Source organism: Hydrogenovibrio sp. (assembly GCF_965140365.1).
Classification (GTDB): Bacteria; Pseudomonadota; Gammaproteobacteria; order Thiomicrospirales; family Thiomicrospiraceae; genus Hydrogenovibrio.
In genome coordinates this window covers 2,240,640-2,355,300 of sequence record NZ_OZ223196.1, presented here as the reverse complement: position 1 = coordinate 2,355,300, position 114,661 = coordinate 2,240,640, and the positions used below count along the sequence as shown (strand labels likewise).

General features: G+C 50.9%; 101 protein-coding genes, 3 tRNA genes and 1 riboswitch (2 of these 105 only partly in view). Of the genes, 49 read left to right on the top strand and 55 right to left on the bottom strand.

The window, feature by feature from the left end; all coding sequences use genetic code 11:
* Both AC0KH7_RS11125 and AC0KH7_RS11120 read right to left on the bottom strand, forming a co-directional pair.
* A protein-coding gene (locus AC0KH7_RS11125) for a glucosaminidase domain-containing protein (RefSeq protein WP_472373413.1) crosses the window boundary here: on the bottom strand, positions 1-717 show its 5' portion. 168 nt of this gene lie to the left of the window's left edge; the window shows 717 of its 885 coding nt (coding positions 1-717); the start codon lies at positions 715-717; the stop codon falls past the left edge of the window.
* 98 nt (positions 718-815) lie between these two features.
* Positions 816-1,838, bottom strand: a complete 1,023-nt coding sequence (locus AC0KH7_RS11120) for a c-type cytochrome (RefSeq protein WP_472373411.1) — start codon at positions 1,836-1,838, stop codon at positions 816-818.
* A gap of 179 nt (positions 1,839-2,017) precedes the next feature.
* Here AC0KH7_RS11120 and AC0KH7_RS11115 point away from each other — a divergent pair, with 179 nt between their 5' ends.
* Complete coding sequence (locus tag AC0KH7_RS11115; RefSeq protein ID WP_472373409.1) at positions 2,018-2,470, top strand: PAS domain-containing protein; 453 nt, start codon at positions 2,018-2,020, stop codon at positions 2,468-2,470.
* 220 nt (positions 2,471-2,690) lie between these two features.
* Here AC0KH7_RS11115 and AC0KH7_RS11110 read toward each other — a convergent pair whose 3' ends face one another.
* The 7 genes from AC0KH7_RS11110 to AC0KH7_RS11080 are packed head-to-tail and all read right to left on the bottom strand — an operon-like array spanning position 2,691 to position 9,498.
* Positions 2,691-3,533 carry a MerR family transcriptional regulator gene (locus AC0KH7_RS11110; protein WP_472373408.1) on the bottom strand — a complete coding sequence of 281 codons (843 nt, stop codon included), beginning with the start codon at positions 3,531-3,533 and terminating at the stop codon, positions 2,691-2,693.
* A 32-nt stretch (positions 3,534-3,565) separates the two neighbouring features.
* Entirely contained in the window at positions 3,566-5,032 is a 1,467-nt protein-coding gene (locus AC0KH7_RS11105) for a cryptochrome/photolyase family protein (protein ID WP_472373406.1), read from the bottom strand.
* 7 nt (positions 5,033-5,039) lie between these two features.
* On the bottom strand, positions 5,040-5,564 hold the full coding sequence (locus AC0KH7_RS11100) for a chalcone isomerase family protein (protein WP_472373404.1): 525 nt from the start codon (positions 5,562-5,564) through the stop codon (positions 5,040-5,042).
* On the bottom strand, positions 5,561-6,109 hold the full coding sequence (locus AC0KH7_RS11095) for a DUF3833 domain-containing protein (protein ID WP_472373402.1): 549 nt from the start codon (positions 6,107-6,109) through the stop codon (positions 5,561-5,563). Before AC0KH7_RS11095 ends, AC0KH7_RS11100 begins: the two co-directional genes overlap by 4 nt.
* On the bottom strand, positions 6,103-7,341 hold the full coding sequence (locus AC0KH7_RS11090; RefSeq protein WP_472373400.1) for a class I SAM-dependent methyltransferase: 1,239 nt from the start codon (positions 7,339-7,341) through the stop codon (positions 6,103-6,105). Before AC0KH7_RS11090 ends, AC0KH7_RS11095 begins: the two co-directional genes overlap by 7 nt.
* The gene (locus AC0KH7_RS11085; protein WP_472373398.1) at positions 7,329-8,126 is read right to left on the bottom strand and encodes a DUF1365 domain-containing protein; all 798 of its coding nucleotides are present in this window, start codon (positions 8,124-8,126) and stop codon (positions 7,329-7,331) included. Before AC0KH7_RS11085 ends, AC0KH7_RS11090 begins: the two co-directional genes overlap by 13 nt.
* Complete coding sequence (locus tag AC0KH7_RS11080) at positions 8,119-9,498, bottom strand: NAD(P)/FAD-dependent oxidoreductase (RefSeq protein ID WP_472373397.1); 1,380 nt, start codon at positions 9,496-9,498, stop codon at positions 8,119-8,121. The genes AC0KH7_RS11085 and AC0KH7_RS11080 overlap by 8 nt, the downstream gene beginning before the upstream one ends.
* 132 nt (positions 9,499-9,630) lie before the next feature.
* Here AC0KH7_RS11080 and AC0KH7_RS11075 point away from each other — a divergent pair, with 132 nt between their 5' ends.
* The 3 genes from AC0KH7_RS11075 to AC0KH7_RS11065 are packed head-to-tail and all read left to right on the top strand — an operon-like array spanning position 9,631 to position 12,123.
* Positions 9,631-10,398 (top strand): SDR family NAD(P)-dependent oxidoreductase, encoded by a 768-nt coding sequence (locus AC0KH7_RS11075; RefSeq protein ID WP_472373395.1) that lies wholly within the window; start codon positions 9,631-9,633, stop codon positions 10,396-10,398.
* Positions 10,391-10,828 carry a nuclear transport factor 2 family protein gene (locus tag AC0KH7_RS11070; protein ID WP_472373393.1) on the top strand — a complete coding sequence of 146 codons (438 nt, stop codon included), beginning with the start codon at positions 10,391-10,393 and terminating at the stop codon, positions 10,826-10,828. Before AC0KH7_RS11075 ends, AC0KH7_RS11070 begins: the two co-directional genes overlap by 8 nt.
* The gene (locus AC0KH7_RS11065) at positions 10,825-12,123 is read left to right on the top strand and encodes an MFS transporter (protein ID WP_472373391.1); all 1,299 of its coding nucleotides are present in this window, start codon (positions 10,825-10,827) and stop codon (positions 12,121-12,123) included. Before AC0KH7_RS11070 ends, AC0KH7_RS11065 begins: the two co-directional genes overlap by 4 nt.
* Positions 12,124-12,140: 17 nt before the next feature.
* Here AC0KH7_RS11065 and AC0KH7_RS11060 read toward each other — a convergent pair whose 3' ends face one another.
* The 5 genes from AC0KH7_RS11060 to AC0KH7_RS11040 form a co-directional block, all read right to left on the bottom strand.
* Entirely contained in the window at positions 12,141-12,491 is a 351-nt protein-coding gene (locus AC0KH7_RS11060) for a hypothetical protein (protein ID WP_472373389.1), read from the bottom strand.
* A 171-nt stretch (positions 12,492-12,662) separates the two neighbouring features.
* Positions 12,663-12,749: transfer RNA gene (locus AC0KH7_RS11055), tRNA-Leu, on the bottom strand.
* A gap of 130 nt (positions 12,750-12,879) precedes the next feature.
* Positions 12,880-12,963: transfer RNA gene (locus AC0KH7_RS11050), tRNA-Leu, on the bottom strand.
* Between the two features lie 6 nt (positions 12,964-12,969).
* A tRNA-Phe gene (locus AC0KH7_RS11045) sits at positions 12,970-13,045 on the bottom strand.
* Positions 13,046-13,209: 164 nt separating this feature from the next.
* On the bottom strand, positions 13,210-15,264 hold the full coding sequence (locus tag AC0KH7_RS11040) for a methyl-accepting chemotaxis protein (RefSeq protein WP_472373387.1): 2,055 nt from the start codon (positions 15,262-15,264) through the stop codon (positions 13,210-13,212).
* Positions 15,265-15,835: 571 nt separating this feature from the next.
* Here AC0KH7_RS11040 and AC0KH7_RS11035 point away from each other — a divergent pair.
* From AC0KH7_RS11035 to AC0KH7_RS10985, 11 genes are all read left to right on the top strand, one after another.
* On the top strand, positions 15,836-16,078 hold the full coding sequence (locus AC0KH7_RS11035; RefSeq protein ID WP_472373385.1) for a Flp family type IVb pilin: 243 nt from the start codon (positions 15,836-15,838) through the stop codon (positions 16,076-16,078).
* Between the two features lie 8 nt (positions 16,079-16,086).
* Positions 16,087-16,554: a TadE/TadG family type IV pilus assembly protein gene (locus AC0KH7_RS11030; protein ID WP_472373383.1), complete on the top strand. Its 468-nt coding sequence runs from the start codon at positions 16,087-16,089 to the stop codon at positions 16,552-16,554.
* Between the two features lie 79 nt (positions 16,555-16,633).
* On the top strand, positions 16,634-17,518 hold the full coding sequence (gene cpaB, locus AC0KH7_RS11025) for a Flp pilus assembly protein CpaB (RefSeq protein ID WP_472373381.1): 885 nt from the start codon (positions 16,634-16,636) through the stop codon (positions 17,516-17,518).
* Positions 17,515-19,125, top strand: coding sequence for a type II and III secretion system protein family protein (locus AC0KH7_RS11020; RefSeq protein WP_472373379.1), 1,611 nt, complete (start codon positions 17,515-17,517; stop codon positions 19,123-19,125). Before cpaB ends, AC0KH7_RS11020 begins: the two co-directional genes overlap by 4 nt.
* Positions 19,125-20,393, top strand: coding sequence for an AAA family ATPase (locus AC0KH7_RS11015; protein ID WP_472373378.1), 1,269 nt, complete (start codon positions 19,125-19,127; stop codon positions 20,391-20,393). Before AC0KH7_RS11020 ends, AC0KH7_RS11015 begins: the two co-directional genes overlap by 1 nt.
* Positions 20,394-21,800: a CpaF family protein gene (locus AC0KH7_RS11010; protein ID WP_472373376.1), complete on the top strand. Its 1,407-nt coding sequence runs from the start codon at positions 20,394-20,396 to the stop codon at positions 21,798-21,800.
* Positions 21,797-22,738, top strand: coding sequence for a type II secretion system F family protein (locus tag AC0KH7_RS11005; protein WP_472373374.1), 942 nt, complete (start codon positions 21,797-21,799; stop codon positions 22,736-22,738). The genes AC0KH7_RS11010 and AC0KH7_RS11005 overlap by 4 nt, the downstream gene beginning before the upstream one ends.
* Positions 22,739-22,741: 3 nt before the next feature.
* A complete protein-coding gene (locus tag AC0KH7_RS11000; protein ID WP_472373372.1) occupies positions 22,742-23,641 on the top strand; it encodes a type II secretion system F family protein in 900 nt (299 codons plus the stop codon).
* Entirely contained in the window at positions 23,641-24,294 is a 654-nt protein-coding gene (locus AC0KH7_RS10995; RefSeq protein ID WP_472373370.1) for a tetratricopeptide repeat protein, read from the top strand. Before AC0KH7_RS11000 ends, AC0KH7_RS10995 begins: the two co-directional genes overlap by 1 nt.
* A complete protein-coding gene (locus tag AC0KH7_RS10990) occupies positions 24,291-25,694 on the top strand; it encodes a hypothetical protein (protein WP_472373368.1) in 1,404 nt (467 codons plus the stop codon). Before AC0KH7_RS10995 ends, AC0KH7_RS10990 begins: the two co-directional genes overlap by 4 nt.
* A gap of 154 nt (positions 25,695-25,848) precedes the next feature.
* A complete protein-coding gene (locus tag AC0KH7_RS10985) occupies positions 25,849-26,775 on the top strand; it encodes a phosphotransferase (protein WP_472373366.1) in 927 nt (308 codons plus the stop codon).
* Between the two features lie 18 nt (positions 26,776-26,793).
* Here AC0KH7_RS10985 and pnuC read toward each other — a convergent pair whose 3' ends face one another.
* From pnuC to rimK, 5 genes are all read right to left on the bottom strand, one after another.
* Complete coding sequence (gene pnuC / locus AC0KH7_RS10980; RefSeq protein ID WP_472373365.1) at positions 26,794-27,417, bottom strand: nicotinamide riboside transporter PnuC; 624 nt, start codon at positions 27,415-27,417, stop codon at positions 26,794-26,796.
* Complete coding sequence (locus tag AC0KH7_RS10975) at positions 27,407-27,685, bottom strand: hypothetical protein (protein ID WP_472373363.1); 279 nt, start codon at positions 27,683-27,685, stop codon at positions 27,407-27,409. The genes pnuC and AC0KH7_RS10975 overlap by 11 nt, the downstream gene beginning before the upstream one ends.
* Before the next feature lie 60 nt (positions 27,686-27,745).
* Positions 27,746-29,872: a TonB-dependent receptor gene (locus tag AC0KH7_RS10970; protein ID WP_472373361.1), complete on the bottom strand. Its 2,127-nt coding sequence runs from the start codon at positions 29,870-29,872 to the stop codon at positions 27,746-27,748.
* A 70-nt stretch (positions 29,873-29,942) separates the two neighbouring features.
* A riboswitch (TPP riboswitch) is annotated at positions 29,943-30,046 on the bottom strand.
* A gap of 144 nt (positions 30,047-30,190) precedes the next feature.
* Positions 30,191-31,258, bottom strand: a complete 1,068-nt coding sequence (locus AC0KH7_RS10965) for a succinylglutamate desuccinylase/aspartoacylase family protein (RefSeq protein WP_472373359.1) — start codon at positions 31,256-31,258, stop codon at positions 30,191-30,193.
* Between the two features lie 27 nt (positions 31,259-31,285).
* Positions 31,286-32,191: a 30S ribosomal protein S6--L-glutamate ligase gene (gene rimK, locus AC0KH7_RS10960; RefSeq protein ID WP_472373357.1), complete on the bottom strand. Its 906-nt coding sequence runs from the start codon at positions 32,189-32,191 to the stop codon at positions 31,286-31,288.
* Positions 32,192-32,509: 318 nt separating this feature from the next.
* Here rimK and mgtE point away from each other — a divergent pair, with 318 nt between their 5' ends.
* Positions 32,510-33,871 carry a magnesium transporter gene (gene mgtE, locus AC0KH7_RS10955; protein ID WP_472373355.1) on the top strand — a complete coding sequence of 454 codons (1,362 nt, stop codon included), beginning with the start codon at positions 32,510-32,512 and terminating at the stop codon, positions 33,869-33,871.
* A 70-nt stretch (positions 33,872-33,941) separates the two neighbouring features.
* Here the strand turns inward: mgtE and AC0KH7_RS10950 are convergent, their stop codons facing one another.
* The 7 genes from AC0KH7_RS10950 to AC0KH7_RS10920 form a co-directional block, all read right to left on the bottom strand.
* Positions 33,942-34,550, bottom strand: coding sequence for an FMN-dependent NADH-azoreductase (locus AC0KH7_RS10950; RefSeq protein ID WP_472373353.1), 609 nt, complete (start codon positions 34,548-34,550; stop codon positions 33,942-33,944).
* 176 nt (positions 34,551-34,726) lie between these two features.
* Positions 34,727-35,374, bottom strand: a complete 648-nt coding sequence (gene adk, locus AC0KH7_RS10945; RefSeq protein WP_472373351.1) for an adenylate kinase — start codon at positions 35,372-35,374, stop codon at positions 34,727-34,729.
* A gap of 406 nt (positions 35,375-35,780) precedes the next feature.
* Entirely contained in the window at positions 35,781-36,653 is an 873-nt protein-coding gene (locus tag AC0KH7_RS10940; RefSeq protein WP_472373349.1) for a fructosamine kinase family protein, read from the bottom strand.
* 41 nt (positions 36,654-36,694) lie between these two features.
* Positions 36,695-39,112 (bottom strand): penicillin-binding protein 1A, encoded by a 2,418-nt coding sequence (locus AC0KH7_RS10935; protein WP_472373348.1) that lies wholly within the window; start codon positions 39,110-39,112, stop codon positions 36,695-36,697.
* Positions 39,113-39,365: 253 nt separating this feature from the next.
* Entirely contained in the window at positions 39,366-39,575 is a 210-nt protein-coding gene (locus AC0KH7_RS10930) for a hypothetical protein (RefSeq protein WP_029939033.1), read from the bottom strand.
* A 171-nt stretch (positions 39,576-39,746) separates the two neighbouring features.
* Entirely contained in the window at positions 39,747-40,382 is a 636-nt protein-coding gene (locus AC0KH7_RS10925; protein WP_472373346.1) for a MarC family protein, read from the bottom strand.
* A 21-nt stretch (positions 40,383-40,403) separates the two neighbouring features.
* Positions 40,404-41,261 carry a YicC/YloC family endoribonuclease gene (locus tag AC0KH7_RS10920; RefSeq protein WP_472373344.1) on the bottom strand — a complete coding sequence of 286 codons (858 nt, stop codon included), beginning with the start codon at positions 41,259-41,261 and terminating at the stop codon, positions 40,404-40,406.
* Positions 41,262-41,424: 163 nt separating this feature from the next.
* Between AC0KH7_RS10920 and rph the strand changes: the two genes are divergently transcribed.
* The 5 genes from rph to AC0KH7_RS10895 all read left to right on the top strand — a co-directional run bounded on the left by rph (position 41,425) and on the right by AC0KH7_RS10895 (position 45,602).
* Positions 41,425-42,144 carry a ribonuclease PH gene (rph, locus tag AC0KH7_RS10915; RefSeq protein ID WP_472373342.1) on the top strand — a complete coding sequence of 240 codons (720 nt, stop codon included), beginning with the start codon at positions 41,425-41,427 and terminating at the stop codon, positions 42,142-42,144.
* Between the two features lie 7 nt (positions 42,145-42,151).
* Positions 42,152-42,754: an RdgB/HAM1 family non-canonical purine NTP pyrophosphatase gene (gene rdgB / locus AC0KH7_RS10910; RefSeq protein ID WP_472373800.1), complete on the top strand. Its 603-nt coding sequence runs from the start codon at positions 42,152-42,154 to the stop codon at positions 42,752-42,754.
* A 262-nt stretch (positions 42,755-43,016) separates the two neighbouring features.
* On the top strand, positions 43,017-44,750 hold the full coding sequence (locus AC0KH7_RS10905) for a DUF1538 domain-containing protein (protein ID WP_472373340.1): 1,734 nt from the start codon (positions 43,017-43,019) through the stop codon (positions 44,748-44,750).
* A gap of 1 nt (position 44,751) precedes the next feature.
* A complete protein-coding gene (locus AC0KH7_RS10900) occupies positions 44,752-45,162 on the top strand; it encodes a P-II family nitrogen regulator (protein WP_051673452.1) in 411 nt (136 codons plus the stop codon).
* Positions 45,163-45,176: 14 nt separating this feature from the next.
* Positions 45,177-45,602, top strand: a complete 426-nt coding sequence (locus AC0KH7_RS10895) for a hypothetical protein (protein WP_472373339.1) — start codon at positions 45,177-45,179, stop codon at positions 45,600-45,602.
* Positions 45,603-45,641: 39 nt separating this feature from the next.
* Here AC0KH7_RS10895 and AC0KH7_RS10890 read toward each other — a convergent pair whose 3' ends face one another.
* Together AC0KH7_RS10890 and xthA are read right to left on the bottom strand one after the other, a co-directional pair.
* Positions 45,642-46,334 carry an FAD-binding oxidoreductase gene (locus AC0KH7_RS10890; RefSeq protein WP_472373337.1) on the bottom strand — a complete coding sequence of 231 codons (693 nt, stop codon included), beginning with the start codon at positions 46,332-46,334 and terminating at the stop codon, positions 45,642-45,644.
* 45 nt (positions 46,335-46,379) lie between these two features.
* Positions 46,380-47,201 (bottom strand): exodeoxyribonuclease III, encoded by an 822-nt coding sequence (gene xthA, locus AC0KH7_RS10885; protein WP_472373336.1) that lies wholly within the window; start codon positions 47,199-47,201, stop codon positions 46,380-46,382.
* Between the two features lie 280 nt (positions 47,202-47,481).
* On the opposite strand from xthA, the gene purU reads away from it, so the two are divergent.
* Positions 47,482-48,339: a formyltetrahydrofolate deformylase gene (gene purU / locus AC0KH7_RS10880; protein ID WP_472373334.1), complete on the top strand. Its 858-nt coding sequence runs from the start codon at positions 47,482-47,484 to the stop codon at positions 48,337-48,339.
* 85 nt (positions 48,340-48,424) lie between these two features.
* On the opposite strand, the gene AC0KH7_RS10875 is transcribed toward purU, so the two are convergent.
* From AC0KH7_RS10875 to AC0KH7_RS10850, 6 genes are all read right to left on the bottom strand, one after another.
* Positions 48,425-49,255, bottom strand: coding sequence for an energy transducer TonB (locus AC0KH7_RS10875; protein WP_472373332.1), 831 nt, complete (start codon positions 49,253-49,255; stop codon positions 48,425-48,427).
* A 9-nt stretch (positions 49,256-49,264) separates the two neighbouring features.
* A complete protein-coding gene (locus AC0KH7_RS10870; protein ID WP_472373331.1) occupies positions 49,265-49,654 on the bottom strand; it encodes an ExbD/TolR family protein in 390 nt (129 codons plus the stop codon).
* Entirely contained in the window at positions 49,651-50,100 is a 450-nt protein-coding gene (exbB, locus tag AC0KH7_RS10865) for a TonB-system energizer ExbB (RefSeq protein WP_472373329.1), read from the bottom strand. Before exbB ends, AC0KH7_RS10870 begins: the two co-directional genes overlap by 4 nt.
* A gap of 235 nt (positions 50,101-50,335) precedes the next feature.
* Positions 50,336-52,498, bottom strand: a complete 2,163-nt coding sequence (locus AC0KH7_RS10860) for a tRNA(Met) cytidine acetyltransferase TmcA domain-containing protein (RefSeq protein ID WP_472373327.1) — start codon at positions 52,496-52,498, stop codon at positions 50,336-50,338.
* Between the two features lie 52 nt (positions 52,499-52,550).
* Complete coding sequence (locus AC0KH7_RS10855) at positions 52,551-53,918, bottom strand: CAP domain-containing protein (protein WP_472373325.1); 1,368 nt, start codon at positions 53,916-53,918, stop codon at positions 52,551-52,553.
* An 8-nt stretch (positions 53,919-53,926) separates the two neighbouring features.
* Entirely contained in the window at positions 53,927-55,933 is a 2,007-nt protein-coding gene (locus tag AC0KH7_RS10850; RefSeq protein WP_472373323.1) for a putative bifunctional diguanylate cyclase/phosphodiesterase, read from the bottom strand.
* Between the two features lie 263 nt (positions 55,934-56,196).
* Between AC0KH7_RS10850 and AC0KH7_RS10845 the strand changes: the two genes are divergently transcribed.
* The 4 genes from AC0KH7_RS10845 to AC0KH7_RS10830 all read left to right on the top strand — a co-directional run bounded on the left by AC0KH7_RS10845 (position 56,197) and on the right by AC0KH7_RS10830 (position 59,832).
* Positions 56,197-57,483: a redoxin domain-containing protein gene (locus AC0KH7_RS10845; RefSeq protein ID WP_472373321.1), complete on the top strand. Its 1,287-nt coding sequence runs from the start codon at positions 56,197-56,199 to the stop codon at positions 57,481-57,483.
* A 64-nt stretch (positions 57,484-57,547) separates the two neighbouring features.
* Positions 57,548-58,066, top strand: a complete 519-nt coding sequence (locus tag AC0KH7_RS10840; RefSeq protein WP_472373320.1) for a thioredoxin fold domain-containing protein — start codon at positions 57,548-57,550, stop codon at positions 58,064-58,066.
* A gap of 4 nt (positions 58,067-58,070) precedes the next feature.
* A complete protein-coding gene (locus AC0KH7_RS10835) occupies positions 58,071-58,859 on the top strand; it encodes a M90 family metallopeptidase (protein ID WP_472373318.1) in 789 nt (262 codons plus the stop codon).
* A 106-nt stretch (positions 58,860-58,965) separates the two neighbouring features.
* Positions 58,966-59,832 (top strand): AraC family transcriptional regulator, encoded by an 867-nt coding sequence (locus tag AC0KH7_RS10830; protein ID WP_472373316.1) that lies wholly within the window; start codon positions 58,966-58,968, stop codon positions 59,830-59,832.
* Between the two features lie 92 nt (positions 59,833-59,924).
* On the opposite strand, the gene AC0KH7_RS10825 is transcribed toward AC0KH7_RS10830, so the two are convergent.
* From AC0KH7_RS10825 to AC0KH7_RS10810, 4 genes are all read right to left on the bottom strand, one after another.
* On the bottom strand, positions 59,925-62,552 hold the full coding sequence (locus AC0KH7_RS10825) for a methyl-accepting chemotaxis protein (RefSeq protein ID WP_472373314.1): 2,628 nt from the start codon (positions 62,550-62,552) through the stop codon (positions 59,925-59,927).
* 141 nt (positions 62,553-62,693) lie between these two features.
* Complete coding sequence (locus tag AC0KH7_RS10820) at positions 62,694-64,358, bottom strand: acetolactate synthase large subunit (protein ID WP_472373312.1); 1,665 nt, start codon at positions 64,356-64,358, stop codon at positions 62,694-62,696.
* A gap of 169 nt (positions 64,359-64,527) precedes the next feature.
* Positions 64,528-65,337, bottom strand: a complete 810-nt coding sequence (locus AC0KH7_RS10815) for a DUF3037 domain-containing protein (protein ID WP_472360605.1) — start codon at positions 65,335-65,337, stop codon at positions 64,528-64,530.
* Positions 65,334-66,071, bottom strand: coding sequence for a HipA family kinase (locus AC0KH7_RS10810; protein ID WP_472373310.1), 738 nt, complete (start codon positions 66,069-66,071; stop codon positions 65,334-65,336). Before AC0KH7_RS10810 ends, AC0KH7_RS10815 begins: the two co-directional genes overlap by 4 nt.
* A gap of 411 nt (positions 66,072-66,482) precedes the next feature.
* Here AC0KH7_RS10810 and sdhC point away from each other — a divergent pair, with 411 nt between their 5' ends.
* From sdhC to AC0KH7_RS10785, 5 genes are all read left to right on the top strand, one after another.
* Positions 66,483-66,878: a succinate dehydrogenase, cytochrome b556 subunit gene (sdhC, locus tag AC0KH7_RS10805; RefSeq protein ID WP_472373308.1), complete on the top strand. Its 396-nt coding sequence runs from the start codon at positions 66,483-66,485 to the stop codon at positions 66,876-66,878.
* Positions 66,875-67,213 carry a succinate dehydrogenase, hydrophobic membrane anchor protein gene (gene sdhD / locus AC0KH7_RS10800; protein WP_472373307.1) on the top strand — a complete coding sequence of 113 codons (339 nt, stop codon included), beginning with the start codon at positions 66,875-66,877 and terminating at the stop codon, positions 67,211-67,213. Before sdhC ends, sdhD begins: the two co-directional genes overlap by 4 nt.
* A 286-nt stretch (positions 67,214-67,499) precedes the next feature.
* Entirely contained in the window at positions 67,500-69,284 is a 1,785-nt protein-coding gene (gene sdhA / locus AC0KH7_RS10795) for a succinate dehydrogenase flavoprotein subunit (RefSeq protein ID WP_472373305.1), read from the top strand.
* 15 nt (positions 69,285-69,299) lie between these two features.
* Positions 69,300-70,016 (top strand): succinate dehydrogenase iron-sulfur subunit, encoded by a 717-nt coding sequence (locus AC0KH7_RS10790; protein WP_472373303.1) that lies wholly within the window; start codon positions 69,300-69,302, stop codon positions 70,014-70,016.
* Positions 69,997-70,320: a succinate dehydrogenase assembly factor 2 gene (locus tag AC0KH7_RS10785; RefSeq protein WP_051673446.1), complete on the top strand. Its 324-nt coding sequence runs from the start codon at positions 69,997-69,999 to the stop codon at positions 70,318-70,320. Before AC0KH7_RS10790 ends, AC0KH7_RS10785 begins: the two co-directional genes overlap by 20 nt.
* Positions 70,321-70,393: 73 nt before the next feature.
* Here the strand turns inward: AC0KH7_RS10785 and AC0KH7_RS10780 are convergent, their stop codons facing one another.
* The 3 genes from AC0KH7_RS10780 to AC0KH7_RS10770 all read right to left on the bottom strand — a co-directional run bounded on the left by AC0KH7_RS10780 (position 70,394) and on the right by AC0KH7_RS10770 (position 73,884).
* Positions 70,394-72,394 (bottom strand): putative bifunctional diguanylate cyclase/phosphodiesterase, encoded by a 2,001-nt coding sequence (locus AC0KH7_RS10780; protein ID WP_472373301.1) that lies wholly within the window; start codon positions 72,392-72,394, stop codon positions 70,394-70,396.
* Positions 72,395-73,276, bottom strand: a complete 882-nt coding sequence (locus AC0KH7_RS10775; RefSeq protein WP_472373299.1) for a type 2 periplasmic-binding domain-containing protein — start codon at positions 73,274-73,276, stop codon at positions 72,395-72,397. It abuts the gene before it with no gap.
* 140 nt (positions 73,277-73,416) lie between these two features.
* Positions 73,417-73,884 carry a thioesterase domain-containing protein gene (locus AC0KH7_RS10770; protein ID WP_472373297.1) on the bottom strand — a complete coding sequence of 156 codons (468 nt, stop codon included), beginning with the start codon at positions 73,882-73,884 and terminating at the stop codon, positions 73,417-73,419.
* 284 nt (positions 73,885-74,168) lie between these two features.
* Here AC0KH7_RS10770 and AC0KH7_RS10765 point away from each other — a divergent pair, with 284 nt between their 5' ends.
* On the top strand, positions 74,169-74,597 hold the full coding sequence (locus AC0KH7_RS10765; RefSeq protein WP_206197891.1) for an Hsp20/alpha crystallin family protein: 429 nt from the start codon (positions 74,169-74,171) through the stop codon (positions 74,595-74,597).
* A gap of 200 nt (positions 74,598-74,797) precedes the next feature.
* Here the strand turns inward: AC0KH7_RS10765 and olsF are convergent, their stop codons facing one another.
* Entirely contained in the window at positions 74,798-76,528 is a 1,731-nt protein-coding gene (olsF, locus tag AC0KH7_RS10760) for a bifunctional ornithine lipid synthase OlsF (RefSeq protein ID WP_472373799.1), read from the bottom strand.
* Between the two features lie 189 nt (positions 76,529-76,717).
* Between olsF and AC0KH7_RS10755 the strand changes: the two genes are divergently transcribed.
* The 3 genes from AC0KH7_RS10755 (at position 76,718) to AC0KH7_RS10745 (ending at position 79,672) form a co-directional block, all read left to right on the top strand.
* Complete coding sequence (locus AC0KH7_RS10755) at positions 76,718-77,521, top strand: ABC transporter permease (protein ID WP_472373295.1); 804 nt, start codon at positions 76,718-76,720, stop codon at positions 77,519-77,521.
* Between the two features lie 155 nt (positions 77,522-77,676).
* Positions 77,677-79,122: a protein adenylyltransferase SelO gene (locus AC0KH7_RS10750; RefSeq protein WP_472373293.1), complete on the top strand. Its 1,446-nt coding sequence runs from the start codon at positions 77,677-77,679 to the stop codon at positions 79,120-79,122.
* A gap of 31 nt (positions 79,123-79,153) precedes the next feature.
* The gene (locus AC0KH7_RS10745) at positions 79,154-79,672 is read left to right on the top strand and encodes a hypothetical protein (protein WP_472373291.1); all 519 of its coding nucleotides are present in this window, start codon (positions 79,154-79,156) and stop codon (positions 79,670-79,672) included.
* An 88-nt stretch (positions 79,673-79,760) separates the two neighbouring features.
* On the opposite strand, the gene AC0KH7_RS10740 is transcribed toward AC0KH7_RS10745, so the two are convergent.
* Positions 79,761-79,979: a hypothetical protein gene (locus tag AC0KH7_RS10740; protein WP_472373289.1), complete on the bottom strand. Its 219-nt coding sequence runs from the start codon at positions 79,977-79,979 to the stop codon at positions 79,761-79,763.
* 14 nt (positions 79,980-79,993) lie between these two features.
* Positions 79,994-81,640, bottom strand: a complete 1,647-nt coding sequence (pgm, locus tag AC0KH7_RS10735) for a phosphoglucomutase (alpha-D-glucose-1,6-bisphosphate-dependent) (RefSeq protein WP_472373287.1) — start codon at positions 81,638-81,640, stop codon at positions 79,994-79,996.
* Positions 81,641-82,045: 405 nt separating this feature from the next.
* Between pgm and AC0KH7_RS10730 the strand changes: the two genes are divergently transcribed.
* The 4 genes from AC0KH7_RS10730 to AC0KH7_RS10715 all read left to right on the top strand — a co-directional run bounded on the left by AC0KH7_RS10730 (position 82,046) and on the right by AC0KH7_RS10715 (position 87,976).
* A complete protein-coding gene (locus AC0KH7_RS10730; protein ID WP_472373286.1) occupies positions 82,046-82,321 on the top strand; it encodes a hypothetical protein in 276 nt (91 codons plus the stop codon).
* Positions 82,322-82,416: 95 nt separating this feature from the next.
* Positions 82,417-83,433: a hypothetical protein gene (locus AC0KH7_RS10725; protein WP_472373284.1), complete on the top strand. Its 1,017-nt coding sequence runs from the start codon at positions 82,417-82,419 to the stop codon at positions 83,431-83,433.
* A 176-nt stretch (positions 83,434-83,609) separates the two neighbouring features.
* A complete protein-coding gene (locus AC0KH7_RS10720; protein WP_472373282.1) occupies positions 83,610-85,727 on the top strand; it encodes a TonB-dependent receptor in 2,118 nt (705 codons plus the stop codon).
* Between the two features lie 44 nt (positions 85,728-85,771).
* The gene (locus AC0KH7_RS10715; protein ID WP_472373280.1) at positions 85,772-87,976 is read left to right on the top strand and encodes a TonB-dependent receptor; all 2,205 of its coding nucleotides are present in this window, start codon (positions 85,772-85,774) and stop codon (positions 87,974-87,976) included.
* A gap of 98 nt (positions 87,977-88,074) precedes the next feature.
* On the opposite strand, the gene AC0KH7_RS10710 is transcribed toward AC0KH7_RS10715, so the two are convergent.
* Positions 88,075-89,016, bottom strand: a complete 942-nt coding sequence (locus tag AC0KH7_RS10710) for a DnaJ C-terminal domain-containing protein (RefSeq protein WP_472373278.1) — start codon at positions 89,014-89,016, stop codon at positions 88,075-88,077.
* A gap of 242 nt (positions 89,017-89,258) precedes the next feature.
* Between AC0KH7_RS10710 and AC0KH7_RS10705 the strand changes: the two genes are divergently transcribed.
* Positions 89,259-89,651 carry a hypothetical protein gene (locus AC0KH7_RS10705; RefSeq protein ID WP_472373276.1) on the top strand — a complete coding sequence of 131 codons (393 nt, stop codon included), beginning with the start codon at positions 89,259-89,261 and terminating at the stop codon, positions 89,649-89,651.
* Positions 89,652-89,721: 70 nt separating this feature from the next.
* On the opposite strand, the gene AC0KH7_RS10700 is transcribed toward AC0KH7_RS10705, so the two are convergent.
* On the bottom strand, positions 89,722-90,060 hold the full coding sequence (locus tag AC0KH7_RS10700) for a HopJ type III effector protein (protein ID WP_472373274.1): 339 nt from the start codon (positions 90,058-90,060) through the stop codon (positions 89,722-89,724).
* A gap of 228 nt (positions 90,061-90,288) precedes the next feature.
* On the opposite strand from AC0KH7_RS10700, the gene AC0KH7_RS10695 reads away from it, so the two are divergent.
* From AC0KH7_RS10695 to sppA, 3 genes are all read left to right on the top strand, one after another.
* A complete protein-coding gene (locus tag AC0KH7_RS10695; RefSeq protein ID WP_472373272.1) occupies positions 90,289-91,389 on the top strand; it encodes a TRAP transporter substrate-binding protein in 1,101 nt (366 codons plus the stop codon).
* Between the two features lie 219 nt (positions 91,390-91,608).
* Entirely contained in the window at positions 91,609-91,866 is a 258-nt protein-coding gene (locus tag AC0KH7_RS10690; RefSeq protein ID WP_472373270.1) for a hypothetical protein, read from the top strand.
* Positions 91,867-92,069: 203 nt separating this feature from the next.
* A complete protein-coding gene (gene sppA / locus AC0KH7_RS10685; protein ID WP_472373268.1) occupies positions 92,070-93,038 on the top strand; it encodes a signal peptide peptidase SppA in 969 nt (322 codons plus the stop codon).
* 81 nt (positions 93,039-93,119) lie between these two features.
* Here the strand turns inward: sppA and AC0KH7_RS10680 are convergent, their stop codons facing one another.
* From AC0KH7_RS10680 to AC0KH7_RS10650, 7 genes are all read right to left on the bottom strand, one after another.
* Positions 93,120-95,708, bottom strand: a complete 2,589-nt coding sequence (locus tag AC0KH7_RS10680; RefSeq protein WP_472373267.1) for a methyl-accepting chemotaxis protein — start codon at positions 95,706-95,708, stop codon at positions 93,120-93,122.
* Positions 95,709-95,943: 235 nt separating this feature from the next.
* A complete protein-coding gene (locus tag AC0KH7_RS10675) occupies positions 95,944-97,644 on the bottom strand; it encodes a DEAD/DEAH box helicase (RefSeq protein ID WP_472373265.1) in 1,701 nt (566 codons plus the stop codon).
* Positions 97,645-97,967: 323 nt separating this feature from the next.
* Positions 97,968-100,082, bottom strand: a complete 2,115-nt coding sequence (locus AC0KH7_RS10670; RefSeq protein ID WP_472373263.1) for a sensor domain-containing protein — start codon at positions 100,080-100,082, stop codon at positions 97,968-97,970.
* A gap of 97 nt (positions 100,083-100,179) precedes the next feature.
* The gene (locus AC0KH7_RS10665; RefSeq protein WP_472373261.1) at positions 100,180-101,553 is read right to left on the bottom strand and encodes a TRAP transporter large permease; all 1,374 of its coding nucleotides are present in this window, start codon (positions 101,551-101,553) and stop codon (positions 100,180-100,182) included.
* Positions 101,553-102,149, bottom strand: a complete 597-nt coding sequence (locus AC0KH7_RS10660) for a TRAP transporter small permease subunit (RefSeq protein ID WP_472373259.1) — start codon at positions 102,147-102,149, stop codon at positions 101,553-101,555. Before AC0KH7_RS10660 ends, AC0KH7_RS10665 begins: the two co-directional genes overlap by 1 nt.
* Before the next feature lie 338 nt (positions 102,150-102,487).
* Positions 102,488-102,997 carry a DsrE family protein gene (locus AC0KH7_RS10655; RefSeq protein ID WP_472373257.1) on the bottom strand — a complete coding sequence of 170 codons (510 nt, stop codon included), beginning with the start codon at positions 102,995-102,997 and terminating at the stop codon, positions 102,488-102,490.
* Positions 102,998-103,204: 207 nt separating this feature from the next.
* Complete coding sequence (locus AC0KH7_RS10650) at positions 103,205-104,047, bottom strand: pirin family protein (RefSeq protein ID WP_472373255.1); 843 nt, start codon at positions 104,045-104,047, stop codon at positions 103,205-103,207.
* A gap of 159 nt (positions 104,048-104,206) precedes the next feature.
* On the opposite strand from AC0KH7_RS10650, the gene AC0KH7_RS10645 reads away from it, so the two are divergent.
* The 3 genes from AC0KH7_RS10645 (at position 104,207) to AC0KH7_RS10635 (ending at position 109,495) form a co-directional block, all read left to right on the top strand.
* A complete protein-coding gene (locus tag AC0KH7_RS10645) occupies positions 104,207-105,112 on the top strand; it encodes a LysR family transcriptional regulator (protein WP_472373253.1) in 906 nt (301 codons plus the stop codon).
* Between the two features lie 151 nt (positions 105,113-105,263).
* Complete coding sequence (locus AC0KH7_RS10640) at positions 105,264-106,382, top strand: efflux RND transporter periplasmic adaptor subunit (protein WP_472373251.1); 1,119 nt, start codon at positions 105,264-105,266, stop codon at positions 106,380-106,382.
* Positions 106,382-109,495 (top strand): efflux RND transporter permease subunit, encoded by a 3,114-nt coding sequence (locus tag AC0KH7_RS10635; protein WP_472373249.1) that lies wholly within the window; start codon positions 106,382-106,384, stop codon positions 109,493-109,495. Before AC0KH7_RS10640 ends, AC0KH7_RS10635 begins: the two co-directional genes overlap by 1 nt.
* Before the next feature lie 54 nt (positions 109,496-109,549).
* On the opposite strand, the gene AC0KH7_RS10630 is transcribed toward AC0KH7_RS10635, so the two are convergent.
* Entirely contained in the window at positions 109,550-110,749 is a 1,200-nt protein-coding gene (locus AC0KH7_RS10630) for a methyl-accepting chemotaxis protein (protein ID WP_472373247.1), read from the bottom strand.
* Between the two features lie 359 nt (positions 110,750-111,108).
* On the opposite strand from AC0KH7_RS10630, the gene AC0KH7_RS10625 reads away from it, so the two are divergent.
* On the top strand, positions 111,109-111,927 hold the full coding sequence (locus tag AC0KH7_RS10625) for a DUF2189 domain-containing protein (protein WP_472373245.1): 819 nt from the start codon (positions 111,109-111,111) through the stop codon (positions 111,925-111,927).
* Between the two features lie 63 nt (positions 111,928-111,990).
* Here the strand turns inward: AC0KH7_RS10625 and AC0KH7_RS10620 are convergent, their stop codons facing one another.
* Positions 111,991-113,070, bottom strand: a complete 1,080-nt coding sequence (locus AC0KH7_RS10620) for an SO_0444 family Cu/Zn efflux transporter (RefSeq protein ID WP_472373244.1) — start codon at positions 113,068-113,070, stop codon at positions 111,991-111,993.
* 176 nt (positions 113,071-113,246) lie between these two features.
* Between AC0KH7_RS10620 and AC0KH7_RS10615 the strand changes: the two genes are divergently transcribed.
* The gene (locus AC0KH7_RS10615) at positions 113,247-113,612 is read left to right on the top strand and encodes a hypothetical protein (RefSeq protein WP_472373242.1); all 366 of its coding nucleotides are present in this window, start codon (positions 113,247-113,249) and stop codon (positions 113,610-113,612) included.
* A gap of 161 nt (positions 113,613-113,773) precedes the next feature.
* Positions 113,774-114,661, top strand: the beginning of a protein-coding gene (gene recQ / locus AC0KH7_RS10610) for a DNA helicase RecQ (protein ID WP_472373240.1). The gene runs 948 nt beyond the window's last position; 888 of the gene's 1,836 nt are visible here — the first part of the coding sequence; the start codon lies at positions 113,774-113,776; the stop codon falls past the right edge of the window.

Sequence of the window (114,661 nt, the reverse complement as noted above, 5' to 3'; positions counted from 1 at the left end):
GGCATAGGTGTTGTGGCTGTTCAAATTGTGAATGTAACTGACCACGGAATCGTACGGATGCTTGAAGGTGCGTACTTCGTGAATGGCCCCTTTGGAGCGTTGTTTTGGAATCAGGCCGCATCCCTCGGTAAAGCACCATTGGCCAAAGTAATTGTTGCCTTGGCGAGCAAAGCGTGAGGTCCCCCAGGCACTTTCGTTGGCACCCTGTGCTAAGGCCAGTGCGGTAGGTACTTTGTCCATTCGCTTCAGCAGGGCGGTGCGGTCAGCGGCTTGGTTGAAGTCAAAGGAATCCATACCGTAAAAATCGGCTTGTGATTTCAGCCAGGCCTGGTCGTTTTGGCTGGGGTCGTTTTTGAGAATGATGGATTGCAGGCGATGGCGTTTTTCCAGCACCGCGTCATTGGCGCGGTGAACCAGCGGGGTCATAAAGTCAAAGAAGGCTTGTTTGCGGGGCGGGCCGGCCGGGAAATCGGCAAACTTTGGAATCGCCGGCAGGGCTTGCTGTTTGACGTCCACTTTCGCCGGGGTGGGCGGTGCAATTTGGTTTTCTTGCTTTTCGTGTTTGGCTTCTGGTTGTTCGGCGGTTGTCGGTGTCGGGGTTTGTGGCGTGTCGGCTGTCGATGCTGTTGGGGCCGATGTGTCGGATTCTGAACAGCCGCTGATGAGTAGACCGAAAGTAATGAAGAAAAGTGGAACAAGTCCGAAGGTGCGGGGCATGAAAAGCGGCTCCTTAAATGTGGTTGAAAACTGACATTATAAAAGAAAACCGCGATTGAAGATATGGCCCGACGAATTTCGGGCCGTTTATTTAACGGTTATTTTTTGCTGTCAAAAGGGCCGTATTTGGCTTTTTCCAGTGCGGCTTTATCGCCTTTGAAGTAAGCCGGTACCGGGTAATCCGCCGGGCGGAAATCCGGATTCGGGAAATCCTTGGCGCGATCCGGGTGGGTCGAACGCGGTAGCGATTCCACATAAGCGGCGATGTCATAGGCTTGCGCCACGGTCAATACCGGCGATTTGTAAGTCGCCCCCAATGGCATATTGGCGTGAATAAATTTGGTGGCGGTCATGATGCGGCTCATGCCCGCACCGTTATTAAAGGAGTCGGCACCGGCCAATGGCGGAAAGGTGTAGCTGCCGTCTTTGGCGTAAGTGGCGGTTTTCAGCCCTTTGCCATCCGCTTGGTGACAGGCGACACAGTGTTCCGTGTATAACGCTTTTCCGGCTTTGGGGTCGGCGGCTCGATTTGGCATGTCGACGTTGGGTAAGCCCGTGTATTGCATGGCGTCATTCGGGTTGGTGCCTTTGGCCAGCCAAGTGAAATAGGCAATGATGGCTTTCATTTCCGTGGAATCGTTCGGCATCGCCTTGCCGCCACCTTGGCTACGTGTCATACAGCCGTTGACTCGGTCTTCTGGCGAACCGATAGTCATGCTGCGTTTACGGAAATTCGGATAGTCGTTCATCACGTTCACGAACGGAATGCCGAATGGTATGGTGCCGGGCAGGCCGTCGGAACCTTTTATGTGGCAGCTGGTGCAATTCAGAGAGTTGCCGGAATAGCGCAGATTCGGATTCGCCACTTTCGGACCAATGGTTTCCACGGTTTTATCGAGCAGTTTCATGCCATAACGAATTTCTTTGGCATTGGGTTCTTTGTCAATGTCAGCCGCTTTGGGGGCTTGCCAGTCTTGTACCTGGCGCGCTTTAAAGCGCTTTTCCATTTCCTTGGCCTGCTTGGCATTGAGTTTTTCGCCTACTTTATAAGGGCTGATGTCCATCGCGAACAGTGAACCGGAAAAGGTGACCGCCGCGATGAGCGTAAGGGCTGTTTTCATGTCTCTCTCCTCTTTGGGAATTTCTGACCTAATCCGACAGAAGTTCCTTAAAATAAACCTATCGTTTGAAAGGCTAAGGGTTTTGGGAGGCAAGTCAAGGTAAAAAATTTCGCAGTGGTGTCGGCGGTGAGGTTTTTTGGGTAGAATGGCATCAGTGATCTCTGATAAACGGTGATGGAATGAAAGATACGAAGTTGCGTTATGAAACGCTTTTAGAGTTGGTGGAAAATGCTCAGGACGGAATCGTCATCGCGGAAAAGGAAGACCAGGACACGGTTTTGATTTATGTGAACCCGGCGTTTGAAAAATTGACGGGATACACCTCGGATGAAATTCTGTATCAGGATTGTCGATTCCTGCAAGGTGACGACACCGAGCAAGCACCGGTGCAACACATTCGTCAGGCCATTGACGAAAGTGTGCCGGTGCGCACGATTCTGAAAAATTACCGTAAGGACGGCACGCCGTTTTGGAATGAGTTGAGTGTCACGCCGTTTTATGACAAAACCGATGGGTTAACCTATTACATCGGTATTCAAAAAGATGTGACCGAAATCGTGGAGCTGAAACAGTCGCTGGAAGCCGCGCAGGCTCGCATCGCCGAATTGGAAGCGCAGCTTCAGACCAAATAGAAATGAGAGCTTTGCATGAGATGGATACACGGCTAAAAATGGCTAAAATCTTCCGGAATGTCGTTGAAAAACTCGTTAATAGCTAGCTATTAGCTTCGTTTTCCGCCTAATTCAGAAAAATTTTATCTCATTTTTTCCTCGTGCCCCACTCGTGCAAAGCTCTCAAATAAACGAAGTCAGCGAAATACATCGCATTTTAAACACATTTTAAAAATACATTTCAATGTGCGTCAGTGTTGAGGTAGGTCACGTGAACGTTCGGCGTTTCGTTCGGGGCCTCTGAACCGGGCAGGCTAAACCATTGTAGGCTCAAGTCAGGGTGGGCTTCCGCCCATTTTTGCCAGGCCTGGGCGTTTTGCAAATTGGATGCGCTGGCACCGGAAATCACCGCGATGTCGGCACAACGGTTGGCTTCAAGTTGCGTGGCGGCCGACTCATCGGGCTGAAGTGTCCAGGAACATAACAACGGACGTCGTCCGGCCTGTTCCAGTTGCAACGCGACCAGCGCTTTCAATACCGCTTCCTGCGGGGCCAGATTCTGTATCCAAACCGGGGTGCCGCTCCGTCGTTTACGGTGACGTTGCGTCAGGTAAAGACGTGAATACAATCTCGGCAGTAAGACGCTTTCCCAAAAAATCACAATCGGCCTTTCCTCGCCACGTAACATCAGGTGGGTGTTGATCAGCGTTTCCATCCAAAAATCGTCCGGAAAGTCCGCCAACAAAGTGTCGAGCTGTTGATTCAGACGGTCCAAATCCTGTTGTTGCACCGTGGCCTTTAGCTGCGCGGCAATCTCGCCGTCCCGCTCTGGCAGTGAGGCTTTCGGCTCCGGGAGCAGGGCTTTGATTTGGCTGATGGGAATGCCTTGCTCCGTGAGCTTGATGGCTTCTTGAAGCATCTCGATGTGTTCGGGGGTGTAAAGACGGTGGCCAGATTCGGTGCGCACCGGTTCGATCAAACCGTAACGCCTTTCCCAAGCGCGGAGTGTAATCGGGTTTAAGCCGGTGATTTTAGCCACTTCTCGAATTGGAACGAGTCGGGCGTCGGGTGTCTTCGTATTCATAGTCGGTATCTTATGCAAAACTTATACAAGCGTCAATTGAAAGTCGTTTGCGAACGGTGTTTTAACGCTTGGACTTTCTCCAGATGCTGTTGGCGGCTGGCATCCAAATCGAGGATTGGAAGCGTCTCCTCCGACCATAGGTCGTTTTGTGCGGCCGCCGTTTTGGATGCCCAAGGAGCATGCACGCTTTTTTCGGGTAGGTTTTTCAGCTCGGGCAACCAGCGTTTGAGATAGTGGCCTTTGGCGTCGAATTTCTCACTTTGACGAACCGGGTTGAACAGGCGGTAATAAGGGGCCGCGTCCACGCCGCAACCGGCTACCCATTGCCACCCCATCACATTATTGGCGGGGTCGGCGTCCACCAGCGTGTGGCGAAACCATTGTTCGCCGGCCCGCCAGTCAATGTCGGCGTTTTTGGTGAGCCAGGAGGCCACTAACATGCGCACTCGGTTATGCATCCAGCCGGTTTCCCATAGTTGTTTCATCCCGGCGTCAATCATGGGAACGCCGGTTTCACCGCGGCACCAGGCCTGGTAGAAATGCTGGTGCGTTTCATCCTGTTTCGATAACGGGGTGAAAAAGCCTTGAAACTTGGGTTGAAAAGGCTGGGTTTCCGTGTCGGGGAAATGCCAGAGGATTGACCGGGCAAATTCCCGCCAGGCGAGTTGTCGAAGCCAGGCCTGGGCGTTTTTCGGGCTGGCCGGGTTTAAGGGCGACAACGCGAGTAGCATCGCACGGCTGTGAATTTCGCCGAAGTGCAGATGTGGCGACAGTTCGCTGGTTGCCGGTAGGGCCGGGAAGTCTCGGTCATGATCATAGTCGTCCAGACGATGCAATATAAAATGGTCCAGCTTGGTCCAGGCCGCTTCTTCACCGATGGTCCAGTGCGTCAACACTTTTTGGGCCCAGGGTTGATTGCGAAGTGCCGACAAATGTTGCGGCAATCGGTCGTGTTCCGGCGGACAGTCAATGCGCGCTGTGGCATGGAAGTCCAATGGCGTTTCGTCGAAAGGTTCCACTTCTCCGAGGCGTTGCATCAAGGCGTTGTAAAAGGGCGTAAAGACTTTATAGGGGTGGCCGGATTGGTTGTGAATGGTTTCGTAAGACAGCCAGTTTTCGGTATTGAATGGGCGCAAGGTGACGTTCTGTTTGGCGCATATTTCCAAAGCCTGTGTTTGCAGGCTTTTAAAGGGTTCGCCGAGTTGAAAAGTGTAATGCACGCGGTCAATGTCATGGGCTTCGATCAGTTGTTGAAGGCGTTCGGCAAAATCGCCCTCGATTAACCATAATCGGCCGCCCCGCGTTTCGATGTTGTGTTTCAGTTCGAGCAAACTGCCCGCTAACCAAGCCGAATTGGCGTCGCCGACGGTGTGTTTCGGGTCGTGAATATAGGCCAGGATGACGGCATGACCACTCTGAGCCGCGTCATCTAAGGCGGTTTCCAAAGCGGGGTTGTGTTGAAGTCGCAATTCACGTTGTAGCCAAACCAATGTTGTCATAAGCGCCTCAATCGGAAGTGGACGTCGCCGGCAAGGATTCGGTCAAGTCGGCTTTGACGGCGTCGGATAAAGGGTTGTCACCCAGCCAAATGCCGAAATAAACCGCTTTGAATCCTTGCGTTCGATCTTGATATTTCAGTTCGTTGTTTAAGCGTAATTGTACGCCGGTTTCCGGTTGATACGCCAATTGATAACAGTCCTTGGGTTGCACGGCCTCATAGTGTTGGTGGAGCCGTTCCGTTGCCAGACGCAGAGAAATCGGAAGTTGCTCGGGCAGGGCTTGGTCGGCGGCCTCGATGAATTCCTTTTCTGTCAGGCTGACCTGGTAGCAGAGTTCGAGTTTTAAAGCGGTTTTATCGGACAAGAGCTCGGCTCGTGTTGTGCCGGGCTGGGCCCAAAGCGTGGCGTCATAGACGGGGATGAAGCCCGCCCAATAGCCGGTGGCTTTGCCAACGGGGGTGAGTTCAACCGTTTGAGCCAGGCCTGGCGATAAGGTAAGACCGCTCAAAAGAAGTGTCATTAAGCGTTTCATGCGTCGCCGCCTTTGCGGAAAAACAGCGTCACCTCGCCAACTTTGAAGCCCCATTTGGTTACTTCGGCGCGGTTAATCATGGTCTGGTCGTCGTGCAGATACATCCAGTCGTCGAATTGCACGTGAATGGTGCTGTCCTGGTAGGGTAAATCCAGCGTGTACTGCCAGTTCAAAGCTGGGCCGGCGGACTCGCCACGGGCAAAGCCGACCACATCGCCTGCTTGTCCGCGAAACTGGTTGGGCGCCGTTTCCACAATGGTCCAGATGCGGGTTTGACGTTCGCCGTCATCGTATATGAAACGTTCGTCTAATGTCAGCTTTGGCAGGCCGTTTTCGGTTTGAGAAACGGTGCCGGTGATGTCGACTGTAAAGCGGCGTATCAGCTCCCCGCGGCGGTTTTGGAATTGTCCCCAGGCCTGGGTGTTTCCGGCGAAGTAGTCGAATAGGTCCAGTTTGGGTTCCTGATCGGCGTATTCCGTGACCGGCGTGTGGCTACAGGCGGTCAGCGTGAAGGGCATTAGGCAGAGTAGAAGTCGTTTTAACATGCGCAAACCTCCTGAGGATGTTGTTTCTGTAGGGTAATTTGGTAAACGGAAATATGTTTTTGCTCGAAGCCGACTCGGCAATAATCCAGATAATAACGCCATAAACGACGGAAACCGATGTCGTAACCGAGGGTTTCGAGCGTGACGGTATGTTTATTGAATTCGGTTTGCCAGTGTTGCAGGGTGGTGGCGTAGTCCTGACCAAAATCAAAATCGTCCAGCCAGTCGAAGTGATGGCGCAGCGCCAGTTGTTTCAGTTGGGTCAGGCTCGGAAGCAGGCCGCCCGGGAAAATGTAAGCTTGGATGAAATCCACACTGTTTTGGTAGTCTTCCGCCACGGCGTCGTCAATGGTGATGATTTGCAACACCGCCTTGCCGCCCGGTTTGAGGTTTTTTTGCAATTGGGTGAAGTAAGTGTCCCAATATTCTCGCCCGACGGCTTCGAACATTTCGATGCTGACAATGTGGTCGTATTGCTCGGTTTCGTGGCGGTAATCCTGTAACACCGGCTGTGCAAAAACGGACAGTTGCTGTTTGGCGAGCCGTTCTTCGGCGTATTGGTGTTGTTCGGTTGACAGGGTTAAGCCTTTGGTTCGTACATTGCGTTGTGCCGCGGCTTCCAGAAAACCGCCCCAGCCGCAACCGATTTCCAAAATCGTTTCGCCCGGTTGCAGGTCGAGTTGTTCGAAAATGCGCTGATATTTACGGCGTTGGCTTTGGGCCAAATCCGTCGATCCTTTCTCAAAAATGCCGCTGGAATACGTCAGGCTCGAATCCAGCCATAATTGGTAGAAATCGTTGCCGAGGTCGTAGTGGTCCGCAATGTTGCGACGGCTGTTTTTCAGGGAGTTGTGGCGACGACGGTGCCGCCACAGGTGCCACCAGCCGATGGCTTTTTTGGTGTTTAACAGGTGAGACAGCGCATCACGATTTTGATGGGCAAACGTCATTAAATGATACAGCGATGGACTGTCGATGGTGTGTTCGACGTAGGCTTGGGTTACACCGAGCTCGCCCTGGGTTTTGAGCAAAAACCAAAATCGCAGCATGGAATCGATGGTTAAGTCGGCATGGCAGCCATTTTCGGAGCCTTCGAAGCGGTGGGCTTCGTTGCGATACCGGATGGTCAGGCTGCCGTAGCGAATTTGGTTGAATGGCAAACGTTGAATCAGACGTTGCCAGACAAAGGTTGGCAGCAGTTGTTCGAGTGGGTGGGTGATTATTTTGAACATAGCGTCATCTCCGAATGGCTGTGTTGAATGTCGTTCAAATGTTCCGGTGTACGATGAAATCGGCCGCCGCGTAACCAGATTTTCAGCGCCCACCAGTGAATCAGGCCCAACACTTTCAAGGCGTGAAACGGGAAGCGTAGAAAAGCTTTGAATAAATTGGCGTCGGTCAATGGCTGGCGTTGTCCGCTTTGCGTTGCTAATAAGCGAGGTTGACCGTCTTCGAATTGTTTAATGAATAAGCGGTAATGTTCGTTGGGCGGTGCCAGCCGGAATTCATAATGGCTGTTCATGCCGATAAACGGGGAAACGTGGAAGCGCTTGTCGGCCCGCGTTTTCAGAATCTGCGACTCCCCGTCCAAAGGTTGGCCTTGGTCTGTGAGGACATAATGATGCCATTGCCCGAAAGTGTTGCTGACTTCGCCGATGACGGCGATGAGTCGATCGTCTGCATTAAAGGCATACCAGACGGCTAAAGGGTTAAAGGCCATACCGAGTACGCGCGGAATGCAGACCAGTTCGACCCGCTCGGGTGGGGTGTGGATGCCGTAATCGCTCAGGAAGTCATTCACCCATTCCCGCCAGGCCTGGCCGTTTCTGGGGCCGAAGTCCGCTGTGTTAACGCTGATGAGGTTGAAGCGATTGAGCGATAACCAGCGCAGGTGGCGGGCTTCTGTTTCAAAGTGGTCGATATCAATTTTCAAGCCGAGTACCCGATATTGAAAGCGATAAGGCACACCGCCAAAACGTTGGTGCATGACTTGGCCGTCATAGAGTGCGCTAGGCATGGCGCACCTCGTCTAGATCGGGGGCGGTTTCCCAGGGCGGTGAAACGCCAAATTTTTGGGCGACGTTCACTGCACTGCGCAATCCGTCTTCGTGAAAACCGTAGCCGGTGTAAGCGCCGGCAAACCACAAGTTGCGGTGGCCTTGTAGGGTGTCGATCTGCTCTTGGGCGGACATGGCGGCCTGGTCGAATACCGGGTGGTCGTATTCGAATACCGCCTGCGTCAAATCGGCTTTTGGGGGTTCAATGGGGTTTAGGGTGACGAAAACGTCCTGCTGGGTTGGCAGGGATTGCAGTTTGTTCATCCAGTAGGTCACCGCGACGCGGTTTTCGGCCACTTTTTTATCCCGTAGGTAATTCCAGGCCGCCCAAGTCATGCGGCGTTTTGGCATCAAGGATCGATCACTGTGTAAGTAAGCCGTGTTTTTTTGATATTGAAACGCGCTCAGTCGGTCGAATTCCTGCCGGATGGTTTCGGGAATTAAGCTCAGGCTTTCATCGGCATGACTGGCAAAAACGATGTGATCGAACCCGGCGAAGAGGCCTTGCGCGGTTTCGATATCGTATCCCTGCTCGGATGGGATGATGCGATCGACTTGAGCTTTCAGGTGTGCGTTGAGACGACCATGCTGTTTAACGTCTTCGAAGATGGCTTTTACGTATTGGTGGCTACCGTTGAAGATGGTTTGCCACTGCGGGCGGTTTTCGATGTTCAGCAAACCGTGGTTTTCGAAAAACTGTAAAAAGCTGCGCACCGGAAATTTCAGCATGGTTTGAGTCGGGCAAGACCAGATGGCGGCGGCCATGGGCAACAGGTAATGATGAATCAGGGCATCACTGAAGGCGTGAGCCGTTAAGAAGTCTTCCAACGTTTGGTCCTGTGCGTTCTCAAGCGGGGTGCCCAGCCGTTGTTTGGCCAGGCGGTTGAAGCGGATGATGTCCGTCAGCATTTGCCAATGCATCGGTGAAAACAGGTTGCGGCGTTGGGCAAACAAGGTGTTGAGGTTATTGCCGGAGTATTCGATTTCCCCTTGGTTGATGGACACGGAAAAGCTCATTTCCGTGGGGTGTGTCTCGATTTTCAGGTGATGCAACATTTTGGTCAGCAAGGGGTAATTCGGTTCGTTGTAAACGATGAAGCCGGTGTCGACCGCGACCGAGCCCGCATCCGACGTTTCGAGCGGCACCGTGTGGGTGTGGCCGCCGAAATAATCGTTTTTTTCCAACAGGGTGACATCGTAGCGTTGACTGAGTAACCAGGCGCTGGCCAGTCCGCTAATGCCGCTGCCAATGACGGCGATACGAGGCGCTTGTTTTTCGGAGTTTGCAGTCGCCGGTGAGGGTGTGCTGTTTGTATGCGTTGCGATGGTCATAATGTCCGCCTCTTAAAAAGAGTTTGTATAACTTGTTGAGTATATTTATACATAAGTTGTACAATGTGTGCAAGTTATTCAATCATTTTTTTGATTTTCGTTGTTTTTGTTTTGGCGTTTAGGAGGGATGTTATGGTGGTAATATGGATTGTCGGTGCCTCGTCCGGTATCGGTTTACAGTTGACGGAACGGCTTTTGAATCAAGGTTATCGAGTGGTGGCTTCGGCTCGTTCAGCCGAGAGGAGCGCGCAGCTGTCGGCTTTGAAAACACGCTTTCCGGAGGACTTGGCTTGCTTGGATGTGGACGTGACCGAGCCGGAAAGTTTGCCAGCCAAAGCGGCGCAGGCCTGGCGGATTTTTGAACAATTGGATGTCTGGTTCTACAACGCCGGGACTTATACACCGACGCCCTGGCAGGAAGCTGAGTGGTCGGATTATCTAATGATGACGCAGGTGAATTACCTGGGGTGTGTGGCCTTGCAGTTGGCGATGCGCGACGAATGGCGCGCCAGAGGAAAACCGCCGATGCGCTGGATTTGGAATTTGAGTATTGCCAACCAAGTCGGCTTGCCGTATGGCGGCGGTTATTCGGCTCCGAAAGCGGCGCTATTGAATTTGGCCGAATCCTTGTGGCCGGAATTGCAGCAAGCCGGTATTCGCTTGCAGGTGGTTAACCACGGATTTGTGAAAACCCGGTTGACCGCCAAAAATACGTTTGAGATGCCGGCGTTAATGACGCCGGACGAGACGGCCACTCGCATTGCCGATTGGTTGGCGAAGGATTCCAGTGATTTTGAACTGCACTTTCCGAAAAAATTGACGTGGGTGTTGAAGCTCATGCGCTGTCTGCCAACGCGCTGGACGCTCGCTTTGACGCGGAGGATGCTAAAAAATGCGTGATCATGCACCGGATTTGGCGGCTTATGTCGATATGTTTGAATCTTTGTCACCACACAATTTGGCCGCCCAGTTGGACCCTCTTTTTGCCGATGAAGCCTACTTTGAAGACCCGTTTAATCAAGTGGTTGGGCCGCAAGCGATTCGGGCCATTTTTGAACATATGTTTCATACGGTAAGCCAACCGCGTTTTTCGGTTTTGAGCCGAGCGCTGAATGGAGATACCGCTTTTTTGGAATGGCAGTTTCATTTTGTGGACAGTCGCTTCGAACCGTATGCCATCGTGGGTACGTCAAAGGTGGTGTTCGATTCTCAGGGGAAAGTCGTTTCACATATCGATTATTGGGATACGGGGCGATATGTGTATCAAACGGTTCCGGTATTGAGGACAGTGATTCGTTGGATTAACGGAAAATTAAGGGCGGTTCAATGATGATTTGGCCGCAAATGGCAAAACGTACGGGACATTCGCTTTGGACCGATTTCGGTTATGGGGCGATGGGCTTGCCGTTGGCCATGCTGGGGGTGCCGTTTTACTTTTATATGCCCAACTATTGGTTTGAGAATTGGGGGGTGAGTTTGACGGCAATTGGCTTGGCGCTGCTGGTGACACGGTTGACGGATATGCTGACCGATCCGTTAGTGGGGTTTTATTCGGATCGTTGGACTCGACACTTGGGCTATTTGCGACAGATTCAGTTGGGTGCCGTACTCTTGGTAGTTGGGTGCTGGCCGTTGTTTTTTCCGTTTGAGGCCGCCTTTCAGCAACAGACCTTCTGGTATTTGGTGCTTTGGAGTTTTATGACGTTTTTGGGGTGGACGCTGATTTCCGTGCCGTATCAGGCTTTGGTTTCCAAACTGACACCTCAACCCGACTTAAAAACCCGCTTGACTTCGTTTCGTGAAGGGTTTGGGCTGATCGGTGTCATGGTGGCATTAAGTTTGCCGGTGGTTTTGTCGCTGCCGCCAACGTCGCGCGAGGTGTTTCATACCCTGTTTGTTGTTTTGTTTATTGGTTTAGCGGTGGCTTTGCTACTCCAGGCCTGGCGGTTGAAACCGATTTTAAATGACTCGAAAGGGGGGCTGAACCACCCGGTCTTCATTCAAACCTTGTGGCAGCAACATCGCTGGAGTTTTGGCATTATGCCAGCGTATTTTTTGAATAACCTCGCCAATGCCTTTCCGGCGACGCTGTTTATGTTTTTTGTGACCTACGCATTGCAGATGGAAGCGCAAGCAGGAGTATTGCTGGCGGTGTTTTTCGTGTCCGGGATTGTGGGGTTACCGTTTTGGTTTTGGGTATCGAAAACACTGGAAAAGTACCAGGCCTGGGCGTTTTCGATGTTGTTTTCGGCCATCAGTTTCACCGGCTTGATTTGGGTGGAAGCAGGGGATTTTGAAGGGTATTTGCTGGTGTGTGTCCTGACCGGACTCAGTTTGGGAGCCGATCTGGCTTTGCCGTCATCCTTGCAGGTTGACCTGGTGCATCGGTTGGAAAAACAGTCGGTTCGGGCGGCCGGGTCGATGTTTGGTTTATGGGGGTTGTTGACAAAACTGGCGGTGGCTTTATCGCTGGGCATCGCCTTGCCGATTTTGGAAACATTGCATTTGAAGCAGGGCACGCCCGCTGCGCTGAACGCCTTGTGGGTGATGTATGGGCTGGTGCCGGTGGTCTTGAAACTGGTCGCTGTGGTTTGGGTCTTTCGTCAAGGGCGGCAGTGGGTGTAACCGAGCGGAGGAATGCGTTAAGGCATCAGTCGATCGAGAAAGACAATCAGCAGTAATAAAATAATGCTGGCTAAAATCGGCGGCCAATAACGGGGTTTGGTTATTGTGATTCTTCTGCGGGTTTTGGTCGGGGCCGGAAGGTCGCCCTTATAAATGCGCACGGCTTTAATGAACTCGGCGTTCATGGTTTTGCTTAAGCCTTTCACCATTTTTTTGGCATCGTTCAGTGGGTATTTTTTGGCCATCGCATGGGCGAGCGAATTCATATTGCATTGCTGCAATTCTTTCTTGCGTTGCTCCAGCGGAAGGGTGAGCAACCAGTCGATGATTTCGTAATCCAGCTCGGTTTTAAATTCTCGTTTGCCCATAGCGGCATACCCAGTGACAGGTTTTTCGGGGTTATGGTAAACCGGTTTGCGGTTCGGGGGAGTTATTTAACTTTATCACAAAATGTATCGGCAAGGGATAGTAGAAGATGACAAAAAAATGGAAGGGCGGTGTTGGACGTCATTGAAAAACGGGAGCTTTCAAGGAAGTATTGGTGCGGATGGGGAGACTTGAACTCCCACGGGTTTTATCCCACAGAGACCTGAACCCTGCGCGTCTACCAATTCCGCCACATCCGCATGATGTTTGGAAGGCGCATTATTATCAATGGCTGGGCGCTTGTCAAGCGGGAAAAGATGATTGAATAGGGGGGAGAGGTTTTTCCGGGGCTGGAAATGAAAAAGCCCGAGAAAACTCGGGCTTTAAAGGTGGTGCGAGCGGAGAGACTCGAACTCTCACACCAAAGGCACCAGAACCTAAATCTGGCGTGTCTACCAATTCCACCACGCTCGCAAAATGTGGTGGCCACACCTGGAATCGAACCAGGGACACAAGGATTTTCAATCCTTTGCTCTACCGACTGAGCTATGTGGCCTGAATTAATTCGGCGTATTATAGAGATGCCCCAAGGCGCTGTCAAACCTTTATTTAAAGAATCTTTCGATTCGGCTTCAAATTATGGATGCACCGTGAGTTTTACGTTTATTTTGGTGGTTTGTTGGTGGTCTGCCACATCCTTTTTGGCGTGTTTCTCGCGGTTTAGAGCTTGATGGCGTTCATGGTTTTTTGCAGTTCCTGCGCTTTGTTGGTCATGGTCGCACTGAGCTGCGCCGACTGGTCGGACAGCGCCGCATTTTCCTGCGTAAATTGATCCAACTGCGACACCGCTTGGTTGACCTGTTCGACACTGCGCATTTCCTGGTCGGCCGCCGCGCTGATTTCGGTGACGATGGTCGCCAGCTCGTCGATGGTTTGATTGATTTCATTTAAAGACTGCGCGGATTGCTCCGAGAGCTGCTGTCCACGGTTGACTGACGCAAGGTTCTTCTCCACCAGTTCTTTAATGTCGTTGGACGATTGCGAAGCGCGTAACGCCAGAGAGCGCACTTCACCCGCCACCACCGCAAAGCCGCGACCATGCTCACCGGCTCGTGCCGATTCCACCGAAGCGTTTAAGGCCAAGAGGTTGGTTTGGAAGGATATGCCGTCGATGATTTGCACGATGTCGGCGATTTTCTGGCTGGCGGCACTGATTTCATTCATCGCTTCCTGACTTTGATTGGCGATGTCGCTGCCTTGTGCCACATGTGATTTTACCTGATTGCCCAATTGCATCGCCGTTTTGGATTCTTGTGCCGTGTTGCGGATGGTATGCGTGAGTTCTTCCATGCTTGATGCGGTTTCTTCCAGCGAGGCCGCCTGCTGTTGGGTGCGGGCATTCAGGTTTTGGTTGTCTTGGCCGAGTGATTGCATATTATCGACCACGGAATCGGCTGTCTCGGCAGTTTGTTGCAGAATTTTGTGCAGATTATCCATGGCCTGGTTAATGCCTTGCTTCAGGTGTTCCAGATCGCCGCTGTAATGGTTTTGAATTTGTTGGGTTAAGTCGCCTTTTGAGAAAGCGCTCATGCTTCGGTTGATGTCCGTAAAGGCTTCATCCAGTGAGGAGACCGAATCGTTGACGGTCGATTTTAAGGCTTCCAGATCACCCGGTAAGGTTTGATCGACTCGATACGAAAATTGACCGTTGGCCATAAAGAACATCACGCGGGTGACTTCCGCCAGCGCGCTTTTTAAGGTCATCATCGCTTGAACGCTGTTCTGCACGATTTTTTGGTGCTGTGGCATCAAGTTGTCGGACAGGGCGTCCAGGTGTTGTGATAAAGAAATGTCGATACCGGCCACCCCGATAACGGTACCGTTGTCGATAATCGGTGTCACCACGCTGGTGATGAGAAATTCGTCGTCACCGACCGGATACATATAAGGCTCGACAATTTGCGGTTGGCGTGTCTGCAAGGGTTGTAGGTAAAAATCGCCCAGGCCTGGCACTTCGTAATCCACCAGTGGTTCCAACGCCATCTGGTCGCCGGAACGCCCCCAAAACGGCATAAAGCGTCCGGTGGCATCGTGCCAGTCTTTGGATTGAAATGTCGCGTCCTGGCCGTCGTAAGCATTCGGTTCCCAGCCGCTCCAGCAGGCCAGGAAAGTCGGGTTGTCTTTTAAATGTTCTTGAATGCGGCTCAAGGCGGTTTCTCGGTTCGCGCCTTGTTTGTGTAAGGCCAGCAGGTCGTCGGCCATCTTTGCCACCACGGTTTGGGCGGTTTGAATATCATTTTCCGCTTTCGCCAGTGTCAGTTGCCCGCCAAAGTCGGCGGATTGAATCGCTTCGATGACATCGCCCATCACTTGATCGGCGCGTTGATTTTGCCGGGTCAGGTCATTCAGTTCGGTGACAATCTTTTCCGGTAAGCCTTGCTGTGTGAGCGTGTCGGTATGCCCCGTCTTGAAGGCTTCCAGTAGCACTTCGTAATCCTGGTTGGAAGCGGGCACTTCGATAAGGCTGCGCAGTGAATTCTGCAAACCACTGGGCAGGTCCGTGGAGGCCTCCTTATCTTTCAGTAAATCGGCGATAAAGGCTTGTTGGTGCGACAGGAGTTTTTGATAAAAGATGGTTATCGACAGTAGTCCGACCGCTAAGGACGCCGGCACCAATCCCCAAGGACTGAGGTCGGGATTCGTAACATACAAGGCGGATATCAAGGCTCCGAGTAGAAGGTTGATGAAGACGATTCCAACAAGGGTTATGCGCATTTCAGTTCCTAATAAAAATGTTAGACAGATTTCAAGAAAGTTCCTATGGGTTAAAATAAGTTCTTTGAAGTATAAAAGCAATTTTTGTTCTGATTAGGAAAAACACTTAAAAATAAAAGAGATAGTGGTGTTATCAAGCAAAATGGATTTTGATTTGTTACCGGCTTGCACCAATTTTGGGTGGATGAAGGATGGACGAAAACGACCAGGCCTGGTCATTTTCCGGAGATGAATTTGTCGATTGTTGAGGAATTTTTTGGAGGTAAACGATGCAAAATTTGCTGAATGAGGTCTCAAAAGCGCTTTTAAAATTAGACTTTTCTTATATAAGAATATTATTAAATTAAGTTATCTTATGGTAGTAAAAAATTAATATTTATTAATTATATCAATTGTTTAGATTGTTTTTTAAGGACTCAAAAAACCTATTAAAAAACGCTTATCTCTCGATCAAAAGTTTTGTTTATGAAAAGCTATTAATTTTATTGCATGGCAAAAGTCCTTACGTTTTAATTGAAAAACGCCGAAAACGGCAGCACTCTAAATTTCATAAAAAACAAGGAAGATAAACATGTTAGACAAAACGAATACTTCTAAAAACACACCCACCCAGTCATTGAACAAAAAGCTCAAAAAGCAAAAAGGCGCTACCATGGTTGAGTATGCCCTTGTTGTGGCGGCCGTGGTCGGAATTGCGGGATTGGTCTTTACGGATGATACCACTAAAGGTATGGGTAAAGCGGTGGATCAGATTATCACAAATGCTGCGAATAAAGCGACAGGAACCGATTCCGGTTCTGGATCAGGATCATAGCGGCTTGGATGAAATCGCTTAAATTTCAGAGAGGGGTCATGATGATTGAGGCAGCTTATCTGCTGCCTTTTTTGATGATTGCATTATTGGCCGTGGTGGATTTGACCGGTTATGTCGCCGATCGACTGTCGGCCAATGATGTCATGGCCGATGCCTATCAGTTGATGATGAATCAGGCCAATGCGCAGGCGATTGACCCTGATCTCACCTTGAATACGGTGACATGTCAAGCTCACAAAGTCGAACTGAATTCAGGTGGGGCCGAAACCTTCATTAAGGATGGCTTTACCGGAATGTTTGACGGCTTGGGCAAAAGTGACGTGAGCGTGGATATTCAAAAGCAACCGGGCGAGTCGCCCTCAACCTATATCTTCAAGGCCCAATTTCCCTCGCAGACGCTATTTCTACCGGATGCGTTTGCTCAGAGCTTTCCTGTGAAAGCCAAACTGATTATCAGTTTTGATTTGAGCTGCTAAAAGACATTTGTCAGTCTGATTGAATCGGTTTGAGATTCAAGCGGAGGTCTTTTGGTGCAATACAGAGATTTTAACCATTATGAAAATGCAACGAAGCGATTTCGTGCTGTACGGAACCTCGCTTTTGGCGGCCGTATTGGCGATTGGCCTGGTGTACGGCTACGTTGAAAGCCGGGTAAATGAAGCCAAATCCCAAGCCGAAGTCAAAACCATTACCGTGGTCGAAAAGCCGGATATGCGTTCGGTGGTGGTGGCCAACCGCGAGTTGTATCGCGGCGAAAAAATCGAAGCGGACGACATTAAAGTGCTGATGGTGCCGACAGAAGGTTTGTTGGTGAATGGTGTGGTCACGCAACCGGAAAATGTGGTCGGGCGCGTGGCGAAACAGCATATTTATGTGGGGGAATGGTTACTGGATCAAAAGGTCGGGTTGGAAGGCCAATCCGACAGCAGTGTGGAAGCCATTCTGGAGCCGGGACGACGTGCGATACGCTTACCGGTTTCCGCAGAAAGCGGTCTGCTTGGGATGCTGAACCCAGGCGATCACGTCGATGTCATCAGTGTGTTTGAAAGCGCGGACGGCAAACGCATGATCAGCCGTACTATTTTGCAGAACATTGAGGTGCTGTCAATTGGGCAAACCAACCGAATGGGGTATCTCAAAGAAGAACAGGCGCAAAAAGAGCAAAAAAATCATCAGGGTGAGGCGTTTGTCAAAGAATCGATGGTGGCTTTGAATGTGGATACATCCCAATCGGAACAATTGGCGCTCGCCATGAATGTCGGAGCGGTGCATCTCGCCTTGCGGGGGCAGGCCGATGTCAAGTTGGTCGAAACGGATGGTGTGAACGTTAAGGTGATCGAACGAAGCCGACAGCGCCCACCTAAATTTAAGCCGAAGTCGCGCCGAGAAGTCATCCAAATTATGCAGGGTGATCAAGTGCAAGAGGTAATTACACAATGAAACCGAAAAACGAATGTGGTTTTTTAAAAAAAAGTGTTTTAGCGGCCTGCCTGGGATTGATGGTTTTTCCATCTCAGTCTCAATCTGCAGCGCTGGCTAAGACCTATGATTTAACCGAAACCGACAGTCAGATTATCAAGTTCGATCAGAGTTTGAAGCGCGCGTTGATTGCCAACCCAGATTTGGCCACCGTCAAGGTGCTTAGCAAAAATGAGTTGCTGATTACCGGACGAGGTGCTGGGCGAACTCAATTGATTGTGACCTATCGAAACACACCGAATGTGGATCACAAAGTGGTTTTGAACGTGGCGCCGGATCAATCCCGTCGAGAAGAAATTGAAAGCACCTTAACTGGGTTAATGAAAGATTTGAACCCGGAAGGCGGGGTACGTTTTCAACTGAAAAATGTCTGGTTGCAACCGGAAACCGCCGTGCGCCGTCAGGTGGATGAAATCGGCACTCAGTTGGACGAGGATGCCTCGGCACCGAATATGCGCCGTCAGGATCAAGAAGTGCTGCAAGCCGCACAAACCGCAGGCAGTTTCGGTGCCCAGCCGTTGGCCGGCAACTATATGGTGCTGTTAAGTGGTGAAGTGCCGAATGACGCACAACGAAGCCGTATTCAATCGGTGGTGTCGGCCTTGGGATTGAGTGTGGTGAATATGATTAAGGTTACGGGACCGCAGCAGATTAAGTTGTCGGTGCGCGTGGCGGAAGTGGTGAAAGGCAACCCTTTCCGCAGTGGTGTCGGGATCGGCAGTAAAACGGATAGTTTTGGCATTTTTCCGCCCGGGAATTTGGGGGGGACCGCCAGCTTTTTATCCAATGTAGGCCGTGTGGCCTATGGTACTTTAGGTGAATCCTCGCCCAAAATTGAATCACGCAGTATTCCGCTTCCATTTTCGGATGGTTTTCAAATTGGGATCAACCCGCGCAACGGTAATATTTTCGGAGTGTTATCCCTTTTGGAAGGCAATAACCTGGCGCGTGTTCTGGCCAAGCCCGAATTGATTGTGCAATCGGGTGAAACGGCCGATTTCCTGGTCGGTGGTGAAGTGCCGATTCCAGTGTCTCAAAACGAAAATACTATTACGGTGGAATATAAGGAATTTGGGGTGCGGCTACGTTTCAGTCCGGTGATTACCGAGTCCGGCCTGATTCAAATGACGGTGGCACCGGAAGTGAGTAACATCGATGAAAGTGCCGGCTCGCAAAATGGTTCCATTATTGTCCCCGGCTTTCGGTCGCGCCGTGCTTCCACAACCATTACGCTGGCGGATGGACAAAGTTTTGTGATTGGGGGCTTAATTCAAGACAACTTGCGCACGTCCATCAATAAGATTCCGTTATTGGGCGACATTCCGATTATTGGAGCCTTGTTTCGTTCCACCAGCTATGACAAAGATCAGACGGAGTTAGCGATACTGGTGACACCGGAGTTTGTTCAACCGATTGAGAAAGGTCAAAAGGTGTCGTTACCGGGCGAGCGTTTAACCCGTCCGAGCGCCACTGAAGGTTTTTTTATGGGCAAAGTGGCTGACTTGTTGCCGGAAGGTGAAAGCGCTTTACCGGAATTGGATGTGAAAGTTGGATTGGAGAAGCCCTAATGACAAATTCAATAACAACACACGGCATTGCGCAAAACCAAGCCATTTACATTGGGTCTGATGAGGATATTTTGGAGGCGGTTAGGGTCTCGATTGCTTCGAAATATTCATTGGAGGCGGTCAGCGAAGTGCCGCATGTTTGGCCGGAAGATGTCAGTTTGGCGTTATTGGAATTTGATGGTGATGTTGAAGTGGCTTTGGAGCGTATTAATAGCGTATTGACTCTCGGTAAAGGGGTGTCGCTTTATGTGCTGTTAAAGCGTAAAAATGTGGACTTTATCATTGAGGCGAACCACCAGGGCGTGCAAGGGTTTATCGAGTGCCCCGGTGAAGTGTTGCATATTCTGTCCATTCTGCATATGCAGGATCGACGTCGGCAGGGAAAAAACGGCAATGTATCGTCTTTTTTCAGCTTAAAAGGTGGCGTGGGCTGTACGGCACTCGCCACCAATCTGGCGTCGCACTTGACAGAGTTGACCGATGGCCGAACCGTCCTGGTGGACTTGAATATGCCGTTGGGGGATACGTCTTTGTATTTGAATATGGAAAATCAACGTCTCTATTCCTTGACGGACTTTGTCTATAACCTGAATCGTTTTGATGAAAACCTGATTTACAAGTCTTTATCCCGTCATGAATCCGGGTTATATGTGTTGTCGTTACCGTCGGAAGTCAGTGAGTTGGATAATCTGAATGGTGAATTAATCAAGACCATCATTCATTCTTTGCGACGCTATTACGACCATGTGGTCATTGATTGCGCCAGTGATTTGTCGGATTTGACACTGAGTTGTTTGGATGAGTCCGATAATATCGTATTGGTTGCAGAGCCGTCACTGTCCTCTTTCCGCGCCGTAAACACCGCCATTAAACTCACTCAGACACTGGGTTATTTAAAAGACTCTTTAAAATTGGTTTTGAACCGGAGTGCCAGCCAGCAGGACGAAATGTTGGAGGAAGTGGTTAAAGATATGGATGTGGATACGGTGGTGCGCGTATCCAACGATTATCGCGCTTTTAATGATTCGTTGAAAGAAGGACGATTGCTTAAGGATTCTCACTCAGATTCGATAGCCAATTTTCAACTGCACAGCTTGGCTAACCTATTACATAATGGTGCGTCTTTACCTGAAATGGAAGATCAGGCCGAAAATGTCAGACGGCCAAAACAAAACCGTTGGTGGCTGACATTCGGAAAGCGTATGTTCAAACGAATGGGTGAGCCGAAAACGAGTGGACACTTGAATGAAAAGACAATGGTGTCGTAAATGGGAATTCGAGAGCGTTTACACCAAGCTGAGCAGCACCGGAAGTTGCAGAATGAATTGGCCACCAAGGAATCGTTATCGAAAGTGCGGCCAAGTGGTTTGAAAAAAGACACAGACCTTAAACAAAGCAACAGCTTTCAGGAAATTAAACATCGTTGCCAGAAAAAAGCCACCGAAGACGATGCTTTTTATCAGGCGGATAGTCAGGAGACTCGACAGGAGTTGCGTCCGCGCCTGGAAGAGTTGGTGCGTGAAGTGGCGGCGGATATGGGGTACCCCTTATCGGATGTCGAAGTGCGCCAGCTCGGCGTGGAACTGTTGGATGAAATTTATGGTTTGGGACCGATCGAACCCTTATTAACCGATACCACGGTGTCGGATATTTTAATTAACGGTTACAACCAGATTTACGTTGAGCGTAACGGTCAATTGGAGTTGACCGATGTGCGTTTTATCAGTGAAGAACATTTACGCAACAAAGTTGACCGGATGCTTTATACCACCGGTCGACGTGTGGATGAATCCTCGCCGTTAGTCGATGCTCGGCTGCCGGATGGCTCTCGAATCAATATCATTATTCCGCCTCTGGCGGTGGACGGCATTAGTGTGTCGATACGCCGTTTCCCCGAAAAACATCTGCGCGCCAAGGACATGATTGCCTTTGGCGCCATGACGGAGCAGATGTTCATGTTCTTGGATTATGCGGTCAAGGCTGGGTTGAATATTTTGGTGTGTGGCGGGACGGGTTCGGGTAAAACCACCACCTTGAATATGCTCTCGGGGTTGATTCCGGAAAATGAACGCACCGTGACCATTGAAGACAGTGCTGAATTGCGCATGCAGCAGTCGCATGTGGTGCGTTTGGAAACCCGTCCGCCGAATGCCGAAGGTATTGGGGAGGTGACGCAACGCGAATTGTTGAAAAATGCGTTGCGAATGCGTCCGGACCGGATTGTGCTGGGGGAAGTACGGGGCGGCGAAGTGCTGGACATGCTTCAGGCGATGAACACCGGGCATGATGGCTCTTTGGCGACCTTGCACGCAAACAGCCCGAGGGACAGCATCTCGCGTTTGGAACTGATGATTAACCTCAGTGGGGTGGATATTCCGGCGCAGTCGATTCGAAAACAGATTGCCAGTGCCATTGATTTGATTATTTATGTTAATCGCGGTAAGGACGGTAAGCGGCGAATGGAATCCGTGACCGAAGTGGTCGGTGTGGAAGAGGATAATGTCGTTCTGCAAGATATTTTCGTGTTCGAAAACCAAATCGATAAAGGAACGAATCAAATCAAAGGGGCTTTCCGGGCGACTGGCTTACGCCCCGGTTGTGGTAAGAAATGTGAGGCCATGGGCTTGGCTTTACCGGCGGAATGGTTTGAATTCCGTCAAGAGGTGGTGGCATGAGCTGGGGGTTTGTCGGCGTTGCGCTGGTGTTGATGTTGCCGTTTATTTTATTTGTGGTGGCCAAACAGACGGAGCGACGCCAGGCGCATCAACAGGCGCTGAATCGTCTTAAGTTTCGGGTTGGGTTTGAATTGGCGACCAAAGAGGAACAGAACCTTCCTTGGTGGCAGGCTTCCGACAATGGTTTGTGGCTTTGGTTAAAAAGCCAATTTAAAAAGGCCGGGTTGACGGATCGAAAAGCGTTTATCAGTTTAGTGGCGTTGCAGTTTGTCTTGCTATTTGTCAGTGCCTTTTTCCTGGCGACACAATATTCGGTGTTAAACGAAAAAACGTTGTTTGTTCTTTTGCTATTGCCGTTTCTACCGGGCATTTATCTCTTGTTAAAAATACGTCAACGTCAAAAGCAATTGCGGAGCGACTTCCCTGAAATGCTGGATAACACCGTTCGGGCTTTGCAATCGGGTTACAGCATTGACGGGGCTTTGGCGTCGGTGGCTGAAGACATGAAAGGCCCTTTGGCGGACGAGTTTCAAGAAGTCAACAAACAACTGCAATTGGGCATCAGTATGCGGGATATTCTGCGAGAGTTTCAATCTCGTGTGGCGTTACAGGAAGCGCAGTTTTTTGTGATTACGCTCATTATTCAGCGGGAAACCGGTGGACAACTGTCGGCGATTTTGACCGAGTTGTCTCGACTGATGCGTCGCCGGGAGCAATTTCAGGCCAAGCTGAAAACTATGACAGCCGAGTCGCGCTTTACCGCTTGGTTTATCGGTGGCGCTCCGGTCGCATACATTCTTTATAAATATTTGTTTGACCCTGAATCGATGACGTTTTTTTTGCAGGATTCCTTGGGGATTAAATTATTTATTTTGTCGCTGGCTTTGATTGGCACGGGCACCTTGATTTTAAAGCACATGCTGACCATGAGGTTTTAACGGATGAATTTAGCGATATTGCTGATTTTGGTCGCCATCTTGACGTTTATCGTGACGTTGATGGTGGTGCGTCATTTGTTGCACGCTCAGAACAGGCAGTTGGCGGTGGAGCACTTAAAGGTACGTGTTGGGCTGATGCAAGTGTTTAAAACGCGCAAAGAAGACGGCTATCAAGGGTGTGGTTGGTGTGCGTTGGGCAGGGCGTTGGGCCCGAAAACGTCGAAAGAAATTGAAACGGTTCAGCAGCAATTGTCTCGCGCTGGATTCCGCCAACCCAATGCGTTTGGGGCTTATTTTTTTATGAAATACGCCCTGGTGATTGGGGCGGCTTTGCTGATGGTGGTTTTGTGGAGCTGGTGGGCGATTTCGCCGATTTGGATGCTTGCGGTGCCCGCGGTGATGTTGCTGTTGCCGGAACGGGTGTTGATTTATCTGGGCAATAAACGTTTGGCACGCATTAATATTCAGTTACCGGATTTTTTGGATATGAGCAATATCTGCATGAATGCCGGCTTGAGTTATATGGTGGCGATGAAACGGGTCACGCAGGAATTACGAGAAATTGCGCCCGAAGTGTGCGGCGAGTTTGATTATTTGTTGGACCAAATTCAACTGGGCGTGCCTCGAACCGAAGCATTGCGGCAGTTTGCCGAGCGTAACCCGACCAAGGACATTGAGAGTTTGATTCAAATGTTGATTCAAAATGAAAAACTGGGGAGCTCCATCAGTGAAGCGATTAATGAGTTTTCGCGCCGTATGTATTTGAACCGTGAGCAGATGATGCAGGAAAAAGCCGCGAAAACGTCTGCAAAAATGGCCTTGGTGATTATGCCGTTCTTGATGATTCCGTATTTGATTTTGCTGTTGGCGGAACAAATGGTGCAGTTTGGAAGGAGTTTTTAATGTTAAAAAACACACATAATCATTGGACGGGAAGGTTTGTTTTTGCCTTAAGCGCCTTTTCTCTATTGGTGCTGCTTTCCGGTTGCAGCAGCTTGGACGTAAATGAACCAACTCGCCTGGATTATGCCAAAAGCGCTCAGGAAGACAAGCCTTTGGCGGAAAATTTGGGGGTCGAAGATGAGTATAAGTTTGCCCTCGATATGGCCAGAATGCAAATCAAGGATGAGCGTTATCAAGCGGCGGAAAATTTGTTGCAAAAAATGCGTAAGTTTCGGCCAAAGGATATCGACGTCTATCGTCTGCTAGCGCAAAGTTATGAAGGCCAAAAGAAATATGGGCTGGCGTTGTCGGCCTGGAAGCAGGCACAGGGTTTGTCCGGTTTTTCCCGGGATGATGAGGGAGAACTGGCTCGACTGGCGTTAATGAATGATGACTATGCATTGGCGGAAAAAATATACCAATCCTGGCTGGATGATGATGGGGCTTCCAACAGCGAAAAAGTCAGTGCGCTGAATAACCTGGGGTTCAGTGCGTTATTGCAAAAACGCTACCCTCAGGCTAAACAGTATTTTCAACAAGCCTTACAAAAAGATCCGCTCAATACCAAAGCGGCGAATAATTTAAACCTGCTCAAAACCGTGGAGGGTGTATGAGACAGCGTCAGAAGTTGCATTCACAAAGAGGCGCGATTTCGATTATCGGAATTGCCATTATGTCCATTGGGTTTACCGGCTTTTATACCGCATTGGAGTTGGGCAATAAAATGATTATGGATCGTAATTTTGATAATTACGCACAAGCCATCGCACCGGTGGCTTTACGAACGGAAATGTCGCTAACCCGTGAAATGGTGGCAAATGGTCAGGGGGATTTGGTGCGTGAAAAATTATCCGATATGCTCAAGGATTTAGGGCATCAGGTGGATAGCGATGTAAATTTAACGGTCAAGTTCGGCAATATGGTGCCGCTGGATGCGCCGGCGACTTATACCGATCCTTCCAGCGGTATGGAGTACACTTATCACGAAGAATTCGAGCCGTTGGAACATAATGCGGAGAACCCCAAGTTCGGTTTGGCAGAGGACGAAATGCCGCCGGATTTCAGTGCGGTGAGTATTGAGATTAAAGAAAGCAGTGCTACGTCGCTTTTGCCGTTTTTTCGCCCGACCGGGCGTGCGGTTTACGGTTTATCGGCTAGTGACATTGACTCGCCGGATATGGCCAGTTGCTACTGTGATGCTCGCTACAATGCGTGTTTGGTGGCGGAAGAAACGCAAAGCGTGATGGGCGCACCGAATTCAGGCGATCGGAAACGTTATTGTGAAACCGGGATTGCCCCTTCCGTCGGGGGTGGCATGATGGGGATGTTTTTTGGTGGTGATGCGGAATACTATCAGGCGGATACGGTGCAATTCTCGCCGCAATGGGTGGCGAAGCCTTATGAAGGGATGAATCCGACGGATAAAACCAGCCAGGCCTGGCAAGCGGTGTTGGACGATGAACCCTTAACCATTAACGACGGCGTGAACCCCTTTCCGGAAGCCCATTGGGATGCGGCCGATGCGCAGTGGGTGGCTGGGAATGCTCCGATGCAGTTTACCGGTCGTAAAAAAGTTTCCTCATTTATGATGACTTATCCAAAATATAAGAATCCTTGGGAGTTGGATGGGGATACCTTTTATGTCGGGCGATCCGGGGTGTGCGCTTATCCGAATAAAGGCTTTTTCGGTGGTTTTATGGATGTGATACAAAACTTTATGTTTGGCAAAACGGATTGCATTCGTTACTCGGCTGATCCGGATTTGAAATACGATTTTGCCTCACCGATTAAAGGGTTTATGGATGCCATTAACGGTTCCACGGGCGCCAATGAACATTATTACAGTTGTCGGGATTTTTCCGGGTTGCAGTCCTCTCGAAATGGCTTTTTTCAAGTGATGCGCCGCATTTGGACCTCACCGCTTTTGGATTGGGAACGTTCCTACCAGGAAGCCGATTGTACGGTCAAAAAAATGCACTGGCACGGTTGGTGGGTGTTTGGTCAATGGCGGTAAAAGCCTTTTGTTCCAAGGTTTGAGTACGTTGCTCATGTTTTCGGAATCCGTTTCTAATGCGGGTTTCGAACTTTTTCCGGTTTTAGAAACACATCTTCTGATATAGTCATCTCATTCTCTTTTTAATGCCTTCGACTTTTTATATAACGGTTTTATGTTGCCTGATTCAGACCTTTTAACCCTTTTATTGTCCCGTGTTCCCGAACTGAAGCCGGAGGCCTTGCAGCCTTTACCGACTTTATTCGAAGACAGCAGTCATCAAATTTGGTTTTACGACGACAATGGCCAACGTGATGTGATCAAGGTTTTGAATTTTGTTACACATGATGCTGGGCCTTTCTGGCAAGGAATGCAGGCGTTATTCGACGTGAATTTACCGCAGCAGATTTCAGGGTTTGACACCCTGTATCCGATGGTGGCGGACGCGACCGAGTTGCGGATTCCGGCCCTTTTGCAACTGTGGTTAAAGCCGTCTGCGGGGCTGTGGGGTTTGCGCACGGACTGTTTGCCGGGTCGTGCGGTGACGGCTGAGGCGGTTACTTCGGAAATGGTGGCACAGTTGGCGCGTCATTTGGCGGGATTGCATCGGGTTCGGTTTGACGGTTTCGGTGAAATTGCTCGCCCGGCGTTGAATCGGCAAAACCACCAGGCCTGGTCAAAACGTTTAAAAGATTGGCTGGAACAACAGGCCACGCCGGAAAACGGTGTGTCGCTTGCCGAGCGGGAGGCTTTGTTGGGTGAATGTGACAGGGTTTTTCAGCCGGACTTCGACGCCGGACCGTTTGGCATCATTATGCCCGATTTACGTTGGGATCAGTTTTTGCAGCAGGACGGTCGTTTAGTGGGTCTGACCGATTTGGATGCGTTGGTGGCCGGGCCGGTGGCCTTGGATTGGGTGTTGGTTGAGCTGTTGCTGAACGAAAATCAATTTAATGAATTTTGTAACGAATATCAAAAAATAGCCGAAATACCGACGGTTTCTGAGGTTCGAGCGCCTTACCGCGCCGCGCTGTTTCTGATGAATGTCTTTGGGGAATCAAACTACCAGGCCTGGCAGAAACGGCCGATTTGGTTGGATTGAACGCCCCTTGAGTTCTTTTTAAGATTGGGCGTTTTGGCGTTGTCTCCAGTCCTGACGCCATTCCCGATAACCGACTATGGCTAAGCCAAAATACAGCACAAACATCACGATGGTGAAATAGAAGCCACTTTGCCAATAAAGCACGATGGCGGCCGAGTTGATGACCAACCAGTAGAGCCAGTTTTCTAAGACTTTACGCGCCATCAGATAGGTGTTCATGACTGAAAATACCATGACGCCCGCATCCAGATAGGGAAAACGTGAATGGTCTCCGCTCTCCAGAAAACCGCCCAGCGCAAACGTCAAACTGAAGCCCGTCACCAGATACAGCAGGTGAAACCCAAACGGTTTGCGATGCACGGCAATACCGTGGTCGCTTTTGATGGGTTGGCGCCAGAGCCAAAAGCCGTAAACCGCCATCAATAGATAATATGCATTCAGCACTGCTTGCAACGGCAGTTGCCCTTGCCAAAACAGCAGGGTATAGATCAGTGTACTGAAAAACGCACAGGGCCAGGCCCAAACCGACTGGCGGATGGCAAGCAAGATATAGCCGAGGCCAAGCAGTGTGGCGGCGAATTCCCAGCCGGATAAGGCCGACATGGAATTCAGAACGCCGTTAAAGAAGGTGTCAATCGCCACAACGTTCAATGTCCGCTTTGGAGCGATCCGTGCCGAGCAGTTTCAGCACGAAAATGGTTTTGGGCTGGGTCGCTAGCACGGTTTCGATGTCGTCGGTGATGGCGGCCATCAGGGTGCGATAGTCACCGAAAATCTGGGTGCTCATCGCATTGCGTTCAATGCGGATGTCCGGGCGTTTCGCCAATGACTCGATGAAGTCGATAATCGGCTGGCAATATTGATCCTGCAATGGGTACATGCTGATGTCAATGGATGCTTGTAATGGCATGCTCACCTCCTTAATGATGAATTGGCTTCAGGTGTTTCGTGTTTCGCTGCGGTTTTATCTTCAGTAATCGTAAGCGACGGTTACCCCATAGGTTCTTGGCGCACCTTGTTGGGTATACAGGTCCTTGCTGTAATTGGTTCTCGGGTCGATGCCGAAATAATAGCCGCGTGTTGCATACTGAGTATCGCCCAGGTTTTTGCCCCAAAGGGTGACCGTCCAGTTTTTACGGTTATAAGTCACCGCGCTGTTGACCAGGGAATAGGCTTTGGATTTTTGGTCATGGCTGTCTGAGAAATAAAAGGCATCTTTCCCTTCGATGTTGGCGCTTATGGTCCAGTTATCCGTTAGGTAGATTTCCCCGCCGAAGCTGAAAGTGTAACCCGGGGCATGGGCCAGAGCTCGCCCGTTCATATTGATGTCGTCGGCGGGATTATTCGGGTCAACGTAGGTGTAATCGGTAAACTCGGTTTGCAATAGCCCTAAGGTTCCAAGCAATCGCAACTGATCCAATGCCAACCAATCCGCTTGTCCTTCCAGACCGTAGTAGGTGCTTTCGGCGGCATTATCCATGTAAATCGTAAATGCCGGAGAGTTGACCTGCTGGGTTGAACTGTTCACTTGTTGGTCTTTACGTAACCCGTAGAAAACGTTCAAACGCGTATTCAAACGGTTATTCAGCATCGAAGAATTCAAACCGGCTTCCAGGTTCCATAAGTATTCGGCATCAAAAGGGATTTTATCTTTCGGCAAGCTGGCATCGTCGTTCACGCCGCCCGATTTATAGCCTCTGGATAAGGTGACAAAGGTCAAGTGTTCTGGGGTGACCTGGTAGCTCGCGCCTAATTTCCCGCCGTATAAGACTTCGTCCGTCGAGTCGGAAAAACCATAGGAGTTGTCATAATCGGCCTGAAATTGTTCGATACGCAATCCGGCAATCAAGGTGGCTTTCGCTGTCAGATGGTAGTCCAATTGACCGTAGGCCGCGAGATTATTGGTTTTATAATCGCTGGATTCTTTGCCGCTCGGATCCGTCACATACGGATAGGTGCGGTGAAGTTTTTCGTCTTGCTTCAGGTAATAAATGCCCCCGACCCAATCCGTTGTGCCATTGAAGATGCGTCCGGTTTCGGAGGACATAAAGCGCAATTCCAATGACTGGTTTTTGCGATCACGTTTGTAAAAATCAAAGGCGGAGTAACCGTTAGGGTCAAAGCCGACATAGGTCCAATCGTCGTCATAACCGTATTTGCTGGTGCTGTCGGTTTGCGTCAAAATGGCCACCATATCGACCGAATCGGTCATCGCATAATCCGCTTTTAAGGCAATGCCATCGGATTTCAGGCTGTCCTGTCCCGGTTGGTCGCTGATGGTTTTGTTGTCATTGGTAAAACTGAAAGCATCGTAGCCATCGTCTAAGTTGAGGTGTAGTAGCTTTAAATCAATCGTCAGATCATCGGATGCATACCATTTTAAATTGGCTCGCGCGGTCAGTTCATCTTGCTTTTGAGTGTTCTTTTTATCTAGGTGGGTGTTTTCAATATAGCCGTCGGAATTGTATTGATAAATTGCCAAGCGGCCTGCCAATCTGTCTTTGACGATTGGGCCGTTCAACATCACGCCACCGGCATAGGTATTGTGTGAACCGACCGTGGCCTCGACTCGGGCCGATGGTTCGAGAGACGCTTCATTGGTTTGCACTTGAATCACGCCCGCCAAGGCTCCGGAACCAAAACGCGTGCCTTGCGGGCCGCGCAACACTTCCACTTGATTGACGTCAAACATTGTTGCGGCCGCGCCGATACGGCTGTAATCAAAGTCATCGACCAGTACACCGACAGAAGGATTCAGTGGCGTGGAAAACTGGCCTCTCTCACCGATGCCGCGAATCTGATAATAATGCGCCGTTGCACCGCCGCTCGCCGCGTTGACGTTAGGCATTAAACCAATCACATCTTCAATGTTTTGGGCATCGCGTTCCTGTATCTCAACCGGGGTGACGACGGTGACACTGGAGGTGCTTTGTTGAATGTTCGCTTCACGAAAATCGGCTTCAATTTTGACGGGCTTGAGTTTGACCGTTTTGGTGTCGCTGGTGGTTTCCTCGGCCAGAGACGGTGTCGAGTGCCATAAACCGAATGATAAGAATGACGCCGGAATCACGGCGGATAAAATGGATTTCAGGTGCATGTTGCTTCCTTTTCAGTTCACCAAAAAGGACAGGTATGCAATTCGGACATTCGCCAGGGATGGGGCTAAGATCGAGTGTTGCAGCCTGTTCCTACGCCAGTATTAACTGGATCAGGTTATAAGGGTTCCCTTTCAGCAGGATCTCAGGCCTTTCGACCACCCCTCGGCATAAATTCAGAGACGCTGGTTCGTACGGTAGCGCCTCTCTAAAAAACGTGAGGAGCGATTATAAAGCAAAAGCGTTCGGATTTGAATTGTTGATATGACATGAATTTCGGCCAGGCCTGGCCGAAACCTGGAAACCGTTACGTTACTCGTTTAAATCGACGGAATATCGTCGGAGTCGTAAGGCAGGCGTTCGTCGCCGTAAATTTCTTCCGAAAACGACTCGACCCGTTCTTCGGCGATGTCGGTACGCGCGAATTGCGCAATGTGGAAAAGCGCTTCACCTTCATTGACTAAAGGCATGACCATCTGGCCGATGACGATGCCACTGGCATTGGCGTAAACTTCGAACTCGGCTTCGCCGAAAGGATCGGAAATGACGCCGAGCAGGGTTTGATCTTTCTGAACTCGGTCGCCGTCGTTGGCCAAGGCTCGGAAAATGCCGCTGTGCGGTGCGCGAACCCAATAACTGGAACGGGCGATGACCGGGCTTTTAGACGGTTTCTTCGGGGTGCGGCTGGGGGCGATCATGCCCAGATGTTTCATGACGTTCAGCACGCCTTTGACACCGGCGCGAATGGCGAATTCGTCAAACCGAAGAGCTTCGCCCGCTTCATACAGTAGGATGGGGATGTTCTTTTTCACGGCAGAGGCCCGCAGGGAACCCGCGCGCAGGTTGGCGTTCATCATCAGTGGGGCTCCGAAGGCTTCGGCCATGGCCAAGGTTTCGTTGTCTTCGAGATTTGCGCGAATCTGCGGCAAATTGGTGCGGTTGATGGCCCCGGTATGGAGATCAATGCCGTGCGAGCATTGGCCGACGATTTCATTTAAAAAAAGGTGGGCCATTCGCCCGGCTAAAGACCCCTTTGACGAGCCGGGAAAACTCCGGTTGAGATCGCGACGGTCCGGTAGATAACGACTTTGGTTGATGAAACCGTAGAGGTTAACGATGGGCACGGCAATGAGTGTGCCTTTCAGGCGTTGCAGCGCTTTGACTTTCATCAAACGGCGGATGATTTCCACACCATTGAGTTCGTCGCCGTGAATGGCGGCACTGATAAATAAGGTTGGCCCTTTACGTTTTCCATTAATCACCTGTACCGGCATATTCAGTTCGCCGTGGGTATAGAGCTTGCCCACTTGTAAATCGACGGTTTTTCGCTCGCCGGGATGGATGGTTTCTGTCCCGATGGTAATGGCATGATTGGTCGGTTTTTTCATGGTGTTTTCCCAAAGGTGACGGCGGGTTTAGCCTTTGCCACGTGTTTTGGTATGGTGCGGTTTGGCATTTTTTTCGATGAATTCAATGATCTGCCCGGCAACATTTTTATTCGTAGCGGTTTCAATGCCTTCGATGCCCGGCGAGGAATTGACTTCCATCACGACCGGGCCGTGGTTGGAACGCAATAAATCCACGCCGCAGACATTCAGTCCCATGATTTTCGCCGCGCGTACCGCAGTGGCGCGCTCTTCGGGGGTGATGCGTACCAACGAAGCGCTGCCCCCCTGATGCAAGTTAGAACGGAACTCGCCGTCTTTGGCCTGGCGTTTCATGGCGGCGACGACTTTTCCGCCGATGACGAAACAGCGTAAATCCGCGCCGCGCGCTTCTTTGATGAATTCCTGGACCAGGATGTTGGCTTTCAAGCCGTTAAAGGCCTGAATGACCGACTCGGCGGCGGAGTGGGTATCGGCCAGCACCACGCCGACCCCTTGGGTACCTTCGAGCAGTTTGATGACCACCGGCGCACCACCAACGGTTTGCAACAGGTCATTGACGTCGTCCGGCGAATGGGCAAAACCCGTGACCGGCAGGCCAACACCACGGCGCGACAACAGTTGCAAACTGCGCAGTTTGTCGCGCGAACGGGAAATGGCTACCGATTCGTTTAACGGGTAAACGCCCATCATTTCAAATTGGCGTAAAACCGCGGTACCGTAAAAGGTCACGGAGGCCCCGATGCGGGGAATAATGGCGTCAAACCCTTCCAGTATCTCGCCTTTGTAATGGACTTGCGGGTGGTTTGATGAAATATTCATATAGCATCGCAAAGCGTCGATGACACGCACTTCGTGACCTTGCTCTTCAGCGGCTTCAATTAAGCGGCGGGTGGAGTAGAGTTTAGCGTTGCGCGATAGAATGGCAATTTTCATAAGCAAACCTTTCCGTCGTACGGTGTTGCAATGGACGTGTTTTAAGGGCGTTCGAACTCGGCATTGGTCGTTTAAGCCCGAATTCGATAGCGAGTTTTTGAGTGTGAACTGGAAGACACCTTCTAAATGGATTCTATGCCAAATAGGATGCAATTCATACTCTTTTTTTACGCTTTGAATGAGGCGGATATGAATCAATAATTGATGATTACGGCTTTAGTTTCGGGGGCTTTTAAGGTATAAAGAGAGCGGCGCGCACCCAGCGTTGTTAAAACCGATAACCTTGTTTCAATATACTTGCATAAAGAAAATGACCTCATGACGGCCAGCGACGAAAAACCTTCAAATTCCGACGAAAAATTGCTCGAACTTCAAGCCTTGTTAAGCGAAGGCGATCAGGACAAAGTCTGTGAGTTCTTTGATGAGCAGAGTGATATTGAAATCGCCCATTTGCTGGAATCTTTTCCCGCCAATGCCCGTGAGCGGATTTGGATATGTGTTCCGGATGAATTGAAAGGCGAAGTGTTGGCCGAAGTCGGTGAAGACGTTCGGGCGACATTAATGTCCGATATGGAAGCCGAAGTGGTTTCCGATTTGACCAAAGACCTGGATGCGCAGGACATTGCCGAGATTCTCGATACGGTCGAAGAGTCGGTCAAAGAAGCGGTCATTGACAATCTGGACGACAGTACCCGCGAACAAGTACAGGTGTTGCACGCTTATGGCGATGATTCGGTGGGCCGTTATATGGATCCGAATACCGTTAACGTCAAAGAAGACGTGACCTTGGAAACCGTGCAACGTTATATTCGCATCAAAGGGCTGTTGGACGAGCGTTCTCAGGAGTTCATGGTGACGGATAAGGAAAACCGTCTGGTCGGTTCCTTGAGCCTGGTGGATTTGGTCAAAAACAATCAGGAAGCGCAGGTTTCGGAGTTCATGCATCAGTCGATTTCGTTGTTGGATGAAATGGACATACACGATGCGGCGGTGGTGTTGCGTTCCAAGGAATTGCGATTTGCACCGGTGGTGAATGCGGATGGTTTGCTGGTTGGGCAGTTAAATATCGAACATATTATGGAAATCACCCGTGAGGATGCAGATAGCACGTTATTGGGGATGTCCGGGGTCAGAGATGATGAAGAGTTGTTTGCGCCGGTCATGACCAGTGCCAAAAGCCGGGGTGTTTGGCTGGGAATCAATTTGGCGACGGCGTTTTTGGCCGCGTATGTAATTGGTCAGTTTGAAGCGGTGTTGTCGCAGGTGGTGGCGCTGGCGGTGTTGATGCCGGTGGTGGCGAGCATGGGCGGCATTGCCGGCAGTCAGACATTGACCGTGATTATTCGCGGCTTGGCCATGGGGCAGGTCGGGGGGAATAACCGTTGGTGGTTGTTCAATAAAGAACTTTGGGTCGGGGTGTTGAACGGCCTGGTCTGGGCGTTGGTCGTGGGCGTGATTGCTCAGTTATGGTTTGATAACTGGATTGTGAGCTTGGTCATTACGTTGGCCATTGTCATCAATATGACCGTCGCCAACGTGTCGGGCATCGCCATTCCGTTGATATTGAAACGCATGAAAATCGACCCGGCCTTATCCGGCGCGGTGATTCTCACCACGGTCACGGATGTGGTCGGCTTTTTGTCCTTCCTCGGTTTGGCAACGGTGCTGATTCTGCATTAAAGGGTTGCAAACCGAATTCCCAAAACGCCCAGGCCTGGGCGTTTCTGTCATCACGGATTGAAGAGCGCGATTACAACAAAGAATCGATTTGCGCTTTGGCGGCGTCGATGGACTTGGCAACGGCGTCTTCCCCCATGCCCATGCCGGCGGCTTCGATAAAGGTGATGTCTTCGATGCCGATGAAATTCAAGGCGGTTTTCAAGTAAGGCTTGACGAAATTCAGCGCGTCCATTGGCGGTTGCGTGTAATCCCCGCCGGATGCGATGAAGACATAAGCTTTTTTCCCTTTCAGTAAGCCTTCCGGACCATTTTCACCGTACTGGAAAGTTTCGCCCACACGTAGAATGTGATCTAAATACGCCTTTAAAGTGGATGGAATGGCGAAGTTGTACATCGGGCTGGTCAGTACGATGGTGTCTGCGGCGCGGACTTGCGCCACGTATTGTTCGGATAGGGTTAAAGCGCGTTTTTGTGCGTCGTCGCGTTCAGCCGGCATCGTGTACATGGCACCGATCATCGCCTGGTCTATGTGCGGCGGTGGCGTGGCGGCCAAGTCGACTGTTTGGATGTCAGCGTTATGGTTCTGGCTTTGCCATTTCGATAGGAAATAATCGGCCAGTGCTTTGGAATGAGAGCCTTGGGATAAGGCGCTGCTGTCAATACGAAGTAAGCGGGTCATAGTGGTTTCTCCTGAAACGTAGCGTTCATTGCATATTCTGATGACAGTGTATAAAGAAACAAAATGTGAATAAACCAGCGATAAAGCAAATAACTGTTGCTTTTATAGCAACAATAGAGCGGGAGAAGAGCGGGCGGCCCAGTCACAGATGCGACCGGGCGAAAAGTCGTGCCGGTTTATTTCAAACCGGACAGAATAGCATTTTCCACTTGGTCGATGGCTTGCGTGCCGTCGACTTTGATGTATTTCAATGCCGGGTTTTTGGCCGATTCATCGGTGTAGTAACCGATTAAAGGCGCCGTCTGTTCGTGATACACCTTCAAACGATCCAGTACCACTTCGGCTTTGTCGTCGTCGCGCTGAATCAAGTCTTCACCGGTTTCGTCGTCCTTGCCTTCCTCTTTCGGCGGGTTGTAGGTCAGGTGGTAGGTGCGGCCGGATGCCGGGTGCACACGGCGGCCGGCCATGCGGTTGACGATTTCGGAATCCGGCACATCGATTTCAATAATGGCGTCGATGTCGACACCGGCGGCTTTCAATGCATCCGCTTGCGGCACCGTTCTTGGGAAACCGTCCAATAGAAAGCCGTTGGCACAATCCGGCTCGGCAATGCGGTCTTTGACCAGACCGATGATGATTTCGTCCGTGACCAGTTTGCCGGCATCCATGAATTCCTTGGCTTGTTTTCCAAGCGGGGTTTCGGCCTTGATGGCGGCGCGCAACATGTCGCCGGTGGAGATTTGCGGAATATCGAATTTTTTGGTCAGGAATTGGGCTTGCGTCCCTTTTCCGGCGCCGGGAGCGCCCAGAAGAATAAATTTCATAATCAGTTCTCGCTTTAGGTTGTAGATAGGGCACCTCGAATACCCCCCAGTGGATTCTGGCAACGCCAAGTTTGTCAGGTCAAGGCATGGCGCTGCAGGAATGTCTAGACATTTCAAAGCGTCATAACGCCGAGCTGACGAACTTGGCTAAGCCCCTTCGGGCGAGGCTAAAAGGCCGCTTCTTCGTTGTTACGACTCTTGACCTTAGAGTGACTAAGGTCGGCGAGCCGCGCCTAGAATAAGCGGCCTTTTAGTCCCGCAGAATCTCACTGGAGGGTATTCGAGGTGCCCGATGTCAGTGGCGGCTATTTTATCAAATTGAACAAGGGAACCTCCATTAATTCTGGACCGAGCAGATGGAGAGTCAACATCCCCGTTCACCGATGAAGAGGCTCACTTTAGAGGGTCATTTTAAAAGGCTTTGAATCATTCGGTCGGCCTGTTGTTGATAACCGCCGCCGAACAGTGTGAAATGGTTTAACACATGGTAGAGGTTATAAAGCTCTTTACGCTTGACATAGCCTTTATCCAGCGGGAAAACGCTGTTATAACCGGCATAGAATTCGGGTGAAAAACCGCCGAACAGTTCGGTCATCGCCAAATCGGCTTCGCGGTCGCCGTAGTAACTGGCCGGGTCGAAAAACACCGCCTCGCCGTCAGTGGTAAAGGCGCTGTTGCCGCCCCAGAGGTCGCCGTGCAAGGGCGAGGCTTCCGGTTGGTAGTCGTCGAAAAACTTTGGCAAGACTTCAATTAAGGCGTGTCCTTGTTCCACCAGACTATCGGACGCGCCTTGCTCGTGCGCCAGGGTGAGCTGGTGTGCCAGTCGTTGTTGCCCGTAAAACGTCACCCAGTCTTCGGACCAGGTATTAGGTTGCACGGTATGACCGATGTAGTTGTCTTCCGGCCAACCGAACCGCTTGTCTGGGTTGACTTGGTGGTGCAGTAAGGCCAAGTCTTTGCCGCGCTGTTCGTCGTCGCCACGTGACGTCAGTGGCAGATATTCCAAAACCAGCCAGGCCTGGCCGTTTTCGATGCCGGTGGCGATTACTTTCGGAACTCGTACGCTCAGGGTGTTTGCCAAGGCATTGAGGCTGTTGGCCTCGGTTTCAAACAAGTGCGACAGGTGGTCGAGGTTGGTCTTGAGAAAAAACTCGCCTTGCGCGGTGTGCAGATGGTAGGAATGATGGATGTCACCGCCCGAGACCGGTGCGGCGCTTTCGATGTCGAACGGACGCCCGGTGCTCAGGGCGATGGATTCGGAAAGGGCTTGCCAGTTCATAGTCACTCCTTTGCTGAATGTGCGGTCGGAACTGTGACCGATCAGTCGAACAGTTCCTGGGTGATTTGCTCCATTTTGGTCTCGGAGATGTCGGGAATTTCCGGCGCATTCTGCTCGCGGAAAATTTCAAAGAACGCACCCGGAGTATCCGCCGGAACCGCCAGGCCGGTTGAACGGTCAATCGGCACATTCACTAAGCCTTCCGGTAAGCCGAAAGGGGCATTTGGGTAAGGCTTTAAGGCTTCGCGCATATAATCGATCCAAATCGGCAAGGCCGCGCGGCCGCCGACTTCGGAACGTCCCAGTGTGGTCGGGGTGTCGAAGCCGACCCAGACGGTGGTGGCGATGTCCGGATTAAAGCCAGAGAACCAGGCGTCTTTTTGATCATTGGTGGTGCCGGTTTTCCCGGCGATGTCGTTACGCTGTAATACTTTGGCCTTGCGCCCCGACCCGTGATTGATGACGTCCTGCATCATCGACGTCATGATGTAGGCATTTTGCGGGGTGATGACGCGCGGCGCATTTTGCGGGTCGTCTTCCACACATTGAGCGTTACAGGCGCGTTGTGGTTGGGCCTGGTAGATGGTCTGGCCGCTGAAATCTTGCACCGATTCAATCAGGTACGGCTCGATTAAATAACCGGTGTTGGCAAAGGTAGCGTAGCCGCGTACGACTTGCAACGGCGTGAGTTGGACGGAGCCAAGTGCCAGTGACAGGTCACGATGGGCATTTAATTGGTCAGGCGGAAAGCCGAAGCGTTCCAGATAATTGACCGCGTAACGAATGCCGATTTGCTGTAAAAGTCGAATCGAAACCAGGTTTCGAGAATGGGCCAGTGCCATTCTCAAACGGGTCGGGCCATAGAAACGCCCGGAGTAGTTTTCCGGACGCCAGGTGTCTTCCAACGCGCGGTCGTGGAAGACCACCGGCGCATCGTTGATGATGGTAGCGGCGGTCAGGCCTTTGTTCAAACCGGCGGAGTAGAGGAAGGGTTTCACATTGGAACCGACCTGACGCACTGCCTGGATGACGCGGTTGAATTTGCTGCGGAAATAATCAAACCCGCCGACTAATGAAATGATGCGGCCGTTGCTTGGGTCAACCGACACCAAGGCGGCTTCGGTTTTCGGGTCTTGCGCCAAACGCCATTGGCCGTCGAGTTTTTGCAGATAAATCACATCGCCGCGTTTCAACACATCGGCGACGGATTGTGGTTCGGAGCCGGTTTTGTTGACATCGATGTAAGGTGCCGCCCACAACATGTTTTCCAGTTTCAACTGGGTTTCTTCGCCGTTGGAAATCAACACGTCGGCGGTGTTTTGGGTGACCCGAAGCACCACGCCGGTTTCCAGATAACCGAACTTCTGGATTGGGTCGAGGGTTTCCAGTAACTGTTCCTTGTCGGTCAATAAGGTCGGCGCGACGTGTTTGATTGGGCCGCGATAACCGTGGCGACGTTCGTAATCCTGCAAGCCGTTTCGGACAGAAATATTAGCGGTGTTCTGCAATTGGCTGTCGATGGTGGTCACAATGGTCAAACCGTTTTTCAGCGCGTCTTCCCCGAAGTTGTCGATGGCGAAGCTGCGCGCCATTTCCGCCACGTAACCGGCTTCAATATCAATGCGGGCACCGGTCAGTCTGGCATGCACCGGCACGGCCTGAGCTTGTTTCATCTGTTCTTCGGTGATGTAATGGTTTTCGTACATGCGGCGCAAAACGTAGTTACGGCGCAGTTTAGCTCTTTCCGGGTTATAAATCGGGTTGTAGCGGGACGGTGCCTTCGGCAAGCCGGCAATCATGGCGTATTCGTCCAGCGACAGTTGATTGATGGGTTTGCCGTAATAGGTTTGTGCCGCGGCGGCCACGCCGTAAGAGCGGTAGCCAAGGAAAATTTTATTCAGATAAATCGCCAGAATTTCCTGCTTGGAGATCTGGTGTTCGATTTTATAGGACAGCACGATTTCGTTGAATTTACGCAGGTAGGTTTTCTTTTTACTCAGGAAGAAGTTACGGGCCACCTGCATGGTGATGGTGGAACCGCCGGATTGTTTGCTGCCGGTGGTAATCAGCTCGTAGGCGGCACGCGCCAAGCCTTTGAAGTCCACGCCGCCGTGCTCGAAGAAGTTTTCATCTTCCGACGAAATAATCGCTTGTGTCATACGTTCCGGAATTTCGGAGTAATCCAATGGAATGCGTTTTTTGGTACCGATTTCACTGATCAGTTGTCCGTCACGCGTGACGATTTTTAAGGGAACTTGATAGGTCACTTCTTTCAGCGCGGAGGCGTCGGGCAGGGTCGGATAGATGGTCACGGCATAAACAATCACGGCGACGAGTGGGGCGACGATGGCACCCAAAAAAGTGGAAATCCAGAAAAAACGCTTGAAATGCTTACGCTTTTTTTTCGGAGCCTGTTCGGGCTCTTGTTCAGGTGTGCTGTTTTGTGTCTCGTCGTTCATTATGGTGTCTTATGTAAAAATTGGGGGTTATCAACCGGGTTCTGCTATGTTTCATGTACTTTATATATCGTATCGAGCGTCGAAGTCTTGATATTTTGTTGAACGCGGATGAATGGTTGGCGGGTGAAGGCCATTACGCGAATTATACGGGAAATCAAATCGATACAAAAGACGGGATTATTGGTAAAGGTGGACGAAAACAAAAAGCCCGGCAAATGGCCGGGCTTTTTAAATCAGCGAAATGAAAACGAAATTATTTCGAGTAACGCTTGGTTTTGATGTCGCTGTAGATCAAGTATAGATTACCGACAACAATCGTCACAATCGCAGCCACAACGCCGAACATGCCGATGCCGACTTGTAGGGACTGTGGCAAATAGCCGGCCCAGATACCTAGTAAAACGGCGAGAGGGATGACCACAGTGATCAAAAGGACGCCGATCATTTTCATTAAATTGCTCATTTCTTATTCCTCAGATGAGTTGTGAATCCTTACAACAGTTTCGAACTATACTGGCGTTAAGGGCAAATTTCAAATAAAAATCTTGATTGAGGTCAAGAAAGAATCCTTATGGCTGCAAAAGTTTTTTTGGGCGGGTCGACAAGGCTTGTAGCTTCAGTATCCCGCACGGTTTCATATACTTAGCGCAAAATAGGTTTTAATGCCTTCCAAAATGCTGTTGGTGGCGACGGCGGCGAGAATCAACCCCATGACCCGGCTGATGACGCTGGCACCGGCGTCGCCAATCAAGCGGTGGATAAAGGTGGCACCCAGCAGCAGCACAAACGTAATGAGCAACACCAATAACATCAAACCGGTGGTGACGCCCTGTTCCATAACTTCAAAACGGTGATTGTCGGTGAGCATGACCACCGCCATCATGGCGCCCGGTGACGCGATGGATGGAATGGCCAGCGGAAAAATGGCGTGATTGACCGGCGAGCCTGAACGGGCCTCTTGTTGGGCGAGCAATTCTTTTTCTTCCTGGGGTTTGCTGTCGCCGAAAATCATCGTCAACGCGAATAAAAACAATACGATACCGCCGGCGATTTGAAAGGCCGACAAGGCAATGTTCATCGATTCCAGCAGCAATTGACCGGCAATGATGAAAAACAGCAATACGCCGGCAGAGGTAACGATGGCGAAGAGCGCCAGTTTGCGTTGCTGAACGGCGGTGTAACCCGCCGCGACCGCGAGGAAGACCGGAATGGTGCCAATCGGGTCAATGACGGCCCAAAGGATAATGAACTGCTGTATCAAATCATGCATAGTGTTGGCTCGATGAGGTGGTTATTCGACATTTTGGACTTGTTCGCGAATCTGTTCAATCAATACTTTCAGTTCTACGCCAATTTGGGCGGTTCGGCTGTCGATGGATTTGGCGCCGAGCGTGTTGGCTTCGCGGTTCAGTTCCTGCATTAAAAAGTCCAGTCGCCGCCCGATAAGTCCGGGCTCATGCCGTAATCGTTCCACTTCATTCAAGTGGGTTTCCAAACGGTCCAGCTCTTCGGCGACATCCATCTTCTGGGCTTGAATGGCGATTTCCTGGTGAAAACGTCCTTCGTCCAGTGCGTCGGTGTGGTCGGCGATGCGTTGTTTCAGTTGGTCGGCGTAGTGCTGGCGAATGTCCGGTAAAAGCTGGCGTGCCTGAGCGACGTGCCCGCGGATGGCCTGCACTTTTTGGTCAATCACTTGGCTCAAGGCGTCGCCTTCGCGCTGCCGAATCTGGTCGAATTCGCTCAAACCATTGTTGAGGGCGGCGAGAATGTTGTCGGCGTGAAGGGTGTTGTTCGAGTCGGTTTCCACCAGGCCTGGCCATTTCAGCAATTCCACCGGGTTGACCTGCGTGGCTTCCGGCAGAGCGGTTTGAATCTGGTTGATGGCGTCGGTCAGGCCAGCGAGCATGGACTGGTTGACGGTGAAGTCCTCAAGAGTGGGCGTTTGGGACAACTGCAATTGCAGCTCCACCTTGCCGCGCGCCAAAAACGGTTTAACGGCTTCCCGAATAGCGGGCTCTAACGATTTGGCGGCGTCAGGCAATTTAAAGTGCAATTCCAGGTAGCGATGATTGACGGAGCGCATCTCCCAACGCAGTGACCCCCAGTCGAATGACTGTGGATGAATGAAAAAGGCGGTCATACTTTTCATGTGTGTATCCTTATGGCCATGTGCCGAGTCGTCCGGTCCGGATTTTTTGACGGTACACGGATTGGGATTGGTATAATTGCCACCATTTTAAAGATTTATGGCACGTTTTGCAGGCCATCGGCGGTTTTAATTGTCGAGGCAACATCGAAAGGAAGGAAAGACTATGAGACCAAGTGGCAGAGAGACCGATCAATTAAGACCCGTGACCTTGACCAAAGATTTTACCAAGCATGCGGAAGGGTCCGTGTTGATTGAGTTTGGCGAAACCAAAGTGATTTGCAATGCCACCGTGGAAGAAAAGGTGCCGCCGTTTCTGAAAGGCCAGAGCCAAGGGTGGATTACCGCGGAATACGGTATGTTGCCGCGTTCGACCGACAGCCGAATGCGCCGTGAGGCCAACGCCGGTAAACAAGGCGGGCGCACGGTGGAAATTCAGCGTTTGATTGGCCGTTCATTGCGCGCCGGTGTGGACATGAAAAAACTGGGCGAAAGAACCATTGTGGTGGATTGCGATGTGATCCAAGCCGATGGCGGCACGCGCACTGCTTCCATTACCGGCGGTTTTGCGGCCTTGGCTTTGGCGGTGGAGCGTTTGATCGCCAAAGGCACTTTGACGGAAAGCCCGATTCTGCATCATGTCGGTTCGGTTTCGGTCGGCATTTATCAAGGCACGCCGGTGCTGGATTTGGATTATGCGGAAGATTCCAATGCCGAAACCGATATGAACCTGGTGATGACCGAAGACGGTCGTTTTATCGAAGTACAAGGCACGGCGGAAGCGGAACCTTACTCGTTGGACGAAATGAATGCGATGATTGCTTTGGGGCAAAAAGGCATTCAGGAACTGATCGGTTTGCAGAAAAACATGCTGGCGGGCGTTTGAGATGACGATGCCGCGCGAACTGGTACTGGCGACCGGCAACGCCGGTAAGTTGACGGAAATGCGCGAACTCCTGGCCCCGTTGGGGTGTCAGGTGCGTGCGCAATCGGAATTCTTCGCCGAAGAAGCGGTGGAAGACGGTTTGAGTTTTATTGAAAACGCCATTATCAAAGCCCGTTTTGCCAGCGCGAAAACCGGCTTACCGGCCATCGCCGACGACTCTGGTCTGGAAGTGGATGCCTTGCAAGGACGGCCGGGGATTTACTCGGCGCGTTATGCAGAAGGGTACCACGGCCACCCAGCCTCCGATGCTTTGAATAACCAGAAATTGCTGGACGAAATGGCGGATGTGGAAAACCGCCAGGCCTGCTATTACTGCGCCATGGCGTTTGTGCGTCACAGCGAAGACCCGGTGCCGGTTATCGGCCTGGGGCAGTGGTGTGGTGAGGTCTTGACCGAACCGCGTGGCGACGGCGGCTTTGGTTATGACCCGTTGATTTGGATGGCGTCTCATGACTGTGCGGTGGCGGAGCTGCCGAAAGCGGTAAAAAATCAGGTCAGCCATCGTGCGAAAGCGGTGCAGGCTCTGGTTGAGCAGCTGAAAACGCTGTAACCGGAAATGTCGAGAGGCACAACCGCCACACCCTGAAGGGTATAAAGGCCTGGCCGTTTTGCAGATGTCGCAAGTGGTCAGTGCGAAGCGGTTTAGATTGGTTTATCTTTGCAAATTTCCCTGCTAAGATTGCAAGCATTATGCATAACCCGGTATGAACAGCATTTTAAATAATAAAAACAACCTATTATTAAGTTTTAATATTCATTTTAATCAATCATTAAAAACCCAATAAAAATAACCCTTAAGGCACTCTCGACCCATGAAAAAGGTCCCGTTTCACGACATTGTTCAACACGAACGTTTCAACACCAAAGTCATTACCTACAACGAACTGACCCATTCGCCTGAAGCGGCGTATCAAAAATTCCAAATCAAACCGGTCGATGCGTATCGTTTGTTGCGACCTTATCTGCAATCCAAGGTCTTTGAGCAGTTAAAGGCTGTGATGCCCTTGACGATTTATCTGGCGCTGTTTCAAATTCTGATTCTGCGACAGCCTGTGGTGGATGCGTCCATTATTCTCGGCGGCATGTTGGCGGTGATTTTCGGGTTGATGTTTTTTATGGAAGGGTTGCGACTTGGATTGATGCCATTCGGGGAGGTGATCGGTAATAAGTTACCGCAAAAATCGACCTTGCCGGTGGTGCTGTTGATTGCCTTTCTGCTGGGCATTGGCGTGACGTTTGCCGAACCGGCCATCGGCGCTTTGAAGGCCGCCGGTGCCAATGTCGATCCGCGCGGCGCACCCTATTTGTACGCCCTGCTGAATCACTGGCCGGGGATGTTGGTGCTGGTGGTCGGCGGCGGCGTCGGCTTGGCGGCCGTACTCGGTACTTTACGGTTTATTTACGACTGGAGCCTGAAACCGCTGATTTTCCTGACGGTGATTCCGACGTTGCTGATTACGCTTTACAGTGTGCAACACCCCGAACTGGTGCATTTGATTGGGTTGGCGTGGGACAGTGGTGCCGTCACCACCGGACCGGTCACGGTGCCGCTGGTGTTGGCGCTGGGCATTGGCATTGCCTCGGCGGCGGGCAGCGGCAACCAATCGTTGTCCGGTTTTGGGATTGTGACCCTGGCGTCCCTGTTTCCGATTATGGGGGTGCAGTTGCTGGCCATTTACATCCACAGCACGGTGTCGGTGGCGGAAATTGAAGCGATGACGCACTTTATCAGTAAAGCACCGTCTTTCTGGTATGAAACCACGCCTTATGTGGAAATCATTGCCGGGATTCGCGCCATCGTGCCTTTGGTTTTGTTTTTAGGGCTGGTGCTGGTGTTTTTGTTGCGGGATCGCTTGCAGAATGCACAGGTCGTCATACTGGGGCTGGTGTTTTCCGTGGTGGGCATGATCATTTTCAACCTCGGGTTGACCTACGGGTTGGCCAAGCTAGGCGGGCAGGCCGGTGAAATGATTCCCGGTGCCTTTACCGGAATTGAATCCATTAAAGAATCGCCGCTGTATTGGTTCAGTATGGGTATTGCCATTACGGTGTTATTTGCGTTTGCACTCGGCTTTGGTGCGACCTTGGCCGAACCGGCCCTGAATGCGTTGGGCATGACGGTAGAGCGCCTGACCAATGGCGCGTTTAAAAAACAAACCCTGATGATGGCGGTATCGTTTGGGGTGGGGGTCGGCATCGCGGTCGGGGTGTCGAAAATCATTTTTGACTGGTCGCTGGCCTGGTTGCTGATTCCGGCTTATTTGTTGGCGTTGGTGCTGACGGTGTTGTCGTCCGAAGAATTTGTGAACGTTGCCTGGGACAGCGCCGGAGTGACCACCGGGCCGGTGACGGTGCCGCTGGTGCTGGCAATGGGACTTGGCTTGGGTCAAGCGGTCGGGGTGGTCGAAGGGTTCGGCATACTGTCGATGGCCTCTATCGGGCCGATTATTTCAGTGTTATTAACTGGATTGTGGATTAAGTTTCGTTGCATTCGCCAGGAAAAAGCGGCCTTGAACGCGGCGATGGAAGCGGGTAAGGAGCCTTGAGATGAAGTTACAGAAAGAAATGACGATTTTGACCGATGTGTCGCTGATTACCTGTATGGTGCCGCGCGGTAAGGGCGATGCCATCGTCGCGGCGGCCAGAGCCGCTGGCGCGCAGGGTGCCTCCATCCATTACGGCCGCGGCGCGGGGGTGCGCGAACGTCTGGGGCTGTTAAGCATTACCGTGGAAGCGGAGAAAGAAGTCATTCAAATCATGGTGTCCAAACAGCAGGAAGAAGAAGTCTTTGCCGAGATGTTTATTGCCGGTCAGCTGGATACACCGGGCATGGGCATTATGTTCGTCACGCCCTTGGAAAAAGCCGCCGCTTACATTCCGCCGAACATCATCGAACGTATTGAAAAAGAGCGCGCTTTGAAAACCGCCGCGACCACCATCGCCATGCCTGAGCAATAAACGGAGACGCGATTGTGCTGAATCAAGACCGTTGTTTACAGGCCAAATCCATTGTGTGTGTGTTGGCGCGCGGGCACTCCAAAGCCATTTTGGACGACCTGTATCAAAAGGACCATATTCTGGCGACGGAGTATGTGTCGATCCGTAACCAGCATTCGCTGTTGTCGGAAACGGATTGGCAGGAAATGGACATGTTGCGCGTCATCGTTGCGCCGCAATACGCCGATGAAGTGTTTGAACACCTGTATCATTTATCAGCGGTTGATACCACGGAAGGCGCGTATATGTATCAACATAATGTGCCTTGGGTGACGCATTTCGAGTTACCAAAGCTGCCGGAAGAAGGGGTGCACCTTAAAGATTTGGAACACCCCGAGAAGTGGCCGGAAGGCTTTGACGAGGCGCAAATTGAAGCGCTGAAAAAACTGGCCAGCGATTAATAGAGGCGCCCTAAAGAAACTTACGCTGGTTTGGCCGAATCAGTTAAAGGCATCGGCGGGCAAACCGGCGGCGATGAAATCCGCTTTGGCGGCTTCCTGCATCGGCCAAGGGCCGCAAAGGTACACTCGGGCGTCACTCAAGTCCGGGAAATCGTTCAATACTTGATGGTGCACCAGTTTTTCCGGAGCGCTTTCATCCACCTGCCCTGACAAAACGGTGATGTAATGAAGAGATGGGTGGCGTTCGGCCAAGGCTTTCATTTCCGCATCGCGGTAAAGATCCGCTTGGATTTGAGCGCCCCAATAGAATTCAATCGGTCGGTCATGGCCGCGTTCCAGCAAGCTTTCCAATAACGCAAACATCGGTGCAAAACCGGTGCCGCCGGCCACGAAAATGGTACGCTGTTTGTCGGCAAGCACCTCTGGAGCATCCAAGTGATACTGGTCGTTCGGGCCTTGGATGTAAAGAGTTACGCCGGTATCCAGGCCGAACAAATCCTGCATCCATTCGGAATTATCTTGATTGCGGATGTGCAGTTCAATCAAGCCGTCGTCTTTCGGTGCAGACGCGATGGAAAAGGGTTTGAGCTCCGTTGGGGTTAAACCCAGCATGACGTATTGCCCGCTTTGATAATCAAAGGTTTTGGATGGCTTGAGCTTCATCAGCAGCGTGGTGTCGTTCAATAAGTGCTTTTCAACGAGGGTCATGGGCTGCATTTCGGTATTCGGCATGGTATTTCCTAATATTCCTGATGGAAGTGTTTCGGTACGACAGACTTAAAATTGAAAGTCGGTCCAGACCGGCGCGTGATCGGAGGGCTTTTCCATGGCGCGGATGTCGTAAGCGACACCGCTGTCGGTGGCTTTTGCCGCCAACGGTTTGGTCGCCAATAGGGTGTCGATGCGCAGTCCGCGTTTCGGGTCGTCGGCAAATCCTTTGGAGCGGTAGTCAAACCAGCTGAAAATGCGGTCTTCGTCCGGATGGATTTGACGGAAGGTGTCTTTCAGCCCCCAGTTGATGAGGGTGCCCCACCATTCACGTTCTTCGGGCAGGAAGCTGGTTTTGCCGTCCCGCAACCAACGTTTACGGTTGGGTTCACCGATGCCGATGTCTTTGTCTTCCGGCGAGATATTGAAATCGCCCATCACGATGAGGTTCTGTTCCGGGGAGCACTTTTCGTTCAAGTATTGCATCAAGTCCTGATAAAAGGCTTCCTTGGCCGGAAATTTCGTCGGATGCTTGCGGTTTTCGCCTTGCGGGAAGTAACCGTTGATAACGCGGACTTCATGGCCGTCGGCATCGACGAAATCGCCGATAATCATGCGCTTTTGGGCATCGTCGCCATCGTGGTCCCAGCCGAATTGACGGTCTTTTAATGTCAGGTTGTTTTTGAACAGCAACGCCACGCCATAATGCGTTTTTTGCCCCATAAAGATGGCTTGATACCCCATGGCTTCAATGTCTTTAATCGGAAATTCATGGTCTTGGACCTTGGTTTCCTGCAACCCGATGATATCCGGCGCATATTGATCGGTTAAAGTTTGAAGTTGATGCAGGCGCATCCGTACGCTGTTGACATTAAAGGAAACGATTTTCATAAAATTTCGGCCCGTTCGGGTAAGTTTAGCAAAATGGTCGGCACCCCGGTTTGTGCGAATCGAGGTGCCCGATAAATAAATTTAATGGTACAAAAGTATAACAGAAAGGGATTCAAACCCCCATACCCAAGCCCTGAATTGAGGTGAAAAACCCGAAACCACGAAACGCCCAGGCCTGGCCGATTTGAGAATAGTTTCTGTTTTCGTGCCGTCGGGCGGCGCTTCTGCTAAAATACCTTTTCTTTTTAACCAGTTAACGAATTAAGAGAGCGTCAAGCGAATGAGTCGTGTGTTTCGTTTAATCATTTCCTGCCCGGATCAGGTTGGCATCGTCGCCAGCGTGGCTGGGTTTATCGCCGACGAAGGCGGTTCCATTGTGGAAGCCAATCATCATACCGATGCCATGAACAAGTGGTTTTTTATGCGCCACGAAATTCTGGCGGATTCCCTAAACAACGACTTGGAAGGCTTTAAAGCGAAGTTCGCCGCCATTGCGGAACGTTTTCAAATGGATTGGCAGGTCACCGATTCCGACAAGCCGAAGCGCATCGCGCTGTTCGCGTCCAAGGAATCCCACTGTCTGGCGGACTTGTTGTACCGCTGGCACGAAGGTGATTTGCCGGGCGAGGTGGCTTGCGTTATTGCCAATCACGATGACTTACGCCGCATGGTGGAATGGTATGATATTCCGTTCCATCATGTCCCGGTGACGCCGGACAACAAACCGCAAGCCTTTGCCCAGTCGCAGGCGCTGGTGGCGCAACACAATGCCGATGTTATCGTGTTGGCGCGTTATATGCAGATTCTGCCGCCGCAAATGTGCGTGGATTACGCCGGTAAGGTCATTAATATTCACCACAGCTTTTTACCGTCCTTTGTGGGCGCCAAACCGTATCACCAAGCTTATGAGCGGGGCGTGAAATTGATTGGTGCGACCTGCCATTATGTGACCGAGGAACTGGATGCCGGGCCGATTATCGAGCAGGACGTGATTCGCGTCAGTCATTCGCACAGCATTGATGATATGCGCCGTCTTGGCCGCGATGTCGAAAAAACCGTGTTGTCACGCGGTTTGCGTTATCACCTGGAAGATCGCGTGTTGATTCACGGCAACAAAACGGTGGTGTTCAGCGCCTAATTCGCCGTTGCGTTAGGCTCGTGAGTTCACATCATTTGGCGCCGTAATCGATACGGCGCTCACTTTCTTCTTGTTTGCTCTTCAATCAGTTCAATGAGAAATTGACCGGCACGGTTAAGTGCCATTGATTGCGCTCGATTTCTTTATAGAAGGGCTTGAAGCGCATGCCCATTCTGTCTTTAATGATGCCGACGGCCGCGTCGTTCAAAACGGTGCGACGATCGCCATCGACAATTTGAAGGTGTTTGATGTCGCCATTACGGTAAAGCACGAACTTCAACACCACTTCACCTTCCCAATGACGGCGTTTGGCGCGTCTTGGATAACTGTCTTGCGCCAGTTGTGCCAAGGTGCGACTCAGCTCCGAGAGATAGCGGTCTTCGGCATCGGCGACTTGCGAGGCGCTGTAAGTCGGTGGCGTTGGCTGTTCGGTAATGGTTTTTTCCACCGGTTGCGGCTCGACCACTTTAGGCGTTGTGACTTTGGCAACTTTTTTAACCGGTTTGGTCGGCGTTTTTTTGACGACTTTTTTCGGTTTTTCGACCGGCTTTTTAACGACCTTCTTAACTTCTTTTTTCACCACTTTTTTCGGTTCCGGCTTCGGCTGCTTGACCGGTTTTGGTTTCGTCACCGGCTTGGGTGTCGGTTTCGGAATTTCGGCCACCGGTTCCGGTTCGGTCACGGTTTCCTCGATCGGCTCAGGCGGTTTGGGTTTCGGCGGTTCAACGGCCTTAACCGGTTTGACCGGTGTGGGTGTTTGATACATGCTGATATTGATAGGCAGCTCACGCACGTTGGGTGTTTTTTCACTGTACGTCAGGGCATCAAGTTGCCAGACGGCGGCTAAAATCGCCGAGCTGTATAAAAACAGGGTGAGTACAAAAGCTTTCAGTGATGTATGACTGCGTTTTGGCATTTTGACCTCCTATTCGCTCTGCGCTTTTTCGGTTAAAAACGTCAGATTGGTCAGGTTATGGGCTTTCAGGGCGTCCACCAATTGGATAAAACGACCGAATTCGGCTTTGTCGTCCACTTTAATGACCAGCGGGGTTTTCGGGTTCATCGGTTTGAGAATTGTCGGTAGCGCCGGGTATTCGGTCGGTTTTTCATCCATAAACAAGTGGCCTTCCGCGTCGATGGCAAAGTTAACCACTTTTTCTTTTGGCGGCACGTATTCCGCGGTGCTTTCGGTTTCCGGCAGTTTGATGTTCAGCGAGTCCTGCACGATAAAACTGGCCGAGGTCAGCACCACGGCCAGTAGCACCAGCATGACATCAATCAGCGGAATGACATTGATTTCGTCGAACCGTTTCATTCGCGCGTCGCTCCGGTTTGATTCAACGCTTCGTAAGCGCGGTATTCGGCTTGAAAGACTTCAACGCGGCGCATTAACAGGTTATAGGCAATAATGCTCGGAATCGCCAGGGCAATACCGCCGGCGGTGGCTTTCAGGGCCAGTGCCAAGCCGACCATAATGTCGCTGGTGTTCATGGTGCCGGACATGCCCAGCTCGTAAAACGTCACCAGAATGCCCAGCACCGTGCCCAACAAACCGACGTAAGGCGCGTTGGCGCCCACGGTGGAAATCATTGTCAGGTTGCGGGTCAGGTCGACGGTCAGTAAATCAATATGCTTGTAAGCGGTTACATCGACTTTGCGGTAAGTGAGCAGACGTTCCAGTGTGAACCAGGTGGCAATGAACGCCATTACACCCAGAAGGCTGAAAACCGTTATGTCGAGGTAAAGTTTTAAAATGTCCATATCAATTCAGTGTCCAAGTTGGCCGAAGAGCGCCCAATATCGGTCGGCCTGATTCGTTTACAGGCTTTAGTTGGTAAAATAGTTTAAGCGCTTAAGTTAATATTAATGATAATGATTATTGTATTCAAATAAATAATTAGAGCAACCCTTATATGCCGGATTCGCATGAAATTTATCAATCGAGCGAGATAAAAAAGGTTAAAAGCTGCTTTGAAGCGATGGAGATAACAGACGACTAAATCGGGGCCAGCTGTTCGGCCAACCAGTTTTTGAAGTGGGCTTCCAGCGCTTTGCGGTGTGGAAACGGCGACGCGGAAATGACATCTGACCAGGCCTGATGTTGGACGACTTTTCGAAACCAAAGCGCCAGAGTGTCGGAATCTTCCAGTTGGGTGAGTTGCCCCAGCGTCCATTGGTGTAAAGCGAAAGCAACACTTTCAAACGGTTGGTCTTGCAGGTAGCCGTTTGGAAAATGGCTCGGCAGGGCGGGCGCTTGGCCACGGAGAATCGCCAGCGCTAAATCGGCTTCCAGAGATTGGAAGGGCTGAGTCAGGTTCCAGGCGAATTCGGATTGAAATTGCTGTTGGGCTTGCTGTGTCAGTCGCGACGCTTTTTCCGTCAGCGGGTAACACAAGGCGGCGGAATGCTGTCCGCTGGCCTGATCGCGCTTCAAGCCGAGATGCAAGGGCTGGAAATCCAGCGAGGTCCAGAAACGAATCAATCCGGCGTCGGCGCTGAAACTCACGGACAACGCATCGGCCTTTGTTTGATTGGCTTCGATAAAATGCGCCGTCAATTGTCGCCCTAAGCCCAAACGTTGCACCGACGGCCAAACCGCCAAACGCTGAATGCGCCAGCCTTTCAGCCTTAGCCAGTCCGGGTGATGGGTGTGGCGTTTTAATAATTGTGGAAAAAGGTGCCCCTGAAAACGGCGTCCGGGTTCATTCGGCAGGCCGCCTTCGCCCACTGCAAACAGCACGGCGACGATTTGACCTTGCGCGCGGGCCACCCAAAGCTGTTGATTGGGGATTTCCAATAATTGCATTAAATCGTTGGGGCGCGTTTGGTAATGGGCTTGGGTCAGCAGCTGGAACAGGCGTTGCAAGTCGGCGCGGTTTTCCGGTTGGGCCAGTTCGGCCGGGCGCTCGATGCGTTTGAATTGGACTGAGTGGACCGCCGCGGTTTCGATGTCGTCGGTTGGATTTGTATCCAACAAAAACAACTGATTCAGCGTGGCTTCCAGCGGGTCTTTTTCCGCCCAGCGAATCGGTGTGGTTAAGGTTTGGCGTTTCCAGCCCGGATAATGGACATCGAGATGCCCGGTCAATTTGAGGCGAAACCCGCGGCCCGACCCTTCGTAGCCATGCTCGGTGCTGGCCAGAACCGTTCGTGAATGGCTTTTCAACAAGGCGAACAGCATCGGCATCGGCAGATGGGCGGCTTCGTCCACCAATAAAAGCTCTCCCTTGTCGGGCGATTGAATCAAATCATCCGGTGCGCGGAAGCGAATGTCGGCCTGTTCTTGGTTGATATCCAATACCACCAGGCCTGGGCGTTTTTCACAAACATTGAATCCGGCTTGTTGCAGACGTGGCAGAGCGTTTTCAATGGCGTCAAAGGCTTTTTGCACCTGCGGCAAGCGGGCAGCGGAAAGGGTGATGCGGCGCTTTCCAGCCAGTAGCAGTTCAACACAGGCCAGTCCCAAGGCGGTTGACTTGCCTCGCCCACGGTCGGCGGTGAGTAATAATGGCCGTTTACGGTGCCCGAACGCAACGTGTTGGATGGCTTGTAATGCATCGGCCTGGTCAGTGGTCGGCTGGGTGTCGTCGCGGCTTAAGGGCGGCGTTGACGGAGCCGAGGGCCCGTTCTGTAAAACCGGCCAGGCCTGGCCGGATTGGCCTTCTTCCAACCAAAGCGCGTGTTGCTTCAGTTGCTGCCATAAGTATGCTTGAAAGCCTTTTAAACTGTCTTCCGGTGTCAGCGGGTAATTCAGAAAGGCGGCCAAAGCGGGGTTTGGGTGATTGAGAAAATCCGCCTTCGGGGGCAGGTTGATGAGGCAGAGTCCGCCGGCGCGAATCAAGCCGCCAACAAGGCCGAGGGCATCGGCTTCCAACCCGGACTCGGCGTCAAACAGCGCGAAGTCGGTTTCCTGCCCGAGCAGGTGGCGGAGTTGTTTGGGGTTTTGGGGAACGGCTTGCGGGTGCGGACTGGTTTCGCCGATGAACAGGCCTTGCCAGTCGGAACGGATTAAGCGTTTTAACCAGGCCTGGCGCCATTCCAGAGACCCGCAGAGCACCACGCACGCACGGTGGTGTTGCGCGTCAAGCTGTTCGTGCAGGTCTTGTGCCCAAGCGGGGGCGCTAGGCCGGTTTGAATGCGGTGTGTCGGTAGCAGTCATAACGGCATTTTAGCGGAATTTGAGCCACGGTGTGGCGTTAAGAGGCGGTTGTTCATGAATCGATATCGAATCGTACCTGGATGTCGCCCGGCTGATAACGCAGGTTGAAGGCGCCGCCGAACGGGGCGGATTTTAACGTGACTTGCAGGGTTTCGCCGTCCACAAACTGGGCTTTGACGTTGATGCCGGGCGGTATTTGACGTTGCAGGCGGATGCCGTTCGGGTTATGACAGGATTTGGGCGGAAAGTAGAGCGTGAGCGTCTGCCCTTCGCGGATTTTAAGCGTTTGGTTGCGACGGATTTCCACCAGGCCTGGCTGTTTTTCGGTAAAGAAGTTCCAGCGCATGGTTTTAGTGGTGTGATTTTCCCGATACTGGATTTCCGCCTGATAACGGCTGTTCCAGTTCAAACGTTGTTGCGGAAAAAATGCGATCCATTGGTCTTTGTTGGGTGCCGGAGCGTCTTGGTGGCGGTTAGGGTCATTGCGATTGCCGAAAACCGCCGCCGCTTTGACCGGGCGGGATTCATCGCCGACCAATTCGTGAAGTTGGAAACTGTCGGGGTCGAATTGAATGCGGCCGACAAACACGGGGTTAATCTGCACGTGCACCGGGTAACCGCTGACATTGCATTCCGGTAACGGGTCCGGGCTTTCTTCATAAAAGACCGGCGGCACGCTGGTGCCGGATTTGGGCCACGCCACCAGTTTGGGGTTGGTTTTGGCGATTGAGGCCATGGCTCGGGCCACAGCGCGTTTCGGAATCGGTGCGCCGGATGGACAAAGCTGGGTAAACGCCAAGGCGCCGGGGTTGGGAGTCGGCGGTTGCTCGCATAAGGCTTCCAGGTTTGTATTGCCCAGCAAGCCGACCAGCGCGGATTTGACCTTACCTTCGCCGTTTCCCGCCACGCCGATGCCGATTTGGTTCTGGGTCATGTTCAGCAAACCGAGTCGATGGTAGATGGCGGACATTAGATCGTTCACCATCGGATAGGGGCTGGCGTGATTGTAGGCAATAACTTCCGCCACCGGGCTTTGGTAACCGACGGCATTGGCGCGCAACTGCGGCGTTTTTCCAGTGAAACCGGCCAGGCCTGGCTGTTCCGGGTGTGCCTGAATATTGTTCAGCGTGGAGTAACGCGCATGATGGCGCGCGGCTTCAGCCAGTTTGGCATTACGGCTCAGCGGGTTGAGTTGTATGGATTGGCGGATGCGGTTCAGATAACGCAAGGCTTCGGCTTCCTGTGCGTGCGCCATTTGCGGCGTAACAGGGCGAATAGCGGGCGTTTTTTGATAGGTTTTCGGCAAAGACGGAATGTCCGACAAGTCGCTGGGCGGTGTCATAACCCGTTCCAGCCCGACCGTAAAAAACCAGGCCACAAACAAGCCGAGCAGTAGGTAAATCAGAAGCCGTAAAACCATTGAACCCTCTAGAACCAATCCGTCAGCGGTTTGGGTTTGCCGAGGAAATAGCCTTGCCCGTAGGTGACACCGATGTCGGTGAGCGCTTGGACATCCTGTTCGGTTTCAACGTATTCGGCCACGGTTTTCTGGTGGCGTAGCGCGCTGATTTCCTGAATATAGCGAATGACGGCGTGGTCGGTCGGGTCGGAATGCATGTCTTTGACGAAGCTGCCGTCGATTTTCACGACGTCGAATGGCAGACTCTTGAGGTATTCGAACGACGACATCCCGGTGCCAAAGTCGTCAAGCGCCAGACCGATGCCTTGCGATTTGCAGTATTCGATAAAGGTGACGGCTTGGTTGAAATTATCCACCGCAGCGGTTTCGGTCACTTCCAGCTCCAACTTGTGCCACGGAAAGTCACGGGTTTGGATCTGGTGTTTGAGGTTGGACTGGAAGTCCGGGTGGTTGAGGCTGGAACCGGACAGATTAACGTGTACCAAACCGAGTTTGTCCAAATGCGCGGGTTGCTGCATCACTGTATCGACGTAGGTATTGAGAACGAAGATATCAATTTCGGTCATCAGTTGATAACGTTCGGCGGTGGGCAGGAAATTATCCGGCGCAATCAAACGGCCCTGGTCATCGTGCATCCGCAGCAACACTTCGTAACCGAGTTTCGAGGTTTGGGTTTGCAGTGGCTTGATGGCTTGAGCGTAAAGTTCGAAACGAGCGGTACCGGCGCTGGGTTGTGAACCGGGTTTCGCCTTGAGGGCCTCTTTAATCCAACCGGCGACCTGAACTTGGTGTTGATGGTTTTCAGAGTAAGCTTCGTCGGCCTGATAGCGGTGGAGTTGGTTGCGGCCGCGCGACTTGGCTTCGGCAAAGGCTGAATCGGCGGCTTTGGCCAGTTCATCCAGCGTGAAGTCGTGCGCTCGGAAAGTCACTACGCCGAAGGTGGCGGACACCGAATAGGCCGACCCTTGCCAGATAAAGCGGTAGTCGGCCAAAAACTGTCGTAATTTTTCCGCTTGCTTCAAGCCGGTTTCGGCTTCGGTGTCGGGGAGTAAAACGTAGAAATCATCGCCGCCGAGTCGGGCCATTACCGCGGAGTCGGGCAGTTGTTCCTGACAACTGTGCGCCAGCATTTTCAGCAGTTCGTCGCCGGCTTGGTAACCGGCCGCGTCATTGATGAGTTTGAAACGGTCGAGGTCAAAACACAACAGTAGATGTGGTGCGTCGTTTTCTTGTGTCAGGGCTTGGCGTAAACGGTTTTCGATGTAAAAGCGGTTGTAGAGGCCGGTCAGGGCGTCGTGTTCGGATTGGAAGCGGATTTGTCGGGTGGTGGTTTCGATGCGTTCGATCATGTGGTTATAGCCGTCGAACAGATCGCCGACTTCGTTCTGGGCGTTGGTTTCGACCCGTTTGAAGCGGTTATTGGCGACATCACTGCGTTTCATCGCCTCGACTAATACCGTAAAGGGCTGGTTGTAGCTTCGGCTGATCCACCAGGTCAGAATCATTGCCAGCAACAGTTCAATCGGTAGCGCCATCACCAAGAAAATCAGATGTTGTCGAAACTGGGTGGCGAAGGACTTGATGTCGACGATAAAGGTGACCGAGCCGTATTGCTTCTGCCCATCGGTGAGCGGGTAACGGACATACAGGTCTTGACCTGAAAAACGCGGTTGTTCGGTGCTTTTCTGCACCAAGTCGTTGTAGTGTTCATCGCTGTGCTGGTAGTTGAAAATGACGTCATCGGTGGTGCTTAAAACCCGTACGCGGTCGATCTTCGGGAAGCCCTGTAAACGCCGTTTGAGATTGGCGAAGAGTGTGGCGTCCTGATGGGTGATGCCGTCAATTAAGTCTCGATCGAGGGCATTCTTCACGGTGTGGGTCAGTTCGATGGCGAGGGATTTGCGTTCTTCAATGTCGAGCCAGAAAGCGACGGCGAGAGAGCTGAGCGCCACCGTCACGGTAACGGCGATAATCAACGTCATCAATTGCAGTTGAATGCTGAGTTTATGCCACATAATCGAAAACATCCGTTTTTTTGAAATTGGCCAAGTTGATAAAATAGTACCACAGTGTACGCTGGCAACCGTTGGATAAGATATCAATATAGAAGGTTACACCATAAAATTCAAATACTGAAAGTAAGGTTATTGGGTCGCACGGGGTTTTATCGGGTTTCCCCTAATGGTTTGCGGGCGTTAGAGCGGTATAATTTGATGAAAACCGACTTGATGAAAACTCGAGTCGATGAAAATCATAGGATGCGAAAAGGTGGATGACGATGCGATGGATGCCATACTGGATAGTGCCGTGTTTATTGTGGCTGGGCGGGCCAGCAAGCTGGGCCGATGACACGACTGTGGAAGGTGAGCTGGAGTCTTTGGTGTTCAACGCAGAGCAGCCACGAGCCAATGTGTTGTGGGTGCCGTCCGAGCATGGCGTTTTGCCACAGGAACGCCGTCTGGCGGAACGCTTGGCGGATAACGGTTTGACCGTGACGTTGCCGAATCTGTTTGAAAGCTTTTTCCTGCCCGCCACCACCAGCAGTTTGGAGCGCATTCCGCCGGACGTGATCGGCAATGAAATTCAACGTTTGAAAGCGCAAGGGTTGCCGTTGATTGTTATCAGTGCCAATCAGGGCGCAGCGCTGGCGGTGAAAGCGTTGGATGAAGTGATGCAAACGCCGCAATCGGAAATTGGCGTGGTTTTGTTGAACCCGAATCTGTATGTTGAAACCCCGAAAGCTGGGCAAAAGGCGCATTATTGGCCAGCCGTGTCGCGCTTGGATGCGCCGGTGTATGTGATTCAGGCGGAACTTTCGCCTTGGCGTTGGCATTTGCCGGAATTGCAACAAACCTTGGAGGCCGGCGGTTCGGATGTGTTTTTACAATTAATGCTCAACGTGCGTGACCGTTATTATTTCCGCCCCGATGCGTTGGCGGTGGAAAACGCGCAAGCGAAGACCTTGTTGCAAGACGTGCTGACGGCGATCCACTCTTTGATTCCCTATATGGCAGAAACACGCCAAAGTGGCGTCAAGCGCGGTCAAGCAATCGAAGCCGACAAAACCACCAGGCCTGGCCATTCTCAAGATGCCAATTTGGCATCCAAAGAAACCGATTCGATCGGCTTGCAGCCCTATACCGGGCCGCAAAACCGTCCGTTGCAATTGGTGGATATGGCCGGCGCGACGCACAACCTCAAAGACTATCGCGGGAAGGTGGTACTGTTGAACTTCTGGGCCAGTTGGTGCCCGCCCTGCGTGCATGAAATTCCGTCCATGACGCGTTTGAAAACCGCTTTGAAAGGTCAGCCGTTTGAAATTCTCGCCGCCAATCTGGCGGAAGAAAAACCGCAAATCGAGACGTTTTTGACCGAGCATCCGGTGAACTTCCCCATCCTGTTGGACCCGAAAGGTTCGGCCGTGCAGGCCTGGCGGGTTTTCGCCTATCCGAGTACCTATGTCATCGATAAACAAGGCGTGATTCGCTATGCTCTGTTCGGCGGGCACGAATGGGATGATCCAACCACGCTTCAACAAATCGAGGCTTTGATCCGGGAAAAATAATGCCTGTCGGTGTAAAATCCATGGAATGCAATTTTTCATGGACGTAACACGGAGTCGTATCAGGATGAGACAACAGGTTATCAGACCGGTCGTTGGGGTTTGGATGGGGTTGGTTTTATGGGTCGGGCTGTGGTCGTCGTCCACGGTTTTGGCCGATGAATGGGCGCTTAAACCAGCCAAAGATTTCCAACAACTGGCTAAGCAAGCCAAGCAGGATAAACAGCCCATTGCTATTTATTTCAATCGGGTGCGTTGCGGGGCTTGCGAAAAATTGAAGGACGCCGCCATTCTGCCGATGATTGAAAACGGCTTGCTGGACGGTTACGTCCATATGGTGGAAATTCGTGTCGATGCCAAGGACGAAACCATCCGCGATTTTTACGGCGAGCCGGTCGAAAACGCCTTTTTCCAGCAACTCTATAATGTCACCACCTTCCCGACCATTGTTTTCGTCGATGCCGACGGCAGTGAAATCGGCAAACGCATGGTCAATTCCGGTGCTTACGATTACGTGCCTTACTATCTGAAAGAGCGCATCAACCAAGCTTTGGAAGAGATGGGTAACGACAAGCGGATGGAATGAAACGATGATTGCCAAGTGGCTCGAACATTTCCGCATTCGGCGGATTCTCAAACGTTATCCGATTCCGCACGAAACCTGGCATCATTTGATGACGTCCGATCCGTTATTTCACGGTTTGAGTGCGGTGGAAAAAGCACGGTTGCGGGAAATGGCGACGGTGTTTCTGCATCGCAAATATTTCAAAGGCGCGCAAGGGCAGGTGGTGACGCCGGACATGGGGGCGGCCATTTCGGCTCAAGCGGCGTTATTGGTGCTGAACCTGGGCTTGGAAACTTTGGATGGTTGCAATGATATCATTGTTTATCCGAGCGCGTTTCGTGTCCAGCGTGAGGCACGGGATGAATTAGGGTTGGTTCGGCAAGAAGATAATATTCTGGCGGGGGAATCCTGGTCGTACGAGGGGCCGGTGGTGCTGGCTTGGGACGAAGCGAAAGCGGAGTTGTCGCAAAACCACCCCGGTCACAATGTGGTGCTGCACGAGTTTGCGCATAAACTGGATATGCTTAATGGTAAAGCCAACGGCATGCCGCCGTTGCATCCGGAGATGAATCGTGAGGCTTGGACGCAAACCTTTTCTCAGGCGTTTGATCACTTGCAGGCGCAACTGGCGCATTACCAACATCCGGACATCAATCCCTATGCCGCCACGTCTCCGGCGGAATTTTTCGCGGTCACCACCGAGTATTTTTTCACCGCGCCAAAGCGGCTTAAACAACACTTGCCCGGTGTGTACGAGCAACTCAAACAGTATTACCGTCAAGATACGCTTCACCGAGCGCCGCCAGTCGATTAAGGTTTTTGACCAGGCCTGGGCGTTTTTTGAGATTGAGCAACTTTGGTCAGGAGGCCGGGCCGGAGCACGGACATAATACATGCCGTCAAGAAGAGGGAATTGTTAAGTGAGCCGTGAATCTTATTTTCAGCGTATGAACCGAGTCTGCGATTACATCGAGCAGCATCTCGATGATGATTTGTCGTTAGCGGTGCTGTGCGACGTGGCGCACTTTTCAAAATTCCATTTCCATCGGCAGTTTTCACAAGCCATGGGCATTAATGTTTTCCGGTTTATCCAGTTAATGCGCATGAAGCGGGCGTCGTATCAATTGGCGTTTTATCCACAGTTTCGAGTGCTGGATGTGGCGTTGCAAGCCGGCTTTGAAAGCTCTGAAGCGTTTTCACGAGCGTTTAAGAAAACGTTCGGCCAAACGCCGTCGCAGTTTCGAAAGCAGCCGAATTGGGTTTCTTGGCATCAGCAGTATCCAAAAACTTCAAGAAAAGGAAACCAAACGATGCAAACGAAAACCGTGGGAATCATCGATTTCCCCAAAACGTTGATTGCGGTAAAAGAACACCGCGCGTCACATGAGCAGTTAAACGATTCGATCGCGAGCTTTATTGAATGGCGCAAACAAACAAACCACTCGCCGGTGGACACCAGCGACAGCTTCGGCATTTTATACGACGACCCGTCCGCGGTGGCACCGGAGGATTTCCGGTTTGATATCTGCGGTTCGGTGAAAGCACCGGTTCCGGAGAACCCGCAGGGGGTGGTCAATAAAGAACTGCCGCCGGGGCGTTGTGCGCATCTGGTGCATTACGGTTCGCACGATGCCATGGACACCAGCGTGTATTTTTTATATCGCGACTGGTTGCCGGAAAGTGGTGAAAGCTTACGTGACTTTCCTTGCTTTGTACGCTACCGAAACCTGTTTCCGGAAGTGGACGAGCATGAGCTGGTGACGGATATTTATTTGCCGTTGCAATAAGTGATGTTCGGCTTGGAAAGTAAAACGCCCGGTTAATCCGGGCGTTTTTGTTGAGATGGAACAGTGAAGCTTTCAGAAGTTTTTAGAAACCTCTAGAAGTCTTCCCATTCATCGGCACTTGGCGGAGGGGGTGGCGTAATGGATTTCGCTGTTTCCGCTGGTTTTTCGGCCGGTTTTTCCACCGATTTTTCTGCCTGAACGGGTTTGGTATCGCCCGCCGTTTTGGCGGCTTCAGGTGTGGGTTTCGGTGCCGATAAGGCGGCAGGGGCCTTCGGATGACCGGAATCATTGGTTTTGAAGAAGGCCATATTGTGGCTCAGGTCGGTGGCCTGTTCGCTCATGCTTTCGGCCGCGGCGGAGGTTTCTTCCACCAGTGCCGCGTTCTGCTGCGTGGTGGCGTCGATTTCACCGATGGCTTTATGCACTTGTTCCACCCCTTGCGCTTGCTCGGTGGACGCTTGCGCAATCTGGTTAATCATCAACGACATTTCATTGATCATCTGGGTGATGTTGCCGATGACCTCACCGGATTCTCCGGCCAGGTGGGTGCCTTCGTCGATGCGTTGTACACTTTCGGTAATCAGGCCGTTGATTTCCTTGGCAGCGTCGGCCGACTTCTGGGCCAGCGCTCGAACCTCACCGGCCACGACGGCGAAACCGCGCCCGTGGTCACCGGCTCGGGCCGCTTCCACCGCGGCGTTCAACGCCAGCAAGTTTGTCTGGAAGGCGATGCTGTCAATTAGGGTGACGATTTCGGAAATCTTGTGACTGGATTCCTGAATGGTGTTCATCGCCGTGATGGTTTGTTGCATCACTTTCGAGGCTTGCTCGGATTCGGTCTGCACTTTTTGTGCCACCGAAGCGGCTTGTTGCGAGTTGTCGGTGTTGTTTTGAACCGCAGAGTTCATCTCGTCCATTGTGGCCGAGGTTTGCTCGATGGCGGCGGCTTGTTCCTGTACGCGAGAACTCAAATCCAACGCGCCTTTGGCGACTTCTTCCGACGCGGTGTTGACCACTTGCGACGTGATGATGGCTTGGGAAACGATGTCCGACAACTTCCGTAACGATTGGTTGACGGCGTTTTTCAGGCGCATCAAATCGCCCTGGTATTCGGCGTCGATGGTTTGCGTCAGGTCGCCTTCACTTTGTGCGACGACGACACGAGTAATGTCCGAAACCGCTTCGTCCAGCGTGGAGAGGGATTCATTAATACGTTGCTTCAAGCTGTCCAAGTCGCCGCTGGCGTTTACCTGCACGCGGTGTTGGAATTCCCCTTGGCGCATATGTTCCATCACGGCATTGATGTCGGTGATAATGCTGTTGGTTTCGGACATGGCTTGCTGGGCGTTGTCCATCATTTTACGGTATTCGCCTTCACCCTGGTTGGAGAGCGAAACATCAAAGCGCCCGTCGCGCATGGCTTGCATGACGCCCGACAGTTCGTTCATCACTTGGTCGATGATATCGACACTTTCATTGATGCCCGTTTGCAGGGTTTCTAGGTCTCCTTTGTAGTCGCCGTTGAGGCGTTTGGAGAAATCGCCTTTGGCAATGGCACCAACCGTTTGGTTAGCCTGGGTCAGGGCTTGTGATACCTGTTCCAGAAGTTGGTTGATGGCATCGCCCGTGCGGCCCACTTCGTCCTGACTATCGACCGGCGCACGCAACGCGAAGTCGCCGCTTTCAATAATTTGACCGGTGACTTTTTGAACGCGTTTCAGTGGGTTGATGACCATGCGCGTGACTGTGATAATCAGTGCAATTGTCAGCGCAAGAACGCCCAAAATGACGCCCGCCAAAGACATCCAGGCGGTATTCATGGCTGTATTGATTGGCCCGGTGTATTCGGTTTTTGGCAGAACGAACAGGTGGCGGCCCATCACATTGCCCGACTCGTCCAGCGCCGGAATGTCGATCACAGCCTTGTCCTGAGTGGTGTAAAGGCGGCGAGCTTTGCCTTCAGTCGGCTGAAAGCTGTCCTTCACCAAAGCAACCGTATCGGCATCGAACCAGCGGTTGCTGGCAAGCAGATAATGGTCGGTGATGGTTTCGTTCTTTTCGATTACTGGCATATTGCCGTATTTCTCGTCAATGTAACGTTTATCCACCAGTAGCACCCATTCGCCGCCTTGGTTGGCGCGGAAATCTTTGGCGACCGAAGCCATGCCCTGTACCAGTGTGGTGTAACCCAGAACCGAGTCGTCTTCAAAAATAGGGGATACGGCAATCACACCGATGCCCAGTGCGCCGATGCCCAGTGCACCATAGGCCTTATGGTCTTTCATCACTTTCTTGACCAACGGGTTATTGGATACATTCTGACCGTAGTTTTCCAGGTCCCAGGAGCGAATCAGAGAGCGGCCGTCATAAGTAATTAATTGAGTAGCGATGTTTTTGAAACCGGTCTTGCGGGCAAATCCGGATTTGATATTCGCAAAAAAAGGCTTCAGCGCATCGCGGTCTTCCACGGCGAGGGATTGGATGACGTTGTTTTGCAGGGTAATCATGGTGGCACCGATAATGCCGCCTTTTACTTTTTGGTCGACTTGAGCGTCAATGTAGGCGGTCATTTCCTTGAATATCCGGTTTTCGACCTTCTCCGGAACCGGTTTGACCGTGGTGATGTACATAGTCAGTCCGACTAAAAAGGCGATAATGACACCGACCAACGCCGAAATGCCAATGACCTTGGCTTTTAACGAACGGCTGAAATTAAACATGATATAGCTCCCCTGAAAACGTTCTCTGATTTTTTCTTTTTATAACGGCGGATTTTAACGTTTGTTAAAAAAATTTACTCCGCCAGCGAACCTTATCACAAGCCAAAGCGGTGAGAAAGGGGTAATTTAAGAGAGTCGGGGTTAGATAAGGTTTTTGATTTGCTCCGAAACGGCCTGGCTCAGTTCTTTAATGTCATGATTCAAAATTTGGTTGTTTTCACTGTAATCCATTGGCACTTCCACCAAATGAACACCGCCATCTTCAAAGCAGGCTTCCAGAGTTGGTACTAAATCGTCGGCCTTGTGGATACGGTGGCCTTTGGCACCATAACTTTGTGCGTACATGACGAAGTCGGCATTGTTTAAATCCAGCCCGTAGTCTTCAAAGCCCATATTCGCCTGTTTCCATTTAATCATGCCGAAAGCGTTGTCGTTGAGGACCAGCACCACCAAATCCAGTTTCAGGCGAACGGCGGTGTCCATTTCCTGCGAGTTCATCATAAAACCACCGTCGCCGCAGACGGCCATAACGCGGCGTTCCGGATACACCAGCTTGGCGGCAATGGCCGACGGCAAACCGGCGCCCATGGTGGCGAGGGCGTTGTCCAATAAAATGGTGTTGTGCATATAGGCCAGGTAGTTACGCGCAAACCAGATTTTATAGATGCCGTTGTCCAGTGTAATCATGCCGTCGTCTGGCATGACTTTGCGGATGTCCGCCACCACGCGTTGCGGATACATCGGAAAACGTCCGTCGTTGGAGCCTTCCAACAGGTTTTTGTCGATTTGGCGCTTGGCCTCCATAAAGCAATCGAAATTCCAAGTATCCTGACGTTCGATGCGTTCTTTGATTTGATAAATGCTATTGGCAATGTCGCCCACCACATCGGCTTGCGGGAAATACACCGGGTCTACCGAGGCATTGGTGAAGTTGATGTGAATGACTTTGAAACCACCTTGCTCCATAAAGAACGGCGGTTTTTCCACCACGTCGTGACCGACGTTGATAATCAAATCCGTATTGCGGATGGCGCAATGCACAAAATCGTTATCGGACAGGGCGGCACAGCCCAGATACAGATGATGGCGTTCGTCCACCACGCCTTTCCCCATTTGGGTGGTGAAAAATGGAATGCCGGTCTTGTCGATGAACTGGCGCAGCATCTTGCCAGCGGTTTTGCGGTTGGCACCGGCTCCGATCATAATCAACGGACGTTCGGCGCGTTGAATCATTTCCACCGCATTGCGCACCGCTTTATCTTCCGCCAACGGACGGCGGTGCATGCCTTGTTGAATCACCGGCGAATCGGATTCTTCGCGGGCGATGTCTTCCGGTAATTCCAAATGGGAGGCACCGGGGCGTTCGGTTTTGGCGGAGCGGAAGGCTTCGCGGATGCGCGCCGGAATGTTGTGGCCGCTGTGAATTTGGCAGGTGTACTTGGTGATGGGGCGCATCATGTCCACCACATCGACAATCTGGAACTGGCCCTGTCGGTTGGTTTTGACCGGCTTTTGTCCGGTGATCATTACCATCGGCATGGCACCGAGTTGTGCGTAGGCCGCGGCGGTGACCAGGTTGGTGGCACCCGGCCCGAGGGTGGACATGCAAACCCCGGCCATCCCGGTAAGACGTCCGTAAGTGGCGGCCATAAAGCCCGCGGCCTGTTCGTGGCGGGTGACGATGACTTGGATTTGGGAATCTTTGAGGGAATTGAGTAAATCCAGGTTCTCTTCACCTGGAATGCCGAAAACGTATTCCACGCCTTCGGCTTCCAGCGCTTTGACAAACAGATCCGATGCTTTCATGGAGGCCTCCGTAGTGTAATGAACCTGAATCATAACACGTCTTTAATAGGCGATGGAGTATGGAAATTTTAATGCCCTGAAAATTATTTTTATACGTGGTTTTGATTAAGTTTTGGTGAAGTGTACGGTTGGTTTTTTTGGTAAAAAAAGGGATAAAATGAAATCACTGTTAGTGAAGCTGTATAAAGTTTTCGATTTTATAAGTATCGTTGATTTCTGCCAGCTGTATTTTCGTTTTGTCCAATGTTTCAAGTGCAAATTCAACCGCTTCAGCAAAATCGCCATTTGGTTTTTCATAAGTCACTAAATGATTTTTGGGGTCTAACAATTCTGCTCTTTCAAGCATTTCAATTTTAGTTACCCAAGAGGCGGCATGGCTTGTTAAACTTTGGCGATCTTTTTGATCAATAAAACTCAACGGTTTAACACTCTGGCAAGAGGTTTCATTAAAAAACGGCATAGTAACACTTAAACCAATGGCTTCTTTTTTTAACTTTGTTTCAGTAAAACACTCGTCAATATGATGCTGTTTTAAAATGTTTTTAAAACGTTTAGCCAATTCACGGTCGTGGTCTTTTTTATAAGTTGGAGATTCAAAATCGACCAAATCATCAAATAGTTCATTAAGTGTTTGTTGATAATCATCCGTCATTAAAACCCGCACACCGCTATAGCGAATTAAAGAGTCACGAGGGAGAACTAACTCGAGAAACATTTCATTGGTCATGGCATGCTGTTGTTGCAAAAATTGCAAACGGTTTAATTCTTTTCTAACCAGTTGAATGGTGTTTTTAAACAAATCTTTAGGAAGCGGCTTAAAAAAATGATTTACGCGTGTTTTACGTTTGGCTTCCAGTAATGTAAACCGGAAATCTTTGAGCTTCGGGCAAAAAGCCACCACACCAATATTTACCCGTTCTTCACGTTCGGGATAAGGTAAAAACTGTACAATACTGTATTGTATGGCGTATTTTTTCATCTTAATCTATCCCACAGAGCGCCCGCGGCATCCTCGGTTAATTTTGCTTTAAGCCCATCCAAGTCTAAGTTGAACAGGTCAGACTGCAACCATTTTTTAGGGCAACTTGACATGTAATTATCCCACTTATCTAAAATTTTTTGTAACTTTAGTTCATACTCTTGTCGTAAAGAGAAGTCAAAATTATAGACGTTGCCAGCCGATTCTCTAAAAACATGCATGCTTAAGAAGTTTTCATCTAAGTCCTCATCAAAAATCAAATTATGATCAATTACATAAAAATCATTTTTATCCACTGACCAAAGTAAATTGACGTTACCTCCTATCGCTGTTAGATTCCGATCATCGTTGCGAACCCACAAATCAAATACCAATAAATCCTGCTGTTTATCTATAAACACGGAGTTGATATTTGAGTGTTTGAAATCTTCAGCAAAAGGAATTTTCTTAGAAGCAAACACAGTGCCTTCTGTTGGTGTTAAAAGGCCTTGTATTTCAGAAAAACGAGGGTAAATATCGATCACATCTTGACTTAGGAAAGCCATTTCAAATTCTGGTACATTAAAACCAAACCCTAAGGCCAAATGTGCGGCAATCCATTCTTTCACCAAACCGTTAATGGTTGCACCTTCGGCATATTTAACAAAGTAAGTTTCACCATTATCCGCTTTACAAATCAGCGGGTGCGTTTGTCCTCGTTTGGTTATATCTTCAATGGAAATTATTTCAAGCATATTGCGATTATACAAACATCTTTTGTAATAGATTTTTAAAAAGCCTTAGGTTTGTTTAAGAGTTGACCAAGTTTAATGGCTTCTTTTGAGCTTAAGGCAAATTTTTTTCGGCTTTGTGGTGCTATTTATTTTAAAGTTAAATAAAAATAGGAAGCTACTTCACTACCTGTTTAATTGACTCTAAAATTGAAGATGATTTCAATCTTACCGTATCCATTTGTCAGTTTCTATTTAAATACGTAAAAAGCACAATTTCACCAGGCCTGGTGAATTTTATAAATCCTTGGGGTTAACCTTATTTTGGGTATGGAGTATACTTGGAATTATCTCATGGACAGTCATGCCTCCGGTCGGTCGGGGGATGAACGCGACGGCGCTACGAAGCGGCCGTAAAAAGGTAGGAGTTCCTTTATGTATCGCCATCCCGGCAAACGCCCTGTTTACCTCAATCTGTTCGCCTTTCGCTTTCCCTTAAACGCCATTCTTTCCATTTTGCACCGCATTACCGGTGCGGGGTTATTGCTGTTTTTATTGACCGGCTTGGTCTGGTTGAATCTTTGGGTGTTTTTCCCGGAACAGCGGACCGAAACCTTGCACGCCCTGACGCATCCGTTAGGGCAATTGATTTGGTTTTTCGCCGCCGTGAGTTTGTGGTTTCACTGGCTGGCCGGGGTGCGGCATTTGATGATGGAACATGATGCGTTTCAATGGCAAAGTCAACCGCAGAAAGGGCGGCAATCCGGTCTGTTGCTGCTGGCGTTGTTTGCTATCGGTGTCGGGGTGATTATGGCGGGAGTCTGGTTATGATGTTGCTGACGGGATTAAGAGCACATGTCTGGCAACGGTTCAGTGCCTGGTATTTAATGGGTTATTTTCCGTTGGCGGTGTGGTATTGGTGGCAAACGCCAACGGAATCGGTGGTGGACATTCAAATGGCGATGACAAACGGGTTGTTTTTATGGCCGTCCTTGCTGGCGTTCGCGCTGCTGATGGTGCATGCCTGGGTCGGGTTGCGGGATGTGTTGCTGGATTATCTGCCGCGAAAAACACTGCAAGCCGGTTTGTGGGTGTGGGCGTTGGTCTGGTTATTGGTGCTGGCGAACGGCGTATTTTTAATGGTGCGGTTGGTATCACCACAATAAGGGCACCTCGAATAACCCCTAGTGGATTCTGGCAACGCCAAGTTTGTCAGGTCAAGGCATGGCGCTGCCGGAATGTCTAGACATTTCAAAGCGTCATAACGCTGAGCTGACGAACTTGGCTAAGCCCCTTCGGGCGGGGCTAAAAGGCCGCTTCTTCGTTGTTACGTCTCTTGACCTTAGAATGACTAAGGTCGGCGAGCCGCGCCTAGAGTAAGCAGCCTTTTAGTCCCGCAGAATCTCACTGGGGGTTATTCGAGGTGCCCATAAGTTAATTAAGAGAGGCGAAATGGTTTCATTGCAGCAGGTCGATACCTTTCATTTTGATGCCGTGATTGTCGGCGCCGGTGGCGCGGGATTGCGGGCGGCTTTGCAGTTGGCGCAGTCGGATTTGCGGGTGGCGGTGGTGTCGAAAGTGTTTCCCACCCGGTCGCACACCGTGGCGGCACAGGGCGGCATTAATGCGGCGCTGGGGAATTTGACCGAGGATAACTGGCATTGGCATATGTACGACACCGTCAAGGGCAGTGATTATCTGGGCGATCAGGATGCGATTGAGTTTATGTGCCGGGAAGCCACGGAAATCGTGCGCGAGTTGGAACATTTCGGCGTGCCGTTTTCACGCACCGATCAAGGCAAAATTTATCAACGGCCGTTTGGCGGCCAAAGCCGTAATTTCGGCGAAAGCCAGGCGACGCGCACCTGTGCGGCGGCCGACCGAACTGGGCATGCCATTTTGCAAACCCTGTATCAGCAGAATATTCAGGCGGGCACGACCTTTTTTGATGAGTTTTTTGCGGTGGATTTGGTCAAGGACGAGGTCGGCCATATCGGCGGTATGGTGGTGATGAACTTGCAAAACGGTGAGTATCAGTTATTGCGCGCTCATGCGGTGATGGTGGCCACGGGTGGCGCTTGTCAGTTATTCAAAACCAACACCAACGCCAAAATCAACACCGGCGACGGCTTGGCGATGGTGCTGCGCGCTGGCTTGCCGTTGCAGGATATGGAATTCTGGCAATTCCACCCGACCGGCGTGGCGAACAAGGGCATGTTGTTGTCGGAAGCGGCGCGCGGCGAAGGCGGCGTGTTGCGCAATGCCGACGGCGAAGCCTTTATGGTGCGTTATGCGCCGCACGTGAAGGATTTGGCGTCGCGGGATGTGGTGTCGCGTGCCATCGCCATCGAGGTGAAGGAAGGACGCGGTTGCGGCCCTAATAAAGATCATGTGTTGCTGGATTTGACTCATCTCGATTCGGAGATGATTAAAAAGCGTTTGCCGGGCATTCGCGATATCGGCTTGACGTTTTTGGGCTTGGACATGTGCGACGATCCGATTCCGGTGTACCCGACCGCGCATTATATGATGGGCGGCATTCCGACCAATTTCCACGGTCAGGTGCAGACGCTGGATGAAAGCGGTCAGGCCGTCAGTGTACCGGGCTTGTATGCGGTGGGCGAATGCGCTTGCGTATCGGTGCACGGTGCGAACCGCTTGGGCGGAAATTCCTTGTTGGACATCGTGGTGTTCGGGCGGGCCGCCGCCAAGGAAATCGAGCGGGTGCTGAATTTGCAGAAGTCCGACCGGAATTTTGACCGCCGATTGGATTTGACGCCGGTCGAAGCGCGGTTGAATAAATGGGAAGCCCCGGCGCATGAACGCAAGGAATCCATTGATGCCATCAAACACGATTTGCAAACGGCCATGCAGGAAGGTTGCGGTGTTTTCCGTAATCAGGAGTCGATGCAGGCGTTGATTGAGGCTTTACAACCGATTCAGCAGCGTGTGGACGAAGCCGTGCTGCACGACCGCAGTCGGGCGTTCAACCTGGAACGCATGGAAGCGCTGGAACTGGAAAACCTGATGACGTTAGCCTACGCCACCGTGCATTCCGCGATTGAACGCACCGAAAGCCGCGGTGCCCATTCCCGCGTGGACTTTACCGAGCGCGACGACGAAAACTGGTTACAGCACAGTCTGTATTTTCTGGACGGCCATCGCCTGCGTTATAAACCGGTGTGCGTGACACCTTTGACCGTGTCCAGATTCGAACCCAAGCCTCGCGTGTACTAACAAAAGGACAAAACAATGCGATTTTCCATTTATCGTTATAACCCGGAAGTCGATGACCAGCCTTACATGCAGGATTATGAGTTGCCGGATGCGGCGATTCGCGACGACATGATGCTGCTGGAAGCCTTGGATAAACTGCGCGAACAGGATCCGACGCTGGCGTTTCGCAGTTCTTGCAAGGAAGGGGTGTGCGGGTCGGATGGCATGAACGTGAACGGCGAAAACCATTTGAGCTGCATCACGCGGCTGTCCGAATTACGCGACCCGGTGGTGATTAAACCCTTGCCGGGCCTGCCGGTGATTCGGGATTTGATTATCGACATGGAACTGTTTTACGACCATTACCGTGCGGTGGACCCTTTTCTGAAAGCGACCAGGCCTGGTCAAAACGTCGATTTGGATCATGAATTCCTGCAAAGCCCCGAAGAGCGTGAAAAGCTTGACGGAAGCTATGAATGCATTCTGTGCGGCTGCTGCGCGACCAGTTGCCCGTCTTTCTGGTGGAACCCGGATAAGTTTCATGGCCCGGCGGCCTTATTGGCGGCCAGCCGGTTTGTGGTGGACAGCCGTGACATCACCACCCGCGAGCGCTTGGAAAGCCTGGACGATCCGTTTAAAACTTTCCGCTGCCGTAATATTCAAAACTGCACCGCCAGTTGCCCGAAAGGGCTGAACCCGAGTCAGGCCATTAATGAATTGAAAAGCTTGATGATTGAAAAGCCGTTGGATTAAAGCGCACATGGTGGAAATGATGCCGGAGACGCCTGAGTCGCGACAATTGCAATGGAAGCGGTTGCTGTTGAACTGCCGTCGCGGCAATGCGGAAGTTGAACATCTGTTATCGGCCTATTGTCAAGGCTTGAACCCAGAAGAACCGGCGCAAGCGGCTCAACTTCCGATATTGGAGGCCTTGTTAGCCGAAGATGACCAGACGCTCTTTGAGTGGTTGCTTCAACCGGACTCGGAGGGCGCGGATGCTCCTGACGCATTTACACCGTTGATTGAAGCCATTCGTGCCGGATATCTTTCAACCTGATTCGGCCGGTTCATCGGTTGGAATTATCGACATTTTCGCCAGGCCTGGCGGTTTTTCAGATTTGGAAACGGGCTCACTGACAGCAGCTTTTTTCCATGGTGAGAAATTTTTCAAATTCCGACGCCGGTAACGGCCGCGAGCAGAAGAAACCTTGATAGATTTCGCACCCGGTTACCTGCAAGTACTTCAGTTGTTCTCGATGTTCGATGCCTTCGGCCACGACATTCAGGTTGAGTGTCTGAGCAATCTTGATAATGGTTTCGATGAAGATGGCCCCGGAGTCGGTATCGTAATCGTCCATGAACGTCTTATCGATTTTCAGAGTGTTGATTGGGAATTTTTTCAAATAGGCCAGTGACGAATAGCCCGTGCCGAAGTCGTCCAGCGAAATGGAAATGCCTTTTTGCTGGATGGCGTGCAGCAGGCTGAGGTTTTGTTCCGAGTTTTCCATGAATTGCGATTCGGTCATTTCCACATCCAGTTTGCTGGGCGTAATGCCGCTTTCCTGAATCAGTCGGTTAAGTTTGTCTCCGAAGTGGTTGTTGATGAGCTGCACCGGTGAGAGGTTGACGGAGACCTGGAAATCGCCCAGTCCACGTTTTTTCCAATCGATTTGCTGTTGAATCGCGGTTTTCAGCACCCAGTCGCCTAACGGCACCATTAATCCGGACTTTTCGGCCGCTGGAATGAATTGGTCGGGTGGAACCAGCCCTTTTTGCGGGTCGTTCCAACGAATCAGTGCTTCGGCCCCGATGACTTTTCCGGTTTGAACAGCGATTTTCGGCTGATAGTAAAGTTCGAATTCGCCATTGTTCAAGGCGCGCTGCATATTGTTTTCCAGCTCGATCTCATGCACCAGTCGCTGATGCAGGGATTCGGTGAAGAACTTAAACTGGTTTTTGCCGGCGTTTTTCGCTTCGTACATGGCGATGTCGGCGTTTTTCATGAGTGCGGTGATGGTTTGGCCGTCTTTTGGATACAGCACGACACCGACACTGGCAGAGACTTTGACCGGGTGGTTGTCCACCAAATGCACTTCGCTGATTTTTTCAATCACCCGTTGGATGATGTTGATGAGCTCATGTTCGTTGCCGTGGTGATTCACTACTATGACAAATTCGTCGCCACCGACCCGGGCGATGATGTCGTATTCGCGCAGTACCTGCTTGATGAGACTGGAGACATTGCGCAACAGTTTGTCGCCAACTTCATGGCCGAGAGTGTCGTTAACCGTTTTAAAATTATCCAAATCCATGAACAGCAGGGCGAATTCCTGCCCGGAGCGAGAAAACTCGGAAATCAGCCAGTTCAGACGCTCATTCAGGTGGTTTCGATTCGCCAGGCCGGACAGGTTGTCGGTCCGGGCCAGACGGTAGAGTTCGCTTTTCTCTTCATCCAACCGGGTGAAGGTTTGTACCATGGAGGCGCGAATGTATTCCAATTCGCGCAGTTTGAAGCGTTTCGGGACTTCCGATTGGTAATAAGCGTACTGGCGCAACAGTTCTAACGGGTTGGTGACAAAGCGTTTCAGCAATCCCCAAAATAACCCCAGCAGCAGCAATGGCACCACGCCGAAAAAGAGTAGTGACTTGGTGGTATTTTTGGCGAAATAGTTTTCCAAATACGGTTTATCGACGTACAGGTACAAATTGAAATGGGCCGGCTTGTTTTGTATGAAATAAGGAATGTCGGTTTCGTAAATGGCATAACGCAACATTTCACGGGTGGATAAACCGTTCAGCTTTTCCTGGGTTTGGTCTTCTGGAGGGGTGGCGCGAATGCGGGGTTCCGTGGTGAGCAGTATTTGACTGCCGGAAGCAATGGCCATGGCCGATACCAAGTGGTTGTTGGCCACTTTTCGGTGCAAGAAAGACTTGAAGTGACGCAGTTCTTTCGGCGAGTCCATTTCAGAAGAGACCACGTAAGCGGTTTCCGATAAATCATGACGAATGTTTTCCAGAATCAGATCGGTTTTCTTTTGCTGATCGTCCAGAAAATAGTATAAGAACACACTGTAAAAAACCAAAATGAGCGTCACAATAGCGGTAAGGGAGAAACGGCGGATGGAGATCATTTACAGCAAATCCCTTGTCGGAAAGTTGGCGGCGTCCAAACGTTTTTGCAAGGCGGGTGAAATACCGTCATTCAACCATTCAATGGTTTTCAGGCTGGCCTCAAAATCCTTGAAACTATTGTTTTCCAGATAGGGTTTGACCTTGTTGTAATACTCCTTGGGGTCATTATGCAGGGCTTGAATCGCGCGATTCACCAATGTTTTCAGCGACAGCAGTTGGCCTTTGTGGTGATGGTAGATTTTTTCGGTGGTAAAAAGTCCATCCAGCACCAGCAGGTTTAAACTGTCAGCGGTGGATGCCAAGGTTTGAAAGCCCTGGTCTTCCAGTTCATGGTTGTAGGGGGTGTAAGTGACGACCAGTGAAGGGGCTGTTTCACTCGCCGCAACGGATTGCAGTTTGAGCTGGTCACGGTTGATGTAATTGAAGGTTTTATTTTCCAGTTGGTGCTGGTGGATGAAATCTTGAAATACCGGGTGGTTCACACTGTTGATTTCCAGGTAAACATTGATGGGACCGTTTTCGGATTGAATGGCACTAAGGGAACGGTTCCCCATAATCATGTCGCCGCCGTTGGAACGATCCAGTAGCATGACCGGAATCACCGACGGGTCCTTACGGTACATGATTTGATATTCGTATTGGGTGCCGGCGAAGGCATCCAGTTTGGCGGACTGATAAATATGTAAGCTTTCGCCGAGCGAGACCACGCTGGAAAGGTGGATGTCGTGTTCATCGAGCCAGCCCTTTTCCTTGGCATAAAACAAAGGTGAATAACCAATCCAGGAATTAGCGATGATATTCAAGGTTTTATCGGGTTTTTCAGCGCAACCGGTAAGGGCAATCAGGCCGCTCAGTAAGACGGCTTTTATTATATTTATCATGTTTATTGGCCATAATAAAAAATTACCTTAATGCTACCATAGCCGGTAAGAAATTTTTAAGAAATATCCGCTTAAAACTCTTGCAAAACGGGATGTTACGGCCACACTTGGTAATAAAGATTATTAGCGTTTTTACTTTATTAACGGTGCACCACATATTGGCCTTCAAACACCGTCGCCAGCTCCTGGGCTTCATTGTATATTTTCGTGGTCAGTTGAATGCGGGCACGGCCTTTTCGGCGGTACATTTTCAGAAAGTTCGCCAATTGCGGTTCGGATTCGAATCGACAATGGGTTTCGATGTCGGTTTTCACCGGTTTTAAAAAGCGGGTGTGGCTTTCCTGAATGACGATGTGGCCGTGTAAATCGTGTTCAGTGAGGGCGAGATGAATCAATCCCCAGCCGGTGAGCACAGCGCTGGCGTAAAGGCTGCCACCGAAAGCGGTGCTTTTGTGGTTGATATTGTTTTGCAAAGGCGCGCGCAAACGCAGGGAATCGGCGGTGGCCTCCATGACTTGCAAGCCCATGGACTGGGTGAGCGGAATGTCTCGATGCAAAAGCGTTTCCAGCGCTTTTAGAGTTTTCGGCGTCTTGGAGGAATCGGTCATGGCGTCTCCGCAGTGAAACGTGTGGGGGATTCAGTATAGCCGGAGTGCCGAAAGTGTCCAACCGCTGGTTTTCCAGTTAGAAGAAAACCGGCCAGGCCTGGTTGTTTTGAAAACTTGATATGTATTAAGTAAAAAGTCTTAAAAAAGATTGACGTTCGCCTGGCATTTTGTCATATTTTAACGGTACGGTTTTTTTATTGAAAAGACTTGAATAACAATTTCTTAGCCCCTATATAACCGTTGAATGAAAGTTGTATTGTTCTCTTTGAAGGGAGGGTTGTGCGATGAGTATGTTTTTAAGAACGTTGGAACCGTTTCGTGAATTGCGGGATTTGGAAAACCGGCTGCAAAAAATGATGCCGAAACCCACGGAATCGAATGTGGCCGGGTTTTCACCGACCGTCAATACACGGGAAGGGGATTACGCTTATCACATCGAAGTGGATTTACCCGGTGTGAAAAAAGACGATATCCATGTGGAAGTGAAAGAAAATCGATTGACCATTTCCGGTGAACGTAAAACCAAGGAAGAGGTCAAGGATGAAGACTATTACCGCGTGGAAAGCAGTTACGGCAAGTTCGAGCGTAGTTTTGCCCTGCCGGATAATGTGGATGCCGAAAACGTCTCCGCCAGTTCGGAAGACGGCGTGCTGGAAGTCGTGCTGCCGAAAAAAGAACGCAGCGCTGAGACCAAAAAGGTGGAAGTGAAATAATCTTCCACGAAGGTTTCCATCAAAATTGAATTCAAACCAACCATTGAATGATTTTATCTGTCATTACAAGGGCCGCGGATTTTCCCCGGCCTTTTTTTATGGGCAAAAAAAACTCACCGGCCGGTGAGTTCAAGACAAGGACGTTTTCACGGTTATATTTTATTATTCAGTGCTCACGCGGCCTTTGGGCGCATGATGGATTAATCGGATGTGACCGGCGTCAGGTAACGTTCGCGTTTTTTCGGGACGATTTTGTCGATTTCCACCAGTATCAAACTGTCGATGCAATCGTTGAAGTCCGGGTCGACGCTGAAATCGATAAACCGGCAACCGCCTGGCTCGCACAAATCCGCGTATTGTTTAAACAAGGTCGGCACCTTGACGCCGAACTCGGTCAGTAAGCTGTTGAGCTTTTTATAACTTGTTTTATAGTCGCCGCTGAATTCTTTTTCCGCCAGTTCCAAAATGTCCGGTGACGGCACGAAAGGCCGTTTCCCGGCGGCCAAATCCTGATGGGAGCCCATTTGGGTTTGGAAGAAGGCGACAATCAGTTCTTTGGCGCGTAATGGGTAGGCATCCGACAAGCTCACCGGGCCGAAGAAGTATTTGGTTTCGGGGTGGCGTATCACATAAGCGCCGATGCCGTACCACAGATAATCCAGACTGCGTTTGCCCCAGTAACGCGGTTGCACGAAACTGCGCCCCATTTCCAACGCATTGGGCAGGTAAGGTTCGATGTCCGGTTTCAGGTCGAATAAGGTGCTGGTGTAAAGCCCGTCCAGGCCGTTTTTTTCGATGATTTTCTGGCATTCTCCGATGCGATAAGCGCCGACAATTTCCAAATCCTCTTCGTCCCACAGCACCAAATGGCGGTAGTCGGCATCGTATTTGTCCAAATCAAAGGCATCGCCGGTGCCTTCTTCCACGGTGCGGAAGGTCAGTTCGCGCAAGCGACCGATTTCACGCATCACCGGTGAATCGGCCTCGTAATCGAATAGGAAAATTTTCTTGCCGTCCACCGTCTGTCCCAACAGCTCGCCGTTTTTCAAATCCTGTTTCAAGGCCTTGCGATTCACCGGGTGGGCGATGGTGTTTTCGGTTTCGAACGGCAGTTTGGCAATGGCTTTGCCGGGCTGATTCAAGCGGTAAATGTGTTTACGAAGCAATTTGCTGATTTTGGGGAGCGGCCAATCGCATTTTGCCAGTGACTTCCAAGGAATCATCGGCCCGACGTGGAAAGCAATCTGTTGGTCGTTTTTGTTGAACATCTCCTTGACCAGCATCAGCGTCCCCAGCGGCTTGTACAGGGTGGACAAACCGTAAAATAAAGCGGAGTTGCGAGCGTCGATGTAAATCGGCAAAATCGGCGATTGAGTCTTTTTCGCCAGTTTTAGGAAACCGTTTTTCCACTTGCCGTCGCGCACGCCACTGGGCCGAATGCGCGAGACTTCGCCCGCCGGGAAAATAATCACCGCCTCTTCGTTTTCCAGCGCGGCAATCATGGCTTTGAACAAGGCTTTGTGATTGGCCTTTTCATCCATATTGTCCACCGTCAAAAACAACGATTGGAAGGGTTCGACATTGGCCAGCAATTCATTGGCGACAATGCGCACGTCCGGGCGAATGCTGCGGATGAATTTCAACAGTGCCAAACCGTCCAACGAACCGATCGGGTGATTGGCGACGATGACCACGCGCCCCTCGGCCGGCACATTGTTAAAAGAACGGTTGTTGACCTGATAAGTGAAGTTATAATGTTCCAGGCTTTTGTCGAGGAAGGCAAAACCGCGTAGGTGCTTGTTCTCTTCGATGAACCGGTTGATTTCGTTTTCGTAGGTGAGCTTTTTCAGAAATTTAATCAGCTGTTTGCCGCCCGGCTTCTGATTGAAATCGGGGTATTTTTCGAGAATGGTTTGTTCGATATTCAGCATAATGTTTTCTTCGTCAGTCGTCTTCTTGGATTGCTCTGAGGGCACGTAGGATTCGTCTAGCACGTGCATGGCGGTTCTACTCGTCTCTTAACTGACTTATTCTGAGTTGTCCAGTTGACGTCAAGGTGACAAATGCATGAGTTTCAAATGACGGTTGTGTAACAAAAATATGACAATGGTTTACTAAAAATGATTTCGCTCAGTTATTATGATTTGGCCGGTTTATCGGTGATGATCTTGCTGCTTGGTTTGTTGCTGTTACTAAACGGCTTCGAGCAAACGCGCCAGCTTTGGGTGGCGTCCGCACGCATGGTGGTGCAGTTATTATTTATGGGCGTCTGGTTAAGCTGGGTGTTCAATGCCGACAGTTGGTTGCTGGTGGCATTGGTGTCGGTGATCATGCTGTTGTTTGCCGGTTATGAAATTCTCAAGCGGCAGACGTATCGTTTTCAAGCCAATGGGTTGGCTTCCGGCTCTTTTATGGTGGGGTTATTGTCGTTGTCGATGACCGCTCTGGTGTTGACGATTTTCTCGCTGACGCTGGTGATTCAGCCGCAACCCTGGTACGAAGCGCAATACGCCATTCCGCTGCTGGGGATGATTCTCGGCAACAGCATGACCGCCATCGGCCTCGGCTTGGATACCCTGACCAAAAGCGCCGTGAAACAGAAAGCGCAAATCGAAGCGCAACTGGCCTTGGGCTACACCGCCAAGGAAGCGTTGATGTTCCTGAAAAAGCAAAGCCTGCACACCGCGATGATTCCGGTCATCAATATGCTCGCCGCTGCTGGCATCGTGTCCTTGCCCGGTATGATGACGGGGCAAATCCTCGCTGGCATCGACCCGATGGAAGCGGTTAAATACCAAATCATGATTATGTTTCTGATTACGGTGTCCACCGCTTCGGGCGTGTTGATTGCCTTGTGGTTGGCGCAGAAAAAACTGTTCGACCCACGGATGCGCCTGAATCTGTCACACTTGGTAAAAAGCTGAAAAATAGAAAAACGCCCAGATCGGCTCTTTGAAACCTGTCGGATTTGACAAGGCGCGTTATAATAACCTTAAAGCGCGCTCAGTCTTTGCCGAGTATTTGTCGAATATTGGCAGAACGTTCGCGCGATTCCGTCACCCTAAACCTCAGGTTGAATATGTTACAGCACCCGTATCTCGAATTGCCGAAATCCTTTTTCCAACCCGTCTGGCCGGAGCCGCAGCAAAACGCGCGTCTTGTGGCGGTCAACCGGGCGCTGATGCAGCAAATCGATTGTGACTTGAGTGACGAACAATTACTGGCCCTGACCGCCGGACAGTTGGATTCGCCAGGCCTGGCGGAATTCGATTTACAGCCGCTGGCGCAAAAATACACCGGCCACCAGTTCGGCTATTACAACCCGGATTTAGGTGATGGCCGAGGGGTGTTGCTGGGGCGCTGGGAAGACAAAAACCACCAGGCCTGGGACTTTCACCTGAAAGGCGCCGGGCGCACGCCTTATTCCCGCCTTGGTGACGGTCGGGCGGTTTTGCGCTCGGTGATTCGCGAGTATTTGGCGTCCGAAGCCTTGTACGGCTTGGGCGTGCCCACAACGCGTGCGTTATCCATCGCCACCAGTGACGAACAAGTACAGCGCGAAACCTTTGAACCGCGCGCCAGCTTGATTCGTGTTACGCCCAGCCACATTCGTTTCGGGCATTTTCAGTGGGCCGCCTCCAAAGGCCCGGCCACCTTTGAATTTCTGACCAACTTTGTGGTGGAACATCATTACCCGGAACTGCAATCACTGGCAGAACCGAAACGCAGTGCCGCTTTGCTGAAAACCGTTTGCGAGCGCACCGCCGTGCTGATGGCGAAATGGCAAGCGGTGGGCTTCAATCATGGGGTGATGAATTCCGATAATATGTCCATCCTTGGTGAAACCTTCGACTTCGGGCCTTATGCCTTTTTCGACGATTTTCAAATCGAGTACATCTGCAATCATTCGGATTATGAAGGACGTTACGCCTATAATCAGCAACCGAAAATCGGTGTCACCAATTGCCAACTGCTGGCACATGCCTTCGATAAAGTGTTGGACGAAGCTGCGCAAAATGAGGCCCTGGAAGCCTTTGTGGAAACCTATAATCGCCAGTACATCGATGAGATGAATCGTAAAATCGGATTGCATACCGTGCAACCCGACGATAAAAACCTGATTGGCGATTTATTGGTGTTAATGGATCAGCATCGGGTGGATTTCAGTTTGTTTTTCCGCCGTTTGGCGAAATGGAATCAACCGGATGAAACTGAGTTGATGGCGCTGTTGAACCAACCCGGTGCCTTTGTCGATTGGCTTCAGCGTTACGACGCTCGGTTGCAGCAGGAAAGCGTTTCCGAGTCGGAACGCCAGCAACGGATTTTGGCCGCCAATCCGGCCATCGTTTTACGGAATTACATTGCACAAGGCATTATCGAAGCCGCCGAAAACGGTGATTACCAGCCGTTAGAACACTGGGTGGAAGCCTTGCATTCACCTTTCGAAGAACACCCAGGCCTGGCGGAATTTCAGAAACCGCCAAGCTCGGAACAAAAAGGGTTGCAACTGAGTTGCTCTTCTTAACAAAACAAGCAATAAAACGGGAAATGTAAGGATGGCTTATCAAACCTTTACGCCGCGCCACTTAGCGCGTTTTAAATTATGGATGTGGGTGGTGGCGTTGATTGTCGCATCCGGTTTGGTGCTGGCGATTAGCCAACTCTCAAACGGTTTTATCCACACCTTACCCATCTGGGGGCTGTGGGTGTTGCCGGGGTTGCTGTTATTGCGATATGGCTTTAAACAACATCAGGCACTGAAAGCCGAAGTGGTACAAACCTATCAACGCCTGTTGGAAACCGAAGCCTTTCAACCCGCGAACGAAGTGGACTTAGGCTTGGGCCGAAAACTGATTGTGGATGCCGACAACGACAAGATGGTGTTACTGTTTCCTCTGGAAATCCACCGCTTTCAACGAGCGGATATCGCCGATTGGAAAATAGAACCCAGAAGCGCGCGACAACACAAAACCAATCGCGTGGAACATGACTTGCATTTGAGCTTTCAAAGTGGGGAAGAGTTGGATGTTAAGCGTGTTCGTGATCGAGAAAAAGTAATTGATTTTTTTGCGTGAATTGGCAAGCTTTAAGTCGTTATAAGCTTACACAGAACGGCCTGAAACTGTTTCAAGCCGTACGAATTTTAGATTTAGATGGTATGTATCACTCTGGATAAATGCGGTCTCTTATCTTTTTGAGTTCTTCTATTTTAGTTCTTGCTTGATCTTGCGAGTCCGTTATATCCAATAAAATATAGCCACCTTGGCTTCTATTCTTAAAAATTTTTATATTTGCATCAATCATTTCATCAAATTTTTGCTGATGGAATCGTTTTTGATGTGGGCTCCATAAAATAGCCCATTTTTCTGAAATATCATTCAAAACGACTTCTCCAATTATTTTCCTTTCAACGCTTCACTCACAATCGCTTGCGCTTCTTTTAAAATCTCATCCAAGTGCGCTTGGCCTTTAAAGCTTTCGGCGTAGATTTTATAGATGTCTTCGGTGCCGGATGGACGGGCGGCGAACCAGCCGTTTTCGGTGGTGATTTTCAGGCCACCGATGGCCGCGCCGTTGCCCGGAGCATGGGTGAGTTTGTCCAGAATCGGTTCGCCCGCCAAAGTGTCGGCTTTGACCATATCCGGTGAGAGATTTTTCAAAATCGCTTTCTGTTCACGGTTGGCCGGTGCGTCGATGCGGCTGTACACCGGGTGGCCGAATTGTTCGGTCAGTTCCTGATACAGTTGCCCTGGATCTTTGCCGGTGACGGCGGTGATTTCCGCCGCCAATAAATTCATAATAATGCCGTCCTTGTCGGTGCTCCAGACGGTACCGTCCATTTTCAAGAAAGACGCCCCGGCGGATTCTTCGCCACCAAAAGCATAGTCGCCGGACACCAATCCGTCCACAAACCATTTGAAACCGACCGGCACTTCCGCCAGGGTTTTGCCCAAAGAGGCGACGACGCGGTCAATCATCGAGCTGGACACCAGTGTTTTACCGATTTTAACGTCCGCCGACCAATTCGGGCGGTGGGTCAACAGGTATTGGATGGCGACGGCGAGATAGTGGTTCGGGTTCATCAAACCGACCGAAGGGGTGACGATGCCGTGGCGGTCGGTGTCGGTGTCGTTGCCGAAGGCGATGTCGTAGTCGTCTTTCAGGGCAATCAAGCTGGCCATGGCGTAAGGCGAGGAGCAGTCCATACGGATTTTGCCGTCCTTATCCACGGTCATGAAAGAGAAGGTCGGGTCGACGTGTTTGTTGACGATTTCCAGATTCAGGCCGTAATGGTCGGCGATCGGTTGCCAGTAATCCACCGCCGCGCCGCCGAGCGGGTCAATGCCGAGCTTGAGTCCGGCGTCTTTGATGGCTTTCATATCGACGATTTTGTCGAGGTCTTTGACATACGGCATGATGAGGTCTTCGGCTTTGACGAATTCCGAAGCCATTGCTTCGGCCAGCGGCATACGGTTGATGGCTTGCATGTCGGACATGAGGATTTCATTGGCGCGGTCTTGAATCACGGAGGTGGCGTCGGTGTCGGCCGGGCCGCCGTTTGGCGGGTTGTATTTAAAGCCGCCGTCTTCCGGCGGGTTATGCGATGGCGTGATAATGACGCCGTCGGCCATGTTGTCGGTGCGGTTTTCGTTGTAGGTGAGAATGGCGTGCGAGATGACCGGTGTGGGCGTGTAACGGCCTTTGCCTTGGATAATCACGTTCAGACTGTTGCCGGCAAAGACTTCGATGGCGGTGGCGTGGGCGGCTTCCGACAGGGCGTGGCTGTCCATGCCGATGTAGATTGGGCCGGTGATGCCTTGGGCATCGCGGTATTCGACAATCGCTTGTGAAATGGCGGCGATGTGGTTTTCATTGAAGGCGGTTTTGCTGGCGCTGCCACGGTGGCCGGAGGTGCCGAAGGCCACCGCCTGATCCGGATTGCTGGCATCGGGAATCAGGTTGTAGTAGTCGGTCATCAGTTTGGGAATGTTTTCCAGAATGGATTGTGGGGCAGGTTTTCCGGCGTAGGGAGACAGAGACATAGCGCATCCTTCATAAGTGATTTTGTGCAACGATTGGTTTCATTATAGCCATGCGGTTTGAAAAAATCATGCCGAATCCGCGCCTTTCATAAAGCTGTCAAACAAACCGAAAAACCATTGCCTTTTAAAGGGTATAAAGGCCTGGTTTAACGGTTTTGATGACTTTTTGAAATTAATTTTATTAATCACTGGATTTCATGTCAGGAGGGGCTAAAATAGAGAGTGTTATTATGTAACAAAATGTAATGATAAAAATGTAAAGATGTAACCGACGCGGGTTATCTCGGAACATCTAAGTGAATATTCCAGCAACCTGTAGCGACCCCGTATTTTTTGACGATGAATCAACGAACTCTCACAAACACATGGCCGAAGCCATGGCTTCGGCCTTTTCACCCTGACACGATGTCCTGGCGACATTTGTGGCTGGCGTTCGTGTTGCTGTTCGCGCAGACGGCGGCTCTTCTGCACGCCGAGATTCATCCGTTCCATGAACACACGGAAGTGTGTAATGCCTTTGACGGCGTGGAGCACCAAGCCAGTGCCTTCACGCCGAGTTTCGAGCTGCCGCAGACGCCTGTTTACCGGAATGTGTGGCGCCCGGATTCCATCTTGTCGTTTGCCGCGACCTTTGCGGCGGTCTATTTCAGCCGTGCTCCGCCGGTTCCTTTTCAGATTTAAATCTTAAACTCTCTTGTTTGAAATGTTTGCACGCTTTGCTTATGCAAAGGCGTGTTTGTATCTGAATGAAACTCTGAAAAGGAATAATAATAGTTATGTCTATTGTACAAAAAACACAGTTGGGGTTAGTGTCCGCATTGACGCTTGCCCTGCTAACGGGTTGTGGCGGTTCGTCTTCCAGCGGTTCTGGTGGCGGCGATAATCCTGAAACGAATGATGTTTTGCCGGATGGTTTAACGCTGTCATTTGTGGATGCCAGCTCACCAAAATACATTGCTTATAACACGACGACGGAAACCTCTGTCGATTTAAATGATTTAGCCGCATCAAGCGGGGATTCGGCGGTTCAAAAGTTGGCCATTAGCGATACCAGTACCATCGGTTTTTTCTATAACTGGGCGGATTTCCGCATGGTGGACGGCGTAGCGGCCACCGATATGAAGTATCTGTTAATGAAGCCTTCTTACACTTATCAATCCGGTGCGACGATTGACAGCGATCAATTTGTGCAACTGGTGCATTTTCATGGTGAAGACTTAGCGGCACACAGTGCGGATGAGTTTGCTAACCCTGAAGTGGGCAGTGCTAGAGAAGCGGCATTGATTCGCTTGAATGATAGCGTGGCCGACCAGCAAACGTTGGAAAACGAAGTGGCACCGGCTTTGCCGGGTGACCAAACATTATGCCGAGCTTATGTGGACCCTTACCTGAAGTTTGAACATGAAAATGAACATGAGCATGAAGCCGCGGAAGTTGAGCACGATCACGGTGATTTGATTCATTTTGCGCTGACGGAATCCGGTCGGATGTATTTCTATAAGGAAAATGCCAGCGAAGAGTTGGAAAGTGCGCAACCGTTTGTTGAGTTAGACGGTGTTTCGAGTATTTCGGATTGCAGCCGTACGACGATTGCGCATGCCAGCGATGACGGGGTGTTGGTCTTTATTCCGGATGTGCAAAAGTTATATCTGGTGGACAACCACGGCGCCGATTATCACCAGCATTCGGTATGGGATCTGGCCGATATTTTGCCAGCCGGCTTCCATGCTGACTTGATGGCGGCAATCGGCGAAGGTTCCGAGCACGACCATGACCATGAGCACGAAGAGTAATTTCGGTTGAAGACATTTCGTCAAATAGCAAAAACGGCCAGGCCTGGTCGTTTTTGTCATTTCGCTATGGTTAAAGCGTTTTATCAAAACCTTTATGGAAAACCGACTGACCAAGGCCGACGTTGGCAACTGGAAAGTCGGTTTTCCGCAGGGGTTTTATGAACTGGGAAGTTTAAATGAGAGTAATGGGTTCTAAAATATTTTCCGTTTCGATGTTGTTCGCCGTTTTGGCAAGTGGTCAGGCCGCGGCACAAGATGGCGGGCAAAAAGTTCAGTTGGATGCGATTCAAGTCGAAGAATCCTTGATGGACGATTCCGATGCACAGCGCCAGACAATCAAAACCGACCCGGAAAGTCGTCGTGCCACCGGCAATACCTTAGGCGATTATCTGGATGACCAGCCTAATGTGGAGTCGGCCAGTTACGGACCGGGCGTGGGAAGGCCGGTGATTCGAGGCATGGACGGTTATCGAGTGAAAATTCTGCAAAACGATACCGAAGTATCCGATTTGTCGGCGATGAGTTCGGATCATGCCGTCGGCGTCATGCCGAAGGCCTCGGAACGCATTGAATTGTTGAAAGGCCCTGCGTCGGTTTTGTATGGTGCAAATGCTGGCGGCATTGTGCGTTTGGTGGATGACGAAGAAAGTTTTTCGCCGAAGAAAGGGCTGCATGGAAAACTGCAGGGCTCGGCCGCAGATAATAATGATGCACGTAATCTCGGCGCGGTTCTGTCAGCGGCCGGAGAAGCTTTTTCGGTGCATTTGTCGGGGTTTAAAAGCCAGACGGAAGATTATACCGACGGTGACGGAAATAAAATCTGGAATTCGGATGTTCTGACGGAACAGGGCAAGGTGGTGGCCGGTTATCAATATCGCCCGACCGGCCGTGTGGCGGTTTCGTATCAGTATTTGCACAAGGATTACGGCATTCCGAATCGTACGACTGAAGCCACTCGCATTGATATGACCAGTAAAACGTATGGCCTGAAAATCGAAGAGTTGGACTTGAGCAAGCATATCGACCGTTTGCAGTTTGATCTGAACTACACCGACTATCTGCATGATGAAACCGAGGGCGACGAGCGGGACGGGCTGTTCGGGCAAAAAACCACGGAGGCGAATCTGACGATGGATTACGGTGTCGGAAAATGGTTGGGAACGGTGATTGTGGGCTATCGTCAAAACGATTTACAGGTATGCCACGAGCACGGCGGTTGTGAAAAATTCACCAAGGCGGATCGTACCGGTGGACCGCTCGGCACATCGGTTTTGAATTATTACAACGCGACCGGCTTGCCTTACAGTCATGGTAACCCCATGCCGGATACCGATACACAAACCGGACACGTCGGCATTTTGGCGGAAAGACCGGTGGGGGATAGCGACGCGGTGTTAAGTTTAGGGGCGCACCTTGAAGTGAGAAATCTGGAAGCCAACCCGGATAATATTCAACAAACCTGGGTGTATCCGCCATCGCTGGACCCGGATTATTACAACACGGATACCGACTGGGCGGCGAGTTTGTCTGCCGGCTGGGAGCAGCCGTTATCGAAAGGTTTGAAAACCTCGCTGAACTTAAGCTATCTGGAACGCTTGCCAAGTGCGGATGAATTGTATTGGAACGGTTTCCATCACGCGACTGACAGTTATATTTTTGGGAATCGTGATTTAAACAAAGAAAAATCCTTAAACTTGGATTGGGATACCGATTGGCAAAATGACACGGGAAGGCTGCAAGTCAGTGCGTTTTTCTATCGCTTTTGGGATTACATTTATCAGCAGACGTTATACGACGACCAAGGACAAGTCGTGACCGATCCGTTTCACTTGAGCCCCGTGTGGGAGACCCAACAGACGGATGCGATATTTTATGGCGGTTCCGTGGCGTACGATTGGAATGTGGTTCGCTTGAATTCAGTGCCATTGGTTTTACAAAACCAGTTTGATGCGCTGCGAGCAGAAAAAGTCAGCGGCGGCAATTTACCGAGAACCGCACCGATGAGTTGGTTGATTGGTTTGAATTACGCACCAGACCAATGGACCGCCAGCTTGAGTTTGAAGCATGTCTTTGAAGCCACGGAAGTAGCGGAGCATGAAGCCGAAACGCCCGGTTATAACTGGCTGAAATTGTATTTGGACTGGAAACCGAAAACGCAGTATGGAAACTGGGTTTTATGGATGAAGGGTGATAATTTGTTAGATGAATACGCGCAAAACCATATTTCTTTCTTGAAGGATTATGCGCCTTTGATTGGCCGTCAATTTTCGGTCGGAGTTCAGTTGGACTTTTAAATCAGGGCGGAAAGAAAAGCGTTCTAAAATCCTAAGGAGAAGTAATGTTAAAAAAGAAACTCGTGTCTGCGATTCTGTTGGCCAGTGGCGCGTCGGTGAACGTGTCCTGGGCGGAAGACAGCAAGCAGACCCAAACAACCCAATTAGAGAAAATTTCCGTGGAATCGCAATTGAATCCGCCGTTAGAACCGGTGGACATCAGTACCTCCACGACTTTACAACCGTCTAAAGCGGAAATGGAGCGAAACGGCACCGCTTCCCTCGGTGAGGCACTGGACGGCTTGCCGGGCGTGAATACCTTGGAAACCGGCCCGCAGTCCGGTAAGCCGGTGGTGCGTGGCGATACCTCGTTGCGTTTGCCGGTGTTGTCCAACGGCATGGCCATGGAATATCAGGCGGAAGGCACGCGCCATAACCCGAATGTGGACCCGGCTTTGACGGAGCGTTTGGAAGTGATTCGCGGCCCGCAAGGCCTGAAGTATTCCAGTCAAGCGGTGAAGTCGGCGGTGAATGTCGTCGGCCCGCAAATCGATTATGCCGGACCGGGTGAAACCAAAGCGTCCGGTGAATTGATGGGCGAAGTGAATTCCAATAATAACGAAACCATGATTGGCGCCAAGGCCAAACTGTCTTCCAATGGCTTCGGTCTGGTCGGGGGCGTGACCAAACGTCGCGGCAACGACTTTGTGACGCCGGACGGCCCGGAAGCGGGCGATGTGGCACCGGGCGATCCGCCAGGCACCAAGCCGTTGGTCACCGGCACCACGCCTTACACCAACTTTGAAGGCGAGTCGGCTGTCATTGGCGCGGGTTATCGCGGCGATTGGGGTGAAGTGGAATTGCGTCACAATTATTGGCAATCCAAACAAAACTATCTGGGCGTGGAAGCGGCACCGGGTGAATATGAGTTGATTCCGTCCGCCGGGCAAAATCTGACCAATTCCGAAACCCAATTAAAAGCTGAGTTTTTCGCCGGTGATTGGGTCATCAAACCGAAATACGCCCATACTCGTAACCAGCGTCAGGCGATGCACGAAGTGACGTATGAGGATATGGACGATTACAAGGATGACGAGGAATATCTCGACATCGTTGTTCACCGCGACGACTACCAATTGGCAGTGGAACATCCGGAGTTCTTCGGATGGCAAGGTGAATTCGGTGTCAGCGGTTACACCAAAGACCAGGATTTGCGTTCCGGTCATTTGACGCCGAGCGCGACCGAAGACGGTGCTGGCATCTTTATGGTGGAGAAACAATCCTTCGGCCCTTGGGATGTTGAATTGGGTGCGCGTTACGACAGTCAGCACGTCAAAGCGCCGTTAAGCTCTGAAAATGCCCATTTCTGGGATGAAACCGGGGTGTACAACAGCTCGAACAATTCACGCGACTTCTCGGACTGGTCCGGCGCTTTGGGCGTGGCGTACCACTATACGTCCAACTGGACCTTCACCGGGAACCTGGGACGCAGCTTCCGCGCGCCGTCCATTTTTGAACTCTATGCTTCCGGCGCGCACGGCGGGGTGCAAGCCTATCAACTGGGTAACCCGGATTTGAAAGCGGAAACCTCCATTAACACCGAATTGGCGGCGACCTGGCAGTCGGAAAATCTACACTCGACCTTGTCGGTGTATTCCAACTGGGTGGATAATTATATCGTGCTGGAAAATACCGAGACCGAAGAGTATTGCGACCATGACGGCAATTGCCAACCAACGCAGAACTTGAATTATCCGTATCGTTTGATGATCAATTCACAAACGAATGCCTTGATTCAAGGGATTGAATGGTCGGCGACCTATCGCATGACGCCGCAATTGCAATGGCAAGCCACGGCGGAAATCATGCAAGGGCGCGATACCAAAAACAATCGTGACCTGCCTCTGATGCCGGCGAATAACGCCACTTTAGGCGCGCAATACACGTTTGGCAGCGGCCAGTATCTGGCGAAGCCTTACGTTGGCTTGGGCACGAAGTACGTGGCCGAAAAGGATTCGGCCGGGTCTTATGAACCCTTCAGCCAGTTTGACAGCACACCGTTCGGAACGGCTTCCACCAAAGATTACTGGTTATGGAATCTGGAAGCGGGTACCGGGTTCAAGTTCGGCAAGCAACGCTTATACTTGGATTTGACCGTGCAGAACTTGATGGATGTGCAGTATCGTGACTTCCTCGATACCTATAAAGGGTATGCGCAGGGCATGGGACGTAACTTCCAGTTGCATGCACGTTTGCCGTTCAAAATTTGATGTTTGAACCGTCGTCGATTGACGTCGGCGGTCGGTATCAACGAGATATAAAAAACCGCCAGGCCTGGCGGTTTTTTCGTTTCAGGAGCGAGAACGCTTTAGAAGTGTTCGCGTGGATTGAATGGCATCTTGGTCGCCATCTCTTCGTAAAAGGCTTTGGCCTCGTCGCTGTCGGCCGGTGGCGTGTGGATTTGCACCAAGATATATTGGTTGCCAGCTTTGTCGCCCTTGCCTAGACCGCGGCCTTTGATGCGCAGTTTCGAACCGGACTGAGTGCCGGCCGGAATGTTCATATTGACCTTGCCTTTCAATGTCGGGATTTCGACCTTGGTGCCCAAAGCGGCTTCCCACGGCGTCAGCGGCAGGTTGAGGATAATGTCGTCGCCATCCACTTTATAAAGCGGGTGGTTTTGCAGGTCCACTTCCAAATACAGGTCGCCGTTCGGGCCGCCACCGAAACCGGGCGATCCTTGGCCGCTCAAACGAATGCGCGAGCCTTGTTTGACGCCGGCCGGAATCTTCACTTTCAATTGTTTCGGTTGGTGCGAGACCTGGCCGAACTGGTTGGGGTTCGGCATCTGTAGGTTCAGGGATTTCGCCGCACCATTGACGGCTTCTTCCAGCGTCACCAACACCTTGACGATTTGGTCGTCGCCTTTTTGTTGGAAGCCTTGGCCTTGATGTCCGAAACCGCCTTGCCCGCCGAACCCGCCGCCGAACATGGATTCGAAAAAGTCGCTGAAGCCTCCGGCCAGACCACCGGCACCGCCAAACCCGTCGCCGAACATGCTTTCAAAGTCCGGTGGGGGTTGGAAGTTCTGGCCATTATGGTAGTTGGGGCCGAGTTGGTCGTACATCTGACGTTTTTCGGTGTCGCCCAATACTTCGTAGGCTTCATTGATTTCCTTGAATTTGGTTTCGTCCCCGCTCGGTTTGTCGGGGTGATGCTTGGCGGCCAGTTTTCGGTAGGCTTTTTTAATCTCCGCTTCCGAGGCACTGCGTTCCACACCTAAGATTTCGTAGTAATCTTTATATTCCATTGTTTTTCCTGAAAATTTAAGCTACCTAGCTTATGGGGATGATGCCAAAGGTTTTCAAGGGCTGTCGTCGATTTCGTATTCATTTGTTTTTTGTAGGGGTATTCACCTGAAGGATTGAGATATTTAAATTTTAACGGAAATTACGCCTTTGGGGCTTGAACACTAAGTGAAATTGACTATTATTAAAGTTTGTCTTTGAGTTTGAAATTCCACGCAATCAAAGTATTTACCAAGGTTCCCGCATGTTTTACGGTGTCACAGCACAAGAAGACGACATTATTTCGACGGCCATTTCGACCCCTTTTAGTTTCCATAATGGGGAGGAAGTGTTGAAAGGGCGTAGCCTCAGTCGTGAAGGCTTAGGGGTGCATTGCCCGAATCAGGGCGCGAAAGCCTTTCATTTCAATCGTCGGCAAAAACTGAAAGATTGCCATATTCAAATCGACGGGTTGACCATTTATTTCTGTCAATTGCAGGTTGTGGAGTTGAAAGAACTCAGCGGCGAGTACATTTATGGTTTGCGGATTCTCAGTATTTTGCCGCAAGAGCAGGAAAAACTGGATACCGTTTACGAGAGCAAACTGTGCGAGTTGGACGACGACTGCAACAAGTGGGTCGCCATTTCTTCTTCCTGAGACAGGCTTAAACGGTTTTTACACTTCTTTTCAAGCCGCCCGATCGGGCGACGTTTCTAAAACGAACATTTTATTTCACTGTGAGTGGCATGGCATCGAATTGCACCCCGCCCCAGCCGGTTTTCATAAAATTGCGGATATTGCCGTGGTCTTGCCCGTCCGGGTTTTGCAGGACATCCTGCGTATAAAAATCACCGAAAGCATTGAGAGTGGCTTGTTCGTTCAGACCGTTTAATTTGGCGAAAGCGAAAATTTTGCAGGAGCCGTTGTTGGTGTCGGCCTCGTTGACTTGTTCGCCGTTTTGAAAGCGGGTCGGGGTGAAATCGTAATGGCTGTCGATGGTTTGCATCACGGTTTTGAAATCGACCGGTTGTTGGTTGAGTTCGGCGGTTAAGGCATCCAGTGTCATGGTCGCTCCTTTGACGTTTGGAAATCAGGTGGTTTCGTTGGCGGAGTATTTTATCAAAGGCATGCTTCTTGACGGTGGGTTTTTCCACCAAAGCCGCGTTCCGGCCACTTTTTTGAAAGGATTTTCCGGTGGTGAATTTAAAATTAGGCAAGATAACGTCTTGAAAAAATGGCAAAATATGGGGCATTAAATTGATTGTCAAAGCATTAACAAGGAAGCACAGATTCAATGAAAAGACGTGATTTTATCGGCGCGATTGCCGGTGCAACAGCCACCACGGCGATGACTGCTTGTGGACAGAAAGACGAACCGAAAACGGCGGCGATGCAACCGATGGAAACCGTGGAATGGAAAATGGTCACCACCTGGCCGAAAAACTTCCCAGGCCTGGGCACCGGCGCTAACCGAGTGGCGGAGCTGATTAATGAGATGTCCGGCGGTCGCCTTCACGTTAAGGTCTATGGGGCCGGTGAAATGGTTGGCGCTTTTGAGGTGTTTGATGCGGTCTCACGTGGGAATGCGCAGTTGGGCCACGCCGGTGCCTATTACTGGAAGGGCAAGGTTCCGGCCTCGGTGTTCTTTTCGTCGGTGCCGTTCGGTTTGACGCCGGATGAAATGAACGCCTGGCTGTATTACGGCGACGGTTTAACATTGTGGGAAGAAGCTTACAAACCGTTTGGTTTGATTCCCAACCCGGCGGGGAACTCCGGCACCCAGATGGGCGGTTGGTTCAATAAGGAAATCAATTCCGTGGCTGATTTGAAAGGCCTGAAAATGCGCATGCCCGGTTTGGGCGGCGAAGTGCTCAAGAAAGCCGGTGGCGTGCCGGTATCCTTGCCGGGCGGGGATATTTTCCCGTCGATGGAATCCGGCGCCTTGGATGCGACCGAGTGGGTGGGGCCTTATAACGATTTGGCGTTCGGCATTTACCGCGCAGCGAAATATTATTACACGCCGGGTTGGCACGAGCCGGGCACCACCATGGAATGCATGATCAATGAAGAAGCCTTCAATGCACTGCCGGCGGATTTGCAGAGCATTGTGCGGAATGCCATGAAAGTGGCGAACCTGGAAATGTTGTCGGAATACATGGCACGTAACCAACAGGCGTTGCAGACCTTGGTTGAGAAGCACAATGTGGAACTGCGTTACTTCCCGGATTCGGTCTTGAAAGAGTTGAAAAAACTTTCGGCCGAAGTCATTGAAGAGGAAGCGGCGAAAGATCCATTGTCCACGAAAGTTTGGGCATCGCAAAAAGCCTTTAAAGAGCAGGTATCCAAATGGACCAATGTTTCGGAATTGGCATTCCTGAACGCACGCAACCTGTAAACAACACTTTTGGAAATGACCAGGCCTGGTCTTTTCCGGCTTTTCTTTCACGCATTTCGCGTCATCCATTTTCCCAATCTTTAAGAAACCGTTGAACATGGTGATGATCTCATGGTTTCTGTTTGCATCTTGAAAATTAATAAGTAAACTCTAATATTAATAATTATTATGTATGCATAATGATTGCTTATTTAAAGTGGGTTAACAGGAGATTTAAAGATGAAAAACGTATTCCTTGTCGGTGCAATTTCAGCAAGTCTGTTTGGTGCTCAAGCGGCGATGGCCGAAGATACTTGGTCTTTTGATGGAAGTGAAGCCGTGATTGAAAAGCTGGCCGAAAAACAGCAGGCGCAAGCCGCTTCAAAAGTGGTGTTTGCGGAAGTTTACCAAAACCAGATGTTGTGTTGGTCGTGGGACGCGTGTGTGGATAAAAACCGAGTTTACGGGCGTAAATACGACACCTACAGTTTTGAGTAATTCGATTTATCGTCCTGTCGATTCGGCAGGACACGCGGGCTAGCCCGTCTTCAAAAGTGCGTTCGGCATTCGTGCCATCTGCTCTTTATTGCTCTCCAAGCACCTGCCCGGCTCTGACTCAGTGCCGGGTTTTTTATATGTGATGTTATTTTACTGCCGTCGGAAAAACGGTAAACTGAAGGCCGTTAAACAGGAGAAAACCCATGTTCAAGAAAACTGCAGTGGCATTATTGGGGGCGAGCTTATTGTCAGGTTGCGCCACGATTAAGTTGGGACCGAGTTACGACGAGCCTTTAAAAGAGCAGGTTGTCGCCAAAGTGGATGATTCGGACGGCAAAGTGCTGATGATTCCGGTGGAAGGCACCATTTCCAACGAACCCTCGAGAGGGTTTCTAGACAGCTCGCCCGGTTTGCTTGATAAGGTGATGATGCAGTTGCGTCGAGCCGAGAAGGACGACGACATCAAAGCCGTGCTGTTGAAAGTCAATTCGCCAGGCGGTGGCGTGACCACCAGTGATATTTTTTACCATGAGTTGAAGTCTTTCAAAAAACGCACCGGTAAAACGCTGTATGTACAAATGATGGATGTGGGGGCTTCAGGTGCCTATTACCTGTCGTTGGCATCGGATCATATTCAGGTGCATCCAACGTCTTTGACCGGTTCGGTCGGGGTGATTACCATTCTGCCGAATGTGGTCGGTCTGTCCGACAAAATCGGTGTGGAGGTGAAAACCTACAAAACCGGTTCGAATAAAGACACCGGGTCGCCGTTCCGTCGCATGACGCCGGAAGACGATGCTTATCTGCAAGGGTTGATTGATGAAATGGCGAATCGTTTTTACGGTTTGGTGAAAACCGAGCGAGGTTTGACCGATCAGCAAATGGCGGCCATTAAAACCGCTAAGGTTTACTTGGGCAAGGACGCGGTCAAAGCCGGTTTGGTCGATTCGGTCGGGTATTTGTCCGGCGCCTCCAAACAGGCTTGCCAAATGGCGGGAGCCAAACGCTGTGATCTGGTGACTTACCGGTTTGATAATAATGTCAATGCCAATACTTATTCGCCGAATATGATGACGAATGGCGCGGCGCCGGAAATGAATCTGATTCGAAGCAATTTATTGACGCCTTTGACTGAATTGCGGCCCGGGTCTTATTACTTGTATCTGGAATGATTCTTCCGAAAGGATACTGTCAGAAATAAAAAAGGCCGACAATTGTCGGCCTTTTTGATGGCGTGGAGCGTGAATCGAGTCTTAGAATTCGCCCCATTCATCCTCTTCTGACGGTGCCGGGGAAGGTTTGTTCGGGCTTCGAACCGGCTCCGGTTGTGTCGTTTTTGACTGGTCGGCCGGTTTGGCGTCGGCTTTTTTCGGGGCCGGCAGTGCGGCTTTTCCGTTAGCAGCTTTGTCAGAAACTTTTGGGGCCGCAATTTGGGCTGTTTTACCGGTTTTAAAGAACGACATGTCTCTGGCCAGAATATCGGATTGTTCACTCATGCTTTCTGCGGCGGCTGAGGTTTCCTCTACCAATGCCGCATTCTGCTGTGTGACTTCGTCAATTTGGCTGATGGCGCGATGCACCTGCTCAATGCCTTCCATCTGTTGAACCGATGCTTGGGCGATTTGCTCAATCATCTGAGCCACTTCGTCCACTGACTGATTGATGGTGCTCAACACTTCACCGGACTCGGAGGCCAGCTTGGTTCCTTGGTCGATGCGGGTGACGCTTTCGTTGATCAGATTGGTGATGTCTTTGGCGGCATCGGCCGATTTTTGTGCCAAGGCACGTACTTCACCGGCGACGACCGCAAAGCCACGACCGTGCTCCCCGGCACGTGCCGCTTCCACAGCCGCGTTCAGCGCCAGTAAGTTGGTTTGGAACGCAATGCCGTCAATCAAGGTAACGATTTCCGAAATTTTATGGCTGGATTCCTGAATGGCGTTCATGGCCAGGATGGTTTCCTGCATGACTTTGGAACCTTCGGTCGATTTTTGTTGCACTTGGTGGGCGACATCCGTCGCCTGCTTGGCGTGTTCGGTGTTGTTTTGAACCGCCGAGTTCATCTCTTCCATGGTGGAAGACGTTTCTTCCAGTGCCGCCGCCTGTTCCTGAACACGCTGACTCAAGTCCATGGAACCTTGTGACACCTCCGAAGATGCCGTGCTGACAACGTTGGTGGCGTTGACCGCTTGCGAAACCACTTCGGTCAGTTTGGCCGCGGAGGTGTTAACCGCGTCTTTCAAGGTTTTCAATTCACCGTGGTAATCGGCGGTGATGTTGTGGGTCAGGTCGCCCTCGGATTGGGAAACCACCACTCGGGTCACGTCTTGAATGGCGTTTTCCAACGCTTCCATTGAAACGTTGATGCCGTCTTTCAATCTCAACAGGTCGCCCTTGGCCTCCACGTTGACGCGATGTTCGAATTGGCCTTGTTGCATGGCATCCATCACGGAGATAATGCCGCTGATGGTTTGGTTCAAGGCTTTCATGGTGGCGCTGACGTTATTGACCATTTTCAGGAAATCGCCTTCAGCCTGGACATTCATGGATATATTGAAGTTGCCTTGATTCATGGACTCCATGACCTTGCCCAGCTCGCGCATGGTTTCGTCAATGGAATCGGCGGAGTTGTTAATGCCTTCTTTCAGGGTGTTCAGATCGCCGTTCAAGTCCATTTCCACACGTTGGTTAAATTGGCCTTTCGCGATGGCGGTGACGACCTTATTGGCTTCGTTGATGGCGCCTTGCATATTGGATAGCAATTGGTTGACCGAGTGCCCCATGGCACCGATTTCATCCTGACGGCTTTCATTCGCGCGAATCGAGAAATCGCCGGTGTCGCTGACGTTGGCCAAATTCTGCTGAATACTGTTCAAACCGTTGGCAATGGTACGCGGAATGAAAATCGCCACCAGTGTCGACAATACGGCGATGATAATGGAAATCACGATCAAGGTGTTGATAATGCTTTCATTCAAGGCTTGCACCATCGGTCCGATGCGATCCTGTTCTGCTCGGATGGAAGATTTGACGTCCTCACTCCAGGCCGCGATTTGCGGCCCGATGACCGCGAGCTGGGTATCATAGATTTCATTACGTGAAGTGATGGTCTGGTTCAGTGCTTTGACGCCATTGGTATAGGTTTCAGTTAAGGTGAACAACTGGTTCAATTGGTCGATCCGCACCGGGTTTTGAATTCTTTGTTGTAGGGCGTGCATGTCTCGATCCAGGTTTTCAAACTCCGATAGGACACGGTCCATGTCTTCTTTACGGTTGGCTTCGATAAATTTGATGGTGTAGATGCGCGCCAGAAGCAAGGTTCTCAAGCCTTCCGCGGCGGTAAACGCCGCTTCCGAATCGCCATCTTCGTGTGCGCTACGTTGCACGCTGGTGAGGAGCTGTTCCATTTTCGGCCCGTTGGCATTGAGAGTGTTGACAACAATTTCATTACGTTGGGCAACCAAAGCCTGAATTTCCGAAAACCCTTTGTAATATTGGCTCAGGCCTTCTTCGACTTGATTGAGGAGTTTATCGCGCTCAGGGTTTTCAATTTGGGCGTGGGCTTGCTGGATGACCTGTTCCGTTTGGTCGTAATACTTTTGGAAACGTTTGACTTTGTCATCGGCTGGGCGCGCCATGTAATCGAGTACATTCAGACGCACCATCAGCATATTGGATTGAATTTCACTGGCTATGCTGCCATCGACAGCCATTTCACGGTAATCCTTGAAACCGTCGGCGGATTGATTGATTTCATAGGTACTAAAAATGGACATCCCGATGACCAGGACGGTCAGCAGAATGAAACTGCCAAGCAATTTGGCGCGGATGGTTTTGAACATGACCGTTGTTCCTCTTTTTTTCGTTATTTTTCTCCCCAAGTTTACTATGGTTTCAGGGCGACAACAAAGGTTATTTGATGCACCTGCATAGACAAATGTTTATGATTAACATTAATGAAAATGATTTAAAATCAATAGGTTGGTGTATGTACGTACGGAAGTGAAAACAGGCATCAAAGAAGTGGATGCCCGTTGTTTGAAAATGAGGGGAGAAAACCCCTTTTAAAATAAAGGGTTAATGTTTTTTGCGGGGTTTTAGACGGCGTTTGGCACTGTGCGCGACGTCTTTGATGCGTGCAATTTTTAATTGTTGACCGCAGACCCAAGCTTTTTTCAAATCGTTGAAAATATCTTTCGGCATTTCAGTGGGCAGGTCTACCAAACTGTAGGAGTCTTCGATGTTGAGCTTTTGGATATGCTCCCCGTCCAAACCGGCTTCATTGGCAATGCAACCGATGATATTGCCCGGCTTGACGCCATGTTGACGGCCGACTTCGATACGGAAACGATCCATGCCTTCGTTCGGCGGTGTTTGGCGACGTCCACGCGGGTTGCGTTCGCCTTTTTCACGACGATTTGGTCGGTCGTTTCGGTCGGAGAATTCGGCTTTTTTAATGGGCTTTTCGTCCAAAAAGAAAGGTACGTCGCCTTGCAGTAATTTGGCCAGGCCTGCGGCGATTTCGATGGCGGGAATGTTGTTCTCGCTTTCGATGCTTTCCACCATTTTCTGATAGAAGTCCAAATCTTTGGACTGAGCCGAATCGACGATTTTGTCTTTAAAACGCACGATGCGGGTATCGTTGATTTCCTGGGCGGTTGGCAGTTCCATTTGCGGAATTTTCTTTTTGGTGGACGCTTCAATGGAACGTAACAGGCGACGTTCACGAGGGGCCACAAACAAAATGGCGGTGCCGCTACGACCGGCACGACCCGTTCGACCGATACGGTGAACGTAGGATTCGTTGTCGTAAGGAATGTCGTAGTTGATGACGTGGCTGATACGTTCCACATCCAATCCGCGCGCCACAACGTCGGTGGCAATCAAAATGTCCAGTTTGCCGGATTTCAATTGATCGACGATGCGTTCCCGTTGGTTTTGGGCGATGTCGCCGTTCAAGGCCGCGGCGGCATAACCGCGAGCTTCCAATTTTTCAGCTAGCTCGACTGTGGCGGTTTTGGTGCGCACGAAGATAATGATGCCGTCGAAGGTTTCGGCTTCCAGGATACGAGTCAAAGCATCCAATTTGTGCAGACCGCTGACCAGCCAGTACTTTTGGTCAATGGTGGAGGCCGTTGAACTTTTTTGCTTGATAATGACTTCGGTCGGGTCTTTTAAATAAGTGTTGGCAATGCGATGCACTTCTTTCGGCATGGTGGCGGAAAACAGCGCGATTTGACGTGAATCCGGCGTGTGTTTCAAAATCCATTCAACGTCGTCGATAAAGCCCATGCGCAGCATTTCATCGGCTTCGTCCAGCACCATAGCGCTCAATTCATCCAGCTTCAGGGTACCTTTTTTAATGTGGTCCATGACGCGACCCGGTGTGCCCACCACCACGTGGACGCCGCGTTTCAAGGCGCGAATTTGCGTGCCGTATTCTGAGCCGCCGTAAATCGGCAGAACGTGCAAGCCTTTGATGCCGCGCGAGAAGGTTTGGAAGGCTTCGGCCACCTGAATGGCCAGTTCGCGTGTCGGCGCCAGCACCAGCACTTGCGGCGATTTCTGTTTCAAATCGATATTCGACAGAATCGGCAAAGCGAAAGCGGCGGTTTTACCAGTACCGGTTTGGGCCATGCCCAGAATGTCGCCGCCTTTCAGCAGAACCGGAATGGCTTGTGCCTGAATCGGTGATGGGGTTTCGTAACCAATTTCGGTCAGGGTTTTTAAAATGGGCGCAGAGAGCCCTAGATCGGCAAATTTGATCTCGGTATTCATGAGGTTTCCTTTTTCATGGTGGCGACTTTGTGTTTGTTCTCGGGCAAAGTCGGAATCAATGCCACCCTGTTTGCAATCTCAGTTGCGAATCCCCAGTAGATGAGATGTGACTTGAAGCGGACATCTCAAAATGAATAACGATCAGGCAGGCATATCAAAGTATCGGAATCCGGATGTTTATCGTTAAGATTCCAAAGAAGCGGGCATTCTACCTTAAATGGAAATAAATATCTGTTTTTATTTGGGTTGTGGGTGAAAAATGCGGTGAAAAGTCGTAAATAGCCAGGTCTGGTGAAAACCGCGATGTTCGGTAATGTTTGGGTTCAAGCGGTTTTGTTGTTGGCTTGGGGTTTGACGAAGGCTTTTTCGAAGTCTGCGGCGGGCAGCGGCTTGCCGTAGAAATAGCCTTGCTGAAGAATGTCCGGGTGAAGGGTGTTCAGATAATCGGCCTGTTGTTGGGTTTCGACCCCTTCGGCGACGATCTTGAGTTGTTTGCTTGCGGCCAGTTGAATAATGGAGGTGATAATGGCTTCGTCGTCGATGTTGCCGGGCACGTCGCGAATGAAGCTTTTGTCGATTTTCAATTCGTGCAACGGCAGTTTTTGCAAGTAGCTCAAGGATGAGTAGCCGGTGCCGAAATCGTCAATCGACACTTCAAAACCGAGACTGACCAGATGTTGGATTTTTTGCAGGGCGAGCTTGGCGTTTTTAATGAGGACGCCTTCGGTCAATTCCAGTGTGATGTTGTGCGGATTGACCTGGGTGAATTTAATGAGGCCGATAATCATCTCGATAAAGCTTTGTTCGTGGAATTGCACCGGGCTGACGTTAATGGCAATGCGGATATCGCAATATTTGGTGTTCCAGGCGCGGGCTTGCAAAAACGCTTTGTGCAGCACCCAAAGACCGATTTTGATGATTTGTCGGCCTTCTTCGGCCACCGGAATAAACTTGGCCGGCGAGACGAGGCCAAGCGTCGGGTGGAACCAGCGCAATAGGGTTTCGGCGGAGACGACACGCCCTTCGCGATTGACCTGCGGCTGGAAGTACATTTGAAACTCGTCGTCCAGTTCGGAATGGTTGAGTGCTTCGATCAGCTCCAAACGGCGCTTGGCGCGTTGCATTAAGGTGTCTTCAAACAAATACGCCTGATTGCCGCCCAGTTTCTTGGCTTCGTACATCGCCATATTGGTGTGGCGGGTCAATTGATCGCTGTCGTATTGCGTGGCATCGTTTAAAGCGAAGGGGCAGAGGCCTATACTGGCGGAGGTGTGTACCGAGCCGTCTTCCAGTTTGTAGCGGTCATCGACTAAATCCAATAAGGATTCGGTGTAACGGGCGATGTCCTGCTTCGAGAGGGCTTCGTCTTGTGACTGGCTGGGGTAAAGTATCGAGAAGTTACCGCCGCCGACGCGTGCCAGAAAGGCTTGTTCCGGCAAGGTTTGTTTGAGTTTGTCGGCCACTTGCAATAGCAACTGGTCGCCGGTGCAATGGCCGAAGGTGTCGTTGATGGATTTGAATCCATCCAGGCTGATGAGGTACAAGGCGTGATAGGGCGTTTCCGAATCGGTTTGTTGTAGCAGGCGTTCGATGCGGTCGTGCAACAAAGTCTGGTTCGGCAAACCGGTCAGTTTGTCGAAGTAGGCCAGCTGTTGGATTTCGTTTTGCGCCGCACGGATGTCGGTGGTGTCTTGCAGCAGGCCGACGAAGTGCTCGATGTTTTTTTCCGCATCAAGAATCATCGACAGGCTGAGCACGGCGTAGAAAACGTTTTCTTCCGACGTGTGAATCTGCACTTCACCGGTCCAGAAATGTTCTTTCAAGAGCGCGGAAATGACTTTTTCAAACGGCACCTTGAAAGACACTTGTTGGCGCAGCCAGTCGATGTAGGTCATTTTGTTTAACTGAGCCGCCGTCAGTCCGGTGTAGCCGGAAAAGGCCAAATTCGGATGTTGAATATACCCTTGCGCATTGGTGACAAACTGGCCGGCATAGCTGGCTTCCATCAATTTGCGTTGTGCCGTGACCTGGGTATGTAATGTTTGGTCGGAGACAATCAATAAAATATGCGGGGTGGTGTGCAGGTCAATCCAGTAGGCTTGTAGCCGAACCGGAATCGATGTTTTGGACTGCGGGCTTTTTAGCCAGACCTGCTGATGGGGGGATTCGGCGTTTTGGTGCAGCTGCCTGAGCCACGTTTTCAAGTCGAAACGATGACCTTGGTGTTTTTGGGTAAAGAGAGCGATGTCGTTGAAAACGTCTTCGGAGGAATCCAGTTCGGGGTAATACCGTTTGACGGTTTCATTGAAAAGGATCGGATCGGCGTCTGCGGTGAAGAGAATAACCCCTTGCTCGAAACGATTGATGATTTCGAGTGTCTGCTGGTGAGAAAGTTTTAGGGCTTTTAAATGCCTTTCTTCGAGTTCAGCGGGCTGCATTCGATTCGACTTTCATTCTCATAAATGGGCAACAAATGTGATTGGGTCTCAATAGCATTTATCATAGCGTATTTTGACCCAAACCAAGAATCTTTTTTTAGTCTTGATAAATTACGCTCGGTAACCAGGTGACTAGCTCCGGCCAAACCGCCAGCATGACCAGTACCGAAAGTTGAATCAAAATGTACGGTAACACCCCTTTGTAAATGTCGATGGTCGCGACGGACGGCGGGGTGACGCCCCGTAAATAAAACAGTGCGAACCCGAACGGCGGGGTTAGGAAGGCGGTTTGCAAGTTGATGGCAATCATAATGCCCAGCCAGATCGGGTCGACGCCCATCATAAACAGAATTGGCGCCACGACCGGCACGATGATATAGGTGATTTCGATAAAGTCGAGGAAAAAACCGATGATGAACATCAGCACCATAACCATCAATACCGCGGTGAAAACGCCGCCGGGCAGGTTGGTGAGGAAGTCATGCATCAAGTCATCGCCACCCAGTCCGCGGAAGGTCAGCGAGAAGAAGGCCGCGCCGATGAAAATCAAGAAAATCATGCTCGACACCTGCAAAGTGCCGCGCATGACTTCCTGGAGGCGTTGCAAGTTCAAACGCTTTTTGGCGGCAGCCAGCAGCATTGCGCCCAAGGCGCCGAGTGAAGCCGCTTCGGTCGGCGTGGAAAAGCCGCCGAGAATCGACCCTAATACCAACACAATCAACGCCAGCGGCGGAATCAAGCTGGTAATGACGCGTTTACCCAGGCCTGGCGGAATCGTGGCATTCGCATCGGCCGGCACCGTGTGGGGGCGGAAGACCGCCATGGCGAACACATACGCCATATACAGCACCACCAGCAACATGCCTGGGAAAAGCGCGCCCACAAACAGGTCGCCAACCGAGAGGGTTTCCGGTGAGAAAATGCCTTGTTCCAATTGAGCCTGTTGATAAGCCGAGGACAAAACGTCGCCCAGCAGAATCAAAATGATGGAGGGCGGAATAATCTGCCCCAGCGTGCCGGCGGCGCAGATGGTGCCGGTGGCGAGTTTCGGGCAATAGCCTTGTTTCAGCATGGTCGGTAAGGCCAGTAATCCCATGGTGACAACGGTCGCGCCGACGATGCCGGTGCTGGCCGCTAAAAGCGCACCGACCAGAATGACCGACAGCCCAAGTCCGCCGCGGAAGCCGCGCATGACTTCGTCCATGGTGCCGAGCAGTTGTTCGGCCAATTTGGATTTTTCCAGCATAATCCCCATAAAGACGAATAGCGGCACCGCCGTCAGCGTTGGATTGGTCATAATGCTGAATATACGGTTGGGAATGCTTTGCAAAAAGGCCAGGTCAAACCAGCCGAATTGGACGGCGATCAAGGCAAAAATCAACGAGACGCCGGAGAGCGTTAAGGCGACCGGAAAGCCCATCATCAGGGCGATGAAAATCAAAGCGAACAGCAATAATGCGAGGAATTCCATTACAGTTTCTCCTCGTGTTCCGGTTCGCGGTGACGGAACCAGTCGATGACCACCGGTTGCTGGTTTTGGAACAGTTTCAAATAGGCTTCAACGGCATTGGCGAGAATCTGCAAGGTCATCAAGGTGGCCATGATTAAAATGAAGCTTTTCAGAATGTACAGGAACGGCAAGCCTCCGGCTTCGGAGGAGCCTTCCAGAACGGCCCAGCTTCCGGCAACGTAATCCCAACTGACCCAAAAAATAAAGAGCATGGACGGTAAAGCCAATGCCAGGCTACCAATCAAATTCACCCAGGCCTGGCGGTTTTCGCTCATGCGGGTATAGAACACATCCACTCGAACATGACCGCCTTGCTGCAAGGTGTAAGCCATGCCCATCATGAAAAAGATGGCGTGATTATAGAGAATGGTTTCCTGTAAGGCGATGGAGCCGCTGTTGAAGCCGTAACGGTACACAACCACAAAAGCGGATAGGAGCACCAATGTCAGCGCCAGCCAGGCAAAGGCGTGTCCGATGGTTTGTTGCAGTTGGTTCTGTCGTTGAATAAAACGCACCAATGCCGTGGGCAGAGCGCTTGAAGCCGGTAAGTCTGTCATGTCGAACTCATTGGTTCTTAGGGAAAAATCAAAAAAACAACCGGCCCGGTCAGCGTTGAAGAAGGGCGCTAGTTGGTTCCTAGTTGGTTCATTTGAGAGCGTTGCATGGAGAGGGGCGTATTTTTATCCGTGTCACCATCTCGTGTAACGTTCTCTTCTATAAGCAAATTCGGGCTATTCTACCCTAAAGGGAGTAAAAGGCGCAATTATCGGGTGGAAAAAGCCGGTTGGAGCGGGGTTGCGGACAAGGAAGTCCTTCGGCCCAACAGAGGGCAGAGGGAAAAGAAAAAAACAACGGAGGTTTGAATTACGATGCCTCACTCCGTTGCTGGAGGAAACTATTGAATTTTCAAATAGGCAAACCCTTCGCTTTGCAGGATGGCGATTTTGGCGACGCCGGACGGTGTCAACTCAATACCCGAATAGACTTTTGACGGGTCGAGGCCGACTTCGCCACGGGTTTTATCGCATAAATGGACCTTGACGTTGCGGACGTTCATTAAGGCGTCTAATCGCCCTTTTAACTCTGCACGACGTTCTTTTAAAGCCTTATCGGCTTCATAAGGCGTGCCTTTCAAGTCGTTGTCGGTGGTGAAGCGCAAGCCGTACCCAACAAACACCAAATGTATTTCCGGCTCCATCAGTTCGGATTCGTAATAGTTGATGATGTTGTTGATGGACGTTAGGGTGGCGGAATAGCGTGTCGGATCTTTGAAGTCCACATGGTAAACCACCTTGGCACCATCGTCTGCGGCCTGTGAAACCGGACTGAAAGCTAAAGCGACACTGGCCGCCGCCACGAGAAGGAGTTGCATCAGGCGTTGAGGAAGAAGGAAAATCGTTTTCATGGAAAGCTCCGTAACCGTTGTTGTCTTGTTGTTTCAGTTGTTTTAATTCGCTGTTGAAAGCGTGTCCTCTCAGACTAGAGATATTGGGCATGAAAGTCCAGTCTTCGCCAAAACAGATAAGGGAGGCTTGAAGGCGATAAACCGCCAGGCCTGGCGGTTTATCGGGCTTTGTGTGATTGTGAAACCAATGTGGATTTTGACCGCATTTTAAAAGCGGTTATTGCGAAAATCATCGAACGCCTGTTGCAGTTCGGCTTGGGTGTTCATCACAAACGGCCCGCCGCGGGCAATCGGCTCTTTCAATGGTTGGGCAGAAACCAGCAGGAAACGTGCGGGCTTGTCGTTTGCCCGCAGTTGAACCCGGTCACCGTCTGTCAGTACCGCCAATTGGCCTTGGCTCACGGCGGTCTTTTTGTCGCCGACATAGACCCGGCCTTCAATCAGATAAATGAAACTGTGGTGGCCGTTTTCCAGTGCCTGCACAAATTCCGCGTTCGCTGTGAGGCTGACATCGAAATAGGTGGGCGTCACGTAATCGTTTTTCACCGGTCCGACGGTGCCACGCTCGGTGGTGCCGGTGACGACGCGGACTTCGGTGCCGTTTTCCCAGGTTTCCACCGGCACGTCTTCGGGGCTGAAATCCTGATAGCCCGGTTTGGTCATTTTGGCGTGGGACGGCAAATTGATCCAAAGCTGGAAGCCTTGTAACAGGCCGTTTTCCTGTTCCGGCATTTCCGAGTGGATGACGCCGCGCCCGGCGGTCATCCACTGAATGCCGCCAGGTTCAACCACCCCTTCGTTGCCTTGGTTGTCACTATGGCGCATTCGCCCGTGTAATAAATAGGTCACGGTTTCAAATCCGCGGTGGGGATGCGGCGGGAAACCGGCGATGTAATCGTCCGGGTTGTCCGATTCGAACGCGTCCAGCATCAGAAAGGGGTCGAGGTCTTTCAGTTGCGGATTGCCGATTAGCCGAGTCAGGCGCACGCCTGCGCCGTCCGAGGCCGGCATGCCTCGGGTAATCTGACTCACTTCTTTGGTGTGTGACATAATCTTCTTCTCCAGTGTGTGTGTGATGTTGTCCGTACTGAGCGGAACCATTGGGTATAGATTACCGCTTGATTTCATTTGGAAAAACCGCCAGAATTCAAAAACAGTGTTCTGGTTATGTGAACAATTTTGGAAAATCTGTTTGGAGAATTGATCAAAATGGGACAATTAGAAGACATTCAGGTGTTTATTCGGGTGGTGGAATCCGGCGGAATCGGTAAGGCGGCGGAACAGTTGAATTTGGCCAAGTCGGCGGTCAGTCGCCGTCTGGCGGATTTGGAGTCGCGCCTGGAAACCAAACTCATTCAACGCACCACGCGCAAGTCCAGTTTAACGGATGCCGGCCAGTTGTATTATCAGCGCGCGTTGAATGTGATGGACGCGGTCACGGAAATGAACCAGGTCACGCGGGAACAAAAAAATAACCTGGAAGGTAATTTGCGTTTGGCCTTGCCGCTGTCGTTCGGGCTGGAACATTTATCGCCGTTACTGGATGAGTTCGCCAGTCAGCATCCGAAACTGACGATGCAGATCGACTTTTCCGATCGCGAAGTGGATTTGGTGGAAGAAGGGTTTGATGTGGCATTTCGCATCACGGATTTAAAAGATTCGACGATTCAGGCGCGCAAAATTACGCCCATTCGTTTTGTACTCTGTGCCAGCCCCGCGTATTTGGAGGAACATGGCGTACCGAAAACCGCCTCCGAGTTGAAGCAGCATCAGGTGTTGCGTTACGGCTCCAAAACCGCGATGAGTTGGGTTTTGGTCGGGCCGGACGGACAGGAACATCATTTAAATCTTGATGGGCGCCTCTTTTCCAATAACGGACATTTTCTGTTGAATATGGCCAAATCCGGCCACGGCATTGTGTTGCAGCCAACTTTTATTGCCTGGAAAGCGTTGGCGAAAGGTGAACTGGTGCCGATTATGACCGACTATGAGATTCCGCCGGTGGCCGCCTATGCGGTCTATCCGCAAAACCGTTTTTTGTCGCAAAAAGCCCGCACTCTGATTGATTTTTTGGTGGAGCGCTTCGGCAACAATGCTTATTGGGATCAGCTGTAATGATCCATGAATGCATGAGAAAGCATTGTAATTGCATTTTATTTTCATAATCATTTGTCCTTTCCCGGCATAATATAACCTGAATTTTCATAGAGCGCTTTACACTCAAAGCTCTCTTAACTAATCGCAGTTTTTGATAAAGGCGAAATACATGCGTCGAACAGTTTTATTATTTCTGGTTTCTTGCTTATCGGCTTCGGCGGTGTGGGCGAATGAAGCCCCCATGAAAGAAGCGAAAAAAGCGAAAAAACCGCCGGTGCCGATTATCGCTTATGACGTGAAGCGCATCACTATCCCGGTTGATCTGCAGGTGCTGGGTCGGCTGGAGTCTAAAGAATCCGTCGATATTGCCGCGAATGTCACCGAGCGGGTGAAAGCGTTGCATTTTTCGGATGGTGAACAGGTCCGGAAAAGCCAGTTATTGGTGGAATTGAATGCTGAAGAAGAATTCGCGTTGTTGGAAGAAGCCAATGAGGCCGCCGAAGAAGCCAAGCGTCAGTATGACCGGGTGAAAGAAATCGAAGGGCGCGGCACGGTGACTCGTTCGCTGGTTGATGAACGTTACCGTCAGTGGAAAACCGCCGAAGCGAAGCGCAAGGTGATTCAGGCGCAAATTGCCGATCGGCGTATTTATGCACCCTTTGCCGGGCAGGTCGGATTGCGTAATATCAGTGTCGGTGCGCTGGTGCAGCCGGGTACCAAGATCGTGTCTCTGGATGATACGCGTCAAATGCGGTTGGATTTGTTGTTGCCGAGTCGCTATTTGCAGGATTTTAAGGTCGGACAAAAGGTTGAAATTGAATCGACGTCTTATCCAGGGCGCCGTTTTCATGGCGTCCTGGAAGCGATTGCGCCGCGGGTGGAGGAAACCATTCGAATGGTGAAGGCACGTGCGATGGTGGATAACCCGAAAGGGGAACTGAAAAGTCAGATGATGGTTCAGGCGTTTATTCAATTGCCGTCACAGGCGCAGCTGATGGTACCGAATACCGCCATTTTAATGCTAGGGGATCGTCAATTTGTGTACCGCCTTGTGCCAGGGGCCAAGCCGAATGTCTTTCGGCTGGAGCGGGTTGAAATTGAAACCGGCGAACGGCGGAATCGCATGACGCAAGTGGTCAGTGGCTTGAGTGAGGGTGACCGGATTATTAGCCAAGGTTTAATGGGCATTTCCCCGAATCGTTCGGTGACGATCAAAGCGGTGCAGGCAGGACAACCTCAGTCGGAGTTATTGAAAAAAACATCGTCCCAGTCTGCGGGTGAACGCTAATGTGGTTGTCGGATACCTCGATTAAACGCCCTGTGCTGGCGACGGTGGTGTCGTTGCTGCTGCTGGCGGTTGGGATGATGGCGTTTGATCGCATGAGCTTGCGCGAATACCCGAATGTCGATCCCCCGGTGGTGACGATTGATACCACTTATCTCGGCGCCTCGGCTCAAGTGGTGGAAAGCCGTATCACCAAGCGCATCGAAGACCGTATTGCCGGGATTTCCGGTATTGAGTATATGTCCTCCGAGTCTTCGGATGGGCGGTCTAGAATCACGGTGGAGTTCAGTATTAATCGGGATATCGATGCCGCCGCCAATGATATTCGTGATCGGGTGTCGCGCATTGCGGATAATCTACCGGAGCAGGCCGATCCGCCGGAGGTGGAAAAAGTCGATGGCGACGAAAGTCCGATCATGTGGTTTAACTTGGCCAGCGACAGCATGACCATTCCGGAACTGACCGATTTTGCCGAACGGTACATTATCGACCGCTTTTCGGTGCTGGACGGCGTGGCGCGCGTGCGCATCGGGGGCGGGCAGTCTTTTGCATTGCGGATTTGGCTGAATCCGAAAAAAATGGCCGAGTACGGCGTGACCGCTTCGGAAATCGAAGCACAGATTCGTGCTTCGAATGTGGAGTTGCCGGTCGGCTCGGTGCAGGGGCAACACATTATGCTGACCTTGCAGGCCGATAAGCCGCTGCAAACCGTTGAGCATTTCAAAGACCTGATCATCAAACAAAGTTCGCAAATCGGACAGATTACCCTGCAGGACGTGGCCAACGTTTATATGGGCGCGATTGAACGCCGTCGCTTCTTCAAGGGCAATGGGATGCCGATGGTCGGTATCGGCATTATCAAACAGTCCAATGCCAATACATTGAGTGTGGCGCGGCTGGCGCGAGAACGTAAAGACCTGGTGAATGAATCCTTGCCAGAGGGTTTGGAGTTGAAAGACAGTTACGATGCCTCGGTGTTTGTACAGGAAGCGGTTAATGAAGTGTATAAAACCTTGTTCATTGCGCTCGGACTCGTGGTGTTGGTGATGCTGGTGTTCCTGAAAAATGTGCGGGCGGCGTTGGTGCCTGCCGTGACCTTGCCGGTGTCGTTAATCGCCACCTTCTGGGTTCTGTGGATGTTAGGCTTTTCCGTCAACCTGCTGACGTTGCTGGCGTTGGTGTTGGCCATCGGTTTGGTGGTGGACGATGCCATTGTCGTGTTGGAAAACACCCAACGGCATCTGGACATGGGGTATCGCCCGATTGCCGCGGCCTATTTGGGAACGCGTCAGGTCGGGTTTGCGGTGATTGCCACCACCATCGTCTTAGTGGCGGTATTCTTACCGATTGGTTTCTTGGAGGGCAATATCGGTCGACTCTTTTCCGAGTTTGCCATCACCTTGGCGGTGGCGGTGCTGTTTTCCAGTTGGGTGGCGCTGACCTTGTCGCCCGCTTTGGCGTCCAATATTCTCAAGCCGGCTAAACCTAAGAAAACTATCCGGCCTGGCCGTGCCCGTTTAGGCTGGTCAAACCATCATTTCTTTAAGAAATTTTTGATTCAGAATATGCGTCATCCCATTTGGGTTGGTTTGGTGTTTGTGGCGGTGCTGATCGCTTTAGTTTATTCCGCCCAGAAGGTGCCGCAGGAATATGTGCCGAAAGAGGATCGCGGGGTCTTTTTCGTGATGGTGAAAGGGCCGGAAGGTGCGACCTTTGATTATATGCAAAGTTATATGACGGAAATCGAAAGCCGGTTGATGCCGTTGGTGGAAAATGGCGAGGCCAAGCGTTTGATTGTGCGGGCACCGCGTTCTTTCAGTAACAGCGAGGTGTTTAATTCCGGTTTTGTCATCGTCGTTCTAGAAGATTGGGCGAAGCGACGAAACGGTTTTGACATCATGCAGGCGGTGCGCAAGGATTTATCGGATTTGTCCGGTGTCAAAGCGATTCCGGTGATGCGTTCCAGTATCGGTGGCCGTATTCAAAAACCGGTTCAGTTCGTCATTGGCGGCTCCAGTTATGAAGAGCTGGAGGCGTGGAAAGGTCTGATGGATGAAGCGATTGAAAAAACCAATCCGGGCTTGACCGGTCTGGATTGGGATTATCAACCGACCAAACCGCAATTACGTCTGAAAGTGGATTATGCCAAAGCACGAGCGTTGGGCATTTCGCATGAAGAGGTTTCGGAAGCCTTGCAGGTTTTGCTGGGGTCGAAAAAAGCGACGACTTTTGAATATAACGGCGAAGAGTATGACATCCTCTTGAAAGCGGATCCGAAATGGTTCCAGTCGCCAAAGGATTTGAATCAGATTTACCTGAGTTCGGACGACGGTTCTCAGATGATTCCTTTGTCGAATTTAGTGTCTTTAAAGGAAGATGCTTCCGCGTCGACCTTGAACCGTTATAACCGGGTACGCTCGGTGACCTTATCGGCCAATCTGGTGGATGGCTATTCTTTGGGGGATGCTTTGGCCTACTTAAACGGGCTGGCCCGAGAAACTCTGCCGGCCAAGGCTACGATTGACTATAAAGGTCAATCGCGGGATTTCCAGAAATCGTCCAATTCGTTGTATTTTGTGTTCATCTTCGGTTTGGTGGTCGTGTTCCTAGTGTTGGCGGCGCAGTTTGAGAGTTTTCTTCAGCCGTTTGTCATCATGCTGACGGTGCCGTTGGCGTTTGCCGGGGGCATTTTTGCTTTGCTGTTCTATGGCATGAGCCTGAATATTTACAGCCAGATTGCGTTAGTGCTTCTGTTGGGGTTGGCAACCAAAAACGGTATCCTGATTGTGGAATTTGCCAACCAACTTCGGGATAAGGGGATGTCGTTCTATGCGGCAATTGTTTCCGCTACGCAATTGCGTCTGCGGCCGATTTTGATGACGGCCTTTACTACGTGTGCCGGAACGGTTCCGTTAATTTTATCGGAAGGGGCCGGGTCGGAAACTCGTCAGATTTTGGGGTACGTTCTGTTGTGGGGCGTGGCGTTTTCCACTTTGCTGAGCTTATTTGTGATTCCGGTGGCTTACGGGCTGATTGCCCGCAATACCGGTTCGCCATTGGCGAAAACCCATGAATTGGAATCGGCCCTATCGGAACAAGCTGAAAAGGGGCGTTAAACGCCACGTCAGGCCTGGTCAAATTTCGTAAAAGGCGAGACGCGAAAGTCGAGGTTAGCGGGTTTTAAACTGACCGATCAGTTCGGAAAGCTGGATGGCAAAGTGATCCACTTCTTTACTGGCCTGGTCGGTTTTAGCCGCGCCTTGCGCGACCGTGTCGGCCGTTTCGCGAATCTGGCTAACACTGTCGTTAACCACATCGGTTTGGTTACGTTGTGTCGCGGCGGAATTGGCAATCTGAATGTTCATATCGGTGATGGTTTTGACCGCAGTGGCAATATACTCCAGCGAGCGCCCGGCTTCATTGGCTTTGGTGACGCTGTTGTTGGCTTGTTCTCGCCCTTGATTCATAATGTCCACGGCTTGCTGAGCCGCGTTTTGCAAGTTGGCGATCATGGATTCGATTTTTTTAGCCGATTCTTGTGTCTTGCTGGCCAACGTTCGTACTTCATCGGCGACCACGGCAAACCCTCGGCCGTTTTCACCGGCGCGGGCGGCTTCAATCGCCGCGTTCAGCGCCAATAGATTGGTTTGTTCGGCAATGTCTTTGATGACATCCAGTACGGTGGCAATGTTTTCACTGTCTTCTTTTAAATTTTGAATCGCGTAAGCCGTCTGCTCGACTTCGTCGGCCAGTTTTTGAATGGCGGAGACCGTGTCCAGTACGACTTTGGAACCGTCTTGAGTCGCCGTATTGGCTTTTTCGGCCGCCTCGGAAGCTGCAAAACTGTTATTGGTCATTTCGGTGACTGTGTGGCTCATGTTGTTGATGGCCGATACCACCATTTCCGTGCCTTGTTGCTGTTGGTTGATGCTGTTTTGCGTTTCGTGCGTCACGTGTACCATCTGCTCGGCCGATTGGTTCAATTTGGTGGAGACTTCGGCGATACGGCTGATCATGTTGCGCAAATTGCCGGACATGAGGTTAAAGCTGTGGGCCATGTCACCAATAAAGTCATGGCTGACAAGACTGCATTTGTGTGATACGTCGTTATTGCTGATGGCGTTGGCGACTTCACCAATGCGTTTGAGGCGATTCAATAACATCAGATTCAGCAGCCAATAATTGAAAAGCCCAATACTGATGCCCGCCAGAATGCAGGATAAGACGAACCAACCCAGCATGCCGGGTTTCCACTCAACGAACAAATGGGCAAAAACCGGGAAGGAAATGCCCATAAAAACGCCGAAAGCGATAAAGGCTGTGAACATTCGCCGTAGAATGCTGGGTTTTTGATTGTTCCAAAAAAGCATAACTTGATCATCCGTGTCGTAATTGAACCTGAAAACAGGTAAGCAATTTCATTGCCAAAATGTGTTTGTTCTATGGGGTGTGTCAATCGTAATTCGTATTAGTAGTTGATTATATTACTAATTGTCTATTGATTGAGTGACAATGCTAACAAATATTCATTTGAAAAATCGCCTAATAACCTTAAGATGGAGTCAAGTACTTAAATAACATCGTGTTTATTTAAATCGTTCAGCGCGCCGAGCGTTTTGCTGAAGTAGAGCGCCGGTGTGTTTTAGGTCAAAGGGCCGTTTTGCTCGGTTTGACATTCACAGCCTAGGCAATGAGTGCCCGAATTATGTCTGTTGACAAGGAGGGAGTTATGCCACATGTAGCCTCAACTCATGCCCATCGTTATGATGTGTATATGCCTTCGGGCGAACATCTCATTTCCAAAAACGTTCAAATCAGTCAGGTCGGTAGTTGGTTGAAAAAAGGGTGGATGGATATCGCTCATGCCCCTTTGGCTTCGTTATTCTACGGCTTGATGATGTTGTTTTTCATTCTGGCCATGGTCGCCACCTTCCGTCAAACGCCGTTTCTTCTGTTTGCTTTGGCGACATCCGTGGTGATGATTGCGCCTTTCCTGGCGACTGGGCTCTATTCGATTGCTCAGCAATTGGAACAAGGGCGAAAGCCGGATTTGATTCAATCCATGTTGGCCTGGAAAAGCAATCTGACGAATATTGCTTTGTTTGCGGTGTCTTTGGCTGTACTGGTGTCAGTATGGACGCGGATTTCCGGTTTGCTGGTCGCCGTGGTTAAGTCGCAATCTTTATTGATTGTGGAAAGAGATATGGGCGTCCTTGGCTTCCTGATGTCGGAAGCGGGGATGGAATTTTTGACGCTCTTCTTTATTGTTGGAGCCTTTGTGGCTGCGTTTGTATTCGCCATCAGTGTGGTGACGATTCCGATGATGCTGTCGGACCGCAAAGTTGGCTTTATCCAAGCGATGATTATGAGCTATAAAGTGACCATGGAAAATAAAGGTGTGATGTTGGTTTGGGCGTTGACCTTAGGTCTCTTGGTCAGTATTGGTGTGGCCACCGCCGGTGTGGCGATGGTGGTTATCATGCCGTTACTCGGCTACGCCAGTTGGCATGCCTTTAACGACTTGGTCGAGGTGGAACAGGAAGAATGACCAGGCCTGGTCTTATTCGCCCCATCGTGCCAAACGGCCCTTCTTCGGAAGGGCTTTTTTGTGTCAGTGACTTGAGGCACGCCACTTTTGGAAAGCGATGTTGATGGCCGCGAACAGGAGGACCAACAAGCAAACGGTTTGTAGCCAAAGCGGTAGCGTGTCGTGATGGGCTTGCATCGTGGCGGTGAGGTTCCAGTTCCAATGGTTTAAAAGGCCGTCAAACAATAGCCCGGCCGCTAAAGCGGAGAAAACCGTGCCGAAGAGATAGAGCCACATGGTGCGGCGGCCCAGCAGTTTGGCGATGATTCCCAGTGTGCCGATGTTGGTGGCCGGGCCCGATAATAAAAACACCAGCGCCACACCGGGTGAAATTCCGGCCAGAATCAGCCCAACGGCTATCGGAGTGGATGCGGTGGCACACACATACATCGGTATGCCGATCAGCAGCATGATAATCATGGCCAGCAGACCGGAACCCCATTGCGTCAGGAAGTCCGGCGGTAGATAGGTTTGGACGGCGGCGGCAAAGACCAAACCCAGCGTTAGCCAACCAATGATGTCCGCCAACATGTCATTAAAAGCGTAGCGTAACCCCTGAACGGCGGACGTGAAAACGCTGGAAGTCGCAGGCGGTGAGGTCGAACAACATCCGTTTGAAGAGGTCGGTTGGTCATGGCTGCAACAGCTGGAAGGGGCCTGATTACATTCTGAATCAGGTGTCGAGGACGCATCGGTTTTTGTGGAGTGGTCGAATAGCAAAACCAGTAAGCCGGTAAAAAAGGCCGAACCGAGTGCGCTGATGGCACGGACCACGGCCATGACAGGCCCCATCAGGGCATAGGTGACGCTGATGGAATCCACACCGGTTTCCGGCGTGGAAATCAAAAACGAAACGGTGGCCGATTTGGAGGCGCCGGCCTGACGTAATCCGACGGCCGCCGGCACCACGCCACAGGAGCATAGCGGCAGAGGCGCGCCAAGCAGAGTGGCTTTGCCGACGCTTCCCAAGGAGTTGCGTTTAAGGTGCTTATTCAGAAAATCGGTTGGTAGCAAGGCTTTCATAAGGCCGCCGAGTATCAAGCCGAGTATTAGCCAAGGTGCGGATTCCAGTGCCAAAGATAGAAAATGATCCAGCAAACTCATAAGCCTTCCTTGTAAGAGAGCGATAAAGATATTCCGGCAAACGTTAATCGGTTATTCGTTAAGTGTCCAATCAATTTATTTGTATTGTAAATAAAAATACGTTTTATTTTTATTTTTTAAAAAAGGGTGTGGTAATTTATACGCATGGAGTTGGTGTTTCGTTAGGTGAAAAAAGTATGTTTCTTGATTTGAGTAGTGCATTGCTTTTGGTGATATTGGCGGCCGTGGCCTACGGGTTATCTTTCGCTTTTTACAAGTTGGTTCAAGATAAGCGCGAGTTTTTGGTGCTGTATTTTTTGTATGCTTTTGTCCTGCTGGTGTTTGTATATCTTCTGTTCACCGCTAAAATGCAAGCGGCGTCCAGTCAGCTGTTTATGATGGTGTTGTTAGTGGCTTTAGTCTCGGCGATACTGGCTAAGTTTTCTGTGTATTGGCATGCGCGATTGAAAACATTGAATCGTCAGTGGGTTTGGGAAATCGCCTACCTGGTCATGTATTTCGTCGTGATTTATGTGGCGCTCGCCAACCTCTTAAAGGACTAGTGGTTATGGGCTTATGCATGACGGTTTTTGAGTGACATGACCCATAAACATTCAACTGGAAATTGAGCAACCCCAAAACTCTTTTTAACTCTTGCTTTTCCGTGAGTGGATTTCTGTAAAATACGCGGCATGAATCTTTTCGTATTATGTGACTCCCCATTATGACAGCACCGCAAACGGCGGCCTCCGGTTCGGTTAAAACGCCATTAAACGTGCTGCAAAGCGTTTTTGGGTACGAAGCGTTTCGTTCACACCAGGCCAGTATCATTGATGATGTGCTGGCCGGACAGGATTGCTTTGTGCTGATGCCCACTGGCGGCGGCAAGTCTTTGTGCTACCAGATTCCCGCCATGATTCGGGCGGGAACGGCCATAGTGGTGTCGCCGTTGATAGCGCTGATGCAGGATCAGGTTGAGGCCTTGAAAGCGAATGGCGTCAAGGCCGCCTATTACAATTCCACGCTGGATGTCCAGACTGCCGATCAAGTGCTGATGCAGTTGCACACCGGGCAGTTGGATTTGCTGTATGTCTCGCCGGAACGCCTTTTTAACACGTCTTTTTTGCAACAGTTGCAGCAATTGCCAATGGCCTTATTCGCCATCGACGAAGCACACTGTGTTTCGCAGTGGGGGCACGATTTTCGGCCGGAATATCGACAAATCGGCCAGCTTCGCACCTATTTCCCGCAAGTGCCGTTTATTGCGTTGACGGCCACCGCCGATGACGCCACGCGTCAGGACATATTGCAACGTCTGCAACTGCAAGAACCTAAAGTGCATGTCAGTAGTTTTGACCGACCGAATATCCGTTACACCGTGCTGGCCAAACGCCAACCGATGAAGCAGTTGCTGCATTTTTTAGAGGCACGCGGCACCGGGCAGGAAAGCGGTATTGTGTATTGCCTCAGTCGCAAACGGGTAGAAGAAGTGGCTTTGCAGTTACAGGAAAATGGTTTTGCTGCTCAAGCGTACCATGCGGGCTTGCCGGGCGAAATTCGTCACAGGGTGCATCAGCGTTTTATGCGGGACGAAGTCGATATCGTTGTGGCG

Excerpts from the sequence above, each read along its gene's own strand:
- rdgB (WP_472373800.1), top strand. The coding sequence starts at position 42,152 with ATGCCGCGCGAACTGGTACTGGCGACCGGCAACGCCGGTAAGTTGACG.
- AC0KH7_RS10640 (WP_472373251.1), top strand. The coding sequence starts at position 105,264 with ATGCGTCGAACAGTTTTATTATTTCTGGTTTCTTGCTTATCGGCTTCG.
- AC0KH7_RS11010 (WP_472373376.1), top strand. The coding sequence starts at position 20,394 with ATGGGAATTCGAGAGCGTTTACACCAAGCTGAGCAGCACCGGAAGTTG.
- AC0KH7_RS11070 (WP_472373393.1), top strand. The coding sequence starts at position 10,391 with ATGCGTGATCATGCACCGGATTTGGCGGCTTATGTCGATATGTTTGAA.
- AC0KH7_RS11100 (WP_472373404.1), bottom strand. The coding sequence starts at position 5,564 with ATGAAACGCTTAATGACACTTCTTTTGAGCGGTCTTACCTTATCGCCA.
- AC0KH7_RS10855 (WP_472373325.1), bottom strand. The coding sequence starts at position 53,918 with ATGGTTTTACGGCTTCTGATTTACCTACTGCTCGGCTTGTTTGTGGCC.
- mgtE (WP_472373355.1), top strand. The coding sequence starts at position 32,510 with ATGACGGCCAGCGACGAAAAACCTTCAAATTCCGACGAAAAATTGCTC.
- AC0KH7_RS10720 (WP_472373282.1), top strand. The coding sequence starts at position 83,610 with ATGAGAGTAATGGGTTCTAAAATATTTTCCGTTTCGATGTTGTTCGCC.
- AC0KH7_RS11115 (WP_472373409.1), top strand. The coding sequence starts at position 2,018 with ATGAAAGATACGAAGTTGCGTTATGAAACGCTTTTAGAGTTGGTGGAA.
- AC0KH7_RS11085 (WP_472373398.1), bottom strand. The coding sequence starts at position 8,126 with ATGCCTAGCGCACTCTATGACGGCCAAGTCATGCACCAACGTTTTGGC.
- AC0KH7_RS10850 (WP_472373323.1), bottom strand. The coding sequence starts at position 55,933 with ATGTGGCATAAACTCAGCATTCAACTGCAATTGATGACGTTGATTATC.
- AC0KH7_RS10925 (WP_472373346.1), bottom strand. The coding sequence starts at position 40,382 with ATGCATGATTTGATACAGCAGTTCATTATCCTTTGGGCCGTCATTGAC.
- olsF (WP_472373799.1), bottom strand. The coding sequence starts at position 76,528 with ATGCTGAATATCGAACAAACCATTCTCGAAAAATACCCCGATTTCAAT.
- AC0KH7_RS10860 (WP_472373327.1), bottom strand. The coding sequence starts at position 52,498 with ATGACTGCTACCGACACACCGCATTCAAACCGGCCTAGCGCCCCCGCT.
- AC0KH7_RS11005 (WP_472373374.1), top strand. The coding sequence starts at position 21,797 with ATGAGCTGGGGGTTTGTCGGCGTTGCGCTGGTGTTGATGTTGCCGTTT.
- AC0KH7_RS11075 (WP_472373395.1), top strand. The coding sequence starts at position 9,631 with ATGGTGGTAATATGGATTGTCGGTGCCTCGTCCGGTATCGGTTTACAG.
- sdhD (WP_472373307.1), top strand. The coding sequence starts at position 66,875 with ATGATGTTGCTGACGGGATTAAGAGCACATGTCTGGCAACGGTTCAGT.
- AC0KH7_RS10900 (WP_051673452.1), top strand. The coding sequence starts at position 44,752 with ATGAAGTTACAGAAAGAAATGACGATTTTGACCGATGTGTCGCTGATT.
- purU (WP_472373334.1), top strand. The coding sequence starts at position 47,482 with ATGAGTCGTGTGTTTCGTTTAATCATTTCCTGCCCGGATCAGGTTGGC.
- AC0KH7_RS10695 (WP_472373272.1), top strand. The coding sequence starts at position 90,289 with ATGAAAAGACGTGATTTTATCGGCGCGATTGCCGGTGCAACAGCCACC.
- AC0KH7_RS10625 (WP_472373245.1), top strand. The coding sequence starts at position 111,109 with ATGCCACATGTAGCCTCAACTCATGCCCATCGTTATGATGTGTATATG.
- AC0KH7_RS10715 (WP_472373280.1), top strand. The coding sequence starts at position 85,772 with ATGTTAAAAAAGAAACTCGTGTCTGCGATTCTGTTGGCCAGTGGCGCG.
- AC0KH7_RS11120 (WP_472373411.1), bottom strand. The coding sequence starts at position 1,838 with ATGAAAACAGCCCTTACGCTCATCGCGGCGGTCACCTTTTCCGGTTCA.
- AC0KH7_RS10710 (WP_472373278.1), bottom strand. The coding sequence starts at position 89,016 with ATGGAATATAAAGATTACTACGAAATCTTAGGTGTGGAACGCAGTGCC.
- AC0KH7_RS10725 (WP_472373284.1), top strand. The coding sequence starts at position 82,417 with ATGTCTATTGTACAAAAAACACAGTTGGGGTTAGTGTCCGCATTGACG.
- sppA (WP_472373268.1), top strand. The coding sequence starts at position 92,070 with ATGTTCAAGAAAACTGCAGTGGCATTATTGGGGGCGAGCTTATTGTCA.
- AC0KH7_RS10825 (WP_472373314.1), bottom strand. The coding sequence starts at position 62,552 with ATGTTTAATTTCAGCCGTTCGTTAAAAGCCAAGGTCATTGGCATTTCG.
- rph (WP_472373342.1), top strand. The coding sequence starts at position 41,425 with ATGAGACCAAGTGGCAGAGAGACCGATCAATTAAGACCCGTGACCTTG.
- AC0KH7_RS11080 (WP_472373397.1), bottom strand. The coding sequence starts at position 9,498 with ATGACCATCGCAACGCATACAAACAGCACACCCTCACCGGCGACTGCA.
- AC0KH7_RS11090 (WP_472373400.1), bottom strand. The coding sequence starts at position 7,341 with ATGTTCAAAATAATCACCCACCCACTCGAACAACTGCTGCCAACCTTT.
- AC0KH7_RS10870 (WP_472373331.1), bottom strand. The coding sequence starts at position 49,654 with ATGAAACGGTTCGACGAAATCAATGTCATTCCGCTGATTGATGTCATG.
- AC0KH7_RS11015 (WP_472373378.1), top strand. The coding sequence starts at position 19,125 with ATGACAAATTCAATAACAACACACGGCATTGCGCAAAACCAAGCCATT.
- AC0KH7_RS11035 (WP_472373385.1), top strand. The coding sequence starts at position 15,836 with ATGTTAGACAAAACGAATACTTCTAAAAACACACCCACCCAGTCATTG.
- AC0KH7_RS10890 (WP_472373337.1), bottom strand. The coding sequence starts at position 46,334 with ATGCCGAATACCGAAATGCAGCCCATGACCCTCGTTGAAAAGCACTTA.
- AC0KH7_RS10655 (WP_472373257.1), bottom strand. The coding sequence starts at position 102,997 with ATGAAAACGATTTTCCTTCTTCCTCAACGCCTGATGCAACTCCTTCTC.
- AC0KH7_RS10670 (WP_472373263.1), bottom strand. The coding sequence starts at position 100,082 with ATGCAGCCCGCTGAACTCGAAGAAAGGCATTTAAAAGCCCTAAAACTT.
- adk (WP_472373351.1), bottom strand. The coding sequence starts at position 35,374 with ATGAAATTTATTCTTCTGGGCGCTCCCGGCGCCGGAAAAGGGACGCAA.
- pgm (WP_472373287.1), bottom strand. The coding sequence starts at position 81,640 with ATGTCTCTGTCTCCCTACGCCGGAAAACCTGCCCCACAATCCATTCTG.
- AC0KH7_RS10690 (WP_472373270.1), top strand. The coding sequence starts at position 91,609 with ATGAAAAACGTATTCCTTGTCGGTGCAATTTCAGCAAGTCTGTTTGGT.
- AC0KH7_RS10635 (WP_472373249.1), top strand. The coding sequence starts at position 106,382 with ATGTGGTTGTCGGATACCTCGATTAAACGCCCTGTGCTGGCGACGGTG.
- AC0KH7_RS10705 (WP_472373276.1), top strand. The coding sequence starts at position 89,259 with ATGTTTTACGGTGTCACAGCACAAGAAGACGACATTATTTCGACGGCC.
- AC0KH7_RS10995 (WP_472373370.1), top strand. The coding sequence starts at position 23,641 with ATGTTAAAAAACACACATAATCATTGGACGGGAAGGTTTGTTTTTGCC.
- sdhC (WP_472373308.1), top strand. The coding sequence starts at position 66,483 with ATGTATCGCCATCCCGGCAAACGCCCTGTTTACCTCAATCTGTTCGCC.
- AC0KH7_RS10845 (WP_472373321.1), top strand. The coding sequence starts at position 56,197 with ATGCGATGGATGCCATACTGGATAGTGCCGTGTTTATTGTGGCTGGGC.
- AC0KH7_RS10810 (WP_472373310.1), bottom strand. The coding sequence starts at position 66,071 with ATGCTTGAAATAATTTCCATTGAAGATATAACCAAACGAGGACAAACG.
- AC0KH7_RS10975 (WP_472373363.1), bottom strand. The coding sequence starts at position 27,685 with ATGCCATTACAAGCATCCATTGACATCAGCATGTACCCATTGCAGGAT.
- AC0KH7_RS10965 (WP_472373359.1), bottom strand. The coding sequence starts at position 31,258 with ATGAAAAAACCGACCAATCATGCCATTACCATCGGGACAGAAACCATC.
- AC0KH7_RS11110 (WP_472373408.1), bottom strand. The coding sequence starts at position 3,533 with ATGAATACGAAGACACCCGACGCCCGACTCGTTCCAATTCGAGAAGTG.
- AC0KH7_RS11065 (WP_472373391.1), top strand. The coding sequence starts at position 10,825 with ATGATGATTTGGCCGCAAATGGCAAAACGTACGGGACATTCGCTTTGG.
- AC0KH7_RS11030 (WP_472373383.1), top strand. The coding sequence starts at position 16,087 with ATGAAATCGCTTAAATTTCAGAGAGGGGTCATGATGATTGAGGCAGCT.
- AC0KH7_RS10755 (WP_472373295.1), top strand. The coding sequence starts at position 76,718 with ATGATTTCGCTCAGTTATTATGATTTGGCCGGTTTATCGGTGATGATC.
- AC0KH7_RS10770 (WP_472373297.1), bottom strand. The coding sequence starts at position 73,884 with ATGACCGATTCCTCCAAGACGCCGAAAACTCTAAAAGCGCTGGAAACG.
- AC0KH7_RS10650 (WP_472373255.1), bottom strand. The coding sequence starts at position 104,047 with ATGTCACACACCAAAGAAGTGAGTCAGATTACCCGAGGCATGCCGGCC.
- AC0KH7_RS10660 (WP_472373259.1), bottom strand. The coding sequence starts at position 102,149 with ATGACAGACTTACCGGCTTCAAGCGCTCTGCCCACGGCATTGGTGCGT.
- AC0KH7_RS11000 (WP_472373372.1), top strand. The coding sequence starts at position 22,742 with ATGAATTTAGCGATATTGCTGATTTTGGTCGCCATCTTGACGTTTATC.
- AC0KH7_RS10615 (WP_472373242.1), top strand. The coding sequence starts at position 113,247 with ATGTTTCTTGATTTGAGTAGTGCATTGCTTTTGGTGATATTGGCGGCC.
- AC0KH7_RS10780 (WP_472373301.1), bottom strand. The coding sequence starts at position 72,394 with ATGATCTCCATCCGCCGTTTCTCCCTTACCGCTATTGTGACGCTCATT.
- exbB (WP_472373329.1), bottom strand. The coding sequence starts at position 50,100 with ATGGACATTTTAAAACTTTACCTCGACATAACGGTTTTCAGCCTTCTG.
- AC0KH7_RS10665 (WP_472373261.1), bottom strand. The coding sequence starts at position 101,553 with ATGGAATTCCTCGCATTATTGCTGTTCGCTTTGATTTTCATCGCCCTG.
- AC0KH7_RS10835 (WP_472373318.1), top strand. The coding sequence starts at position 58,071 with ATGATTGCCAAGTGGCTCGAACATTTCCGCATTCGGCGGATTCTCAAA.
- AC0KH7_RS10680 (WP_472373267.1), bottom strand. The coding sequence starts at position 95,708 with ATGTTCAAAACCATCCGCGCCAAATTGCTTGGCAGTTTCATTCTGCTG.
- AC0KH7_RS11020 (WP_472373379.1), top strand. The coding sequence starts at position 17,515 with ATGAAACCGAAAAACGAATGTGGTTTTTTAAAAAAAAGTGTTTTAGCG.
- AC0KH7_RS10790 (WP_472373303.1), top strand. The coding sequence starts at position 69,300 with ATGCGATTTTCCATTTATCGTTATAACCCGGAAGTCGATGACCAGCCT.
- AC0KH7_RS10750 (WP_472373293.1), top strand. The coding sequence starts at position 77,677 with ATGTTACAGCACCCGTATCTCGAATTGCCGAAATCCTTTTTCCAACCC.
- rimK (WP_472373357.1), bottom strand. The coding sequence starts at position 32,191 with ATGAAAATTGCCATTCTATCGCGCAACGCTAAACTCTACTCCACCCGC.
- AC0KH7_RS11095 (WP_472373402.1), bottom strand. The coding sequence starts at position 6,109 with ATGTTAAAACGACTTCTACTCTGCCTAATGCCCTTCACGCTGACCGCC.
- xthA (WP_472373336.1), bottom strand. The coding sequence starts at position 47,201 with ATGAAAATCGTTTCCTTTAATGTCAACAGCGTACGGATGCGCCTGCAT.
- AC0KH7_RS10765 (WP_206197891.1), top strand. The coding sequence starts at position 74,169 with ATGAGTATGTTTTTAAGAACGTTGGAACCGTTTCGTGAATTGCGGGAT.
- AC0KH7_RS10950 (WP_472373353.1), bottom strand. The coding sequence starts at position 34,550 with ATGACCCGCTTACTTCGTATTGACAGCAGCGCCTTATCCCAAGGCTCT.
- AC0KH7_RS10985 (WP_472373366.1), top strand. The coding sequence starts at position 25,849 with ATGTTGCCTGATTCAGACCTTTTAACCCTTTTATTGTCCCGTGTTCCC.
- sdhA (WP_472373305.1), top strand. The coding sequence starts at position 67,500 with ATGGTTTCATTGCAGCAGGTCGATACCTTTCATTTTGATGCCGTGATT.
- AC0KH7_RS10730 (WP_472373286.1), top strand. The coding sequence starts at position 82,046 with ATGTCCTGGCGACATTTGTGGCTGGCGTTCGTGTTGCTGTTCGCGCAG.
- cpaB (WP_472373381.1), top strand. The coding sequence starts at position 16,634 with ATGAAAATGCAACGAAGCGATTTCGTGCTGTACGGAACCTCGCTTTTG.
- AC0KH7_RS10620 (WP_472373244.1), bottom strand. The coding sequence starts at position 113,070 with ATGAGTTTGCTGGATCATTTTCTATCTTTGGCACTGGAATCCGCACCT.
- AC0KH7_RS11060 (WP_472373389.1), bottom strand. The coding sequence starts at position 12,491 with ATGGGCAAACGAGAATTTAAAACCGAGCTGGATTACGAAATCATCGAC.
- AC0KH7_RS11105 (WP_472373406.1), bottom strand. The coding sequence starts at position 5,032 with ATGACAACATTGGTTTGGCTACAACGTGAATTGCGACTTCAACACAAC.
- AC0KH7_RS10675 (WP_472373265.1), bottom strand. The coding sequence starts at position 97,644 with ATGAATACCGAGATCAAATTTGCCGATCTAGGGCTCTCTGCGCCCATT.
- AC0KH7_RS10815 (WP_472360605.1), bottom strand. The coding sequence starts at position 65,337 with ATGAAAAAATACGCCATACAATACAGTATTGTACAGTTTTTACCTTAT.
- AC0KH7_RS10745 (WP_472373291.1), top strand. The coding sequence starts at position 79,154 with ATGGCTTATCAAACCTTTACGCCGCGCCACTTAGCGCGTTTTAAATTA.
- AC0KH7_RS10875 (WP_472373332.1), bottom strand. The coding sequence starts at position 49,255 with ATGCCAAAACGCAGTCATACATCACTGAAAGCTTTTGTACTCACCCTG.
- AC0KH7_RS10840 (WP_472373320.1), top strand. The coding sequence starts at position 57,548 with ATGAGACAACAGGTTATCAGACCGGTCGTTGGGGTTTGGATGGGGTTG.
- AC0KH7_RS10990 (WP_472373368.1), top strand. The coding sequence starts at position 24,291 with ATGAGACAGCGTCAGAAGTTGCATTCACAAAGAGGCGCGATTTCGATT.
- AC0KH7_RS10645 (WP_472373253.1), top strand. The coding sequence starts at position 104,207 with ATGGGACAATTAGAAGACATTCAGGTGTTTATTCGGGTGGTGGAATCC.
- AC0KH7_RS10940 (WP_472373349.1), bottom strand. The coding sequence starts at position 36,653 with ATGAACTGGCAAGCCCTTTCCGAATCCATCGCCCTGAGCACCGGGCGT.
- AC0KH7_RS10700 (WP_472373274.1), bottom strand. The coding sequence starts at position 90,060 with ATGACACTGGATGCCTTAACCGCCGAACTCAACCAACAACCGGTCGAT.
- AC0KH7_RS10920 (WP_472373344.1), bottom strand. The coding sequence starts at position 41,261 with ATGAAAAGTATGACCGCCTTTTTCATTCATCCACAGTCATTCGACTGG.
- AC0KH7_RS10820 (WP_472373312.1), bottom strand. The coding sequence starts at position 64,358 with ATGAAAGCATCGGATCTGTTTGTCAAAGCGCTGGAAGCCGAAGGCGTG.
- AC0KH7_RS10905 (WP_472373340.1), top strand. The coding sequence starts at position 43,017 with ATGAAAAAGGTCCCGTTTCACGACATTGTTCAACACGAACGTTTCAAC.
- AC0KH7_RS11040 (WP_472373387.1), bottom strand. The coding sequence starts at position 15,264 with ATGCGCATAACCCTTGTTGGAATCGTCTTCATCAACCTTCTACTCGGA.
- AC0KH7_RS10630 (WP_472373247.1), bottom strand. The coding sequence starts at position 110,749 with ATGCTTTTTTGGAACAATCAAAAACCCAGCATTCTACGGCGAATGTTC.
- AC0KH7_RS10775 (WP_472373299.1), bottom strand. The coding sequence starts at position 73,276 with ATGATAAATATAATAAAAGCCGTCTTACTGAGCGGCCTGATTGCCCTT.
- AC0KH7_RS10970 (WP_472373361.1), bottom strand. The coding sequence starts at position 29,872 with ATGCACCTGAAATCCATTTTATCCGCCGTGATTCCGGCGTCATTCTTA.
- AC0KH7_RS10930 (WP_029939033.1), bottom strand. The coding sequence starts at position 39,575 with ATGAGCAATTTAATGAAAATGATCGGCGTCCTTTTGATCACTGTGGTC.
- AC0KH7_RS10935 (WP_472373348.1), bottom strand. The coding sequence starts at position 39,112 with ATGAACGACGAGACACAAAACAGCACACCTGAACAAGAGCCCGAACAG.